The following is a 111,959-nucleotide window of genomic DNA, read 5'->3' as shown; positions in this document are numbered from 1 at the left end:
TCCTCCGCCGCCTCGACGGCGGCCAGGCGGTGCTCCCGGGCGGCCTCCAGGCCCCCGCCCCCGGTCAGCGCGAGATTGCGGAGCAGGCCCACCGTCGACTCGAGACGAGCGCGGGCCCCGGCGCCGACCGTGCGGTCGTACGCCTCGGCCGCCCGCGTCCACACCCGGGCGGCCGCGTCGGCCGGGTCGGCCGGCGGGGGCCCCTGCGGGTCAAGGCGCGGGTCCTGGGCGAGGACGTCCGCCTCGAGGCGGCGCAGCGCAGGTCCCGGGTCGAGGCCCAGGCCCTGGGCGAGCATCGCCCGGGCCCGGCGCAGCACGGCCAGCGCGTCCACCTGGCGACCGGAGCGGTACAGCGCGAGCGCCAGCAGCCCCCAGGCGTCCTCCCGCCACGGGTGCTCGGCCAGGTGCGCGTCCAGGTCGGGCACCGCCTCGGCCGCCAGGCCGAGTTCCAGCCGGGCCACGGCGCGCCGTTCGACCGTGCGCAGCCGCAGTTCCGCGAGACGGGAGCGCTCGCCGCGGGCCCACTCGCGGTGGGCGTACTCGCCGTACGAGGGGCCGCGCCACAGGTCCAGGGCCTCGTCGAGGCGGGCCAGCGCCCGCGCGGGCGGCAGTGCCGCGGCGGCGTCCACGGCGGCCTCGAACCGCCAGGCGTCCACGGTGTCCGGGTCCGCCCGCAGCGCGTAGCCCGTGCCCGCGGTGACCAGCAGCCGGGCGGGGGACCGGGGCCGCCGCTCCGGCTCCAGCTCGCGGCGCAGCGCCCCGACGAAGGTCTGCACGGCCCCGACGGCACCGGCGGGCGGCTCGTCCCACAGGTCCGCCACCAGGCGGGACACTGGGACGACGCGGCGCCGTGCCACCAGCAGCCGGGCCAGCACCTCCCGGTGCCGCGGGCCCTTGAGCGCGAGCGCACGACCGTCGCCGTCCCAGGCGACGACCGGCCCGAGCACTCCGAACACGACCCGCACCCTGCCCACCTCTCCGGCCGTCCTCCCCGCTGCCACGGTACGCGCTGACCGGTTGCTGATTCGCGGGCGGAAGGCTCGGGACGTCCGCCACCGGCGGGCACTCCCCTCCCCCGACCACGGAACGAGACGGCACACCATGACACCCCCCGTCATCCCCGGCTTCGCCCGGCACCGCGTCCCCGTCGCCGACGGCGTCGCCCTCAACGTCGCCGTCGGCGGCTCGGGCAGCCCCGTCGTACTGCTGCACGGGTTCCCGCAGACCCACCTCATGTGGCGGCACGTCGCCACCGACCTGGCCGCCGACCACACCGTGATCTGCCCCGACCTGCGTGGCTACGGTGCCAGTGACAAGCCGGCGCCCACGGACCCCCACACGTACGCCAAGCGCACCATGGCGGCGGACGTCGTCGCGCTGGCCCGCGCGCTCGGGCACGAGCGCTTCGCGCTCGCCGGCCACGACCGCGGCGCCCTGGTCGCCTTCCGTGCCGGGCTGGACCATCCCGACGCGGTCAGCCGGCTGGCCTGCCTCGACGTGCTGCCGACCCTGGACATGTGGGACGTCCTCAGCGGCGCGGACGCGGCCGTCGCCTTCCACCTGTACCTGATGGCCCAGCCGCCGGGCCTGCCCGAGGAGATGATCGCCGCCGCCCCGGACGCCTTCTTCGGCCACTTCCTCGACGCGTGGAACCGGTCCCCGGAGGCCGTGCCGCCCGCGGTGCGCGCCGCGTACCTCGACGCGTCCCGTGCGGCCGTCCCCTCGATCGTGGCCGACTACCGTGCCTCGGCGACCGTCGACCTCGACCACGACCGGGCCGACCGGGCCGCGGGCCGGCGGCTCGGGATGCCGGTCGCGGTCCTCCAGCAGGACTGGGGTGCCGCCCTCGGTTACGACGCCCGCGCCCTCTGGGAGGCCTGGGCGCCCGGCCTGACCCACACCACGGTCGGCTGCGGCCACTTCATGGCGGAGGAGGACCCGGAACTCGTGGCCTCGGCGCTGCGCGCACTCGTCGCCTCCTGAGCCCGCGCGGCCGCGGGAGTGGCCGGGAAGAAATGCCGGGAGCATTTGCGTTACAGTAAATGCATGTAATGCAATAGCCCCGCGAGGAGGACCGGATGTCCATGTCCCCCGCCCCCACCCCCGCGCCCGGGACCGGCTCGCCGGCGCCCCTCGCGACGGCCGAGCACTGGTTCGACTTCATCTGCCCCTACTGCTACGTCGCCCAGGACCGCTCCCGGATCCTGCGGGAACACGGGATCCACGTGGTCGGGCACGCGCTGCCGATCCATCCCGAGATCGGTCCGGGCGGCATACCGGCCGGCCCGCGCACCGGCCCCGGGTACGCGTTCCTCGCCCGGGAGGCCGAGGCGGCGAACCTGCCGCTGCGCTGGACGGACCGCATCGCGGACTCCCGCCCGGCCCTCGCGGCCCACGAGTGGCTCGCCGCGACCTCCCCCGAGGCCGCCGACCGCTTCGCCGCCGCGGTGTTCTCGGCGAACTTCGCCGACGGCCTCGACATCGAGTCCCGGGAGCTGCTGCTCTCCCTCGCGGCGGAGGCGGGCGGCGACGCGGCGGGGCTGCGTGCTGCCTGGGACACCCCGGCGCCGGCTGCGGCGCTGGCCGCGGCCAGGTCGCTCGCCGCGCGGTACGGCGTCCATGCCACGCCCACCTGGGTCTCCGGCCGCCGCGGGATCGCCGGACTGCGGCCCCGGGAGTGGTTCCGGGACTGGGCCGCGACGCTCACCTCCTGAGCCCCGGCGGGGCGGACGCGAGCACCTCGCGTCCGCCCGGGCGCCGCCCTACTCCGCCAGCGCCTCCATGTGGGCCGCGGCGTCGCGGGCAGCCTCGTCCGGCGTACGGCCCTGCTCACGGGCGTACAGGTAGGCGGCGTACCAGTCCCACCAGTGGTGTTCGGGCGCGCTCGCCTCGTAGGCGCCGTGGCGCTCCTCGGTCTCGTGCAGGAGCCCGGCCAGGGTCGGGACGTCCATGGGGAACCTCCTCCTCGCTCTGTCGTGGGGGCCCGGAGTCCCACCGTCCGCGAGGACGGTGGGACTCCGCAACCCGGAACGCGGACCAGCTCGTGACTAGCGCATCGGGCGGAAGCCGGTGCGGACCTCGTCGACGAACAGCTCGGGCTGCTCCCAGGCGGCGAAGTGCCCGCCCTTGGGGAGCCGGTTGTAGTGGACCAGGTTCGGGTACGCCTGCTCGGCCCAGCTCCTGGGGGCCTGGTACAGCTCGTCGGGGAAGACGCTGACGGCCACGGGCAGCTTGACGCCCTTCGCACCGAAGAACGGAGTCGTGTTCTCCCCGTACAGGCGCGCCGCGGAGACCGCGGTGTTGGTCAGCCAGAACAGGGTGATGTTGTCCAGGACGTCGTCGCGGGTCAGGCCCTCGCTCACGCCGTTGAAGGAGCGGGTGATCAGCTCCAGGCTGGCCTTGTCGTGGTCGAGCAGGAAGGCCGCCAGGCCCACCGGGGAGTCGGCCAGGGCCGTCAGCGACTGCGGGCGCGAACCCATCATGTACGCGTAGTAGACGTGCCGGTAGACGAAGTCGAGCTGCTCGACCGCGGCCTTCTGCTCGTCGTCGGCGAGGACGACGTCGGCGGGCAGCGGGTTGCCCGCCACGATCGCCTCCTCGATGGCGGGCGGGATGACCTTCGGCATGTTGGTGTGGATGCCGACCAGGCCCTCGGGCTCCTGCACGCCCATGAGGTCCGTGACGACGGCGCCCCAGTCGCCGCCCTGCGCGACGTACTTGGTGTAGCCCAGGCGCTTCATCAGCTCGCCCCAGGCGGCGGCTATGCGCTCCGGGCCCCAGCCCTTCGCGGTGGGCTTGCCGGAGAAGCCGTAGCCCGGCATCGAGGGGATCACCACGTGGAAGGCGTCGGAGGCGTCGCCGCCGTGGGCCGTCGGGTCGGTGAGCGGCTCGACGATCTTCAGCTGCTCGACGACCGAGCCCGGCCAGCCGTGCGTCACGATCACCGGCAGGGCGTCCGCGTGCTGGGAGCGCACGTGGATGAAGTGGATGTCCAGCCCGTCGATCTCGGTGATGAAGTGCGGCAGCGCCTTCAGCTTCGCCTCGACCTTGCGCCAGTCGTACTCCGTCGCCCAGTACCGCGCCAGCTCCTTGACCGTGGCGAGCTGGGTGCCCTGGGACTGGTCGCCGACGGTCTCCTTCTCGGGGAAGCGCGTCGCCTCGATGCGCGCACGCAGGTCCGCGAGGTCCGCATCGGAGAACTCGAACGTGAACGGACGGATCTCCGGGGTCTGCGGAGTGAAGGACATATGGGTCTCCTCGTCGTGTACGGCGACCCTGCGTCGCCGCTCACCCAAAGTGACCCGAAAGGGGCGGGCGTCGCCCCAGGGAAAACCCCGGGGATCGCCCCGGGACCGGGACCCCGGGTGGGGCGGCCGATCCCCGGGGGGCATCACGGACAACCAACCCGATATAGCTCGAATGCACTAAAATGAGCACGTCACGCAGGAGATCAGGAAGATCCGTCCATGGGCGTGCCCGCCATCGACGCACAGCTCGTACTGCGGGGCCGGGATCGGGAGCTGGCCGCGCTGGAAGGCGTGCTGGCCACGGCCCGGGCGGGCGGCAGCGCGGTGTTGGTCGTCCGTGGGGAGCCGGGGATCGGCAAGACCGCGCTCCTGGGCCACGCGGCGGCCCGGGCCACCGGCTTCTGCACCGCCGCCATCGCGGGCGTCGAGGCGGAGATGGAGCTGCCGTTCGCCAGCCTGCACCAGCTGTGCGCTCCCCTGCTGGACCGGCTGGACGGACTGCCCGCACCTCAGCGGGACGCCCTGTCCGTGGCGTTCGGACTCCGGGAGGGCACGGCCCCCAACCGTTTCCTGGTGGGCCTGGCCACGCTGAGCCTGCTGGCGGGCGCCGCCGGGGAACGGCCGCTGGCGTGCTTCGTCGACGACGCGCAGTGGCTGGACGACGGGTCCCGTCAGGTGCTGGCCTTCGTCGCCAGGCGGCTGGTGGCCGAGTCCGTGGCCCTGGTCCTGGCCGTACGGGAGCCCGACGGCGACCGGGGGCTGGCCGGGCTCCCCGAGCTGGCCGTGACTGGCCTCGGCGAACCCGACGCGCGCGCCCTGCTCGCCTCGGCCGTCCGCGTACCGCTCGACCCGCTGGTGCGGGACCGGATCGTCGCCGAGGCACACGGCAACCCGATGGTCCTGCTGCACCTGCCGAGCACCCTCACCCCGTCCGAGCTGGCGGGCGGCTTCTGGCTCCCCGGCAGGCGTCCGGCGGCGGGCCACGTGGAGTCCGCGTTCCACCAGCGGTACCTGTCCCTGCCGCGGGACAGCCGCAGGCTGCTGCTGACCGCCGCGGCCGAGCCGACCGGAGACGTGGAGCTGCTGTGGCGTGCGGCCGCCGCGCAGGGGATCCCGGCGGACGCCGCGGCGGCGGCCGAGGCCTCGGAGCTGGTCGAGTTCGGCGCCACGGTGCGCTTCCCCCACCCCCTGGCACGCTCGGCCGTCTACCAGCGGACGCCGGCACCGGAGCGCCGGGCGGCGCACGATGCGCTGGCCGGGGCCACCGATCCCGCCCGGGACCCCGACCGCCGGGCGTGGCACCGCGCCCACGCCGCCGCGCGGCCCGACGAGAGCGTCGCCTTCGACCTGGAGCGTTCGGCGTGCCGGGCACAGGGCCGCGGAGGAGCGGCCGCCGCCGCCGCGTTCCTGCGGCAGTCCGCGGAGCTCACCCCGGATCCCGCGCGCCGCGCCGGCCGTGCGCTGGCCGCCGCCCAGGCCGCCATCGACGCCGGAGGCGTGGACCGGGCCCGCACCCTGCTGGCGACGGCCGAGGACGGCCCGCTCGACGACCTGCAGCGCGCCCGGCTCGAACGGCTGCGGGCCCGGCTGGAGTTCTCCCAGGTGCGCGGGAGCGTCGCGCCCCGGCTGCTGCTCGACGCGGCACACCGCCTGGCGCCCCTGGACGCCGCCCTGGCCCGTGACACCTTGCTCGAGGCGGTCGGCGCGGCGATCTTCGCCGGCGGCCTCAGCGAGGGGCCGGGGCTGCGGGAGGTGGCGGCGGAGGCCCGCGCGGCGCCGCCGCCCCCGGTGCCGCGGACGCTCGACGTGCTCCTGGACAGCGTGGCGGCCCTGGTCCTCGACGGCTTCGCGGCGAGCGTGGGCGCCCTCAGGGACGCGCTGGGCCGCGTCCGGCAGGAGCTGCGCTCCGGCGCCGCCCGCGTGGACGGCGACCGGCGGTGGCTCTGGCTGGCCTGCCCGGTCACGCCCGAACCCCTCGCGCTGGAGCTGTGGGACGACGACGCCTGGTGCGAACTGGCCTCCGGCGCGGTGTGCGTCGCCCGCGCGGGAGGGGCGCTCGCCGTCCTCCCGATGGCGCTCAGCTACCAGGCGTGCTTCCACGTGCACGCCGGCGAGTTCGACGCGGCGGAGGCCCTGATCGACGAGGCGGACGCGATCTCGGAGGCGACGGGCAGCGTGCCGATGATGTACACCTCGCTGCTGCTGGCCGCCTGGCGGGCGCAGGAGTCCCGGGCGCTGGAGCTGATCGAGCACCACATCCGGGAGGTCGGCGACCGCGGCGAGGGCCGCGCCCTCAGCCTCGCCGAGTACGCGACCGCCGTGCTCTACAACGGACTCGGGCGCTACGACACCGCGTTGGAGGCGGCGACGCGCGCCTGCCGGTACGAGGACCTGGGCTTCCTCGGGTGGACGCTGTTCGAGCTGATCGAGGCGGCCGCCCGCAGCGGCCGGCCGGAGGCGGCCGCCACCGCGCTGGATCGGCTCGCCGAACGCACCCGCGCCAGCGGCACCGAGTGGGCGCTGGGCGTGGAGGCCTGCGCACGCGCGCTGCTGAGCGAGGACGAGCCCACCGCCGACGCGCTCTACCGGGAGGCGGTCGAACGCCTCGGCCGCTGCCGCATCGCCGTCCACCTCGCCCGGGCCCGCCTGCTGTACGGCGAGTGGCTGCGCCGCCGCAACCGCCGCCAGGAGGCGCGCACCCAACTGCGCAGCGCCCACGAGGTGTTCAGCAGGCTCAAGGCGGACGGCTTCGCGGAGCGCGCCCACCGCGAGCTGCTCGCGACCGGTGAGACCGTACGCAAGCGGACGGTCGGCGCCGCGGAGCGGCTCACCGGTCAGGAGGCGCAGATCGCGGCCCTGGCCGGTCAGGGGCACACCAACTGCGAGATCGCCGCCCAGCTGTTCATCAGCCCGCGCACGGTGGAGTGGCACCTCGGCAACGTCTTCACCAAGCTCGGCGTCTCCGGGCGGCGGCAGCTGCGCACGGCATTGCCGCCCAAGGGGACGGCGACCCGCCGGCAGCGCTGAGGACCGTCGGGCTCAGCCCCCGCCTCCGAGGTCGGGCACGAGGTGCGTCGGGGCCAGGACGGCGACCAGAGGGCGCGCCGGCAGCACCGGCAGCGGGTCTTGCGGTCGACCCGGTCCCGCAAGACCGTGGCGACGTCGACCTCGTCCGCCGGCAGCACCGGCGGTTCGTCGTGCTCGCCGTCGTCCAGGGTCGGCCGGATGCGGTACGAGCCGTCCAGTCGGCCGGCTCCCCGAGCCTGACGGCCGGACGCACGCGGGCCGGCCCCTCGCCGCGGCGTCAGCCCGGCGGGCGCAGGCCGTCGACCACGAGGTCGGTGACCCGGTGGCCCCGGTCCCGACCGAGGGTGTCCCCGCCGACGCGCCAGAGGAAGCCCATCAGCAGCAGCACGTCCTGCGGGGCGAGGCCGGGGCGCACGCTGCCGTCCGCCTCGCAGGCGCGCAACAGCCTGCCGACGGCGCCGACGACGCGGGCGCAGGTCTCGTGGACGGCCGTCTCCCGGGCCGCCGCCCCGTGCAGGGCCTCGCCGAGCCCGTGCCGGACGCGGACGCAGTCGGCGAGGTCGCCGAACCAGGTGCGGAACGCCTCCAGCGGGGTGTGGGCGGCGAGGACGTCGTCGACGGAGTCGGCCAGGCGCCGGACGTCGTGCCGGTACACGGCCAGGACGAGGTCCTCGCGGGTCGGGAAGTGCCGGTACAGGGTGCCCGCACCCACGCCGGCCCGCTTGGCGATGGTGTTGAGCGAGGTGGTCGCCGACTCGGCGAAGGCGTCGTGGGCCACCCGGAGGATGTGGTCCCGGTTCCGGATCGCGTCGGCGCGCCGGCGGGCGTCCGTTGTCGTCACGGGGCCTCCGCTTCGCGTCGTCGGGTGCGGCGGAGCCCGCTCCGCCGCGGGGGCCCTCCCCGGGGGAGCGTACTCCAGGTCGACGGCCCGTCACCTTCGGTGATCGGCCGGGCCGGTGGTACGGGCCGGGTCGTCCCGGCGTCCGTCGCAGTCCGTGAGGCGGCGGAGCACCTGCCCGGCATCGAGAACCTTGCGCACGTCCTCCGGGGGGAGGGCGGCGAGGCGCACGGCGAGGGCCTCGGCCTCCCCGCGCGCCATCCGGACGAGTTCCCGCCGGCCCGGCGCGGTCATGACCACCCGGGTGGCACGGCCGTCGACCGGGTCGGGTTCGCGGCGGACCAGACCGGCCGCCTCCAGCTGCCCCACGGCGGCGGTGACCGTGGGCTGCGTGCAGGCGGCCCGCTCGGCGAGGACGCCGACGCGCGAGGGCCCGTACTGGTTCAGCAGGGCGAGGACGATGAGCGGGGTCGGCTGCACCCTCGGCTCGGGGCGTGCCCGGCGCAGCAGCCGCACCAGGCGGTGCAGGGACACCACGAAGTCCAGCGCGTCGTCCTCGCTGACCGCCGCCATCGTCCGCCCCCTCGTTCCGTCCGCGTCGGGTCAGGGAATCCCGATCGTCGGCGAGTACAGGTCCATCCACAGCGCCAGGTCCAGGGCGCGTTCCAGGCCGTGCCGGGCGGCGTGGGTGCTGACCGGCGTGTCGGTCCTGACCGCGTCCTCCAGCCAGGTCCGGCTGACCAGGTCGAACACCGGGTGCGTGGACTTCGCCAGCAGGTCCTTGCCGTTCTCCTGGAGGGCCACGAAGTACTTCGGGTCCTGGGTGGAGGGGTAGGGGCTCTTGACCCGGTCGTAGACCGAGCGCGGCAGCAGGTCCGCGGTGGCCTCGCGCAGCAGGCTCTTCTCCCTGCCGTCGAAGGACTTCAGGGACCAGGGCGCGTTGTAGACGTACTGGACCAGACGGTGGTCGCAGAACGGCACCCGGACCTCCAGCCCGTTGGCCATGCTGGCCCGGTCCTTGCGGTCGAGGAGGATGCGCACGAAGCGCGTGAGGTGGAGGTAGCTGATGACGCGCATCCGGTACTCGAAGTCGCTCTCGCCGTCGAGGCGGTCGACGCCGGCGACCGCGCGGCGGTAGCCGTCGTGGACGTAGCCCTCCAGGTCCAGGGCCTTGGCCACCTGGTCGGTGAGGATGTTGCCGTCGTCGCCGAACTCGGTCGTGAACCGCACCAGCCACGGGAAGGTGTCGGCCCGGCGGGCCTCCTCGTCGAAGAACTGGCGGTAGCCGCCGAAGACCTCGTCGGCGGACTCGCCCGACAGGGCGACGGTCGAGTGCTGCCTGATGGCCTTGAACAGCAGGTAGAGCGAGGAGTCCATGTCGCCGAGTCCGGCCGGGATGTCACGGGCGCGGATCACCCTGGCCCGCACCTCGGGGTCGGCGAGCTGGTCGGAGTCGAGGACGATGTCCTGGTGCTCGGTCCCGCAGAGGGCGGCGACGTCGTGGACGAACGGGGTGTCGGGCGTGCCCCGCAGGCTGTCGGGGACGAAGTGCTCGGTCTGGCCGACGAAGTCGACCGCGAAGCTGCGCACCTTCTCGCCCTGCTCGGCGAGTTGCCGTGCCGCGAGCGCCGTCATCGCCGAGGAGTCCAGTCCGCCGGAGAGCAGGGTGCAGCGCGGCACGTCGGAGACGAGCTGGCGGCGCACGATGTCCTCGAGCAGCTCGCGCACGCGGGCGATCGAGGCCTCCTTGTCGTCGGTGTGCGGCTCGGTCCGCAGCGACCAGTAGACGTGGGTGCGGATGCCGCCGCGTCCGACGGTGACGACGGTGCCGGGCTCGACCTCCCGCATGCCGTCCCAGATCGCGTGACCGGGCGTCTTGACGAAGGCGAAGAGCTCCCGCAGCCCGTCGAGGGTGACGCGGCGGGGGACGAGCGGGTTGGCGAGGATCGCCTTGGGTTCCGAACCGAACAGCACGCCGTCGTCGGTCGGGTAGTAGTAGAACGGCTTGATCCCCATCCGGTCGCGGATCATCACGAGCTTCTGTTCGCGGCTGTCCCAGATGGCGAAGGCGTACATGCCGTTGAGCCGTTCGGCGACGGCCTCGCCCCACTCCAGGTAGCCGCGCAGCACCACTTCGGTGTCGGAGGTGGTGGTGAAGCGGTGGCCGCGCGCGGCGAGTTCCTCGCGCAGTTCGGTGAAGTTGTAGGCCTCACCCGAGTACACCATCGCCACCGCGCCGCCCTCGGGTGCCTCGGCGCTCATCGGCTGCCGGCCGCCCGGCAGGTCGATGATCGCGAGCCTGCGGTGTCCGAGCGCGGCGGGCCCGTCCACCCAGGTGCCGCGGTCGTCAGGCCCGCGGCAGGCCATCGTCTCGGTCATCGCGTCGACCGTTTCCTGCTCGTCGCGCAGGTCCCTGCGGAACGAGATCCATCCGGCGATTCCGCACATGCGTATGCCTCCGGGCTCTGGCTGTGCCCGACCGTCGTCCGCTGCGTCACGGATCGGGTCGGCCCTGCCGGCTCCGCGGCGCGGTTGTCACTCCCGGTGAAATGTATCGGGCATCTATCAATCGAGTCTCCGTCGCCTCCGGTCGGTCGTCAAACGCCCGCGCCGACCGCGTGCTCCGCGAGGGGACCGACCGTCAGACCGGCGTCCCGGCAGGCCGTGACCAGGGCCGGGAGCGCCGCGAGGGCCGCCCGCCAGGACCCGGGGGCGGAGGCGTGGTCGCTGTCGTGCAGGAGCACGGTGGCGCCCGCGCGCAGATCGGGGCGGAGGGTCGCCAGCACGGACCCGGCGGTGGCGCCGGGCGTCCAGTCGCGGCCCCAGGCGCTCCACAGGACGGGGGTCAGGCCCGCCTGCGCGGCCGCCGCCCAGCGGCCGCCGGTGAGGATCCCGTACGGGGGGCGGTACCACAGCGGTACGGTGCCGCAGGTCTCGCGGACCGTCCGGACGGCACGGGCCAGCCCGGCCCGTTCGCGCGCCGGGTCCGGCAGCCAGGGGCGGTCGTGGGTCCAGCCGTGGACGGCCACCTCGTGGCCGCGCCGGACGGCTTCGCGCACGATCCGGGGGTGTCCGTCCACCCGCGCGCCCAGGACGAAGAACGTGGCCCGGACCGAGAGCTCGTCGAGGGCGTCCAGGAAGCGCGGGGTGGAGACCGGATCGGGCCCGTCGTCGAAGGTGAGGGCCACGTGGTCGGGGCGTCCGAGGCCGGCCAGGGCGGGGAAGGCCCGGCGGCGGAGCCCGGGGAGCCAGGTGGCGGCCGGCACGATGTGCCCGGCGGCCAGGACGCCGCCCGCGAGCACGGCCCGTCGTACGTCGCCGCCGCGCCTCATCGCGGCCCGCCGTGGGAGGTGCGGTGCCGATCCTCCGCCGCGCCCGGACGGTCCCCGCCCGGCACGTCCCAGCCGCCGGCCACCGCGGGCGAGCGCGACAGCCCGACGGCTCCGGCGGCCATCAGGGCGACGCCGGCCGCCTCGGGCACGACGTGCGCCCCGAGCGCGATCCGTTCCTCGAAGAGCACCCAGCCCAGGGCCACGCTGACCACCGCGTCCCCGATGGTCAGCGCCGGCTGGGACGCGGCGAGGCTGCCGGCCCGCAGGGTGACCTGGAGGAGCAGCAGGCTGAGCAGCCCGACCGCGCCCGTCGCGTACAGCTGCCAGGAGGTGAACACCCGGGGCAGGCCTTCCGGGACGCGTCCCGTGACGTCCTTGATCAGCGCCGCCGTGCAGGCGAAGCAGGCGGCGGTGGCGCACCCCAGGACGCAGGCCCGGGCACCGCCCTTCAGCGCCCGCCCGACGAGCCACAGGACGAGCACCAGCAGCGCCAGCGTCACACCGGCGCGGAGCCAGGTGCCGGGCACGGCCTGCGCCTCGCCGCCGGACGGCCTCGCGGTGCCGAGGAACAGGGCCAGTCCCCCGGCCAGCGCCAGGAACCACAACCAGGTCGCGGCGTCGGGCCGCCGGGAGAACGCGAGGCTTCCCGCCATCAGGGTGAACAGCAGCTCGGTCGCCATCAGCGGCTGCACGACCGACAGCTGTCCCACCGCCAGGGCACTGGCTTGCAGGGCCCCGGAGACCCCGAGGGCCGCCATCCCGGCCACCCAGAACGGGCGCCGTACGAGTTCCAGCAGGTGCCGCAGCCGCCCGCGCACGCCGTGCCCCGCGCCTTCCTCCTCCTGCTGCTGCAGGGCCGCGCGCCGCTGCAGCGCGGAGGCGGCGCCGTTGGCGAGGGCCGCCAGCAGCGCCAGCACGACGGTCAGGACGGGCACCGCGTCATCCGTACTTGCCCGCGAGCCGCCGGTAGACCCACGGCATGACACCGCGCACGGCGACGGGGATGCGCAGCCACCGGGGGACGAACACCTCGTCCCGTCCGCGGTGGATCGCGTCGGTCACCACCCTGGCGACCCGCTCGACGGGCATCGGGCGGGGCCGGGACCGGGTGTACGCCACGCCCCGCGTCGCGAAGAACGGGGTGTCCACGACGCCCGGGACGACGTGGGTGATCCGCACCCCGCTGCCGGCCAGTTCGTAGCGGAGCGAGTCGGCGAAGGCGCCCAGCGCCGCCTTGGCCGCGGAGTAGACGGCCTCCTCACGGACGCCGACGCTGCCCGCGAAGGAGCCGATCAGCACGACGTGGCCGCTGCGCCGGGCCAGCATGCCGGGCAGCACCCGGCGGACCAGCTCCATCGCGGAGACGACGTCCACCATGAAGATCCGTTCGATGAGGCCCTGCGGCATCGAGGCGAAGGGGCCCGCCCAGCCGATGCCCGCCCCGGCCACCAGCAGGTCGACCCGGCCGCCCGTCACGAGCGCGGCGTCGCGCACCAGCCGGCCGGTGCCCTGGGGGTGCTCGAGGTCCGCCGGCAGCGCGGTCCCGGAGGTACGCTCCGCGACCGCCCGTAGGCGCTCGTGGTCGCGGCCGCTGAGCAGCAACCGCCACCCCTCGGCGGCGAGGCGGTCGGCGATCGCCGCGCCGATGCCCGAGGACGCGCCGGTGACCAGCGCGACCGGGGCCGGGCCGCCGGCCGGGTCCGCCGGGCCGCGCACGGGCTCGCCGTGGACCGCCTTGCCGCCGGAAACCGCTTGGGGAGGGTGAGAGGTCATGGCATCGCTTTCTGTCCCTGCCGCTGCAGCTGCCGCCCGGAATGGCCGGTGCGGCTCCCCCGGGGCACATCCCCCTCCGGTCTCAGTAAACCGCCCGATCGCCGGACCGGCTCAGTGGGCGACCCGCCCGAGAGCCGCGGGACGGTCCGCCGGCCAGTGCCGCAGGCCCCGGGCCCACGTACGGCGCGTCGGTCGCCGAAGACCCGAAGCGCACGCGGAAAGCGGAGGGGAAGCCCCTGCGCCGACACGCGGCCGTACGAGCGCCCGGACGCGCCACATGAGGCACGCCGCGGAAGCCCCGGCCCCCGGCACGAGGCCGCACCACCCCCCGCGCTGATCAGCACCCGCCACGGGCGGCGCGACCCACGCCGGGCCCGTCGCGGAAGCCGCAGCTCGACGTCGCCGAAGACCCCGCACGACACGCCGGGGCCGACAGCGTTCCCCCGCGCCAACACGTCCGGCGCCGGCGGCGCGACCCACACCTCGACCCCGCATGACCAGCGGGTCCGTGCTGACCCACGGCATCGCCGAAAGCCCCGCACGACACGCCGAAGCCGACGACGTTCCCCCGCGCCAACGCGTCCGGCGCCGGTCAGCCGGGGCCGGGTTCGCGCACCGCGACGGCCCGGCGGGCGGGTGGGGGCGGTTCGTTTCAAGACGGGGCAAATCGGTTAGACCCGAGTAGTCCGCAACTGGTGTACGAGGTGATCACGTGCCGGATGTGCTCGCAGCAGCCCTGCCCGTTCGCCCGCCGCGGGACGTGGTGTCGCGGTGACGCACACCGGGCGGGCGGGTCGTGCGCCCCGGCGGTTCCTCGTGCTCAGCGCTTCCATGGGCGCCGGTCACGACGCGGTCGCCGACGAGCTCGTCGCACGGCTCACCGCACGCGGCGGGCAGGCCCGCCGGGCCGACGTCCTCGACCTCCTCCCCGCGCACGCGGGCGCGGCGTTGCGCGGCTTCTACCGCGCCACCGTGCTGCACCTCCCGCTGCTCTACGCGGGGATCTACGCGGCGTTCCTGCGCCCTGGCGGGTCGCGCCGCACCCCCGGCCCCGGCGGGCTCGCGGGGCTCGCCGAGCGCGGGCTGGCCGAACTCGTCCGCCGCGAACGGCCGGGGCTGGTCGTCCCGGTGTTCCACCTGGCGGCGCAGCTCACCGGCGGGATGCGGGCCCGCGGGTCGCTGCCGGTGCCGAGCGCGGTGGTGGTCACGGACTTCGACGTCCACAGCCAGTGGCTGCACCCGGGCAACGACCTGTACTGCTGCCTCACGGAGAGCGCCGCCCGCCGGGTGCGCGAGGCGACCGGCCGCCCGGCCGCGGCGACCGGCCCCCTGGTCGCCTCCCGCTTCCTGGCGCCCGCCCCGGACGCCGGGCCCTGGCAGCGGGTGTTCCGTTCCCGCGCGCCGGACCGGCCGGCCGTCCTGCTCTCCGCGGGTGCCTGGGGGGCCGGCACGCACCTGACGGACACCGCGGCCCTGCTGGCCCGGGCCGGTTTCCTGCCGGTGGCGCTGTGCGGCGAGAACCGGCGGCTGCGGGCCCGGCTCTCCCGCGTCCCGGGGACGCTCGCGCTGGGCTGGGAACGCGACATGCCCGGGCTGATGAGCGCGGCGGACGCGCTGGTGGACAACGCCGCCGGGCAGACCGCGCTGGAAGCGCTGGCCATGGGACTGCCCGTCGTCGGCTACCGTCCCATCCCCGGGCACGGCAAGGCCGGGGCGCACCGGATGGCCGCGCTGGGACTGACCCGCTTCGCCCCCGACCCGTGGACGCTGATCGACGCCCTGGACGGCCTCACCCGGCCGCGGCGCCCGCACCGCGTCCTCTCCCCGGCCGCGGCCGCGCTCCTCGCCCCGGACACCGCCGCCCACCTGATGGAGGCGTGCGCGGCGGACCCGGTCGCGGTCTGACCCCGGTGGACGCCCTGCTGCACGCCCTGTCCGTCACGGGCGCCATGACCTGGGACATCACCTGGGCGCTGATCCTGGGCTTCGCGCTGTCCGCGGTCGTCCAGGCCGTGGCCCGCACGCAGGGCGTCGCCGGCCTGCTCGGCGACGACCGGCCGCGGACCCTGGTGATCGCGGCGGGCCTGGGCGCGACGTCCTCGTCCTGCTCGTACGCCGCCGTCGCCCTCGCTCGCTCGCTCTTCCGCAAGGGGGCGAGCTTCACGGCGGCGAATCCCGGCTGAGGGCGGCCGTCCCCGCCCGCCGTCCCCCGTGCCGGGGCTCCGGCGACCTGTGGTCTCATGGGCGGTGTGAGCAGCGCCGCCGAAGAGACCAACCGCCGGATGCTCCGGGCACGGGACGCGATGGACCGCTCCTACGCGCAGCCGCTGGACGTGCCGGCGCTGGCGCGGATCGCGCATGTGTCGGCGGCGCACTTCACGCGCACCTTCCGGGCCACCTTCGGAGAGACCCCGCACCGCTACCTGCAGCGCCGCCGCGTGGAGCGGGCGATGTTCCTGCTGCGGGAGAGCGACCGCGGCGTGACGGACATCTGCTTCGAGGTCGGCTTCGGCAGCCCGGGGACGTTCAGCCGCACCTTCCGGGACATCGTGGGCACGTCACCGCGGGCGTACCGCAAGCAGGCGACGGCGGTGGACGTGCCGACGTGCTTCGCGAAGGCGTGGCTGCGGCCGCGTGCCTGACCGGCGGCCGGGTCGGCCGGGCACGCCGGGCGACTGAGCAGTTTTGGATAAGTTTCCCGGCCGCCCGGCGACTAGCGTGATGCACATGTTCAACGCCATCACGCACTCGCAGATCTACGTCCTCGACCAGGACGAGGCCCTCGACTTCTACGTCGGCAAGCTCGGCCTGGAGGTGAACGCGGACGTCGACCTGGGCTTCATGCGCTGGCTCACGGTGAACGTCCCCGGTCACCCCGAGCGCCAGATCCTGCTGGAGAAGCCGGGCCCGCCGGCGCTGTCCGAGGAGACCGCCCAGCAGGTCCGCGAGCTGCTCACCAAGGGCGCCACCGGCGGCCACCTGATCTTCACCACCGACGACTGCCGCAAGACGTACGAAACGCTCCGGGACCTCGGCGTGGAGTTCACCGAGGAGCCGACCGAGCGCCCGTACGGCATCGACTGCGGCCTGCGCGACCCCTTCGGCAACAGCATCCGCTTCACCCAGCCGAAGGCCTGACCCGCCGCGGGCGCGCGGGGCGGCGGCGATCCGTCCCAACCGACCGCCCCTCCCGGACGTCTGTATCGCACGTCCCCATGCCCGGAGGACCCGTGCCGCCGGCACGCGGCCTCCGGGCGTGCGATCGACGTCCCGAGGAGCAGCAGGCATGCCGTCGCATCACGTACCCCGTTCCGCCCGTCTCCACCGGCCGCTCATGGCGGCCGCCCTCGTCGCCGCGGCCGTGCTCGTCACGGCCCCGCAGGCGTCGGCCGCCGGGCCCGTCCCGGCCGTCCCGTCCCTCCCGCCGGCCACGTCCGCCGTGGCCGCCCACGACCAGGCGGTCACCGGGGCCGAGCAGAAGGCGGTCCTCGACCACTGGACGCCGGAGCGGATCGCGGCGCTGACCCAGCCGTCGTCCGGCCACCCGCCCAAGGCGGGCCCCGACGGCGCCCCGTGGACGGGGCGGAACGCGCTCGCCCGCACGGTGGGCCGGCTGTTCTTCACCGACCACGGCGAGGACGCCAGTTGCACCGCCACCGTCGTCGACAGCCCCAACGGCAGCACCCTGGTCACAGCGGCGCACTGCGTGAACAACACCGACCTCATCGGTGAGGACAACCAGTGGACGCGGAACGTGCTCTTCGTGCCCGGCTACCGCGACGGGCGGGCGCCCTACGGGAAGTTCACCGGCCGGCTGGGGGTCGTCGCCCCGACCTGGCCGGCCAACGACCAGCAGCACGGTGAGGTGTACGGCGCCTACGACCAGGCGTTCGTGGTCCTCAACACGGACGCGCGGGGCCGGACCGTGCAGGAGGCGGCCGGCGCGGCGCAGCGGATCGGCTTCGACCGGCCGGGCGACCGTACGGCCCACCAGTTCGGCTACCCCCGCTCGGCCTCGGACCCGGACCGCGAGGGCCTGCCCGAGTACACCGGCGAGCGGCTCGCCTACTGCACCGGGCGACCCGAACAGGTCGTCGGCACGCCCGAGTTCCCCGCGGCCGAGGGGCTGTGGGGCACCGACTGCGTCATGGGTGGCGGCTCCAGCGGAGGACCGCGGATAGCGGGCCTCGACCCGGAGTCGGGCGTGGGCACCGTCGTCGGCGACAACTCCGAGGGCAGCAGGCTCGACGCCGGGGGCAACGCCTGCGACCCCTGGGACCCGGCCCTGGGCTGCACCCGCCACCTCGTCGGTCCGCAGTTCACCTCCGCCGTCACCAAGCCGCTCTACGAGCGGGCCCGGCGCGCGTTGCGCTGACCGCGCGGCACGCACCCGCCCGGCACAACCCCGGCACCTCCCGGCCCAGGCCGGGAGGTGCCGTTCGCGCCCTTCGTCCAACGGCGCCCGGAACCGGCGTCGTTGCCGCCGGAACCGGTGCCGGCCGAGGCCTCTCCCCGGGGCCGGGAGGGCGTTAGTCTGTGCCATCTCATTGCACGGGCCATCGAGAACGGGGGCGTGGTGCCGGGGTTCGTGTTGCTGCGTCTGCGCGCGCACCGTCTGCTGCTGGGCGCCGCCGTGCTCTCGGTGCTGCTCACCACGTGCGCGGTCGCGGCGCTCGCCGCCTTCAGCTCGGCCGTGGGGGACGCGGGTCTGCGCCGCGCGCTGCAGGAGCAGTCGGCCGCGCGGACGCTGGTCGAGATCACGGCCGACGTCGACGGCAAGGACCCGGGCGCGGCGGACGAGGCCGTGCGCGCGAGCGTCACCGGCGCCTACGACGGCCTGCCGGTCTCCGTCACCGGGGTCACCCGCTCCGGCCCGTACGGGCTGCCGACGGCGCTGCGGCCCACCGGTGCCCCGCGCACCGTCGACCCGGACCTGGCGGTGCTGTCGACCCTGGACCGGGCCCGGGTGACCATGACCGAGGGCGCGTTCCCCGGTCCGCCGGCGGACGGCGGCCCGGTCCCGGTCGCGCTGCCCGAGGCGGCCGCCGCGGTGCTGAAGGTGCGCACCGGGCAGGTGGTCACCCTGGCCGACCGGCTGCACCGCGGAACGCTGCGGGTCCGCGTGACCGGGACATACCGGCCGGTCGACCGGTATGCCCTGTACTGGCGGCTCGACCCGCTGGACGGCCGCGGCGTGCGCACGCTCTCGTTCACCACCTACGGGCCCCTGCTCACCGACCCCGCGGCCTTCGGCGCCGGCGGTGTCCCGGCGGTCGAGATGGCGTGGCAGACGCACGGGGACTTCGGTGCGATGACCACGGCGCGCGCCGACGACGTCAGCGCGAGCGTCCAGCGGACGGTGCAGCGGCTGGACGCCCTGGAGGCCGCGAACTCCCTGGTGGCCAAGAGCGAACTCCCCGATCTGCTGACGGAGTTGCGGGGCACCCTGCTGGTGAGCCGGTCGACCCTGCTGATCAGTGTGCTGCAGCTGATGCTGCTGGCCGCGCTGTCGCTGCTGCTGGTCGCCGGGCTGCTCGCGGAGGAACGTTCCGGCGAGACCGCGCAGTTGCGGGCCCGCGGCGGTTCGCGCGCCCAGATGACGGGGCTCGCCGCGGCGGAGGCCGTGCTGCTGACCGTACCGGCCGCGGTGCTGGCCCCGCTGCTGTCCGGCCGGCTGGTCCGGCTGCTCGCCGGTCACGGGGCGCTCGCCCGGGCGGGGGTCCGGCTGGAACCCTCCGCGGCGACCGCCTGGTGGGTGGCGGCGCTCACCTCGCTGGCCTGCGCCCTCGCCGTCGTCGGACCCGTACTGCGGCACGCGGGGACGTACGCGCAGGAGCACTCGGAGCGGCGCCGCCGGCGGGCGCTGCCCGCCGCCGCGCAGGCCGGGGCGGACGCGGGTCTGGTGCTGGTGGCCGGCCTGGCCTTCTGGCAGTTGTCCCGTCGCGAGGCGGGCAGCGGGGCCCTGAGCACGGACACCTCGGGACGGCTCGGGCTGGACCCGGTCCTCGTGGGGGCGCCCGCGCTGTGCCTGCTGGCGGGCGCGGTGCTGGCGCTGCGGTTGCTGCCGCTGGCGGCGCGGCTCGGCGAGCGCCGCGCGGCGAGGGCCCGCGGGCTGCCGGCGTCCCTGGTGGGCTGGCAGCTCTCGCGCCGTCCGGGACGCGGGGCGGGACCCGCCCTGCTGCTGGTCTTCGCCGTGTCGATCAGCATGTTCGCGATCGGGGAGAACAGCACCTGGACCCGGTCGCAGGCCGACCAGGCGGACTTCGCCGTCGGCGCCGACCTGCGCGTGTCCGGTTCCGCGACGCCCGCGTTCGGGCAGGGCGGCGGCTACGACGGCGTACCCGGCGTCGCGGCCGTCACCCCGGCCGTCCGCTACACCGTGTCCCTCCCCCGCGACCGCGACGCGACCGTCGTGGCGGTCGACACCACTGCCGCCGCCCGGGTCCTGCGCCTGCGCGACGACCTGTCCGCCGAGCCGGTGGCCGACCTCATGCGGCCCCTGCGCGCGGACGGCGGTCCCGCCGCCCGCGGTGCCGGGTTCGTCCTGCCCGACGGCACGGACCGGCTCCGCCTGACGGTCCGTCTGCGTGCCGTGGGGACCGGGGACCGCACCCTGGCCGGCACCGTGACCGACCGGCTGTCCGTGACGCTGACCGACCGCTACGGCGTCCCCTACACCCTCCCCCTGGGCGAGGTCGCGGCCGACGGCCGGGAGCACGCGCTGGAGGCCGACTTCGCGTCCGCGACGGGCCGGGTACGCGGCGCAGGACCGGCCGGGCCGCTGCGCGTGACGGGCCTCGGCGCCGAGTACCAGGTGCCCCGGCGGAACGAGCGGCACGCCCTGACCGTCACCGGCGTACGCGCGGTGACCGCCGGCGGCGTGCACGAGGTACCCTCCCCCACCGCCACGGCCTGGTCCGCCCGTACCCGGATCGACAACCCGGACTTCCCCGAGGGCCCCGGCCTCGGCTACCGCCCCGCGGACGCCGGCACCCCGCGCTCCGCCCCGGGCACCCCGCTGACCGTCCGTTACGACACCGGCGAGGAGCCCTTCCAGAAGGACACCCCGGGCGGCGCCGACACGGCCTCCCTCACCGTGCGGGCCGGGCCCCGGCCGCCCGCGGTGCTGCCCGCCGTCGTCACCGACGCCTTCCTGACCGCGGTCGACGCGAAGCCCGGCAGCACCGTCCCGGTCGAACTGGGCGGCACACGCCTGACCCTGCGCATCACGGCGTCGGTCCACGCGCTGCCCACCACGGGACGGGACGGCTCCGCGGGAACCGGCGGGGGCGCCGTGCTGCTGGACCTGGCGAGCCTCGACCGCGCGCTCGTCTTCCAGGAGCAGCGGGCGCTGGAGCCCACCGAGTGGTGGCTGGCCGCGGGCCCCGGCGGCGCGTCCCGGGTCGCCTCGGCGCTGCGGGCCCGGGGGGACGCCGCCACGATCGTGGTCCGTGACGAGGCGCGGGCGGAGCTGCGGCGCGACCCGCTGGGCGCGGGTCCGCTGTCGGCCCTGCCGGCGGCGGTGGTGGCGGCCGCGGTACTGGCCGCGGTGGGGTTCGCGGTCGCCGCCGCGGGCGCGGTACGGGAACGCTCGGAGGAGTTCGCGGTGCTGCGGGCGCTGGGGGCGCCGCGGAGGTCGCTGGCCCGGGTCATCGCCGCGGAGCAGGGGCTGCTGGTGCTCACGGCGGTGGCGGTGGGGGCGCTGCTCGGCGGGGTGCTGACCCGCTCGATCGTGCCGTTGATCGTGCTGACGGCGCGTGCGGACAGCCCCGTGCCCGCGGTGCGGGTGGAGTTGCCGGCCGTGCCGCTGCTGGAACTGCTGGCGGCGGTGGCGGTGCTGCCGCTGCTGGCGGTGGCGGTGGCGGCGTTGCGCACGGCCGATCCGGTCCGCGCGCTGCGCCGGCAGGGAGGGGAGTGAGATGTCCGAGGTGCCCTCGGCCCGGCCGGGCTCGTGGACCGGTGCCCGCCTGCGCGCCGCGCCCGGTGGGGCGCTGGCGCTGGCCGCCCTGGTACTGGTGACCGCGTTCCTCGCGGCGGCGCTGCCGCGTACCGTCGAGGCGTACGAGGACGCCGCGCTCCGGGACACGCTGCGGCGGGCCTCCCTGAGCGACCGCAGCGTCACCGCCACCTTGGACGTGTCGTTCTCCGGCGAACGCGTCGGGAACGGCTCGCCGTTCCAGGCGAGCGCGCTCGCCAGGGCCGAGGACACCTTCCGTACCGTGGTGCGGCCGCCGCTGGTGCTGGACACCGCGCAGACCGTGTACGGGGTGCGCAACGCGGTGGCGGCGGCCGCGACCGACCCCCGCCTGCCGCGTCCGACCGGGAACCGCGATCCGCGGGCGACGCTCGTCTCGCAGCCGGGTCTCGCCGCCCGCTCCCGGCTCGTCGCGGGCCGCATGCCCGCGGCCGGCTCCGGTGAGCGCGAGGTCGAGGCGGTGCTCACGGCCCGGACCGCGAAGGTGATGGGGCTGCGCGCGGGTTCCGCCGTGCACCTGCTGGACACGACCCGGGCCGGGCTGACCGTGCGGATCACCGGGATCGTCGAACCCCGCTCCCCCGGCGAGGCCTTCTGGAACGCCGAGCCCGACCTGCTCTCCCCGACCCTGGTGAGCGTTCCCGGGCCGCCCGGCGAGGACCCCGAGCACTACTGGCACTTCACCGCACTGATCGGCCAGGACGCGGCCGGCGTGGTCCTCGACCTGCCCGAGGGCGCCCGGCTGTACTGGCACCACCCCGCCGACGTCGGCGCCCTCTCCGCCCGCGACGTGCCCGCGCTGCGCGACCGGCTGGCGTCGTTGTCGGGAGGGCCCGACTCCACCCGGCTGCGTCTGCTGACGGGCAATCGCTCCATCACCGTGGACGAGGAGGGACTCGCCGAACTGCTGGGCCCGTTCGAGCGGCAGCGGACGGCGGCCAGGCCCCTGGTGCTGATCGCGGCGGTGGGCGTGGGCGCGGTGGCGGGAATCGTGCTGCTGATGGCGGGCGGACTGTCGGCGACCCGTCGCCGTACCGAACTGCGGCTGCTGCGCGCCCGCGGCAGCAGCCTGAAGGGGCTGTGCGCACGGCTGCTGGCCGAGAGCGCGGTCGTGGCGGTCCCGTGCGCGGCGGCCGGGGTGCTGCTCGCGCTGCTGCTGGTGCCGGCCGGACGCCCGGCGGCCTCGGTGCTCGCGGGGGCGCTGGTCGTGGCCGTCACGGTGCCCGCGCTGCCGCTGCGGGCGGTGGCGCTCGTCCGCCGGCTGGGCCCGGAGCGGCGCGACGACCTCGTGCGGGCCCGGCCCTCGCGCCGCCGTACGGTGGCGGAGCTGACGGTGGCGGTCGTGGTGACCGGCGCGGTCGTGGCGCTGCGGCGCCGGGGCACGGCCGACGGCGGCGCCGACCTGCTGACGGCCGCCGCACCGGTGCTGGTCGCGGTCGTCGGGGCGCTCGTCCTGCTGCGGCTGTACCCGCTGCCGCTGCGGCTGCTGTCGCGCCCCGCGGCCCGGCTGCGGGGCACCGTGCTGTACCTGGGACTGGCCCGGGCCGGCCGTACGCCCTCGGCCACGGCGCTGCCCCTGGTGGCGGTGCTGGTGGCGCTGGCCGTCACGTCGTTCGGCGGCTCGGTCCTCACCGGCGTCGAGAGCGGCCGCGACCGCGCCGCCACGCGCGCGGTCGGCGGCGACGCGCGGCTCGAATCCCTCACCACCCTCCCGGACGGGCTCGACGCACGGGTCCGGCGGGTGCCGGGCGTGCTCGGCACCTCGCCCGTGCGGATCGAGACGGGACTGTCGACGACGCCCGCCGGGACCCCGTACGACCTGGTGATCGTGGATCCGGCGCGTTACGCCGCGCTGGTGTCGGCCACGGGGATCGGCGCCCCGTTCCCCGCCGCACGCCTGGAGGGCGGCGGCAGGGGGCCGCTCCCCGCGATCGTCTCCCCGGGCCTCGCAGGGGAGTTCGGCACGACGACCGCGACCGTGCAGGCCTCCGCCGGGGCGACGCCGGTGCGCACGGTCGCCGTGCGCGACGTGACGCCGGCCGTCCTCGGGGGCGACTTCGTGATCGTCTCCGCCGCCGGAGTGGCCCGCACGCACCCCGAGACCGCCCACTCCCCCGTCCAGGCCCCGACCGCGCTCTACGTCACCGGCCCGCGGGCGGACGGCCGGGCGCTGGAGGCCGTCGCACGCACCGCCGCGACGGACCTGACGGCGGTCCTGCGTTCCGAGGAGCGCGCCTCGTTCACCTCCTCCTCGCTCCAGAGCGGCGCCCGGCGCGTGTACCTGGCCGCCGTGGCCGCGGGTGCCGGTTACAGCGCGCTGGCCCTGCTGCTGTCCCTGATGGTGCACACCCCGCAGCGCAAGGCGCTGCTCGCCCGGCTGCGGACGATGGGCATGACGAGCGGTCAGCGGCAGTGGCTGGCCGTCCTGGAGACGCTGCCGCAGGTCCTGCTCGGCGCCCTCGGCGGCATCCTGGTCAGCCTGGCCACGGTCCCGCTGCTGCGGCAGGGGGTGGATCTGACCGCCCTGGCCTTCTCCGCCGCCAAGCCGGTCAGCGGTGTCTCCGGGACGGTGCTGCGCACGGACCCGCTCTCGCTGCTGCTGCCGTCGGCCGCGCTGGTCGTCCTGGCCTGCGCGGTGCTCGCGGGCCAGGCGTGGCTGACCGGACGGCGGGGCGAGGGAACCGAACTGCGGATGGGGGAAAGGGAATGAGCCAGGACACACCGGGGCCGGCGGAGCCCGGCACCACGACGCTCGCGGAGCTGGAACGGCGCGTCGCCGAGAGCCGGGAGGAGCCCGCCTACGGGCACGACGCCCTGATCGTCTGCGACCGGCTGGTGCGGATCTTCACCGCCCAGGGCGTGGAGGTCCAGGCCCTGCAGGGGCTCGACCTGCTCGTGAAGCAGGGCGAACTGATGGCCCTGGTCGGCGCCTCGGGCAGCGGCAAGTCCACCCTGCTCAACATCCTGGCCGGGCTCGACACCCCCACCGCCGGAGCCGCCCGGGTCGCCGGACACGACCTGCTCACCATGAACGCCGCCTCCCGCCTGCGCTACCAGCGGAGCACGGTCGGTTTCGTCTGGCAGCAGACCGCGCGCAACCTGCTGCCCTACCTCACCGCCCTGCAGAACGTCGTCCTGCCCATGCGGCTGAGCGGCCTCGCGGGCCGCCGCCGCGACCGCCACGCCCGCGCCGCCGAACTCCTCGACATGATGGGCGTGGGCCACTGCGGCGACCGGCGCCCCCAGCAGATGTCCGGCGGTGAGCAGCAGCGCACGGCCATCGCCGTCGCCCTGGCCAATCACCCCTCGCTCGTGCTGGCCGACGAGCCCACCGGACAGCTCGACTCGGCCACCGCGGAGCAGGTCTTCAGCGCCTTCCGCACCGCCAACGAGCAACTCGGCACGACCATCGTCGTCGTCACCCACGACCAGGCCGTCGCCACCGCCGTCGACCGCACCGTCGCCATCCGCGACGGCCGCACCGCCTCCGAGGTCGTCCGCCGCACCAGCACCGACGACCAGGGCCGCACCACCGTCCACGCCAGCGAGTACGCCACCGTCGACCGCTCCGGCCGCCTCCAACTGCCCCGCGACTTCACCCACGCCCTCGACATCCGCAACCGCGTCATGCTCGAACTCGAACCCGACCACATCGCCGTCCGCCCCGACCTCCCCGACCTCCCCGCCGACAACGCCGGGGGCGCGCCGGACCACCAGGGTCCGCGACCTGCCGGGTAGCGGGGCCGGTGAGGGTCGTTGTCGGGAAGACGCGCGAGCTCGCCCGGTTCAAGGACGAGCGGTGGGCCCCGGAAGAGCGCGGCGAGCCTCGTCCCCGATCCGGCCGTCCCACCGTGTCCGGCGGCGCCCGCGCCTCACGACCGGTCGGATCCGGCTGCGTGGTACCGGCCGGAACGCCGCGTCCGTCACACGCCCGTCGGGGGCCAGCACTCCAGTGCCATGTCGGCGACGTCCGCGAGTTCGTCGGGCCCGAGGCCGCCGGTGGCCTGGACGGCGATGCCGAACGCCACCGTCATGACGTACCGGGCGAGTCGCCGGGGGTCGGCGTCGCGCGGCAGGTCGTCCTCGTCGACAGCCCGCTGGAAACGCTCCTCGACGCGTAGGGCCGAAGCGTTCCGCCACTCGACCAGCATGTCGTGCGCGGGCTGCCCCGCTTCGCTCGACGGCAGCGCGCCCTGCACGCCCAGGCATCCCGCGGGGCCGCCGGGACTCGTCGTGGTCCGGACCGCACCGCGGAGAATCGCCTCGGCGACGCCTCGTGCGGTCGGCTCCTCGAGGGCACGCGTCCCGTAGTCGCCCGGGCCCTCGGTGTAGCGCGCCAGAGCCTTGCGGAACAGCTCCTTCTTGTCGCCGAAGGCCGCGTACAGGCTCGGCTTCGTGATGCCCATGGCCCTGGTCAGATCGGTGAGGCTGACCCCCTCGTACCCCTGCTCCCAGAACAGCCGCATGGCGCGCTCAAGCGCCTCGTCGACATCGAATTCCCGAGGCCGACCCATGACCACGCTCCGCGAACCAGCCATGCGTGCAGGGTACTCCCCACCCGGGCAGCGGCCGGACAGGATTCCGTACCGATCGGAATAGAAGTCCTGCGCGCGCGGTTCGCGCGCGCGACGGCCGTCACCGTCTCCGCGCACCGGCACCTGCCGTCGGCGCTCCCCCGCCGCGTGCGGCGCGGCTCGCGTCGCCGGCTCCGCGACTTCTATTCCGGTCGGAATAGAAGTCGCGAAGCCGAGGTTCTCCCTCCCCGACGGCTGCCGCGACCGGAGTGCGGGGGCCTCGCACGTCATCAGCACCCAGTACCGCCCGATCCAGGGCGACGGAAGGACACAGGACACCATGCCTGACACCGACCTGCGCGACATCGAAGCGCTCGACGCCCGTGAGTCCGGCGGCATCGCCGTCGTCACCGGCGCCAGCCGCGGCATCGGGGCGGCCGTCGCCCGCCGCCTCGGCGCCGAGGGCTACACCGTCGCAGTCCACTACCGCCAGGACTCGGCTGCCGCGGCCGACGTCGTCGAGAAGATCACCGCGGCCGGCGGCACGGCGTTCTCCTTCGCCGCCGACCTGGCCGAACCCGACACCGGCACCGCCTTCTGGGCCTCCTACGACGCGGCGGCGGGCGCGCTGCGCGACGCGCCCGTGCGGGTGCTGGTGAACAACGCCGGGATCGTCGTGAACGGCGTCATCGAGGAGACCTCCGCCGAGGACCTCGTCCGCCTGCAGCAGATCAACACCACCGCGCCGTTCCTGATCATCAAGGCGGCCCTGCCGCGCCTGGCCGACGGCGGGCGCGTGGTGAACATCTCCACGGGCGCCACCCGCGTCCCCTTCCCCGGCATCATCGGATACACCATGAGCAAGGGAGCCCTCGAAGCCCTCACGCTCCCGCTCGCCCAGCACCTCGGCCCCCGCGGCATCACCGTCAACGCCGTCCGCCCCGGCACGACCGACACCGACATGAACGCCGGCTGGCTGCGCGGGAACTCCGAGGCCATGGCCGCCGTCGTCGCGCAGCGCGCCCTCCGGCGCATGGGCGAGCCCGCCGACGTCGGCGACGTCGTCGTCCTCCTCGCCTCCCACGACGCCCGGTGGATCACGGGCCAGATCATCGACGCCACCGGCGGCGAGCGCCTGTAGGCGGCACCCCTCCGGGGGACGGGCGGGATCCGAGTCGCCGCACAGTCGGCACCTGACGAGAGCCCGGCAGGCGGGCCGGGCTCTCGTCGGGCGCGGTGACTTCGGGTGGGGCGGGGCCGGTTCCGGGCGCCGCGTTCCGGGTTGCCGCCGTACGACGTGAAGCCCCCGCGGAAGCCGCGCAGCGGCGCGCCCGCGTCGTGCGCCTCGCGGAGGAACGCGTCGACGTACGCCTCCGCGTCACCACCGGCGGTGCCGGTGCGCGGCACGTAGGTGTCGAGCGGCGACCCGGAGGAACCCGCCCGCCCAGGAGCACGAGCCTCCTTCTCCCGGTCGTACGGGCGTCCCTGACGACCACTCGGCGGGCGACACCCCCGATCCCGGACGGCTTCCGGCGCGGACGGACCAACGACTCTGACGCGAAGCCCGACTCATGTCAATATGTATTCCTAATTTAGGAGAATCCCGGAACGCGGGTGCCCAAAACCTTGACAGGCTCTTCCCGGCGGGTGCATGTTCGGCAACGTTGTCATCGCGATGGCAACGTTGTCATCGCCATGATGCCAGGCCGTCTCGTCATTGAACATCCCTGAACGGAGCCGCTGTTCATGCCGGATATGTCCGCCCTGCCCTCCCGTCGCACCGTCCTCTCCACCGGCTCCACCCTCCTCGCGGGGTTCGGGCTCGGCATGGCCTTCCCCGCCGCCGCCGGCGCGCACGCGCGGCCCTCGGACCCGGCCGGGTCCCGGGGCGAACTCGCCGCGTACCGCCCGGTCACCGTGTCCTCCACCGACTACGCCCCCACACCGGCCGAGTTCGCCGTCGACGGCCTCGACCGGGTCGGCGTCCGCGGCTCCGGATGGCGGGCCGCCGACGGCGACCCCCAGTGGATAGCCGTCGACCTCGAGGCCCTGTGCGAGGTCGAGTCGGTCCGCCTCACCTTCGAGGCGACGGCCGACGACCCGCCGTTCACCCCCGGGACCGGGGGCAACCCCCGCGACAACACCACCGGGCAGGAGATCCTGTCGAGTTGCGCGGTCGCCTTCGTCATCGAGACCTCCCGCGACGGGAAGTCGTGGACGGTCGTGCACCGCACCGACGACGGCAAGGGCGGGGTGGTGGAGATCGCGCTCGCGAAGCCCGTGACCGCCCGCTGGGTGCGGATGACCGTCACCAAGCGCTCCAACGCCAACCCGCTGGGCCTCAACGGCCTCCAGGTGTACGGCACCCCGCGCGGCAGGCGCCCCGAGGCCACCGGCTGGACGGACTGGGGCACCCACCACCGCACGCCCCCGGCCCTGGAGGTCGCCGACGACGGCACCGTCCCGCTGGAGTCCGGCTGGGACCTGACGATGGACGACTGGGCGGGCGGCACCGCCGCCGAGCTGTCGGCGCCCTCCGTGGACACCAGCGCCTGGCTGCCGGCCGTCGTGCCCGGGACCGTGCTGTCCTCGCTCGTCGCCGAGGGCCACCTGCCCGACCCGGTCGCCGGCTTCGCCAACCTGCACGTCCCCGAGGCGCTCTCCCGTCACTCCTGGTGGTACCGCCGCGAGTTCCGCCTGCCCAAGGGCCTGCGCACCGGGGCCGGACGCCGCGTCTGGCTGGAGTTCGACGGGGTCAACCACGAGGCCGAGGTCTGGCTCAACGGCAAGCAGGCCGGCACCCTCACCTTCCCCTTCGCCCGCGCCGCCTACGACGTGACCGCGCTGCTCGCCGCCGAGGGCCCGCAGGCCCTCGCGGTGCGGATCAGCCCCATGCCGCTGCCCGGCAGTCCCGGCGACAAGGGCCCGGCCGGGCTCGCCTTCGTCGACGCCGGCGCGAACATGATGAACCGCAACTCGCCGACCTATCTGGCCTCCTCCGGCTGGGACTGGATGCCCGCCGTGCGCGACCGGGCCGCCGGCATCTGGAACCACGTACGCCTGCGCTCCACCGGCGACGCCGTCCTCGGCGACGCCCGCGTCGACACCGTCCTGCCGGACCTGCCCGGCACCGGCACGGCCGAGGTGACCGTCGTCGTCCCGGTCCGCAACGCCGCCGCGGACGCCAGGTCCGTGACCGTCACCGCCGCGTTCGGCGACGTACGCGTGCAGCGCACGGTCACCGTGCCCGGGGGCGGCAGCGCCGACGTCGTCTTCGACCCGGCCTCCGACCCGAAGCTGCGCGTGCGGAACCCGAAGCTGTGGTGGCCCAACGGCTACGGCGAACCGGAGCTGCACCGGCTCACCCTCACCGCCTCCGTGGCCGGACAGGAGAGCGACCGGCGCACCACGCGCTTCGGCATGCGCCAGTTCGGCTACGAGTACGACGTGCCGCTGACGTTCCAGTCCGGCTCCAACGCCTACGCCCAGACGGTGACGTTCACCCGCAGGACCGCCCGCTACGTGCGCGTCCTGTGCCGCACCCGGGCCACCGACTGGGGCTCGTCGATGTGGTCCCTGTCGGTCGCCGACAGCATGGTGCCCGACCTCGACCTGGCCCTGCACAAGGACGCCACCGCCTCCTCCACCGACGACCCGAACAACCGTCCCGGCAACGTCACGGACGGGGACCCGGGCACCCGCTGGTCCTCGAAGTTCGAGGACGACCAGTGGATCCGGGTCGACCTCGGCTCCGCGGTCTCCTTCGACCGCGTCGTCGTGACCTGGGAACAGGCCTACGCCGAGACGTACACCGTGCAGGTCTCCGACAACGGCGACGACTGGACGGACGCCGCGTCCGTGGACAACGCCGCCGTCCCGCTGCCCTTCCAGACCTCGGGCTCGGCGAGCCTGCAGGACGTGGAGTTCGCCGCGACCACCGCCCGCTACCTGCGGATCCTGTGCCACACGCGCGCCACCAGCTGGGGTGCGTCGATGTGGGGCCTGTCGGTCGTCGACAGCGCCACGCCCGGCACCGACCTGGCGCTGCGCAAGGACGCCACCGCCTCGTCCTCCGAGGGCGACGGCAGCGGGCCGGGCAACGCGGTCGACGGCAAGCCGGGCACCCGCTGGTCCTCGAAGTACGAGGACGAGCAGTGGATCCGGGTCGACCTGGGCTCCCCGGTCCGGTTCGACCGGGTCGTCATCACCTGGGAGCAGGCCTACGCGAAGACCTACACCGTCCAGGTCTCCGACAACGGCGACGACTGGACCGACGTGAAGTCCGTCGACAACTCCACCGTCCCGCTCAAGATCAGCGTCAACGGCGTGCGCGTCTTCGCCCGCGGCGGCAACTGGGGCTGGGACGAGCTGCTGCGCCGCATGCCGGCGGAGCGCATGGACGCGGCCGTGCGCATGCACCGCGACATGAACTTCACGATGATCCGCAACTGGGTCGGCAGCAGCAACCGTGAGGAGTTCTACGCCAGTTGCGACGAGCACGGCATCCTGGTGTGGAACGACTTCCCCAACGCCTGGGGGATGGACCCGCCGAACCGCCAGGCCTTCCTCGACCTGGCGCGGGACACCGTGCGGCGCTACCGCATCCACCCCAGCGTCGTGGTGTGGTGCGGCGCCAACGAGGGCAACCCCCCGGGACCGGTGGACGACGGGATGCGCTCCGCGGTGCGCGCCGAGGCGCCCGGCCTGCTCTACCAGAACAACTCGGCGGGCGGCATCGTCTCGGGCGGCGGCCCCTACGGCTGGGTGGAGCCCGAGCGGTACTACTCCGCGTCCACGTACGGCAGCGGCAGCTTCGGGTTCCACACCGAGATCGGCATGCCCGTCGTGTCGACCGCCGAGACCATGCGGCGCATGGCGGGCGACGAGCCCGAGTGGCCGGTCGGCGGTGTCTGGTACCACCACGACTGGAGCACCCGCGGCAACCAGGCCCCGCAGAACTACCGCGCGGCCATCGAGGGCCGGCTCGGTGCGGCGGAGGACCTCGACGACTTCGCCCGCAAGGCGCAGTTCGTCAACTACGAGAACTTCCGCGCCATGTTCGAGGCCTGGAACGGCCGGCTGTGGGAGGACGCCTCCGGCCTGATGCTGTGGATGTCGCACCCCGCCTGGTACAGCACGGTGTGGCAGACGTACGACTACGACTTCGACGTCAACGGCGCCTACTACGGCGTCCGCAAGGCCGCCGAGCCCGTCCACGTGCAGGCCGACCCGGTCAGTGGGAAGGTCGTGGCGGTCAACCACACGCCGCGGGCCCTGAAGGGCGCGACGGTCACCGCCCGTCTGCTCGACCTGTCCGGCCGTCCGCTGTCCGCGGAGCGGCGCGGCACGCTGGACGTGGCGGCGTCCGAGAAGGCCGAGGCGTTCACCGTGGCCTGGACGGACGACCTGCCGGACTTCCACCTGCTGCGGCTGCGGCTGGCGGACCGGCACGGCGAGGTGCTGTCGGAGAACGTCTACTGGCGGTACCGCAAGCCCGAGCACATGCAGGCGCTCAACAAGGCCGCGCGGACCCGGGTCTCCGCCGACGTCACGGACACCGACCTGTCGGGCGACCGCCACGGGCTGACCGCGCGGGTGAGCAACCGGGGCTCCTCGGTCGCCGCCCTGGTCCGGCTCTCCCTGCTGGACTCCCGCAGCGGCGACCGGGTACTGCCGACGCTGTACAGCGACAACTACCTGTGGCTGCTGCCCGGTGAGAGCCGTACGGTCACGCTGTCCTGGCCGGCCGGGGCGCTGTCGTCGAAGCGGCCGAAGCTGCGGGTCGACGGCTACAACGTGCCCGCGGTCACCGCGCAGCCGTAGCCGCTCGCGCCGCCGTGGCGGCCACCTTCCGGGTGGCCGCCACGGCGGTCCGACGCGCCGGGAACCCGTCCCACATCGCGCACGTCTGACAGGAGGTGACGACTTCTCCAGCCCTGATGCGCCCGGCGCGGTTCGGCGACCTGGCGGCCATCGTGGACGTGCACACGCAGGCACGTGCCGCGTACTACCAGGCGGGCGGCCTGCCCGGATCAGAGATCGACAGCCCCGACGGGTGGGCACGCCGCCGCGCGACCTGGGCGCACGCCATCCAGTCGAGCGCGACGACGGTGCTGTGCGCCGTCGAGGACGCCGAGGTGGTCGGCGTGGTGGCCATGGGGCCGCCCAAGGAGGGCGCGGAGGCCGCGCCCTCGTGCGGTGAGCTGCACCGGATCCATGTGCGTCCGGACCGTTGGGGCCGCGGCGTCGGGGGGCAGCTGCACGCCGAGTTCGTGCGCTTCCTGCGCGATTCCTCCCTGGAGACGGGGCTGCTGGACGCCTGGGAGCGCAACAGCCGCGCCCTCGCGTTCTACACCCGTCAGGGCTGGGTCCCGGAGGGCGGCCGCCGCCCGGGCCCGGGTGGCGTCGACTTCCTGCGGCTCCGCCTCGACCTGCGCGGCCGCGTCGCCGCCGCGGCGTCCTCGGAGGGCACCGTGCCGCTGGTCTGACCTGCGGCGCGTATCAGGGGACCTTGACGCGGACCGCCCCCGGCGCACCGTGGTGCGCCGGGGGCGGTCGGGCCCGGGCGAGCGACCGCCGGAGGCCGCCCGCGTCAGGGCTCAGATGACGGGGGACTCCTCCAGGGACTTCCAGACGGGCTCGACCACCGGCCATCCCGCCGGAACCCTCTTCCGGGTCAGCAAGCCGGTGAGGAAGGCGGTGAAACCGCCCTCCTCGATCAGCACGTTCCTCCACTGCCGGAACGCCACCATCACGGCCCACTCCCCCGTTTCCCTCGGCAGGAAGAAGCACAGGTCGCCGTGGTAGTCGTGGTATCCCCACCCGACCGCTGTCCCCGGGCCGAAGGGCAGTCCGCCGGCGCGTCCCGGTACTGGTCGGCCACCTCCGCCAAGTGCTCGCGATCCTGCTTCATGCACTCGAGCAGCGGCGTCCACCCGGCAGGGTGCGCCACGCCGAGGAACTCCAGGATCATGCAGTCGCCGTATTCGTCCACGAACTCCTTGAAGTCCGCGGGAAGGGCGCCTCCGACCCACTCCTCGATCTCCGCCCAGGCGGCGGCACCGGCAGGCCTCCACCGCTGCGGCGGTCCGAGGAGTTCCCGGAGTTCCGGATCCACTGGCCCAGCCCCCATGCGCTAGGACGATCGACACGTGCGGGGTCCATCGTCACATGCGCGTTCCGACAGGCGTCCCGTCCCATCGAGGCGGACCTCCTCCATACGGGTCAGGGCGTGAGGGACTTGGTCCATTCCGCCACGGTGACGACGTCGGCCTGCCGCGGGAACACCTTCTCCGTGAGCACGCGGTGCACCTCGGGGTCGGAGTCCAGGCAGCCGTCGGACAGGACGGTGAGGGCGTAGTCCAGGTCGGCGGCCTGACGCAGGGTGGAGAGGACGACGCCGCTGGTGGCGATCCCGGTCAGCACCAGGCTGTCGACGCCGCCCGCCCGCAGGACCATGTCGAGGTCGCTGCCCGCGAACGCGCTGACGCGCTTCTTGGTGACGACGACGTCGCCGGGCGCCGGCGCGACGTCGGGGTGGATCTCCGCACCCGGGTCGCCCGCGGCGAAGCCGCCGCCGCGGGCGAGCGCGCCGAACGTCCTGTTGCGGGGGCTGACCTCCGGGTGCCCGGCCCGGAAGCCGATGACGACGTAGAGGACGGGGAGGTCCGCGGCGCGTGCGGCGTCGATCGCCTCACGCACCCGGGGCAGGTAGCCGTCGTCGCCGGTGAAGCGGTCCGTGATGGCCCGCTGGACGTCCATCACGAGGAGCGCGCTGTGCGCCATTCTTGCTGTCCTTTGCTGGTGCCGTTCGTGTCGTCACCGCGACCGCTGCCCGCGGGGGTGTCGCGGCGGCCGCGCAGCGCCGAGGCGAGCGCGGCGATCAGGGCCATGACGGTGGCCGCGCCGAAGACGGTGACGAGTCCGTGGTGGAAGGGGCCGGAGACGAGGGTGGGGAAGAAGCCCGTGCCGGTGAGGATCCGCACCTGGTGCTCGGGCAGGGTGGCCAGCACCCCGCTGGGCCCGAGCAGGTGGCCGATGGGGTTGTCGCCGAGGAACGTGGCGAACAGGGTGCTGACCGGCGGCAGTCCGGAGACCTGTTCCGCGGTCCCGGCGGGTACGCCGTTCGCCCGCAGCCCGTTCTCCAGCGTCTGCGGCAGCGAACCGGCCAGTCCCGCGATCATCAGCGAGAAGCACAGGCCGATGGAGAGCGCGGTCCCGGAGTTCTGGAAGGTGGAGCGCATGCCGGAGGCGACTCCGCGCTGTTCGGGTGCGACGCTGCCCATGATCGCGGAGGTGTTGGGCGCCGAGAACATGCCCTGGCCCATGCCGCTGACCAGCAGCAGCGCCGCGAAGGCGGGGTACGGGAAGTCCACCGGCAGGGCGAGCAGGCCGACGAACGAGGCCGCCACGAGGACGAGTCCGGTGGTGGAGAACAGCCGGGCGCCGAAGCGGTCCGACAGGTACCCGGACAGCGGTCCCGCCACCAGGAAGCCGACGGTCAGCGGCAGCATGAAAATGCCCGCCCACAGCGGCGTCTGCTCGAAGTCGTAGCCGCGCAGCGGGAGCCAGATGCCCTGCAGCCAGATGATGAGGGTGAACTGCAGTCCGCCGCGGGCGATCGCGGTGAGCAGTGCCGCCAGGTTGCCGGCGGCGAACGCCCTGATGCGGAACAGGCCGAGCTGGAACATCGGTTCCGCGACCCGGGTCTCCGCGAGGCAGAACACGACGAGCAGCAGCACACCCGCCGCCAGGCCGCCCAGCACCCAGGGGTTGGTCCAGCCCGTGGGGTGGCCGCCGTAGGGCTGGATGCCGTACGTGATGGCGGCGAGCAGCCCGCCGGCCCCGGCGGTGAAGGTGAGGTTGCCGACCCAGTCGATGCGCCCGGGTCTGCGCGCGCCGGTCTCCCGGAGGCTGCGGTACGACCAGAAGGTGCCGACGACGCCGATGGGCACGCTGATCCAGAACACGGCGCGCCAGTCGATGGTGGCCAGCAGCCCGCCCGCGATCAGCCCGAGGAACTGTCCGGCGAGCGCGGTGATCTGGTTGATGCCGAGCGCCATGCCGCGCTGCCGGGCGGGGAAGGCGTCGGTGAGGATGGCTGCCGAGTTCGCGGTCAGCATCGACCCGCCGACGGCCTGCACGATCCGGAAGCCGATCAGCCACAGGGCGCCGCCTCCGCCCCGCAGCGGGTCGAGGGAGAGCGCGAGCGAGGCGGCGGCGAAGATCGCGAACCCCATGTTGTACATCCGGACCCGGCCGAACATGTCGCCGAGGCGGCCGAGCACGACCACGAGCACGGCGGAGACCAGCAGGTAGCCGAGGATCATCCAGAGCAGGTAGCCGATGTTGCCGGGGGCGAGCGGGTCGAGGCCGATGCCGCGGAAGATGGCGGGCAGCGAGATGATCACGATCGAGGCGTCGATGGTCGCGATGAGCACACCGAGCGTCGTGTTCGACAGGGCCACCCACTTGTAGCGGCCCGCGTCGTCGGCCGGGGTGGCGGTCACAGTTCCTCCGCCAGCCGGTCGAGCAGCGGCAGCGCGTCGACGAGTTGCCGCCGTTCCTCGGCGGTGAACCGCCCGTCCAGCACGGCGGCCAGCCGCCGCACCGACTCCGAGCGCCGGTCCGCGAGCACCTTCCGCCCCGCCCCGGTCACCGTCATCACGACGCGCCTCCTGTCGTGGGCGTCGGGGCTGCGGCTCACCAGCCCGCGCTCCTCCAGCCCGGCCAGCGTCGTCGCCATCGCCTGCGGTCGTACCCGCTCCAACTCGGCCAGCGACCCGGGCGAGTCCGGGCCGTCCCGGTCCAGCCGCGCGATCACCGACACCTCCGACAGGGTGACGTCCCCCACGGCGTGCGCCTGCCGCAGCCGCCGCGCGATCCGCCCCACGCTCAGCCGCAACGCGGCCCCGACCTCGGTCGGGTCACCGGTTTCGAGTGCCTTCGCATCCATATGTAGTAACAGTAGGTTGATCAATCTGATGTAACTGTCCAGAGCCGGTCAAGACCAGGCCAAGAGCGGGCTCCGGCGCCGGCAGACGACGTGGGGCGGACCCCCGGTTGCGGGATGCACACAGGCAGCGCATAAGGTTAGGCTCGCCTAATACTTCAAAGGTGAACCACGTACAGGAGTCTCCACATGTCTCTTCGGCGCCGCGGTACAGCCGCCGTCGCTGTCGCCATCGCCGCCGCGCTGTCCCTCGCGGCCTGCGGCGGGTCCAGCAGCAACGGGAAGGAGGGCAGCGCAGCCGCCTCCGCCACCGCCGGGTCCAAGGACTCCAAGTCCGTCGCGCAGGGCGGCGAGGACTTCGGGGACGCCGCGGAGAAGACCGCCGCCCTGGGCACCACCGCCAAGCCGGGCGAGTGGCCGCGCACCGTCACGCACGCCATGGGCAGCACCGTCCTCAAGGCCCAGCCGAAGCGCGTGGTCGTCCTCGACGTGGGCGAGCTCGATAACGTTGTCTCCCTCGGCGTCAAGCCGGTCGGCCTCGCGCCCACCGAGGGCTCGCCCGAACTGCCGTCCTACCTCAAGGGCGAGGCCGGCAAGCCGGCGAACATCGGCACCATCAACAGCCTCAACCTCGAGGCGATCGCCGCGCTCAAGCCGGACCTGATCCTCGGCAGCCAGCTGCGCGCCGCGGACTCCTACGACGAGCTGTCGCAGATCGCGCCGACCGTCTTCTCCATCCGCCCCGGCTTCACGTGGAAGGAGAACTACCTCCTCAACGCGGCCGCGCTGGACAAGACCGCGCAGGCCAAGGCGAACCTGGCCGCGTACGCGAAGAAGGCGCAGGCCCTCGGCACCAAGCTGGGCTCCGACAAGCCGAGCGTGTCGATGGTGCGCTACATGCCGGAGGGCAAGATCCGCCTCTACGCGAACGACTCCTTCATCGGCACGATCCTCAAGGACGTCGGCATCCCGCGGCCGAAGAACCAGGACATCGAGGACCTGGCCGCCGAGATCAGCGCCGAGAACATCGACCAGGCCGACGCCGACTACATCTTCACCGGCGTGTACGGCGACCCCAAGGCCACCGACAAGTCCAAGGCCCAGGGCAACCCGCTGTGGAAGAACCTGAAGGCGGTCAAGGACGGCCACGCCTTCGACGTCCCGGACGAGACCTGGTACCTCGGGCTCGGGGTCACCGCGGCCAACGCGGTCCTGGACGACCTGGAGAAGCACCTCACGGCGTGAGCCGGTGAGGCCGAGCAAGCCGAACGCCGGGCGCCGGCGGGCCGACGAGCCCGCCGGCGCCCGGCGCCCGTACGACACGACCCGGAAAGAGAGAGTGAGCGCGGCGCATGGCGCGACCGACCCGTCGCCGTACCGCCTGGCTGGCGGGGTGCGTGGCGATGCTGCTGATCGCCGTCCTGCTGAGCCTGGCCGTCGGCAGCCGTCAGATCGCCCCCGGCGAGGTGGTCCAGGCCCTGCTGCACGGCGGCACCAGTGACGACGCCCAGGTGGTGCGGGCGCTGCGCGTGCCGCGCACCGTCATCGGCGTACTGGCCGGCGCCGCCCTCGCCGTCGCCGGGACCGTGATGCAGGGCATCACCCGCAACCCCATCGCCGAACCCGGCATCCTGGGCGTCAGCCAGGGCGCGTCCGTCGGGGTGGTGTGCGCGATCGCGTTCCTCGGCGTGCACACGCTCACCGGGTACGTCTGGTTCGCCTTCGTGGGCGCGGCGGTCGCCGCCGTCGCCGTCTACGCCGTCGCCGCGGGCGGCTACCGCGGCGCCTCTCCCGTGAAGCTCGCGCTGGCCGGCGCCGCGATGAACGCCTTCCTCGCCTCCGTGGTCTCCGGCGTCGTCACCACCGACGCCCACGCCCTGGACGAGTTCCGCTTCTGGCAGGTCGGCTCGATCAGCGGCCGCGGCAGCGATGTCATCGGCCAGATCTGGCCGTTCGTGGCGGCCGGACTGCTGCTGGTCGCGCTGATGGCGCGGGGCCTGGACGCGCTCGCGCTCGGCGACGACGCGGCCAAGGGCCTCGGCCACAACGTGGCGCTGCTCCGCGTCCTGGGCGCCGTGGGGGCGACCGTGCTGACCGGCGCCGCCGTCGCGGCCGTGGGTCCGATCGCCTTCACCGGCCTGGCCGTTCCGCACATCGCCCGGGCCCTGGTCGGTGCGGCGCACCGCTGGGTGCTGCCGGTGGCCGCCCTCCTCGGACCGGTGATGATCCTCGCCTCCGACGTGCTCGGCCGTATCGTCTTCCCGCCCTCGGAGGTGCCGGTGGCCGTCATGACCGCCCTGCTCGGCGTGCCGTTCCTCATCGCGCTGGTACGGCGCCGGACGGTGGTCGCCGCATGAGCCGCACGAGCCGCACGAACGGTGTGGACGGTCCGGGCCCCACGGACGCCACGAGCGCCACGAAGACCGCGCGGGCCGTCGGACCGGCCGTCCCCTCGCCCGCCCCCTCCGCGGTCGCCGCCGCGGTCGCCGCCCGGTCCGTGCGCCCCGCGGGGCACACCGTGCTGCGCCGCGGGCGCGGCAGCTTCCTCGTCCACCGCAGGGCCGTCCTCGTCTCCGCCGTGCTCGCCGTGCTGCTGGCGGCGGCCGTCGTGGTCTACCTCTGCGTCGGCGAGTCCTTCGTCTCCCCGGTGGAGGTCGTCAACGTCCTCCTCGGCCGGCCCAGCCCCGACCAGCTCGTGGTCGGCACGTTGCGGCTGCCGCGGCTGGTCGTGGGGCTGCTCGCCGGACTCGCCTTCGGCGTCGCGGGGGCGCTCGTCCAGACGGTCGCGCGCAACCCGCTGGCCAGCCCCGACGTCATCGGCGTGACGCACGGCGCGGGCGCGGCGACGGTCGCCGCGATGAGCTTCGGCCTCGCCTCGCACACCGCGCTCCCGTACGTGTCGATCGCGGGCGGCCTGGCGGCCTCGCTGCTGGTCTACGTGTTCGCCTGGCGCCGCGGGCTGCACGCGTCGCGCTTCGTCCTCGTCGGGATCGGCGTCTCGGTGGCCCTTGGCTCCCTGACGCAACTCTTCCTCACCAAGGGCGACTTCCTCGTCGCGCAGCAGGCCAAGGTCTGGCTGACCGGCTCGCTCAACAGCCGCGGCTACGACCAGGCCGCTCCCCTGGCGACGGTGCTGCTCCTGGCGGTCCCCGCGGTGCTGTGGGCGGCCAGGGCCCAGCGCGGGGCGTCCTTCGACGACGACACCGCCGTGGCCCTCGGCATCCGCCTGGACCGGGTACGGCTCGGCCTGACCGCGCTCGGCATCGTCCTGGCCTCCGTGGCGACGGGCGCCACCGGACCGGTCGACTTCGTGGCCCTGCTGGCCCCGCAGATCGCCCGGCGGCTGACCCGTACCGCGCAGATCCCGCTGCTGTCCTCGGCGCTGACCGGGGCGCTCGTGGTCGTCGTCGCCGACCTGCTGGCCCGGCGCCTGTTCTCCCCCGTCGAACTCCCCGTCGGGGTCCTCACCGCAGCCGTGGGCGCCCCGTACCTGATGTGGCTGATCGCCCGCACCCGCAGCCGTTCCGGAGGCACCACCCCATGAGCCGTACCAGCCGACTCACCGCCCGCGGGCTGACCCTGGCGTACGAGGACCGCACCGTCGTCGACGGCCTGGACCTGGAGATCCCGGACGGCCGGGTCACCGTCATCGTCGGCCCCAACGCCTGCGGCAAGTCCACGCTGCTGCGCGCGCTGGGCCGGCTGCTCAAGCCGCGCTCCGGCACGGTCCTGCTGGACGGCACCGAACTCGCCCGCATCCCCGGCCGGCAGATCGCCCGCACGGTCGGCGTGCTGCCGCAGAGCCCCACGCCGCCGGACGGCATCACCGTCGCCGACCTCGTGGCGCGCGGGCGCCAGCCGCACCAGAAGTGGTGGCAGCAGTGGTCCGAGGCCGACGAACGCGCCGTCGCGGAGGCGCTGGAGCACACCGGCACCGCCGACCTCGCGGACCGGCCGGTGGACGAGCTGTCCGGCGGACAGCGCCAGCGCGTGTGGATCGCCATGGCCCTCGCGCAGGAGACCGACCTGCTCCTGCTGGACGAGCCGACCACGTACCTCGACATCGCCCACCAGGTGGAGGTGCTGGACCTGGTCCGCCGCCTCAACCACGGGCGCGGCCGCACGGTCGTCGCCGTGCTCCACGACCTCAACCAGGCCGCCCGCTACGCCGACCACCTGATCGCCATGAAGGCCGGCCGCGTCGTCGCCGAGGGCCCGCCCCGCGACATCGTCACGGCCGAACTCGTCCACGAGGTCTTCGGCCTCACGTCCGTCATCGTCCCCGACCCGGTCACCGGCAGCCCCCTCGTCGTCCCCGGGGTCCCCTGGCAGCCCGCGGCCGCCGACTGACACCCTCCCCCGTCATACTGCTTGGCGGAGGCCGGCGGCCTCCGCCAAGCTGACCGGATGACCGCACCGACCGGCCCCGTGATCCTCTTCGACGACGACTTCCACATGTATGTCCTGGCGGACGTCGCCCGTGCCGAGGCCTACTGGGAGCTGCCGGAGGAGTACACCTGCGGATTCGACGCGCGGGCGCGCCCCCTGGGCATGACGGGCGAGCCCTACCGTGCCGCCCTCGAACTCACCGGCGCCGCGCCGGACGAGCCGGAACTGCGCCGCCTCGTCGCCGACCACTACCGGCGCTTCCTCCCCCGCGCCGAAGCCCCGCGGGCCGCCGGCCTCGCGGAGTTCGTGGCGTCGCTCCCCCTCGACGGCAGCTGACGCGGCACCGAGGAGCCGATGCCGCGTCGGTGCGGACGCGATGCTCAGCGGCCGCCGATCTCGGCGCATCGGAGGTAGCGCACCACGAGCTCGACGTCGTCCTCGTAATGAAGGATCCGCAGTTCATCGCCGTCGTGCGTCCGGTAGTCCAGTACCTGCATGCCGGGCCGCCAACTGCTGCTCGTCACGGCGCGTCCACCGACCGGCAGCGGCACGGGGCGCCTCACCGGGCGTGCGAACAGCGCACCGTCCTCGCCACCGCTGAGCTTTCCGTACATGAAGGCCCGTCGGCCCAGACCGCGCCGCCACGACACCCGGCAGGGCACCGCGACCGCCACCCCCGCCTGGGACCGGGCCGCCCGCCCGTGCGACCGCCGTGCATGAACCGCCCTGAACACGCCACCCGTCAGTACCGCGATCACAGCCATGGCGATGAATTCCAGCATGACAACCATTCCCCCCACAGAGCGCCATTCCCACCGAGTCCCGGAAACGGGTCTGCGAGCATTGGATCATGAGCGGAAGTCATCTGAGCGTCAAGGACCTTGTGGTCGACTGCGTGGATCCGGAGCGGCTGGCGGCGTTCTGGGGTGAGCTCCTGGGGCGCCCGGTCGTCGCGCGGATCGGGCCCTACGTGTGGCTCGCGCGGGGCGAGGGGCCGGGCCTGGGCTTCCAGCGGACGGAGCGGCCCACCGCCGGGAAGAACCGCGTCCACTTCGACGTGGCCTCAGCGGATCCGGGGGCGGAACGGGCGCGGATCGAGGCACTGGGCGGGCGGGTGCTCGAGGAGTACGCGGAGGGCGGGTTCCTGGTCATGGCCGACCCCGAGGGGAACGAGTTCTGCGTCGTCCCCGAGGGGCCGTTCGAGCTCGACGACGACGGACGGGCGAGCTACCTGCGCGGCGGCGGCTGATCGGGGACGACGCCGCGCACCCTGCGGCACGTGACCTCCGGCGGGCGCGCCGAAGGGCGGCGGGGGCGGGCCGCGTTCTCAGGCCGTGCCGGGCGGCGCGGCGGCGAGGAGCGCACGCAGCGGTTCCCGCTCGGTGGGGAGCCCCGCGGACCGCAGCCAGGAGACGCGGTTGGCTATGGTGCCCCAGCAGTCGTCCTGGGCGACCAGGGCCCGCAGGAAGGCGCTCTGGGCCTCCGTCAGCGGCCGTCCGGGGGTGCGGGGGCCCGGGAAGGCGCAGGCGAGCAGCGGGCCCCACTCGCGGTCGACGGTGTACTGGCTGCACATCGGGGCCAGCGCGAGCGCCGCCGGGAGGACCTCGTCGAAGTCCCGGGCGCGGTCGAGCAGTCCGCGGAGCAGGGTGAAGCGGAACCAGCCGTCGAACTGGGGCAGTGGCTCGGCGAACCACGCGTCGGCGGCAGCGGGGTCGGACAGCGCGTCGAGCAGGGCCGGCACGGCGCCGGGGCCGGTGGTGCCCAGGGCGGCGCAGGCACGCACCGCCGGGTCGGGGTCCGCCAGGAAGCCACCGGTGTCATGGCCCCAGGCGCTCAGCGTCATGACCGCGCCCGCCCGTTCGCGGCGTTCGCCGCCGCCCCGGACGACCCGCTCCAGGCGCTCGGCCGCCACCGGTACGCGGTCGGCGAGTTCGGGCGCCCTGAGCAGATGCGTCACCGCGCCGAGGGCGGCCTCCACGACGGTGGCGTCCGTGTCGTCCAGCCAGGGCGCGACCGCGTCGAACAGCCGCGGCCGGACGGCACGGCAGGCTTCGACCGCCGCGATCTCCTCGGCCCACTCCTCGTCGTACGCGGCCTCGTCGTCGACGGCCTCCTCGTCCTCGTACGCCGCGGACTCGGCGAGTTCGCCGAGCCATTCCAGGAGCGCCGCACGCAGCGGCCGCACGCGGTCGTCCCAGGGGAACCAGCTCTCGTGGACGGCGAGCGTGCGGGGGTCGCCGAGGATGCCCGCGACGAAGAGCGCGGCCGGCGGCGTGGCGGAGTACAACGACCCCTGGTGCAGGACGGACATCTCCAGCCGGCCGAGCGACTCCGCCTGCACCTCCGGGTCGTCGTGCAGGAGGCCGAGCAGGTCGTCCGGGGTGCCGTCGGCGGGCCCGTAGGCGTGGGCGAGGGCGGCCCAGTCGGTCTCCGCCAACAGGGCGGCGGGGTCGGGCAGGGCGGCGGTGCCGTCGTTCGAGGACATGGCGGCAGTCTTCAGCAGGGGTCCGACAACGGCCGTGCACATCAGGCGAATCGGGCGTTTTCCCGCAGGTTTCCGCGTTAGCTGTGGGGTGGCAGTGAGCGGTGTGAAGAGGGGGAGTAGATTGCGGCTGCCATTGGCATCGGATTTACAGCCTGGAGAACTCGTGACCGCATCCCCCCGCCGTGCCTGGTACCGCCCCGGCACCCTGATAGCAGCAGCCGCGACCGGCGTCATCGGTCTCGGCCTGTGCGCCACCCCGGCGTCCGCCCACACCCCCAACTGGAGCGCGGACTGCTCCAAGGTGGAGGTGCACCTGAAGGCGTACAACGGCGGCGTCAAGAACACCGTCACGATCACCGCGGACGGCAAGGACCTGCTGACGGAGACCTTCGGGTCCTCCTTCGACCAGTCGGTCGACCTTCCGGCGCACAGCGCCGAGGTGAAGCTCCACCTCAGCGTGAAGGCCGGCGACGGCGACCGCTACTCGTTCGAGGACGACAAGACCGCCCCGGTCTGCGAGGGTCAGAACACGCCCACGCCGACCCCGACCCCCACCCCGACGGAGACGAAGACCACCGAGTCTCCCAAGCCCAGCGAGGCGCCCAGCGAGTCGGCCGGCACGGCCCCCTCCGCTGCGCCCTCCACCCCCTCCACCGACGAGTCCCCGGCCGGCGACCTCGCCGAGACCGGTGCCTCCAGCTCCACCCCGCTCCTCGCGGGTGGTGCGGCCGTCGCGCTGCTCGCCGGCGGCGGTCTGCTCTTCGCGAACCGCAAGCGTCGCGCAGCGGCCCGTCACTGACCCAGGTCAGTGACGGCGGCGCGGTGACGCGCCGTGTGTGACACAAGGGTGCCGGACCGTGCTCCGTACGGTCCGGCACCCGGCTTTTCCGGCCTCCTCGCGTGGGCCCCGCGTCAAACGCGGGCTCCGCGTCAGGCCGCCGGCCCCGGTGCGTCGGAGGCCTCGAACTCCCCCTTGCGCAGCCGGTACACCTGCAGCCGCAGGTCGTAGTACTTCTCGGTCTCCCCCACCCATTCCATGCCGACGCTGCGGGCGGTGGCGGCGCCGCGGTCGTTGCGCGGGCGGACGACGGCGAAGAGTTCGTCGACGCCGGAGGCGAAGGCGTAACGCGCCAGGGCGCGTCCGGCCTCGGTGGCCAGGCCCCGGCCCCAGAACGGGTGGGCGAGCTGCCAGCCGATCTCGAGGTCGACGCCGTACGGCGGAAGCGGCAGGACGGCGGCTCCGCCGACGAGTTCGCCGGTCTCGCGCAGTTCGACCGCCCAGCGTCCGGCCGGCCGTTCCAGAGCGGCGCCCTCCTCGTCCCAGGAGCGCATCAGCTCGCGCATGGACTCCTCGTCGGCCTGCCGGGTCATCGCCGGGGCCAGCCAGCGCGTCACGTCGTCCGTCCCGTAGACGGCCAGTGCCGCTTCCGCGTCGTCGGCGCGCCACGGCCTCAGGACGAGCCGGGGGGTGACGATCCGGGTTTCCTCGTTGCCCTTCGCGCGCTGCGCCGTGGCCGTACCAGTCATCTGCGTCTTCCGTCCCTGTCGCGGGCTCCGCCGGCCGTACGTCCGGCGGGCGCCCGAAGTCCCCTGTGACCATGCACAACACCAGGGGGCCGCGATCGCTTCCCACCCGCGCCGGCCCGGCTCCGGGCTAACCCTCATCACTCGCTTGACAGGTTACCCCGATCCTGTTTGCATGTAACCGTTGAAGCGAATCGAAGGGGTTAGACATGGTCACCGTGCACCACCGCTGGACCGAGGTACAGGGGCACCGGCTCTTCTACCGGGAGGCGGGCCCGGCGGACGCGCCCGTCATCGTGCTCCTCCACGGCTTCCCGACCAGCTCGTTCATGTTCCGCGAGCTGATCCCGAGGCTCGCCGGCCGCTACCGCGTCATCGCTCCGGACCACCTCGGCTTCGGGTTCTCCGACGCCCCCGGCACCGACGAGTTCGCGTACTCCTTCGACGCCCTCACCGGCCTCACCAAGGGCCTGCTCGACGGGCTCGGCGTCACGCGCTACGCGCTCTACGTGCAGGACTACGGAGCGCCGATCGGCTGGCGCCTCGCGCTGGGCGACCCCGGCGCCGTCACCGCGATCGTCACCCAGAACGGCAACGGCTACGAGGCGGGGCTCGTCAAGGAGTTCTGGGACGACGTCCGCGCCTACCAGCGCGCGCAGACCCCCGAGACCGAGGCGGGCGTCCGCACGGCGCTGAGCCTGGAGGGCATCAAGTGGCAGTACGTCACCGGAGTGCCGGACGAGACCGCCGTCAGCCCCGACACCTGGCACCACGACTTCCAGCTGGTCTCCCGGCCCGGCAACGACCTCGTGCAGCTCGCGCTCTTCCGCGACTACGCCACGAACTTCCCGCTCTACCCGCGCCTGCACGAGTACCTGCGCAGCCACCCCGTGCCGGTGCTCGCGGTCTGGGGTGAGAACGACCCCGTCTTCGGCCCCGAGGGCGCCCGGGCGTTCGCCGACGACGCGCAGCGGGCGGAGGTGCACCTGCTCGACGGGGGCCACTTCCTCCTCGAGACCCACGTCGAGCCCGTCGCGAAACTGGTCCTGGGCTTCCTCGACGGGGCCGGCCTCCCGCGCTGAGCCCCGCGCCCCACAGGCCCCCACCCCCGCACCCCACACACCGCACGTACGACGATTGCGAGGGCCATGACCCGCCACACCGGCTTCCACGAGGGAGAACTGGCCGTCCAGCGACGGGCCGGCGTCGCAGAGGAGGCCGCGCGCCTGCGGGGCATGCTCGACCCGCCGCGCCTCGGCGGCGGAGTGGCGCTCTTCCTCGCCGACCGCGACCTGGCCGTGCTCGGCGCACACGACGAGGAGGGTCGCCTGTGGGCCTCCCCGCTCACGGGCGCCCCCGGCTTCCTCACCACCCGGGGCGACACCGTACGGGTCGCGGCCCGTCCCGGCGCGGGCGACCCGCTCGCCGGACTTCCCGCCGGCGGGGCGGCGGCCCTGATCGTGATCGACTTCGCGAACCGCCGCCGGCTGCGTCTCAACGGCACCCTCGCCTCGGCCGGCGACGCCGGCCTCGACCTCGCCGTCGACCAGGCGTACGGGAACTGCCCCCAGTACATCCAGCAGCGCGTGCTCGGGCCCGCACCGGCAGGCGGCCCCGGCGGCGGGGACGCGCCCGCCGGGGCGCGGGCCGCGGACCGGCTCGACGCGGCGCAGGCCGCCCTGGTCGCCCGGGTCGACACCTTCTTCCTCGGCACCGCCCACCCCGTGCGCGGCGCGGACGTCTCCCACCGGGGCGGCCCGCCGGGCTTCGTCCGGGTGACGGAGGACGGCGGCCTGTGGTGGCCGGACTACCCGGGCAACAACATGTTCAACAGCCTCGGTAACCTGGCCGCCGATCCGGCCGCGGCCCTGCTCTTCGTGGACTTCCCCACGGGGACGACGCTGCAGCTGTCCGGCACCGCGGAGGTCGACTGGACGGCGCCCGGGACCCCCGGCGACGACGGCGGCACGGGCCGCCGGGTCAGGTTCACCCCGCGGTACGTCGCCGACGGGCGGGTCCCGGTCCGGGCGGAGGACGTCCTCCCGTACCGGCGGAACCCGCCCCTCACCGCTTGACCGCGCTCAGCCGCCGGTCACCGCGGCCAGCAGACCGCGGAAGTCCTCCGCGCAGGACGGGCAGCCGCGCAGGTGCGCCGCGACACCGGGGTGGCTCCGCTCCGGTGCCGCGTCGGCCAGGAACAGCTCCAGGTAGACGTCCATCAGGTCGAGCGCGGCGTCGCAGCCAGGGTCCAGCGGATCGTTGCGCAGGAGGTCGTCCAGGCCCTGCCATGCGTTCATGAGCGCCTCGCTGTCGTCAGGGGCAGATGTCCGTTGGCTGCGAGCCGGGCGCGGAGCTTACGCCTGGCGTCGAACATCGTCTTGTAGAGCGCGTTGCGGTTCGTGCCGAGCTCCGCGGCGAGGGTGTCCGCGTCGACGTCGTTCACCGCGAGCGCGGTGAAGACCCGGCGCTGCCGCTCGGTGAGCTCCTTGTCGACGGCCTCGTGCAGGGCCTCGACGAGCTCGCGGGCCTCGCTCTGGTGCACGGGGTCGACGCCGAGCCGGTCGGGGAGCCGCTCCCACGCCTCGGGGTCGAGCTGCACGCCGGCCGTCCGCCAGAAGTGGCGGCCGAGCTTGCTCGACACCTCGTGCATGACGAACTTGTACGCCCAGGTCGTGAAGCGGCTGTCGCCGCGGAACTCGCCGATCTTCCGGGTGATCGACAGCAGGGCGTCGCCCGCCGCCTGGTGGGCGATGTCGTCCAGTTCCGGACCGGTGATGCCGTGCCGCGACCCTCGCCGGTTCAGTTCCGCGTAGGCGATCCGCAGCAGCAGCGCGTGCAGCCGGCCGGTCGCCTCCTCGCGGACCTCGCCGTCCGCGGACAGCGCCCGCACCCACTGCGCGGACTCCGCGTCCAGGGTGCGGCCGCCGCGGCCGCCGTCGCCGGCCCGGCCGTCGTTCTCTGCGGAACCCATGCAGCGATCCTAGACGCGGCCGCCCGCCCCCACCTCCACGGCGGCGCCCCGCCGCGCCCGCCGGGAACGGCCGCCGGAAACCGCCCACTCCCGGGAGGTAAGACCCGGCCGTTGCGCGCCACCAATGGGCGTACGGAAAAGAGAGAGCCGCGAGCAAGGAGGGACCGTGACCGGCTACCGCAGGAACCCGGAGGCCGTCTCGCGACTGTCACCGGAGCAGTACCGCGTGACACAGGAGAACGGCACCGAGCGCCCCTTCACGGGCGCCTACCTGGACAACAAGGAGCCCGGAATCTACGTCGACGTGGTTTCCGGAGAGCCGCTGTTCGCCTCGGTCGACAAGTACGACAGCCGCAGCGGCTGGCCGAGCTTCACCCGGCCGCTGGACCGGACCACCGTCGTGGAGCGTCCCGACCCGGGCTACGGGCTGCTGGCCACCGAGGTCCGCTCGGCGGTGGGCGACAGCCACCTGGGGCACGTCTTCCCCGACGGCCCCCGGCAGACCGGCGGCCTGCGGTACTGCATCAATTCCGCCTCGCTGCGCTTCGTCCACGCCGACGACCTGGAGCGGGAAGGTTACGGGGCCTACCTCGGGTTGTTCGACAATGGTGACAGGACCGATTCGGAGGATTGACATGGCAGGACAGACACAGAGGGCCGTACTCGCGGGCGGCTGCTTCTGGGGCATGCAGGACCTGATCCGCAAGCAGCCCGGCGTCGTCGCGACCCGCGTCGGCTACACGGGCGGCGACGTGCCCAACGCCACCTACCGCAACCACGGCACCCACGCCGAGGCGATCGAGATCCTCTTCGACCCCGAGGCGACGGACTACCGGGCGCTGCTGGAGTTCTTCTTCCAGATCCACGACCCGTCGACGCTGAACCGCCAGGGCAACGACATCGGCCTGAGCTACCGCTCGGCGATCTACTACGTGGACGACGAGCAGAAGCAGGTCGCGGAGGACACCATCGCCGACGTCGACGCCGCGGGCCTGTGGCCCGGCAAGGTCGTCACCGAGGTCGAGCCCGTGGGGCCGTTCTGGGAGGCCGAGCCGGAGCACCAGGACTACCTGGAGCGCTACCCCGAGGGGTACACCTGCCACTTCCCGCGGCCGAACTGGCGGCTGCCGGTGCGCGCGAAGGACTGACCGGCCCCGCCTCGCCGCCCTGGTGACGGGCTGGGGCGGCGTGGCGGCCCTCGGCGGCCCGGGACCCCTGTGGTCCCGGGCCGCCGTCGTACGTTCCGCCGGTCGTACGCCCCGCCGGTCGTACGTTCAGTCGGCGGCCGTGGCGCGGGCGCGGCGGTGGTGCCGCCGGGCCTTCATGCGGTTGCCGCAGGCGGCCATGGAGCACCAGCGGGCGGTGTTGGCCTTGCTGCGGTCGAGCAGGAACAGCCGGCACTCGTCGTTGGCGCAGGGCCGCAGACGTCCGGGCCTGCCCTCCTGGAGCGCGCCCCAGGCCGTGACGGCGCGGACGGCCGGCATGCGGTAGGCGGGCGCCTCCAGCACCCAGTCGATGCCGTGCGCGGCCACCCGCGGTACCCGGGCCACGCCGGTGAGCAGCTCCTGGAGGTCCGCGGCATCCCCCTCGCCGCGCGTGACGCCCTGCAGCGCGTCGCGCGCCGCCAGGAGGTGGCGCAGTTCCGGGGCGGTCCCCGTGCCGCCGTGGGCGCGCAGCCAGCGGCGGCCGGCGTCCGGGCCGGCCAGTTCGTCCACCGGGGTCCCGTCGACGACCGGGGTCGTGTTGAGCAGCTCCAGCAGGAAGTCGTCGTCCGTCGTAGCGGCCGTCATGCTCGGCGCCCCCGTTCCCTGGTAACCCTCCATTGCGTTTTTGAAGGTTACACCCGCGGGGCGTGGGGCGCGGCGGGCCCGGTACGGGTCACGAGGCGTCCAGCCGCAGCTCGCGGCCGCTCCAGCGGGAACGCAGCCGGCGGTCGTGGCTGGCGACGACGATCGCGCCCGGTCCCGGGCCGAGCGCGTCCTCCAGCTCGTCCGCGAGCCGCGGCGAGAGGTGGTTGGTGGGCTCGTCGAGCAGCAGCAGCTCGGGCGGGTCGGCCACCAGCAGCGCCAGGGCCAGCCGGCGCCGCTGCCCGACGGACAGCTGCCCGACAGGCCGGTCCAGCTCCGGGGCGCCCAGCAGCCCGAGGTCGGCCAACGGCACCGCCTCCGCGCGCCCGGCGCCGAGCGACGCCAGGTAGGTCTCCCGTGCCGTGCGGTGCGGCCGCTCGAAGACCGTGTCCTGGGTGAGCAACCCGACGGTCAGGCCCTCCCTGCGGCGTACGCTGCCCGCCGCCGCCAGCCGCCCGGCGAGCACCGCCAGAAGGGTCGACTTCCCCGCGCCGTTCACACCGGTGACCAGCAGCCGGTCGGCCGCCGGCACGTCGAGGCGGTCCAGGGTGAGCCTGCCGGGCACATGGACGTCGCGCAGCGCCAGGAGGACGCCCTCGGCGGACCGGGCGGCGAGCGCGGCAGCGCGGAACCTCAGCGGCTCCGGCGGCCTGGCGACCTGGTCGCGCTCCAGTTGGCCCAGTCTGCGGGCGGCGTTGCGCACGCGGCGGGAGATCTGCTGCTGCACACGGCCGCCGGAGTGGCCGTAGCCCATCTTCTCGTTGTCGCGCTTCGGCCGGTCGTGCGCGACCCGGTGCGCGGTGACCTCCACCGACCCCCGCAGCTGGTCGAGTTCCTCCTGCTCGGCCTCGAAGCGCCGCTGCCAGCGGGCCCGTTCCGCGTGCTTCTCCTTCAGGTAGGCGCTGTAGTTGCCGCCGTGGCGGACCGGGCCGTCCGCCGCCGGGTCGAGGTCGATCACATCGGTGCAGACGGCGTCGAGGAAGGCCCGGTCGTGGCTCGCGACCACCACGGCGCCCGGCAGGCCGCGCAGTTGTTCCTCCAGGAAGGCCGCGGCGGTGTCGTCGAGGTGGTTCGTCGGCTCGTCGAGCAGGAGCGCGGTGGGCCGTCGCACCAGGAGCGCGGCGAGCGCCAGCCGGCCGCGCCGACCGCCGGACAGCCGCGCCAGTTCGCGGTCGCGGGTGACGTCCCCGAGGCCGAGACCGGCGAGCACGACGTCGGCGCGGCGGTCGGCGTCCCAGGCCTCCTGGGTCTGTGCGGTGTCGAGCGCCGCCGCGTACGCGTCGAGCAGTTCGCCGTGGCCGGGCGCGTCCTGCGGGGTCGCGGCGAGGGCGTCGGCGAGACGGTCGAGCTCGGCCAGCGACCGGCGCGCCTCGCGCAGGGCGTCGTCGAGGACGTCGCCGACGGTCGCGCTGCCGGGGAAGGGCAGTTCCTGGCGCAGGAAGCCCAGGTCGGGAGGGCGGACCACGGTGCCGGCCTCGGGTTCGGCCACTCCGGCGAGCAATTCGAGGAGGGTCGACTTGCCGGCGCCGTTCTCGCCGACGAGACCGATCCGGTGCCCGGGGGCGGCGGTGAGGGAGAAGCCGTCGAGCACACGTCGGCCGCCGAAGGTGCGGACGAGGTCGTGGGCGGACAGGGCGGACAGGACTGGCTGGTTCACGGCATCACCAGGGGAAGGGGTCGCAGGCCCCGGCCGCCGTGACGGCGGCCGGGGCGGGGAGGACGGGGGGCGGGGAGGACGGCGGGGCGGGGAGGACGGCGGGGGCGGGCCCGGACCGGGGCCGGGCGCGGAGCCGGGCTACGCGGGAGCGGCGCCGGTCTCCCGCAGCCGCCCCTCCGGAAGGTGCGGTCGGCGCCCGGCGCCGATCCGCTCGATGCAGCGCTCGTCGTGGCTGACCAGGTCGAGGTTGTCGGTCGGCTCGTCCAGGAGCAGGTGCGGGGCGGGCTCGGCGCACAGGAAGCGGGCCGGGACGGCGCGCAGGCGTTCGCCCCCGGACAGCACCCGGACCGGCAGGTGCGCACGCGAACCCCGGAACGGGAAGCGGGCGAGCGGGTTCATCCGCTCGCCCGCCGGTGCGGCCGGGGCGAACCGCGCGAGGTTCTCGGTCACCGTGCGGTCGGCGTCCGGCCCGTCGAGACGTTGCGAGAGGTGGGCGACGCCGCCGTCGGCGCGCCTGACCAGACCGCCCTCCCCGGGTTCGGGGTCGCCGTGGAGCAGGCGCAGCAGCGTGGACTGGCCGGCGCCGTCGCGGCCGGTCAGGGCGATCCGCCCGCCGCCGTCGGTGAAGGACAGGTCCTGAAGGACGGGGGTGCCGTCAGGCCAGGAGAAGGGCAGATGGGCGCAGATGACGTACGCGTCGGACATGGGTGGGCCCTCGGGAGGTCGCCGCGCACGGCGAAGGCGCCGCCGCGCGGGAAGGGAGGTGTGGGAAGGCATGACGAAACGGCCACGGCGCCGGCGCATCGTGCGCACCCGCCGGTGGCCGAGGAGACCCGGTATCACCCGGAGATGTCGTCGTCACCCGCCACGTTCTGACTCCCTTGGTTCCCGATTCGGAGATCCGCGCCACCCTAGCAGCCGCCCCGGGAGGCCGGAGAGCGGTCGTGCCCGGGAGGAGCGGAACGACCACGCCGGGGTACCCCGAGGTCACCGCCCGGGACCGGGGCGCGTCCGCGACGGGTTCGGCTCTGCGTCCGGGGCGGGGCGTGCTCCCGGAACCCGGGGTCCGTCGCGGCGTCCCGATCGCGCACCGCGGAAGACGGTCCGCGACGTCCGCCTAGTTGCCCTCCCCTGCCACCCCGCCACCGGTTGGGTCCGGGCGAGAGGGCGGCGTGCGGACGAAGAGGGCCCCTGCCCGCGTCAGGCGTCCGTCAGCTCCTGCTCGGCCCAGATCGTCTTGCCGGTCTCCTCGTAGCGGGTGCCCCAGTGCCGGGTGAGGGAGGCGACGAGGAAGAGACCGCGGCCGCCCTCGTCCTGCAGCCGCGCGTGGCGCAGGTGCGGCGCGGTGTCGGCGTCGTCGTGCACCTCCACGGTCAGTGCCCGGTCGAGGATCAGCCGCAGCCGGATGGGGCCCTTCGCGTGCCGGACGACGTTGGTGGCGAGTTCGCTGACCACCAGGTCGGTGACGGGTGCGTGGTCCTCCAGCCCCCACTCCGCAAGCCGACCGTGCGCGGCACGGCGGGCCTCGCGGACGGAGGACGCCTCCGCGGGGAAGGTCCAGCTGGAGATGTGGCCGGGTTCGATGACCCGGGTCCTGGCCACCAGGATGGCGGAGCCGTCCTGCGGGGTCGCACCGCGCAGCACCTTGTAGACGATCTGGTCGCACACCTCCTTGGGGGACGTCCGGGGATCGGCGACCACCTCGTGCAGCCGGCTGAGCCTCTCCTCCGCCTCGGCGGGGTGCCGCCGCTTGCTGCCGTCCGAGTACAGCGTCAGCAGGCGCCCGGCCCGCAGCCGTTTCGTCACCGTCTCGTAGGGCGAGCCCTGGCCGAGCTCCGCCCCGGGCGGCACCTCCAGCGTGCTCACCACCCCGTCGTTCGTCACCGTCTCGTAGGGCGAGCCCTGGCCGAGCCCCGCCCCGGGCGGCACCTCCAGCGTGCTCACCACCCCGTCGGGGGCGGTCACCAGCGGGGCGGCGTGCCCGGCGGTGGCCGCCGCGCACTCCCGGGTGACCGGGTCGTACGTCACGTACAGGCAGGAGGCGGTGAACGGCGGCCGCGCGCGGTGCAGCGTGACGGGGTCCGCGTCCTGCTCCAGCGCCAGCCGGCGGCCCACGTCGTCGAGGTGGGCCAGCAGTTCGTCGGGCGGGAGGTCCATCGCGGCCAGCGTGGAGGCGGCGGTCCGCAGCCGCCCCATCGCGGTGGACGCCTGCAGGTCCTCGCCGGGGACGTACCCGATGACCAGCCCCACCCGGCAGCTCGACAGGGGCAGGACGTCGAACCAGTGGGCGCCGTAGCGGCCCGGCATGTAGCAGTGCGAGGACCGGACCGCCGCCGCCTCGGGCGGCATGCGGGGCAGCAGGCTGCGCTGCAGCGTGGTCGCGACCGTGTGCTCGCGGGTGAAGCGGCGGGCGTTGTCGACGCAGATCGCGGTGCAGGTGGCGAGCTGGGTCGCGAGCGACAGGTCCTCCTCGTCGAAGGAGGACGTCCGCGGGTCGCCCCGGTAGAAGCTGGCCAGGCCCATGACGAGCCCGTGGACGGTCAGCGGCGTCACGATGAGCGAGTGCGCCCCGGAGCGGGCGATGAAGTCCGCGCGCGCGCCCGGTCGTGCACCAGCCAGCCGCCGGAGGACGGCACCGCCTCCACCAGCCGCGGCCGCAGGTCGCCCAGGGCCTGCGTGTACGGCGTGGGGAACGCGAAGTGGCTGGCGCTGCCCACGGCGTAGGCGCCGTACTGCCCGTCGCGGGACGAGAAGGCGGCGCGGCGCATCGGCAGCCGGACCGTGACCGGGCCGACGGGCGCGTCCCCGGTCAGCACGGACTCCATGAGGTCGACCGCGACGGCGTCCGCGAAGCACGGCACCGCCATGTCGGCCAGTTCCTGCGCGGTGCGCAGCGGGTCCAGCGAGTTGCCGATGGTGGCGCGCGCGATGTTCAGCAGGTCCAGTTCCCTGCGCTTGCGCAGTTCCTCCGTCACGTCGTGGACCATCGCGGCGACGCCGATGGCCCGCCCGTCGTCCCGCAGGGTGTAGCCGGTGACGGCGTAGTCGTGGAGGGTGCCCGGATCGGTGGCCGGTCGGAGACCGCGGAGCCGCTGTCCAGGACCTCCTGCATGACGGGTGAGAGCGGGATGCCGTCGTCCAGGTCCGCGAGCGCGGCGCCGACGACGGCGTCCTCGGGCAGGCCGCGCACGGCGAGCGCCGCGGGGTTGGCCCGCAGGACGCGCAGTCGCAGGTCGTACACCTCGAGGGCCGTCCTGGCCTGCTCGAACAGGGCCTTTTCGTAGATGCCCGCCCCGTCGGGGGCGCCGGTGCCGCTCACGCTGACGGTCCGCGCCCGGGTCGCTGGTCACGAGGCACGGTCCACCTCCCATCGACCCACCCAGTTAACCCGCCGATGGTCCGGCCGCGCCACCGGGGGCGGAGCGGCGGCGGACGGGGCGTCCGGCCCGGTCGACGAGCCGCAGCGCCTTCGCCGGCCACTCGCGGGCCTCCTCGGTGCGTCCCTGCTCCAGGCCATGCCTGCCCGGGTGCCGGCAGCAGAAGGAGAGCAGGTCCGGTGCGTGTTCCTCGGCCAGGCGCAGGGCCTGCCGGTAGTGGGGCCCGGCCGCGTCCGGGGCACCGGCGCAGCGGTGGGCGTCGCCCAGGTTGATGTGCACGGCGACGGCGAACCGCTCGTCGGCGAGCGCAAGTGAGCGCTCCAGGAATGCGACGGCCTCCTCGTGGCGGCCCAGCACCAGGAGTCCCGGGCCCGCCCGGCGCAGCGGGCCCGGACCGTCGGGGGGTCCGTCGACAGGGCGGCCACCGCGCGTGCCAGGGCCGTGCGGTCCGTGGGCACCATGCGCCCGGAGTCGTCCAGGGTGATCAGGTGCTCCACGCCGTCGCGCACCCGCCTCCCGCGGAGGAGGCCCACCGGTCCTCCGTGCCACCGGCGCGGTCGGGGGCGGTGAGGTAGGCCCAGCCCAGGGGGTTCCAGCACAGCCGGCGCACCTCGACGCCGTCGATCACGGCGTCCTCCCGTGCCGCGCGCTCGTAGGCGTCCGCGGCACGGTCCATCGCGGTCCGCACCGCGTCGTCGGCGTCGGCGGCCTCTCCGACCACGTAGTAGTGGCTGCGCACGGCACCGCGGGGGGTGCTGAACTGCAAGCCCACGAACCATCGGTCCCCGGGGGCGGCGGTGGCAAGCATCGGCACTGCTCTCCTCGTTCGGGTCTCCGTGGCGGCCGTGTCCCGGACCACCACCCGTCGATCCGTTGGAACAGCGGGCGCGGCGCCCTCCATCGCAGGACGGGCAGGCCCCGGTGAACCTGGGAACGCCGGTACCACCCCGGCGCGGGGGTCAGGCCCCTTCGGCGGGCCGGTGACGGACGGCGCAGGTGAAGACGCCGGAGCCGGACCGCTCGCACTCGACGTACGCGGCGGTCCCGGCCTCCGCGGCGGGCGGGCGCCAGGGCATGACGGCCTCGCCCGCGAGCAGTGCCTCCAGGGTCTGCAGCCGGGGGTCGCGCAGGGCCGGGTGGTGCTCGTAGCCGGCCGCACCGAGCGCGAGGGCGACGGCCATGCCGAGCAGGTTGACCTCCGTCGGCCTCTCGGGCGGTGCCGTGCCCTGCTCCGGGTGGAGGCGGACGCCCTCGTCGGGCACCTCGATCAGGCGGGCCGCGTAGCGCTCGGTCATGGCCGGTGGTCTCCTCAGGTGCGGTGACGCGGGGTCAGCCCCCGCTGGGGCCGAAGCGTTCGGTGCGGATGCGGTCCGGATGGTGCCCCAGGGCCACCAGCAGTCCCGCGGCCGTCTCGACGAAGCCGGTGGGTCCGCACACGTAGCAGGTGGGTTCGAAGTCCGCGGGCCAGCCCCATTCCGCCAGGTCGCGCGCCTGGATCCGGCCCGCGGGGCGGGGGCCGCCGTCCGGTGCCGAACGGGTGTAGAGGTAGGTTGTGTCGACGCCGGGCGCGCCCCGGTCGAGTTCGGCGGCGTAGAACCGGTCTTCGGGCGTGCGCACGGAGTACAGCAGCCGGAACGGGGCGCGGCTGCCCGCGGCGGCGCGGCCGCGGAGCATCGCCATGAGGGGGACGAGCCCGGAGCCGCCGCCGACCAGCAGGACCGGCTCGGTCTGCCCGGGGTGCCAGACGAACCAGCCGCCGACGGGGCCGCGGATCTCGACGGCGTCCCCCACGGCGAGGTCGTCGGTCAGGTAGGGCGAGACCTCACCGTCCTCGACGCGCTGGACGGTCAGTTCGACCCGGTCGCCGTCGGCGGCGGACGCCAGGGAGTAGCTGCGCTGGGTGCTGTAGCCGTCCTCCGCGGTGAGCCGGACGTCGACGTGCTGGCCCGGCAGGTGGCCCGGCCAGCCGGGCACGTCGAACACGAGGGTCCACGCCGCCACCGACTCGGTTCGCCGTTCGGCCAGTTCGGCCGCCTGCCAGCGCAGGCGGTCGCCTAGTCGCCTTGGTACCGCTGTTCGCGCCATGGGTCTCCGTAGTCGTGGTAGCCGACGCTCTCCCAGAAGCCGGGCTCGTCCTCCAGGAGCAGCCGGATGCCGCGGACCCACTTCGCCGACTTCCACAGGTACAGGTGCGGGACCAGCAGCCGGGCGGGACCGCCGTGCTCGGCCGCGAGTTCGTCGCCGTCGTACTCGTGGGCGATCCACGCCTGCCCGTCGAGGAGGTCCTCCAGGGGCAGGTTGGTGGTGTAGCCGCCGTAGGAGTGAACGAGGGCGTACTCGGCGGCGGTCTCGACGTCGGCGAGCAGCGTGTCGAGGGAGACGCCCCGCCAGTGGGTGCCGAACCTGGACCACTTCGTCACGCAGTGCAGGTCGACCGTCGGCGTCTCGGCGGGCAGCGCGACGAGTTCCGCCCAGTTCCAGCGGTGGCGGGTGCCGTCCTCGGTGACGACGGTGAACTCCCAGTCGTCGTGGGAGATCCGCGGGGTGGGACCGGCGGACATGACCGGGAAGTCGAAGGTCTCGTACTGTCCCGGCGGAAGCTTGTTGCCCGACGTGGGGCGCCGGCCGTGGAATCCGCGCGAGATGATGGGCATGCCGCGCCGTCCTTCCTCTGCTCGCCGCCCCGGCTCGCCCGTGGTGCGGATCCCCAGCATCGCGGACCGGAGGGATCCGGTCCACCGGAGCCCGCGGGGCGGCGGCCCCCGTCGCGGTGACCGGTGCCGCCTCCGCCGCACGGGATCAGGCGACCGGCCGCACCGGCCCGGCCACCAGGGAGGCGTCGCCGCCGCGGAGGCGGCCCATCATGCCGGCGGTGGCCTCGTGGGGGACGCCGAGCGGTACGGCGCTGACCTCGCTCAGGCGCGTGTACTGCTCGGGGCGAGCCTTACGTCGAGCGCGCCGAGGTAGTCCTCGAGCTGGGTGGTGTTGCGCGGGCCGATGATCGGCACGAAGGAGGTGGCGGCGCGGGCGGCGCGCTCGCGGAGCCAGGCCACGGACACCTGCGCCGGCGTCGCCCCGGTCTCCTCGGCGACGGCCAGGACGGTGTCGACGACCGCGGTCTTCCGGGCGGAGGACTCGGTGTGGATCAGCGTCTTCAAGTCGCTGAGCCGGCCCTCGGAACCGCCTCGGTACTTGCCGGTGAGCAGGCCGCCGCCGAGCGGGGACCACAGGGCGGCACCGAGCCCGAGGCCCTCGGCCCATGGGCAGCAGCTCGCGGTCGGCGGTCCGCTCCACGAGGCTGTACTCGACCTGGATGCCGGCGACGGGGGCCAGGTTCCGCAGCTCGGTGAGCGTGACGGCTCCGGCGACGCGCCAGGCGGGGAAGTTCGGCAGCGCGAGGTGCAGGGCCGTTTCCGGTGAAGTAAAACGATCGGTATCCTCGACGCATGAGCGACACACCCTCCCCCGTACGCCGGCGCAGTGGCCGAGGCGCCCGGGAGCGGATCCTCAAGGCGGCGACGGAGCTGTTCATCGCCCAGGGGGTCAACGCGACCGGGATGGACCAGCTGGCCACCGTCGCCAACGTGTCGAAGCGCACCCTGTACACGCACTTCGCGAGCAAGGACGACCTCGTCCAGGCCTACCTGAGCGCACTCGAGGACGGCCTGCTCCCCCCCGAGGTGGTCCCCGGGGAGCCCTGCCCGGACCCGCGGGGGCAGCTCCTGGCGATCTTCGACTGGCGCCCGCGGACGATGGACGGCCCGCTGCGCGGCTGCCCCTTCCTGAACGCCGCCGTCGAGGTCCCGGACCCCGGCCACCCGGTCCACGTGCTGGTGGCCGCCTACAAGACCGAGTTCGCCCGCAGGCTGTCCGCCCTCGCGCGGCAGGCCGGTGCCCGCGACCCCGAGGAACTCGGCGAGCGGCTCGCCCTGCTGTACGACGGCGCCGTCTCGCGCAGCACCGCGCTGAACGCGAGCGGCCCGGGCGCCCACGCCCGCGCCATCGCCACCGTGCTGGTGGACGCCGCGATCGACTGAGCGCCCGGGCGCACCGCCGCCCCCGGCACCCGGGGGCTCCGGGAACTCAGGCGCTCAGCGCAGCCGCGTCGCCGCCCTGCGGCGGTCCGACAGCACCTCGCGGGCCGCCCGCGTGCCCGAGGCCAGCGCGCCCTGGAGCGACCCGGTCGCCCGGTGGTCGCCGCACACATGGCGCCCCGGGGCGAAGCGGGTCGTGCGGGTCATCGGATGGGGCGCCGGCATCGCGGGCAGGGCCTCGCGCACGGTGCAGCGGTGCAACGGCTCCCAGGCGGCGGCGTCCGCGCCGTACGCGTCCGACAGCGCGGCGGTCAGGGCCGGTTCGTCGGCGGGGCCCGGCGCGCCGAGCACCGAGGTCGCCACCAGGGCGCGGCCGTCCGGGGAGAGTCCGGGCTGCACCTCGGTGAGGACCACCGTGTTGAGGAAGCGTCGGCGTTCGTCCACCATCAGCGTCGGCTCGGCGAGCGGCGACCCGTCGGCGGCGTGGTAGTAGGTCGTCACGGTCCGGGTGGGCGGGGTCGTGAGGCCGGGCAGCAGGCGTGCGGCCGCTCTCGGTCCGGTGGCCACCACCACGACGGGCGCGGCGAGGTCCGTGCCGTCCTCCAGCAGCACCCCGTCGCCGGTCAGTTCGCGCACCGGGGCCTCGGTGCGGACCGTGCCGGCGGGCAGTCGCCCGGCGAGCTGCGCGGGCACGGCGCCGATCCCCTCGGCGGGCAGGGCGAGGGTGCCGCGCAGCATGCTGCGCCAGACGAAGTGGAAGAAGCGGCTGGAGGTCTCCAGTTCGTCCTCCAGGAAGACCCCGGACAGGAACGGCCGGAACAGGGTCTCCACCAGTTCGGGCGAGATGCCCGCGGCGGCCAGCGCGGTGAGCGTCGTGGTGTCGGCGCCCGCGCGCAGCCTGCCCGCGGGCAGCACCATGTCACGGGCGCTCAGGACGCCCAGCGCCGCCAGGTCGCGCCCCGACGCGAGCCGGCCGGGCAGCAGGTCGGCGGTCGCGTACGGCGGGCGGGTCGGGTCGGCGAAGCGCAGCCGACCGCTGGAGGTGTGCACCAGGACGCCGGGGGTGAACGGCCGCAGCCGCAGCGCCTCCAGCTCCAGACGGCGCCTCACCTGGGGGTAGGAGGTGTTGAAGACCTGGAAGCCGCGGTCGAGGAGGAAGCCGCGGTGCCGGTCGGTGCGCATCCGTCCGCCGACGGCGTCCGAGGCCTCCAGCACCCGTACCGTCAGGCCCGCCACGACGAGGTCCGCCGCGCAGGCCAGCCCGGCGGCGCCCGCCCCGACCACGATCACGTCACAGCGGCCACCGCGTTCCTGCTGCATGGATCCGGTGCCCTTTCCTCCGTGTACACCCCGATACGGGCCGGCCTTCGGTACGCTACGCGGATGCCCGGGGCCGCCCCCTGCAACACACCGCCGAACGGGGCGCCGCCCGCGCACCGATGAGTCCTCGTCGCTCCGGGGGTCCTTCCCGGTGACGGCACACGAGGGAAGGTGGAGGCGATGGAGCCGCGGCTGCGCGAGGTCCTGCAGGCGTTCGTGGACGACGGGTCGGTGCCCGGGGCGGTGGGCCTGGTCGCGCGCGGCGACCGGGTGGAGGTGGCGGCCGTGGGGACGCTGGGCGTCGCGGACCCGGCCCCCATGGCCAGGGACTCGCTCTTCCGCATCGCGTCGATCACCAAACCGGTCGTCGCCGCGGCGGTCATGATGCTCGTCGACGACGGGCTCGTCGCCCTCTCGGACCCCGTCGCCGCCTGGCTGCCCGAGCTGGCCGGGCCCGTGGTCGTCCGCACCCCGGCGAGCGCGCTCGACGACGTGGTGCCGGCGGCGGCGCCGATCACCGTCCTCGACCTGCTGACCTCGCGCGCCGGTTACGGATTCCCCGCGGACTTCTCCCTGCCCGCGCTCGCCCCGCTGTGCGGCGAGCTGCTGCAGGGACCGCCCCGGCCGCAGCAGGTCATGGCGCCGGACGCCTGGATGGCGACGCTGGGCGGGATCCCCCTGCTGCGCCAGCCCGGTGAGGCCTGGCTCTACAACACGTGCTCCGACATCCAGGGCGTCCTGGTCGCGCGGGTGTCCGGCCGTCCGCTGCCCGAGTTCCTGGCGGAGCGGATCTTCGGACCGCTGGGCATGACCGACACCGGCTTCTCCGTACCGCCCGACGGCATCGGCCGCCTCGCCGGCTACTACCGTCCGGATCCGCCGGGAGGTCTCGAGCTGGTGGACGCCCCCGGCGGGCAGTGGAGCAGCCCTCCGGCGTTCCCGTCCGGCGCGAGCGGCCTGGTGTCCACCGTCGACGACTGGTACGCCTTCGGCAGGATGCTGCTCGCGGGCGGCACCGCGGGCGGCCGGCGGCTGCTGTCGGAGGAGTCCGTGCGCCTGATGACGACCGACCACCTGCCGCCGGAGGAGCGCGGCGCGAACGAGCTCTTCCTGGAGGGCCAGGGCTGGGGGTTCGGCGGGTCCGTGGACGTCGTGCCTCTCGCCCCCTGGAACGTGCCGGGACGCTACGGCTGGATCGGCGGGACCGGCACGGCGGCGCACATCGTCCCGGCCACGGACACGGTGACGGTGCTGCTCACCCAGGTCGAACTGACCGGCCCGGCGGCCCCGGCGACGATGCGCGCGTTCTGGGCCCACGCGGCCGGGGCCTGAGCCCCGCGCGGTCACCCGCCCCCGGGTTCCGCCGAGAGGAAGACCGGGGTGACCGAGCGGGGTAACGCCGACGGTGTCCCCGGCCCGGCGCAGCGGCACGGGGGCGCCGAAGGCGTCGGTCGGGTGCCGTTCGAGCTCGGCCCCGGGGGCTGACCCGGCGTCGCACGACTCCGCCGCGAAGAGCCCCTGATGAAAGGGCGTCAGCAGGGCACACGTACTCCAGACCGCACTCTCGCAAAGGAGCACGACATGCCCCTGCACTTCCGCAAGTCGTTCCGGATCCTGCCCGGCGTCCGCCTGAACATCAACAAGCGCTCGCTGTCCATCACCACCGGGAGCAAGGGCGTCCACCACACGGTCAACACCCGCGGTGAGCGCACCGAGTCCGTCGACCTGCCGGGGCCGTTCTCCTGGCGGCGCACGCGCAAGGGGCACTGACGCCCTCGGCGGCCCCCCGGCCTCATTCGAGGATCCAGCCCGCCATCCAGCGTTCCCGCACGGCCGGCCACTCCGCGGCGACCAGGGAGTAGTAGACGGTGTCGCGCCACGACCCGTCGACGCGGCGGCAGTGCCGACGCAGCACGCCCTCGCGGATGCCGCCGATGCGGGAGACCGCGTCCTGGGTCGGCAGGTCCAGGTCGTCCAGGCGCCACTGGACGCGCCCGAAGCCCAGGTCCTCGAAGGCGTAGTAGACCAGCATGAAGTGGGTCTCCAGGTGCACCGGGCTGCCCCACAGGGCGGGGTCCAGCCAGCTCCAGCCGATGTCCACGCGCTCGTCGACGACCGAGACGTCGATGTACGCGGCCCATCCCGACGGGCGCTCCGTGGCGTGCGGGACGACCGCGAACACCACGGACTCCCCCGCCGCCGCCTGCGCCAGCCGCTGTTCCACCAGCGACGCCATCTCGCCCGGTGAACCCGGTGGTGTCGTCGACAGCCAGCGCCACATGCCGTCGTCGGCGCGCGCGGCGGCGAACAGCGCGGGTACGTGCAGCGGCGACAGCGGGACCAGCCGCGCGTACCGGCCGTCGATGGTGACCGGAGCAGGGAAGCGGAGTGCCATGCCCGCACGCTAATCCGGCGGGCACGCCACCGCACCGACTCACGGGATTCCCGCCCACGCGCCCCACGCGCACCGTTTCTCGGGGCTCGGTTCGCCTCCGGGGCGCCCTCTGCACCTGTCGACAGTCGACCATGCTCGGCTCCTCGTCCCTCGGAGCCTCCGCGTGCTCTCCTTTTCGACAGGCGCGCGCCCCTTCGGCTCACTCGCGGGGGACCCCCGGGTGGCAGGATGACGCCGGTGGGTGTCCGCCGCGCGGGCGGCACGGGAGGGGCCGGCATGCGGGACGACGAGGCACGGATCCGGGCGCTGGTGGAACGCTGGGCGGAGGCGGTGCACCGCGGCGACCTGGACGCGGTGGTCGCGGACCACGCCGAGGACATCGTGATGTTCGACGTCCCGCCTCCCCACGACGGCGTCCGTGGCCTGGCCGCGTACCGGGAGGTGTGGCCGCCGTTCTTCGCGTGGCAGGCCGGCGGCGCCGCGTTCGAGCTCGTGTCCCTGGAGGTCACCGCCGGCGACGACGTGGCGTTCGCCCACGCCCTGCTCCGCTGCGGAACCGCGGAGGACTTCGCCGCGGACCCCGGACTCCGGCTGCGGCTCACGCTCGGGCTGCGCAAGCACGAGGGACGCTGGCTGGTGGCCCACGAGCACCACTCCTTCGCCGTCGCCGGCTGACCGGGCCGCGAGCGGCGGGGCAGAGTGGCCCGGATCGCGGCGACCGGGCCGCCTCCGCGTGGTGGCGGCCGGTCCCGTGACGGTGCCGCGCGCACCGCCGGGAGCCGTGCGGCGGGCCCTTCCTCCTCGCGGCGGGCCGCGCCCTCCACGTGCCCTCGCGGTCGTCGCGCTGCGCGCGGTCCGCGGTGGCGGACGCGGAGCGGCGGCGCGATAACGTGCGCGCATGACAGACGACTTCGACGTGCGGCGGGAGCTGGCCGCGGGCATGACGGACCCGGCCCGGGCCCTGCGGTTCGTGCGCGGCTTCGCCGGCCACTGGCTCGTGCCGCTGCGGGACGGCGACGGGTGCGGTGAGCCGGAACTGGCCGCCGCCGAGGAGCGCCTGGGCTTCGCCCTCCCCGCCGTGCTCCGCGACGCCTACCGGCTCTTCGGCCGGCGTCCGGACCTGACCAGCAACCACGACAGGCTGCTCACGCCGGCGGAACTGCACGTGGACCCCCGCGAGGAGGCGCTGGTCTTCCGGTACGAGAACCAGGGCGCCGCGTCGTGGGGCGTCCTCCTCACCGATTTGCACAGGGCCGATCCGCCGGTCGTCATGAAGCCGGACCTCGCGGACACGTCGGCCGAGCGGTGGTCGGGGTGGCTGGACCGCTTCTCGTGGGCCTGCGTCGAGATCGTGCTGTCGGAGTCGCTGCACGGGCCGTCCGGGCTCGGCGACTTCCGCGACGACCTCGACGAGGCCGAATTCGAGTCCCTGGGGGGCCGGTTCACCCCGCTGCCGTTCCCCGCCTACCCGGCCGGTGAGGACCCGGGCACGCGCTGGTTCGCCGGGACCGACGTCATACTCCGCGAGGACGACCGCGCCTTCCTGTGGGCACGGGCCCGCACCGGGGAGGCGCTCGACCGGGTGCGCGACGACCTGCCCGGCAGCTGGTTCCACGACCCCCGCTGACCCCGGCCCCCGGCGCGCGGCTCAGCCCAGGGGGACGTCCTCCTGACGGAGGGCGGCCAGCGCGGGACCGTACATACGGGTCTTGATCGTGCCGAGGGTGGGACCCGCCTTCCCCGCCAGGGGACGGGCGAGGGCGACGGCCGCCGCGCGGACCTCGTCCTCGCCCGCCGTACGGTCGACGATGCGCTCGGCCAGCGCGTCGGAACCGCCGTAGCGGCGCGCGGTGGTCATGGCCTCGTGGGCCGTCTGCGGGTGCAGGCGGGCCTGGATGAGGGCCGACATGCCCGGCGTGAACGGGATGTGGATGTCCGCCTCCGGCAGGCACCAGAAGCCCCGGTCGGCACGCATCACGCGCAGGTCGTGGGCCAGGGAGAGCATCGCGCCCGCGGCGAAGGTGTGGCCCTGCAGCGCGGCGACGGTGGCCACCGGCAGGGTCAGGAAGCGGGCGAGCAGCGCCTGCACGCCGGTGACGTACGCGCCGGCCCGGTCGCCGTGGGCGGACAGCCACTCCAGGTCGAGTCCGTTGGACCAGAACTTGCCGGTGGCCGCGGTGACCAGGGCGCGCGGCCCCTCCGCCTTCTCCACCTCGTCGAGGAGCGCGTCGAGGGACGCGATCCAGTCGGGGTGGAAGCGGTTCTCGGTGTCCCCGAGGTCGAGGATGAAGACGTCGTCCTGGCGGTCGAGCGTGGGCATGGCTGCTCCGTGGGTTGGTGGGCGGCCCGGGGACGTACCTACCGGTCGGTAACTGACCGCCATGCTACAAGCAACGCCGCCCCGTGTCCCCCCGCCGCGCACGCCGGGGCGTTGTTCGCCGCCGCGCCACGTCCAGGTCACCTCCAGGTCGCGTCCGCCTGTGACGGTCGGCGAAGTTGGCTATACAACTTTGCCCCGAGGAGTGACCGTGTCCGCCCTGCCCAGCTTCCCCGTCGGTGACCTGCCGGCGATGTGGCTCCGTGACAACTGCCCCTGCGCCGAGTGCCGCGACCCGCGGTCCGGCCAGAAGCTGTTCCAGATCAGTTCCCTGCCCGACGGGCTGCGGGTGGGCTCGGCGGCCGACGCCGCCGGGGACGGGGAGCCCGCCGTGGCGGTGGTCTGGGAACCCGACGGGCACCGCTCGTCGTACTCGCTGGCGTGGCTGCAGGCCGTCCGGCCCGGCCGGACCGGGCACGGTGACCTGCGCAGCGAGGCCGGGAAGGAGCTGTGGACCGCGCGCGAGGTCGCCGGACGCCTGCCCGAGGCCGGCTGGGAGGAGTACGCGGGCGACCCGGGCGTGCGGGCCCGGATGCTGGAGTCCGTGCTGCGGCTCGGGTTCATGCTGCTGCGCGGTGTGCCCGGGCGCGAGGGCCAGGTGCTCGAAGTGGCGGAGACCTTCGGGTACGTCCGCGAGACCAACTACGGCAAGCTCTTCGACGTACGCGTCGAGCCGGACCCCAACAACCTGGCCTTCACCTCGGCCGCCATCACGCCGCACACCGACAACCCGTACCGGGACCCGGTTCCGACGCTCCAGTTGCTGCACTGCCTGGTCAACGACGCGGCCGGCGGCGACTCCGGTCTCGTCGACGGCTTCGCCGCGGCCGCGCTGCTGCGCCGCGAGGACCCGGAGGCGTTCGACGTGCTCACCCGTACGCCCGTCCCGTTCGTCTTCCGCGACGCGGGCACCGTGCTGCGCGCCGACCGCCCGCTGATCGGCACCGACCCGCTGGGCCGCGTGCGGGAGGTGCGGTTCAACAACCGCTCGATCGGCACGCTGCGGATGGCCGCGGACGAGCTGGAGGCGTTCTACACGGCCTACCGCACCTTCGCCGACCTGCTGCTCCGCCCCGAACTGCAGCTGGACCTGCGCCTGACGCCCGGCGACTGCCTGGTCTTCGACAACACCCGGCTGCTGCACGCCCGCACCGCCTTCGCCCAGGACGGGGCGCGCCACCTGCAGGGCTGCTACGCCGACCTGGACGGGCTGGCGAGCACCCTGGCCGTCCTGCGCCGTGCGGACACCCTGGACCCGCTCGCCGAGCTGTTCGCGGGCGCGGTGTCCGCGGAGTACCTGGGCGAACCCGTCACCATGGCCCAGCACATGCTGCAGGCGGGCGCCCTGGCCGAGGCCGCCGGCGCCCCGCCGCACCTGGTGGCCGCCGCGCTGCTGCACGACCTCGGGCACGTGCAGGGCGACGTCGTCACCGGCCACCACCTGATGAGCGGCAGCGACAACCGGCACAGCCACACCGGCGCCGACCTGCTGGGCCGCTGGTTCGGCCCCGAGGTCACCGAGCCGGTGCGGCTGCACGTGGCCGCCAAGCGCTACCTCTGTGCGGTCGAACCGGGCTACCACGACCGGTTGTCCGAGGCGTCGAAGTACACCCTGGAGGTCCAGGGCGGTGTGATGACGCCCCGTCAGGCAGCGGAGTTCGCCGGGCTGCCGGGGGCGGCCGACGCGGTCGCCGTCCGCCGCTGGGACGAGGAGGCGAAGGACCCGGACGCCGTCACGCCCCCGTTCGAGCACTTCCTCCCGCTGCTCGCCTCGCTGCTGCGCGGCTAGGGCGCGTCGTCACATGAGCTCCCCCAGCCACCGCTGGGAGGTGCCCAAGGTGCGGTGCGGCGGAGAGTCGTCCTCGTAGTGGGCTACTCGGACGATGCGACAACGCAGCGTGGGGGCACCGCCCAGCGGAGCTGGGGGAGCGTCGCTGGGTGGGGGCACCCCCGGCCGAAGGTGGGGGGAGGGCATGTGACGACACGGCCTGGGCCGCCAGGTGCCGGCGCCCCCTCTCGTTCCCCCTCGTGTCCGCGCGACGAGGGCGCCGGCGCACCGGGCGAACGCCGCCCGCCGCCGCGGCCCGCGCCCCCGAACCGCCCCCGGCGGCGGGCGGCTTGGCGGGGGCATGACCGTGACACGCACCGGCGGATCCGGCACCCCGCCCGCGGCCGGGCCGGCGGGCCCGTGCGGCTTTCCCGCAGTTCCGCGGCGCCCGGCTGCGGGTTCCCCGCACAGTCGGGACGCCCCGTACACCGGCCGTCCGGGACGGTTATCGTGGCAGCAGCGGTCGCTCGGGCGTGCCCCCTGCGAAGCGACTCCACTCGGGGACCGGAATTCCTGTGACCGGCTCCCCTCGAGGGAGGGGCATCGTGATCGAGTCCTTTCACACCGACGTCGTCCCGCCCGACGAAAGGGGGGAATTCTGGACGGAGACGGTCCGGAGCTCCTTCACCCAGCTCGAGGTCAGCTGTCACCGAAGTGTCGCCCTGCACGGTTCCCTCCGGCGCACCTCCGTCGGCGCGATACGCGTGGGGCACGTCGAGGCGAGCGCCCAACGCATGGCCCGGACACCGGAGATGGCCACCGCCGACGGCGTCGGCGCACTCATCGTGAGCCTTCAGGCGGCGGGCAACAGCGTCGCGGTCCAGGACGGACGGGAAATGCTCCTCACCGCGGGACAGCTGCTCCTGCTCGACACCCGGCGGCCCTTCGTCCGCGACTTCCCGGGGGGTGTGTTCCAGAACGCCGCGGTCGTCCCCCTCGAACTCCTCGACCTTCCCGACGCGATCCTGCTGGACGTCACGGGCCGGACCTACCCTCCCGAGCACTACGTCGCGGCGATCCTCGCCGCGTACGTGAACCGGCTCGCGACCGCGGCCGCGGCCGGCAGTTGCGTGACCGGGCCGAAACGGTTCCTGCAGCGCGGCCTGGTCGACGTGCTGACCGCGCTGGCCACCGGGGAGACCCGGCGCGACCCGCAGGCGCCCGGCTCCGGGGCGACGCTGAGACTCCGCGTCCGCGAGTACATCCGGGCGCACGCGGACGAGCCCGGGCTGACCCCCGCCACCATCGCGGCCGCGCACCACATCTCCGTGCGGTACCTGCACAAGCTGTTCCACGACGAGAACCGGACCGTCGGCCGCTTGATCCAGCACCTGCGGCTGGAGGCCTGCCGGAACGACCTCGAGCGTCCCGACCTGGCCGGCCTGACGGTCGAGGCGATCGCGCACCGGCGGGGGTTCGGCAGCCACGCCCACTTCAGCCGTGCCTTCCGCGCCGCGTACGGCATGTCCCCGGTCGAGTGGCGCGGCAGGGCGGCCGGCCCGGGCCGACCCGGGGGACCCTGACGAGCGGCGGCTTCACCCGGGGCCCGGGGGCGACCGGTCCGGGCGTACGGGGCGTGCCGGGCTCGTGTCGCCCGACTGGTCCTGACCGGCCGGCTGGCGGGGGATCGCGCCGCTGCCCTCCTCCTGCCTGCGGGCCAGCGCGATCATCGCGAGGTCGTCCGCCGGGAGGACACCGCAGTGGGCCACGACGTCGTCGAGGATGTCCCCCAGGATCCCGTAGAGCCGGCCCTCCCCGCCGGCGAAGCGCCCCTTCGACATCCAGGTGAGGGCGTGCTCCAGCAGCGGGAAGCAGACCCCTGCGCAGTCGCGGGCCTCGATGAGGCCGTCGGTGTACAGCAGGAGCGTGTCGTGCGGGCCGAACAAGAAGGTGCATTCGTGCGCCTCGGCGTCGCACAGCGGGCCGAGCCCGAGCGGCGGGCAGGGAACGCCCGGCAGGAGCCGCACGTCGTCGGGCCGGACCCGGACGGGCGGCGGATGGCCGTAGTTGACCATCCGGGCGACGGTGTCCCCGTCCGGCACCTCCACCATCAGCACCGTCACGAAGCGTTCGTCGGTCTCGGAGGCCGCGCCGTCGCCGGTGTCGGCCAGGTGGCGCAGGTAGCTCTCCTCCAGCCGCAGGGACAGCTCGGTCAGCGAGGCGGTCCGCGGGGCCCATTCACGGAAGGCCCCGAGGACGGCGGCGACGTCCAGGAACGAGGACAGTCCCCTACCGCGCACGTCCCCGATGATGAGCCGGGTCGCCCCTGCGGTGCGCGCGACGGCGTACAGGTCGCCGCCGACCAGCTCCCTGCCCCCGCACGGACGGTAGACGGAGGCGAGCAGCAGGCCGCCCACGCGCGCGGGCAGCGGCCGCAGCAGGACACCGCGCACCACCTCGGACGCCTCACGGGCGGCCTTCGCACGCCGGTGGTCCCGCCACCGGAGCCAGCCGTGCGCCAGCACGACGACCGACGCCGTGACCGGGAACGCCACCCGCACCCGGGGGCACGACAGGACGACGGCACAGACCGTCGCCACCCCCATCAGGGCCCCCGCACCGACCGCGTGCCACACCAGTGCCGCGTCCTGCGACCTGTCCTCGAACTGCTTCGTGCCGCTCATTCGCTGCCTCCCATCCTGCGCTGCGCAGCGCGGGGCCGGCCGGACGGCACGTGCGCGCGGTCCGGACGTGGTGGTCAGCACGACCGTAGGGGCGGGGGGACGGCGGATCTTGACACCCAGCGCATGGCACCTTGACCGATCACGCACTGGCCGCGCCGGTGCCGCGTCGTACGTCAGCCGAAGTGGATGTCGCCGAGGTCGATCGCGACCATGACCTCGTCGCGGAGGGGGTGGCCGGCGGCGTCGCGGCGGTAGGCCCGGCGCCTGGTGGGCACGACGATGCCGTCCGCTTCCACGGTGTCGTACACGTACTGCGCGGTGGCGAAACCGCCCGCCACGTCGACGTGGTAGTCGTGCCTGCGGAGCAGGTGGTCGGGGCCGAAGTAGAAGTCCTGGTGGGTGCTGTGGCCGGCGATCCAGGGAGGGAAGGCGGCGCGCAGGCCGCGCCAGAGCTCGTCCCCCTCACGCCACGGCTCGATCCCGGTCACGGTGAAGCCGGGCATGGTCAGCAGGAACGGCGTGGTCAGGTAGGTCCACATCGCGTAGCCGTTGAAGTAGGCACGGTCCAGCGGGTCCCAGGGGGTGTCGAGGGTGTGGCCGGCGAAGGACGACCGCGGGTCGTCGCGCACGGCCACCGTCCGCCCGTCGAGCGTCTCGATGCTCACCCGCCGCGGCGTGAAGTCGGTCTTCAGGTCGGGGGCGCCGAAGGGTGTGACGGAGGCACGCTGCTCGTGGAGCAGCGCTGTCATCTCGCGTGGCTCGGAATCCTGCGGCAGGCCCTTGGCCGCGAACAGGAGTCCTCCGCTGACCAGGGTGGCCCGCACCCGGGTCAGCGCACTCCAGCGCGCGCTTCCGCCGTGTGCCTCGACGGCCGCGCCGAGCAGTTCGTCCACGTGGATCCCTGTCCTTCCCGGCCGGTGGGCCGGCCGTGCCGGCCCCGCTCAGGCACTGTTGTGGCCGATGCTCGCCCCGCCGTCGACGCGGGGCCCTACCGTACGGAGGTGTCCCCGGCCCTCCAGGGGCCCAGGTCCGGGAGGGCGATCTCGGCCCAGATGGTCTTCCCGTCGGGGCGTTGCCTGGTGCCCCAGCGCTCGGCGAGCCGCGCCACGATGAACAGCCCCCGCCCGCCCTCGTCGAGCATGCGGGCGCGGCGCAGGTGCGGTGCGGTGTTGCTGGCGTCCGACACCTCGCAGATCAGCGTGTCCTCGCGGATGAGCCGCAGTTGGACCGGGCCCGAGCCGTAGCGGATGGCGTTGGTGACCAGCTCGCTGATGACCAGCTCCGTGGTGAACGCCAGCTCGCCCAGGTCCCAGCCCTCCAGCCGGGACGCGGCGAGGTCGCGGGCGCGGGCGACCTCGGCGAGGTCCTCGGTGAGGTTCCACGAGGCGGCGTGCGTGCCGTCGAGCTCCATGGTGCGGGCGATGACGAGGGCCACATCGTCCCGCGACCCTTCTGCCGCCACCGTGTGCAGGACGTGGTCGCACATGTCCTCGAGCGAGGAGAGCGGCTCGGACAGGGCCTTGCGGAGGGCTCCGAGGCCTTCGTCGATGCTGTGTCCGGGGGATTCGACGAGGCCGTCGGTGTAGAGGGCGAGCCGTGTGCCGGCCGGCAGTTCCAGTTCGGCCGTCTCGAAGGGGAGCCCGCCCACGCCCAGCGGCGGACCGGCGGGGATGTCGAGGTACTCGACGTCCGATCCGGGGCGTATGACGGCGGGCGGCGGGTGGCCGGCCCTGGCCGCCGTGCACCGGCGCGACAGCGGGTCGTAGATCATGTACAGGCAGGTCGCCACGATCTCGCCGGCGGCCGGTCCCGTCGCGCGATTCGCGTCCCTGGCGTCGCCGGCGACGTGGTGCCGGGTGACGACGTCGTCGAGGTGGGTGAGGAGCTCGTCGGGCGGCAGGTCGATGTCGGCCAGTGTGCGTACGGCGGCGCGCAGCCGCCCCATCGTCGCCGAGGCGTGGACGCCGTGGCCGACCACGTCGCCGACCACCAGGGCGACCCGGGCGCCGGAGAGCGGGATGACGTCGTACCAGTCGCCGCCCACGCCCGCGAACAGGCCCGCGGGCAGGTAGCGCGTGGCCGCCTCCACCGCCGGTTGCCTCGGTGCGGACGGCGGGAGGAGGCTCCGCTGCAGCGCGAGGGAGGTGTTGCGTTCACGGGTGTAGCGGCGGGCGTTGTCGACGCACACCGCGGCCCGGGCCCCGATCTCCTGGGCCAGGAGCAGGTCGTCGGCGTCGAAGAAGTCCCGGTCCGGGGAACGCGAGAACAGCGCGGCGCCGAGGGTCACCCCGCGTGCGCGCAGGGGTATCGCCAGCGCCGAGTACGCTCCGCCCGTGCCCGTGCCCGTGCCCGTGCCCGTGCCCGTGCCCGCGGCGCCGGGCACGGGGGCGCCGTCGGTGACCTCCAGCAGCTTCGGCGTGCCGGTGAAGAGCCCAGGGGTGGCTTCCGCCGCCTCCCGGTAGACGACGCTCCCGCCCGGCCGGACACCGCCGGGAGCCGGCGCCGCTCCCGCCTCGGCGGTACGGCGCAGGGTGAGGTCGCCCGTACCGGGCCGCAGCACGGGTTCGTCGCCGTTCAGGACGCTCTCGAAGAGGTCCACGGTGGCGTGGTCGGCGAAGCGGCGCGCGGCGACCTCGGCCAGTTCCTCGGTGGTTCGCGCCGCGTCGAGAGTGCTGCCGACCCGGCTGCTGGCCTCGCTCAGGAGCGCGAGCCGCTCGCGGGCGATCACCAGGCGCCGGAAGCGGTTCTCGCCCGCGACACGGATGCTGCAGACGGCCCAGCTCACGCCCAGGGCCAGGGCCAGGGCCGTGATGATCGTGATCTGGTTGGCCCGCCCCATGTCCCGGAGCAGGACCCCGTAGAGCCCGACGGCGGCGGCCAGGTTGAACACTCCGACGATCACGGTCTCCCGCACCGGCAGCAGGGCACTGGCCACGACCGGGATGAGGACGGCGTACTCCGCTATGCCCATGACGTGCACGTCGGCGGCCGCCAGCGCCAGCCGCACGACCGAGATCAGCACGACGCTGAGGAGCAGGAGGACGAAGCTCTTGCTGAGTCGGACCGGACGCACGCGGTGCACCTCCCAGAACCGGGAGCGGGGCTCACGACGGCCTCCGCCCGCGGTTCCCTGACAGGCGGGGACTCGCCCCTGGGTGAATTGTCCCATCACTGGGGTGCCGCGTACCACGACGGCTCCGCCTCATCCGCACGGCCGCCCCCCACCGGCGCGCCTGTCACGCGCCGGTGGGGGGCGGTTGCCCGTGGGGGGCGTCCGCGGGGCACCGTGGACCGCCACCGTGCGGAGGGTCAGACCCGGTCGGCCGCGATGAGCAGGTACTGGAAGCTGCCGTTGCGGTAGGCGTCGAGGAACGTGTCCTCGATGCCGGTGACCAGGTGGTCCGCCTGCTTGCGCAGCTCCCAGTACGGGATCGCGGCCTCGGTCAGGTCCTCGACGTGGACCGGCACCAGACGGTGCCGCGCCATCGCCCGGAAGTACGCGGAGCGCGGGTGGATGTCGCAGATGTAGTGCGCGTTGATCAGCGACACCTCGCGCGAGGCTCGGCCGTAGGTGTCGTTGTAGCAGCCGGTGACGGTCACGTACCGGCCCCCGCGGCGCAGCAGGCGGGCGTGCTCGGCGAACAGCAGGTCCAGCTCGACGTACATGGTGGACTCGTTGTTCCAGGACGCCGCGTAGGCGCCGGTCCCGAAGCCCGTGTCGAGCATGTTGCGGTGGTGGTAGCGGACCTTGTCCTCGATGCCCCGGGCCCGGGCCTGGTCGTTGGCGAAGGCGGCCTGCTTGGCCGAGAGGGTGACCCCGTCGGCGTGGCAGCCGTAGCGCAGGTGCGCGACGACGCTGCCGCCGCCCCGTCCGCAGCCGGCGTCGAAGACCCGGTCGTCCGGCGAGAGGTCCCCCAGGTTCGAGGCGAGCAGTTCGGCCTGGGCGTGCTCCAGGCGGTGCAGTTCGGCGGTCAGGCGCTTGCGCCGCCGGTCGGGATCGGGTTCGTCGAGCACCGAGGTGTCGGCCTCACCGATGCCGTAGTGGTGGTGGTAGAGGTCGTCGATCCTTCCCAGTTCGAGGTTGACCGGGTTCTCCTCGGCGTTCCAGTAGTCCGCGATCCGGCTCTGGTAGGTGGACTGGGCCGGGACCGGAAGGACCGCGGGCCGGGCGGCAGGGGCGTTGGTCAACTGTTGCTCCTCGTGGTGCATGGGTGGTGTGCCGGTGTGTTCACGGGCGTCGGTCACCAGTAGTCGGGCAGGTGGTAGCGGTGGCTGTTGGTGGCGTGCCACTCGTGGTTGCCGGACACCCAGGCGGCGAGCCCCCGGGCGTAGCGCTCCACGAGGGGCGAGGTGGCCGAGAGCAGGGCCGACTCCTCCTCGAAGGCCGCCATGATCGTGTTGTGGATCCCGACCGACCGGAGGTAGGCCTCCTTCAGGCCGCACCCCTCGTTGGCGGCGACGACCTGCGGGAGGTTGAGGTGCGCCGGGTCGCCGGCCAGTTCCTTGGTGAAGGAGTACAGGTCGTTGACGATGGTCGTGGCGTTGCAGGCGAGGGCCGTGATCCGCTGGATCTCGGGGCGGGCGTACGCCTGCTCGGGCAGCTCGTAGCCGTCCACGGCGTCCACGATGGACAGGCAGGGCCGGAAGTTGTTGAACTGCCGCATCACGAGGTACTCCCAGACCTGCGGCACGTGGCGGGTCTCCGCCCACGCGGCCTCGGCCAGGTAGCCCAGGTGCAGGCGGGCGACGTCGTGCACGAACCGGTCGGTCTGGCTCGGTGAGGCCAGGACGGCGAAGTCCCGCAGCGCGAGGTGGTACGAGCGCAGCGGCCCGTCCGCCTGGACGCCGCGCCGCCACTCCTCCTCCAGCGCGGGGGTGCCGTGGTACGGGTCGAGGGCCGACTGGGCGATGACCAGGCGTCCGCCCAGGCCCTTGCGCGCTGCCCCGCGGCCCTCGTCCTCCTCGCAGTAGCAGGAGTCGACGATGTTCTCGGCGAGCAGCAGCTTGCCGGCGACGGTGAGGCGTTCCAGGTCGGCGGCCCCCGGGTGCTGGAGCACGACGGCACGGCCGAACTGGAAGCCGGAGAAGTCGCCCCGCCAGGCCGCCGGGAAGAGGTCGTTGGCGCGGGCCCAGGCCTCCACGCGCAGGTCGACCTCCTGGACCTTCTCCGGGTCGGCGGGCACCGCGGGCCGGTACAGCAGTCCGGGGATCGGGCCGTGCCGCCGCGCTCCCGCGCCGCGGGCGACGCTCGGGGGTCCGGGCAGGGTGAAGGTGGTGGGTCGTGTGGTCACAGGCTGCTCCAGGCCGTCATTCGGGGAGCCGGCCGACCTGGACGTTCTCCAGGATCCCTGCCGCATCGGGCACGAGGATGGCCAGCGAGTAGTAGGCGGTGACGAGGTAGCTGATGATCGCGGCGGAGTCGACGCCCATGAACCTGACGTTCAGGCCGGGCTGGTGCTCCTCCGGGATGCCGGTCTGGTAGAGGCCCACGACGCCCTGGTCGGCCTCGCCGGTGCGCAGGGCGATGATGCTGGTGGTCTGGTCGTCGCGGATCGGGATCTTGCCGCAGGGCAGGATCGGGACGCCGCGCCACGCCGGCACCTCGTGGCCGTCGAGGGTCGCGGTGCCGGGCATCAGACCGCGCCGGTTGCACTGCCGGAAGAAGGCCGCGATCGCCTTCGGGTGGGCGAGGAAGACCTTCGTCTTGCGCCGCATCGACAGCAGCTCGTCCATGTCGTCCGGGACGGGCGGGCCGGCGAAGGTGCTGACCCGCTGGCCGTAGTCGACGTTGTGCAGCAGGCCGAACTCCCGGTTGTTGACCAGCTCCCACTCCTGCCGTTCGCGGATCTCCTCGACGGTCAGGCGCAGCTGCTGCTCGGTCTGGTCCATCGGGTCGTTGTAGAGGTCGGCGACCCGGCTGTGCAGCCGCAGCACGCTCTGGGTGAGGGACAGCTGGTACTCGCGCGGCGCGAGGTCGTAGTCCACGAAGCCGCCCGCCAGCGTCGGCTCGCCGACGTGGCCGGCCTGGACCGGGACGTCGGCCTCGCCCTTGCGGTTCATCGGCCGGTGCTGCCGGTCGACGTAGGACCGCAGGTGCGCGCCGAGGGAGGGCGCCCGTTCGGTGAGGTCCTCGACGGCGGCCCAGGGCATCGCCAGGACCACCCCGGCCGTCTCGGCCCGCACCGAGGCCGACCACAGCGGGTCGGACTGCCCCACGGCCTCGTCGCCCAGCTGGTCGCCGTCCGTGACGACCCCGATGATCCCCTCGTCGCCGTACTTGCCGCTGGTGTAGCGGGTGAACCTGCCGTGGACGACCAGGTACACCTCCGTCACGGGCTGGCCGGCCTCGAAGAGCACCTGCCCGGCACGTACCTCCTGGGGCCGGAAGTGGCCGGCGATCTCCCGCAGAACGTCCGTGTCGCCGTAGCCGCGCAGGACCGGCAGCTCGGTGAGCGACTGCGGGATGACGCGGATGTCGTCGCTCCCGTTGTGCTCGAAGTGCACGCGGCCGCGGTTCGTGCGCAGTTGCAGACGCCGGTTGACCCGGTACGTGCCGCCCTTGACGTCCACCCACGGCAGGGCCTTCAGCAGCCACCGCGAAGTGATGGCCTGCATCTGCGGTTCGGACTTGGTGGTCGTGGCGAGCTGGCGTGCCGCGCGGGTGCTCAGGCTGGTGAGCTGCTCGGCCGTGGGGTCGGGGTCGGGGGCGGGTTCTTCGACGGCGGGACCGGTGGCGCTGTCCAGTGTGGACACATTCCCTCCAGCAGGGCTGGTCGACGGACGGAGGCGACCGCGGCGGTCGGTGACGACGTGACGGCGGTGACCCTGTGATCCACTCAAGCAGCCCGGAGAGGGCGCGAGGTACGGCGCGAACGGGGCGGATCAGCGCCCCCGGGGTGGTAAACCTGCCGACGGGGGCAGGAGTGATCGGCAGTGTGCTCCTGCGCCGCCGGACAGCTTCCGTGAGCCGTGTGACGTGCCGGCCTCCGAGGTGTGGCACCGGAAAACCGCCACCCGGCGCACCCGGCGCGGGGGCGCGCGGCCTCCCGGACGGCGCACCCGGCGCGGGGGCGCGGGCCCGGCCGGCTCCCCTCGGCGGCGGGCTGTCACAGAACCGTCCCTCATCCGGTCAACACCGGACAAAGGGAAGTGCGGCCTCGTCCACGTGCCGCCCCCGCACATCCACACCAACCGGGACATCGACTTGGCGACCACATTCAGCTCCGACGCGGTGACGCTCGGCCGACAACTGAACACGTCCGAGGTCTCCGACACGGCGTTCGCCCTGCTCGACGAGGGGGCGACGGTGCTCGGATGGACCCAGGCCGCCCGGCAGCTCTCCGGGTTCTCCGCCGCGGAGGCGGTCGGCCGGTCCGCCGCCCTCGTACTGCCGCACTTCGGCGCGCCGTCCACCATGTCGGCCTTCGTGGAGCGGTGCCGGGCCCGCGACGGCTGGTCGGGCACGACGGCCGTACGGCACCGGGACGGCCACACGGTCGGCGCGACCGTGCGGATCTCGGCGGTGCGGGGGCGGGACGGAGCGCCCCACTGGCTGCTGTCCCTGGTCAACGCGGGCGCGCCGGCCTCGGACCCGACCGGCGGATCGGTGCGGGGACCGCTGCTGACCCGCGCGCCGATCGGCATCGTCATCCGCGACCCGCAGTTGCGGTGCGTCTACGCGAACGACGTGATGGAACGCCACGACGGCCTCCCCCACGACCGGCGCCTGGGAACGCGCTTCGCCGACGAGCGGTCCGACGCCGAGTCCGAGGCCATCGGGGGGCTGATGCGGCAGGTGCTGCAGAGCGGCACCGTCAAGGTCCACGAGTACCGCGTGCGCCTCCCGGCGGATCCCGGCCCGGAGCACCCGTTCGCGGTGTCGTTCCAGTGCCTCCAGGTCGCCGACGGCCGGGCACTGGGTGTGTGCGTGATCAGCACCGACGTCTGCGAGAGCCGGCGGGCGCACGAGCGCCTCGCCGCCCTCGGCGAGGCCGGTGCGCGCCTCGGCAGCACGCTGGACGTGATGCAGGCCGGCCAGGAGCTGGCCGACCTCGCCCTGCCCCTGCTGGCCGACTACGTCGCCGTGGACCTGGAGCAGTCGGTCTCGTTCGGCGAGGGGCCCCCGGTCCGCATCGGCACGATGGGCGCGCGTCCTCCCGGCTTCCGTCGTGCGGGCGTGGCCTCGATCCGCCCCGGGGTCCCGGAGTCGCCGTGGCTGCGCGGTGAACCGATCGGGGTACCTCCGGGCTCGCCCTTGCACGAGGTCCTGCGCACCGGCACGTCCCGTCTGGAGCCGGCGTTCGACGTCACGCTCAGCGCGTGGGCCGGCACGACCCCCGAGCTGGCGCGCCGGCTCGGCCGCAGTGGCGCGCACTCCGTCATGGTCGTGCCGATCCGCGCGCGGCGCATGCTGCTGGGGACCGCGCTGTTCGTCCGCACCGCCGACCCCGCGCCCTTCCAGAAGGTCGACCTGCTGCTCGCCGAGGAACTCGTCGCCCGCGCCGCCCGGTCGCTGGACCACGCCCGTCGCTACACCCGCGAGCACACCGCGGCCCTCACGCTGCAACGCACCCTGCTCCCAAGCCAGTTGCAGGGCGGCGCGGCCGTCGAGACGGCTTCGCTCTACCTGCCGGCCGACGTCGACCACTGCGTCGGCGGCGACTGGTTCGACGTGATCCCGCTGTCCGGCGGCCGGGTCGCCCTCGTCGTGGGGGACGTCGTCGGGCACGGCCTCCACGCCGCCGTGACGATGGGCAGGCTCCGTACCTCCGTCCACACCCTCGCCGACATGGAGCTTCCCCCCGACGAGTTGCTGACCCGCCTCGACGACACGCTCCAGCGCCTGGCCGACGGCGACGAGCACGACACCCCGGCGGGCATGGGCGCGACCTGCCTCTACGCCGTCTACGATCCGGCCACCCGCCGCTGCACCATGGCGGGGGCCGGGCACCCCCCGCCCGCCGTCGTCGACCCGCAGGGCCGGGTGAGCTTCCCCGACCTGCCCACCGGGGCCCCGCTGGGCATCGGGCTGGGTGACCCCTTCGAGTCGGTGGAGATCGAACTGCCCGAGGGCAGCCTCCTCGCGCTGTACACCGACGGCCTGATCGAGCACCGGGACCACGACATCGAGGAGGGGATGCGCCGCCTGGGCACCGTGCTCACCCAGCCCGGCCGTTCCCTGGACGACCTCTGCGCCCTCGTCGCGGAGAGCCGCCGCGGCCAGTCCGGGGACGACGACGTCTCCCTGCTCCTGGTCCGTACCCGTTCGCTCGGCGCGGACCGGGTCGCCTCCTGGACGCTGCCCGTCGACGGGACCGTGGTCCGCCGGGCCAGGAACCTGGCGGCCCACCAGCTGGCCTCCTGGGGACTGCAGGGCGTCCAGGACCGGACGACGCTCATCGTCAGCGAGCTGGTCACCAACGCCCTCCGCCACGGCACCGGTCCCATCGAACTGCGCCTGATCCGGCACCAGTCCCTGACCTGCGAGGTGTTCGACACCGACAACGCCGCTCCGCGCGTGCGCCGCGCGCACCCCATGGACGAGACCGGCCGCGGCCTCTACCTGGTCACCCAGCTCTCCCGCCGCTGGGGCTCCCGCCCGCTCCCGGGCGGCGGCAAGGCGGTCTGGGCCGAAGTGGACCTGCCGGCCATCCCCGCCCCACGGTCCCCGGAGCCGTCCGAGCGGGGACGCCCCCGGAACAGCTGACGCACATGACGGTTCCCGGGGTTCAGAGCCCCGACAGCTCCGTCCTGCCGGTGAACCGGCCGCCCACCTGTTCGGCCGGCCACTGGACACGGACGGTCTGGTCGGCGTTCCGGACGTGCACGTGCACCGTGTGATCCCGCGAGCGTTCATTCTGGTAGAGGTCGCGTGAGTTCACCGTCAGCGTGAGGTAGGCGAACTTCTGTGAGACCGGCTCCAGTCCCGCCCCGGGGGCCTCGGGCCACCCGTCCAGGTCCCAGCGAACGGCGGCCGGTTCCGTTCCCAGAGCGGCGATGAAGGGTTCGGCCCGGTCCAGCGGACGGCCCCAGTCGAACACCCTGATCGGAAGACAGTCGGCCGGGTCGTCGCCGGCCTTCGACGAGCCGTGCTCCAGGCCCGCGGCCGCCCACCATTCGAGGCCGGGCAGTACGTCACGTATGCGCGCCAGAACCTCGGGCGACCGGATCTCCGCCTCGAAGTCGACCTCCGGACAGCCGTCGGCGACGCCCAGCAGGGTACGCACCGCACCGATCGCCTCTGCCAGGTCAGCCGTGGTGAGGACGGCAGCCGCCGTCGAGTTGCTCATCCCGGAACACTAGACGAGCACTTCCGCCGTCGCTGCCGGTGCGCGCACGGTCGGCCCTGCGTCGTGCGCTTCAGCGGTGGGAGGACGGGCCGTCCGTCCCGCCGAGCCGGCGGAGCGCCTCCAGGGGGTAGGGGGTCTGCCGGCTCCGGCGCTGGAACGTGCGGTTGAAGTCGGACACCACGGCGGTGACCGGCGCGTGCCGGGAGATGATCGCCGCGGCCTCCTCCGGGATGCCCGTGGGGCGCTTGCCGTCCGCGTAGGCGCGCACCAGCTCGTAGCGACCGTCCCGGTCCTCCCTGCTGAATCCCTGCAGGGCGGTGACCAGCCAGTTCACGAGGTAGGTGACGGTGTAGCAGCGGTCGTAGGCCCGGTTCCGGTCGAAGAAGCCGGCCTCGGCCGGTGACAGTTCGAAGGCGGAGGAGATCGCGAGGCCGTAGTCCGCGAAGTAGAGGCGGCGGCCGTCGGTCAGGATGTTCTCGAAGTGGGCGTCGAAGTGCAGGAGTCCGCGGCTGTTCATGAACGAGACGCCCGCCTCCAGTTCCCGCTCCACCATCGCGCAGGCCCGGTCCATGGCCTCGTCGCCCGCTTCGAGCCGGGTGCCCAGCCACTGGTGCAGGTTCTGCGGGATGTACTCCAGGAACAGCGCGACGCTCGCCGAGGACCGCTGGAGAGCCTCGATGCGGCGCCGCACCTGCGGGTTGCCGTCCCAGTAGGCGACGGCTCGGTCCACGTCGGCCAGTTCCTCCGGCAGCGGCGCCGAGTCGGGCAGCACCCTCCAGTGGTACATCAGGGGGAAGCCCTCGTACTCCGCCGCGAGCACCCAGTTCGTCGTCATGGTGTGCACGGCGAGCTCTCTCCAGGCACCGAAGCCCGGCCCGCCGACCTCGCCGACGCCGTAGTGGCAGCAGTCGGGCATCCCGAACAGGTTCGCCGTGGAGCGCACGTTCTCGGGGAGGGTCTCCAGGTCGGTGAGGGGCACCCGCTTCACGAAGACCGGGGTTCCGGCGACCTCCATCCGGGCCGACGTGCCGCCGATGCCGGACCCGATCGGCACGGCCGCATCCACCAGGGCGTGCAGGGTGCGATCGCTGCACATCGCCAGGGCCGTGGAGACGGCACTGTGGACGGTGATGCGCGCCCCGTGCGTCATGTCGGGGTGCTGCGCTGCGGCGTCCATCTGCTGCCGACCTCGATTCTGCACTGGCTGCGCGGTCCCGCCGAGCGGCCTCGTGCGACTCCGCGGTGCGGGACGCCGGATCCGCGCGTCCTCCCCACCGCACTGTAGGTGAGGATCGGCCACGGGACCGGAGGAACCCGGTCTCCCGCCGATCCGGCGTAGCGGCCCTACAACTTCAGCCGTGCCGCGACCGGGAGGTGATCGCTGCCGGTCCCCGGCAGGGTCCACGAGGAGGTCGCCCGGACGCCCCGCACCATGATCTGGTCGATGCGCACCACCGGGAACGAGGACGGCCAGGTGAAGCCGAAGCCGCGGCCGGCCGTGGTCTGGGCGGAGCGCATGCGTGAGGCGATGGGGGCGAGGGACCGGTCGTCCGTGCTGCCGTTGAAGTCGCCGAGCAGGACGACCCGGTGCACGGGATCCGCGGCGACGGCCCGGCCGACCGCGTCGGCGCCCATGTCGCGCTGGTAGGTGGTGAAGCCCGACCGCGGGGTGACGCGGACCGACCAGAGGTGCACCACGTACACCGCGAGCGCGCCGTGCGGGGTGTCGACCACGGTGCGCAGCGTCCGGTCGGTGCCGTAGACGTCGAGCGGCTTCGCCTCCCTGATCGGGTACGTGCTCCACAGCCCCACGCTCCCCTGGACCGCGTGGTACCGGTACGTGCCGGCGAGCTTCGCCGTGTACACGCGCGCCGCGTCGTCGGTCATCTCCTCCAGCGCGAGGACGTCGGCGCCCGACGCGGCCAACTTGCGGGCGGTGCCCGCAGGGTCCGGGTTGACGTCGCCGACGTTGTGGGCCGCGACCATCAGGTTCCCGCCGTCCGTCCCCTTGTCGAGGAGGAGGCCGCCGAACATGCCCACCCACACGACGGCGGGCAGCACGGCGGCGACCAGTGCCGTCGCGGACCGCCGGACCAGGGCGAGGACCAGGACGAGCGGGACGGCCAGGCCCAGCCACGGGAGGAGCGTCTCGAGGAGGCTGCCGAGGTGCCGGCCGAACGCCCGGTGCCCGTTCGGGACGGCTGAGTGCAGCAGCATCAGCAGCGCGACGGCCACGGCCAGGGCCGCGGTCAGTGCGCCTCGGCGCCACCGGTTCGGCCTCCCGCCGCGCGGGCGCGGGTGCGTGGTGCCGGTGCCGGTGCCGGTGCCGCGCGACCGTGACGAGAACGGCCGTGTCGCAGTTGCTTCGCCCGTCACCGGGTCCAAGGTGCCGTGGTGAGTCATCGAGTCGCCCTGCCGTCCGCTCGTTCCCGCGCCGACTCACGGCCCGGGGTGGCGCGTTCGCCGATCCGACGCCGCCCCCGGGGCACGCCGTGCGCCTGTCGGTCGAGCCTGGGCGGGCCGTGTGATGCCTGCGAGCCCGCTCTGTCACGGGACGGCAACAGCGGGGCTTCGCAGGGGACGGGACGACCCGCGCTCACGCAGGCCCGGTCGGTCAGGCGGCCGGGGCCGCGGCGTCGACGGCGGGTTCGGCGGCGGATTCGGCGGCACCGGCGCTCTCACCGGGCTTCCGCGCCTTCCCCGCCCCCGGCTTGAGGAAGAGGGCGAGGACGACGCCGACGGCCAGGGTGGGCGCGATCCAGAGGTATCCGGTGGCCGTGGCGTGGGCGAAGGCGTCCAGTGCGGTGTCGCGCAGGGCGGCGGGCAGGTGGCCGATGGTGTCGGGACGGGCGGCGGTGAAGCCGCCGTCGGCCGGCAGGTCACGGGTGCGGTCGGCGAAGCCGGTGTTGAGGAGGGTGCCGAAGACGGCGACGCCGAAGGCCGCGCCGATGGAGCGGGCGAAGGTGACCACGGCGCTGGCGGCACCGAGATCGGCGGCGGGCACGCTGTTCTGGACGGTGGTCAGCACCACCATCGGCACCATGCCGATGCCGACACCGGTGATCAGGAAGTAGCCGCTCAGTACGAGGGTGCCGGTGGCCGCCCCGATCGTGCCCAGCAGGAGCAGCCCGGCAAGGTTGGCGAGCAGGCCCGCCAGGAGGATCACCCGCAACCGCCCGGCGTGCGCGGCCCAGCGGCCGGCCAGGGACTGGCTGACGACCAGGCCGGCGACCAGGGGCAGCATGTGGACGCCGGAGAGGGTGGCCGAGACCCCGTGGACGATCTGGAGGTAGGTCGGCAGGTAGACGAGTACGGCGAACATCGCGGCGTTGGCGAGGAACCCGATCAGCGAGGAGAACACCACGGTCCGTGAGGCGAACACGGCCGGCGGCAGGACCGGGGCGGCGGCGCGGCGCTCGACCGGCACCAGCAGCACGGCCAGGACGACGGTGGCGACGATCAGGCCGACGATGGCCGGCGAGCCCCAGCCCCAGCGCTCGCCGAAGGACGTGACCAGGACCAGGCCGGTGGCGATGGCGGCGAGGAGGGTGGCGCCGGGGTAGTCGACGCGGACCCGGGCGCCCCTGGTGGCCGCGGGCAGCGCCCGTGCGGCAATGACCAGGGCGACGACACCCACGGGCAGGTTGACGAGGAAGGCCCACCGCCAGGACAGGTGGTCGGTGAAGACGCCGCCCAGCAGGGGGCCGACGATGCTGGCGACGCCGTAGACCGAACCGAACATGCCCTGGTAGCGGCCGCGTTCGCTCGGCGCCACGATGTCACCGACCAGGGCGAAGGTCAGCACGATCATGCCGCCGCCGCCCACGCCCTGCAGCACACGGGCACCGATCAGCTCGGCCAGGTTCTGCGCCAGGCCGCAGAGCGCCGAGGCGACCAGGAAGATCGAGGCCGAGGCGAGGTAGAGCCGCCGGCGGCCGAACATGTCGCCGAGCTTGCCCCACAGCGGTGTCGCCGCCGTCGACGCGAGCAGGTACGCGGCGCTGACCCAGGCGATGTCGTCGAACCCGTTCAGGTCCCGCGCCATCCGGGGCAGCGCGGTCGAGACGATCGTCTGGTCGAGGGCCGCGAGGAGGACCGCCAGGATCAGCGCGCTCATCGCGGCCGCGACGCCACCTGGCGCGGGTGACGGGGACGTGGGTGCCTTCGGCATCGGGACCTGCCTCTCGGGAAGTGGTGCACGGGGGCAGCGGGCCGTCCGCCGTCCGCGCCGGCCGGCCGGACCGCACGGCCCTGGCATCACCGGAAACTCTATCTGCCACAGGACTGTAGCACTTACCGAGATGACCACCGCGTTGCAGATGCAATAGTTGTCACAGGTTCCACATCCCGGCGCTGGGCTCCCTGCGATGAGAGCCGACGCAGCACGCAACCTGGAAACCGTCCTGACCGCCGGAGCACGCATGCTCGCCGCCGATCCCGGCGCGAGCATCGCGGCCGTCGCCGCCGAGGCGGGGGTGGACCGGCGCACCGTCTACCGGCGTTTCTCGTCCCGGGACGAGCTCCTCGCGGCCGTCCACGAGGCCCGCCTCACGGCCGTCGAGCACGCCATCGAGGACGCCCGACTGCGTGAGGCGCCCGTGGCCGTCGCCCTGCACCGCTACGTCGAGAACGTCATCGCCGTCAACCGCACCTGGCCCGTCGACCTCGCCCGCATGCTCGCCGACGACGACGTCCACGCGCGGCGCGAGGCGTCCGTCCGGGAGGTGGACGCCTTCCTCGAACGCGCCACCGTCGAAGGACTGCTGCGTCCCGGTCTCGCGGAAGGATGGGTGAGTGCGCTGCTCCCCCAGCTCATGCACCTGGTGGCGCGGCAACTGCCCGAGCTGAGTCCCGCGCGGGCCGCGGACGTCGTCGTCGACACCCTGCCGCACGGCCTCGGAGCGTCCTGAGGCCCCCCAGGCCCGGACGGCCCCCGGCAGACCCCGGCTCAGCCGGGTACCCCCATGTGCTGCGTGCCGACCACCGACAGCAGCCGCAGCGCCTCCTCGGCGGGAGAGCCGGGGTCGGCCCGTCAACAGCCTCACCGAGTCGGCCGCGATCACGTACGGCCCGGAGGGCATCCGCGTCAACGCCCTCGCGCCCGGCACCACGCTGACCGAACGCGCGGCAACAGCCGCAGCGGCGAGCAGGGGGCGGGTCCGTGCCACGCGGGCCCGCGGCCACCCCCTGCTCACGCGGTTCAGTCCTCGGAAACCCAGCAGTCCTCGGCACCGATGCCGGTGAGGTCGCACAGGGCCACATCCGCCTCGCCCCCGGAGGGACGCTGCAGCAGGACTTCGGCCGCCGCACGTGTCCCCACGTCGAAACACGTGGGGCTCCGCTCCACCAGCACGCCCAGGTCGCGGACCGCCCGGAGGACACGCCGCCCTGCCGGACGGCTCCGACCGCGAAACCGCCCACGGCAAGGGTGACGGCCCCTGCGGCACCCAGCGCGATCAACGAACGCCTCATGGCGCGGAATGCCATCCACCCAGGTCGTAGGTCGCTAGGAGATGACCACGCCCTCGGGACACGGCCCCCGACCGGCCGTGTCAGGCTTCCGGGACCGTGGCCGGCATCGTCACGACGGCCTCCCCGCGCGGCGGCGCCGGCGGATGGGCGTGGACGAAGCCGCGGGCCGCCGCGAGTTCCTCGCGCGTGGCGGCCTCGATCGCGTCCAGGTAGGCGTAGGCGTCCTCGCCGATCGGCACGCGCACGAGTGCCGGCCGGGCCGCGACCAACCGCAGGACATGGGTGGCGAACGCCTCGGGACGGCCGAGCTCAGGACTGCCCGCCATGGCCCGCAAGCCCTCCCGCACCTCTCCCGTGCTCTCCAGGTACGCGGGGATCCGGTCGGCGGACTCGGTCACGGCGGTGCCGTAGTGGGTGGCGAACTGGCCGGGCTCGACCGCGTGCACCCTGATCCCGAAGGGCGCCACCTCCGCCGCGAGTGCCTGGGTCATCCCCTCCAGCGCGTACTTGCCCGCCACGTACGCGGACAGCCCCGGGAGCCCCATCCGCCCTGCCAGGGAGGAGACGTTGACGATGTGGCCGGAGCCCTGGGCGCGCATCGACGGGAGGACGAGGCGGCTCAGCCGCCACGGCGCGACCGTCAGCAGATCGAGCTGGGCGCGCAGTTCCCCGTCGGACACCTCCTCGACCGCGCCGAACAGCCCCGCCCCGGCGTTGTTCACCAGCACGTCCACCCCGCCGAAGCGGTCGACCGCGTGCGTCACCGCCGCCTCGCACTGCCCGGGGTCGCACACGTCGAGCGCCACCGCCGACACCCGGTCCGGGTACGCGGCCACCAGCTCCCGGAGGGAGGCCGGCTTGCGCGCGGTGGCGATCACCAGATCACCGGCCTCCGCCACCGCTCCCGCCAGCGCCCGCCCCAACCCCGACGAACACCCCGTCACAAGCCAACGCCGCGTCATGCGTCCCCCCGATGCCGGTCACCCGCGACGGTCCGTACCGCCGAGAGCGACCATGACAGCCGCGACCGCCCACCAGAAGGAGCGTGCGGAGGCACAGCGGGAGCACGCGCAGGCGCACCGGACGTTCCCCCGGGCCCACGGAACGGACGTTCCCGGGAAGCCGTGCCCTAGCCGGGCCGTCCCCGGCGAATGGTCTCGACTGCGAACACCGGATCCAGGGGTTCGACGAGCGTTCTGGCCGCGATGTGCCCGAGGCCCACGGGTACGCCGCCCTGCTGCAGTCCGCTCACGTATGCGAGGGCCTGGGCAGGTGACAGCACGGGCAGCCTCTGCCGCAGGGTGCGCACGGCATGGATGCGTCCTCGCGCGGCAGCGACTTCGCCTATCTCGTCGTGCAGGTCGTCCACCGCGGTACGGGTCGGCAGCCCGCGGATGCGGGCGCGGTAGTCGGCCTCCCAACGACCTTCCCTTGCGGAGACGACTCCGATCCGGTGCAATCCTCCGTCGACGCGGTCGACCAGGTAGGGCCCGCTCCCGACCAGCGCGTAACGCATGTTCCCGGTGCGTAGGTATTCCTCGGACTGCCAGCCGACGATCCAGACCAGTTCGTGTTCCCTGACACCCGAAACAGCCGTGCGCACCGCGCGCGGATCGATCGCCGCACACTCCTGGTCCTGCCGTGCCAGCTCTGCCTCGACGATCCGGACCGCGGACTCCCGTTCGATCACGCGCACATCCTCCCGCGCCCGCTCGAACCGGGCCAGCGGATTACGTCACCGTCAGCGGGCGGACCGCCCGGCGCCCAGGCCCCCCGGGCCCTTGTCCGGACGGGGGTCCTGGGGGCGGATCGAGTGCTCGCGTTCGGACGCGAGGCGGCGGATGCGCTTCGTACGGCCCGCGGACGCGAGGCGGGTGAGGACCGCGGGGTCGGGCGACGACGTGGCGAGGCCCAGCTGGAGCCAGTCCGACCACGAGTCCTGGACCGCTTCGTCGACGAGCAGGGCGGTCACCGACGCGCCCTGCAGGAGGCCGAGTTCGCGGGCGCGCCGGTCCGCGTAGGCCCGTTCACGGTCGGTGCCGAGCCGGGCGGTCCAGGCCGCGCATTCGTCGGGTGGGAGGCCGCCGAGGACCTGCAGGACGATGCCGAGGGCGACGCTCGGGTCGGGTTCGACGGCCACGGCGTCGTACAGGTCGGGCAGACACGCCGGGTCGTCGAAGGCCCGCCGGTACAGCGCCCATCGTTCGTGCTCGTCGTGAAGGACGCCTGAGAGGTCGCCGGGGGCGGCGCCGAGGCGGTCGGCGAGGGCGGCGACGACCCGGGGCAGGTCCCGGGGCACTCAGTCCTTCCCACCGCGCGGGCTGTGGCGGCGGCCGAGGGATGAGGCGGCCACCGAGTTGTGCACGGTGAAGGCGATGGTGCCGGGCAGGTAGCGGTCCTCGGACCACTCCACCGGGGCCCCCTCGGGGTCGGTGGTGCGGCGCCGCTCGCGGAGCAGGACCTGGCCGGGCGGGCAGTCCAGGAGGCGGACGTCGTCGGCGTCGGCCCAGGCGAGGTCGATGGTGTGGTCGGCGTCGGTGAACAGGACGCCGTGGGCGACCAGGGCCTCGGTGTGGGAGACGGTGTCGGGCGGCAGTTCGGCCACCAGGGCGCCGATCCGGGCCGGGTAGAGGGAGCGTTCGACCATCACCGGCTCCCCGGACAGCGTCCGCAGCCGCAGGACGAGGTAGACCTCGGCGCCCTCCTCCAGGCCGAGCCGGCCCGCCTCGGAGGGTTCGGCGGGGCGCCGCACCACGCTGTCCACGCGGCCGCCCGGGGTCTCCCCGATGGAGCGGGCCCAGTTGGTGAAGCTCAGCAGTTCCGAGAAGCTCTGCGCCCGCGGGCCGCCGAGCACCGTGCGCCGGGTGCCGCGGCGCGAGGTGACCAGGCCGTCCGAGCGCAGTACGGCCAGCGCGTGCCGGACCGTGCCGCGCGAGACGTCGTAGCGCTCGGCGAGGGTTCCCTCGGGGGGCAGTTTGGTGCCGGCGGCGTACTCGCCCGCGATGATCGCCTCGCGGAGTCCGGCCGCGACCTTGCGGTAGCGCAGCTCGCTGTCCGGGGTGCCCTGCTCCTGCCGCACCGTGGTCTCCTGCGCTGCTCGTGCCGTGCGGGCCGCGCGCGCGGCCGGATCCCCCCGACCCTACCCGGAGGGGGCGGGGTGCGGGCGGCGGCCCGTACCCCGTCCCCTCCGGCGCGCCTCACGCGGAGTGGACGGTTCCCGCGTAGCGCTGGACGAAGCGGGTGCCGGTGCCCGCGGTGACGGTCACGTCGTAGCGGCCGCCGTCGGTGCGCCAGGTCACCCGGGTGCGGTCGCCGGGGCGGACCCACACGGTCTGCTCCTTGCCGGCGAAGTCGTTCGGCGTGAGCGTGAACGCCGCCTCGGTGCCGCCGTCGTTGCGCAGGTAGAACTCGACGGCGGCGTTCTCCGGCCGCCCGTCGTGCCGCAGGGTCGCCGTGACCGCCGGGACGGCCACGTCGTCCTGCCCGTCGGGGACGACCGTCCCGGAGAAGCGGCGGACGAAGCCGTCGGCGCCGTGCACGGAGAAGTCGTAGCGGCCGTCGGTGGCCGCCGCGTCCCACTCGTAGGTGCGCGTCGAGCGCGGCGGCACGGTGAACGGCGTGCCGGTGAAGGGCAGCGCCGTGTTGGGCAGCACGGTGAAGTGGTAGCCGACGGTGCCGTCGTTGGTGAGCCGGCAGGTGACCTTGCCCTTCGCGCGGTCGACGGTCACGTCGGCCCACGGCCGGTACGGCAGCGGGCGGTGCGGCCGCCGGCCCTCCTCCTGCCCGGGCATCTCGGAGTGGTCGGGCACCTTCACCGCGGGCAGCGCGTTGCCCGCGTCCGCCTTGGCCATCAGCGCGACGGTGTCCGGCAGCCGGGGGATGCTGTAGTCGGGCTTGGTGAAGTCGAAGCAGCTGGTGAGGTCGCCGCAGACGGTGCGCCGCCAGTCGGAGATGTTGGGCTCCTTCACCCCGGTGACGCGCTCGAGGAAGCGCACCACCGACGTGTGGTCGAACACCTGGGAGTTGACCCAGCCGCCGCGCGACCACGGCGACACGACCCACAGCGGCACCCGGCTGCCCAGGCCGATGGCCTTGCCGTTCGCGAACTCGTCCTTGGTGCCGGGCTCGGGGAACGGCGGGATGACGTGGTCGAAGTAGCCGTCGTTCTCGTCGTACATGAGCAGGAAGACGGTGTGCTTCCACACGTCGGGGTTGGAGAACAGCGACTGCAACGCCGTGTTGACCCAGTGGGCGCCGTAGTCGGGGCTGGCGGCGGGGTGTTCGCAGAACAGGTACGGCGCCACCAGCCAGGAGACGGTGGGCAGGGTGCCGTCCTTGCAGTGCTGGTCGAACGCCGTGAGGTCGAACCTCGTCATGGCGTTGATGTAGCGCGGGTCGTCCTTGGGGAACTCGTGGAACTGCTTGAAGTACGACAGCGCGTTGTCGTCGTAGTCGCCGTCGCGGTCGTCCGACCCGTCGGGGTTGTGGTAGACGCGCCAGGTGACGCCGGCATCCTGGAGGCGCTCGGCGTACGTCGTCCAGTCCGCCACCGGGTTGTCCGTGACCGGGGTGTTGTCGGTCCAGGGGCCGGTGGTGCCGTCGACGCCGGGGCCGGCGGTGCCGGTCCACAGGTAGAGGCGGTTGGGGTCGGTGGGCCCGTTCAGCGAGCAGAAGTAGCCGTCGCAGAGGGTGAAGGCGTCGGCGAGGGCGTACTGGTAGGGGATGTCCTCACGGGTGAAGTAGCCCATGGTGCGCTCGCCCTTGGCGGACACCCACTTGTCCATGGCGCCGTTGTTGACGGCCGAGTGGCCGCTGTCCCAGTCGTGCGGGAGGCCGCCGGCGTTCTGGGCGTTGTACTTGGTGGTGTCCATGCGGAACGGCAGGAGGTGGCCCTCCTCGCGTCCGCGGGCGGGCTGGCGGAACACCGGGTCGCCGTTGGACAGGACGGCCGCCTGGCGGTCGCCGAAGCCCCGTACGCCGCTGAGGGTGCCGAAGTAGTGGTCGAAGCTGCGGTTCTCCTGCATGAGGATCACCACGTGCTTGACGTCCTCGATGCTGCCGTGCCCGGGGCCGTGCCCGGTGGCCTCCGCGGTGGCGGGGAGGCCGACCGCTGCGGCGGCTCCGGCGGCGGTGCCGATGAAGGCCCGGCGGCTGAACTCGGTCATGGGTGAATGTGTCCTTCGGGTCGTTCGGGGTCAGCCGCGGGCGGACAGGGAGAAGGTGACGACGGCGGCCGCGTGGTCGGAGGGCCAGCCGTTGCCGGCGGTGTCCGGGACGGGCCGGGGCCAACCGGTGACCAGGGTGTGCGCCTCGACGACCTTGAGCGGGCCCGCGTACTGGACCTGGTCGACGCGGTCCTGGGGTTCGGCGCCGCCGCCCTCGTGCTGCGGCCGGACGGGCGACCAGGTGGTGCCGGGGTCCTTGACGGGGTTGGAGTGCTCGGCGCGGAAGGCGTCGGTGAGGCCGGCGTCCTCCAGGGCCTCGGTGACGGGCCAGCGCAGCCGGCCGGTGCCGCCGTGCGCGGACGACGTGCGGCTCGTCCAGTCGCGGTGCGACGGCGAGGCGAGGCCGGCGGCGAGGACGACCGGACCGCGGGAGGCGATGTCCCGGCGCATGGCGGCGACCAGGGCCTGCGTCTGCCGGTAGCGCGCGGTGCCCTTCTCGGCGGCCTCGACCTGCGCGGCGGTGCGTCCGGCGAGCACGGCGTAGGGCCCGTAGTCGGCCTCGTCCAGCTGCGCGTTCCACAGCCGTACGGTGCGGTCGCCGGGCAGCCGCAGGGTCGCGGCGGCGGCGGGAAGGGAGGCGGTGGGGGCGAGGGTGTCGGTGAGCGGGTGGCGGCTCACGATGCCGAGGCCGCCGGCCTGGTGGGCGTGCCAGCCGAGTGCGGCGGCGAGCCGCTGGGCGCCGTCGTCACCGCACTCCTGGAGCGCGACGGCGTCGAGGCCCTGGGTCAGCACCAGCCGCAACTGCTTCTCCAGCGCGCCGTCTACGTGGCCGCCCGCGTCCCACAGGTTCAGTGCGGCGACCTTGAGGGTCAGCCGGTCCTTGCTCGTGCGGACCGGCACCTGCACGGTGACGGTGTCGCTGCCGGCGGCGCTGTCGGTGACGGAGACGACCAGCCGGCCGGGCGTACGGGGCGCCGTGGACGGGGCCTTGCCGCTGACGGTGCCGTCCGCGGCGACGGTCAGCCAGGGGTCGCCGCCGGCGCGCCGGAAGCTGGCGCTGCCCTCGGCGTTGCCCTCGGGCCGGATCCACAGGCCGCCGAGTGCGACGGAGAAGGCGGTGCCCGCGGTCTGCGCGGCGGTGGTGACGGCGTCGACGGCGGCGTGCGGGCGCGGGATGACGGGGCGCGGCACGAAGCTGAAGGGGGCGGTGCGGGCGAGGATGCCGTAGCCGTCCTTGGCCAGCAGGTAGGCGGTGTACGGGCCGCCGCTGAGGCCGGAGGTGTCGATGGTGATGTCGCCGGACGCGGCGGGGGTGTACTCCCAGGCGAGGGAGGCGCCGTTGCCGGGGACCCGGTCGCCGTCGTAGACCCCGATCCAGTTCTTGGGGTGGGGCGCGTCGGTCGTCCAGTGGAAGGAGAGCTTGTCGCCCTCGAACGGCTTCGGGGTCCGCAGCTCGACGGAGTCGCCGGTGGGCGGGCCGGCGAAGCTGAACGGCTCGGTCTTGGCGAGGACGCCGTAGCCGTCCTTGGCCAGCAGGTAGACGGTGTACGGGCCGCCGCTCAGGCCGGAGGTGTCGAGGGTCGCCTTCCCCGACGTTCCGGTGACGTACGTCCACACCAGCGAGCCGCTGCCGCTGGCGGGCTGCCGGTCGCCGTCGTAGACGCCGATCCAGTTCTTGGGGTCGGGGGCGTCCGTCGACCAGGTGAAGGTGAGTTTGTCGCCGCGTTGCGGAGGCGTCGTGGAGTCGAGCGCGACGCTGCTCCCGGATGCGGCGACCTGTGAGAGGGATGGCACGGTGTTGGGTCCTCTCCGCCCCGGCGCCGCCGCGGCGGCGTACGGGTGGGCAAAGTTGTCTAGATAACTTCGCTCCCAGCTAGCCGTCCCATGGCGACGAACCCGTGAACGACGGGTGGCCGCCGACCGGGAATCTGGCGGAAATCTGAGGATCATGCACAGGGTGGCGGGGGCCCTCCGCCGCCCCCGTAACCCTTCTGAGCAGTGGTGTCACGGACAACGGGGCGCCTGCGAGGACTTCCGCGCACGGAGCGGCGGCCTCCCCCCGGACCGCGGCCCGAGGGGAGGCGGCGTCATGCACCGTTCAACGGTGCACACTCCGTTGCGCGCAGGGCGACTCGTTCAGCAGCTGAGGTTGCCGCCCGGGGCGACACCCAGGATCTGGGTGAAGCGCTGGTAGTTGTTGACGCGGCTCTGCACCTGCGCGGGGTTGCGGCCGTCGCACTCCAGCGAGCCGTTGATGGAGCGGATGGTCTGGCCGAAGCCGGCCTGGTTGACCATGGCGTTGTGCGGGGTCATGGTGCCGGGGCCGCTCTGGGTGTTCCAGTACCACAGGCCGGTCTTCCAGGCCACGGCCGCGTCCTGCTCGACGAGCCAGGGGTTGTGGAGCAGGTCGATGCCGAGGGCGTCGCCGGCGGCCTTGTAGTTGAAGTTCCAGCTGAGCTGGATCGGGCCGCGGCCGTAGTAGGCGGCCTGGCCGGCGGGGCAGCCGTAGGGCTGGCTGGTGTCGCAGTAGTGCGGGTAGTTGGCGGTGTTCTGCTCGACGATGTAGACCAGTCCGCCGGTCTCGTGGGCGATGTTGGCGAGGAAGGCGGCGGCCTCCTGCTTCTTCACCGTGTCGCTGCCGGTCTTGGCGAAGCCGGGGTAGGCGGAGAGGGCGGCGACCAGGCCGCTGTAGCTGTAGAAGGAGTTGCGGCCAGGGAACATCTGGTTGAACTGAGCCTCGCTGACCACGAATCCGGAGGGGTTGCCGGGGTTGCCCGGGTCGGTCGTGCCGCCGCAGGTGCCCTGGTCGGCCCAGACGCCCCACTGGCCGGTCGTGCCGGGGGTCTCGCCCTGCGTCCACCACTTGGCCTGCCAGTTGTGTCCGCCGTAGGAGGCGGTCATGCCGCCGGTGTAGACGGCGCCGGCGCTCCACGCCGCGGCGCAGGAGGCGGCGGAGGCCGTGCCGGCGGGGAGGGCCACGGCCAGGCCGGCGGCGGCCGTGAGGGTGGTCAGGGCGGCGAGGGTACGTCGCATCACCGTAACTGCTCCTTGTGTGGGGGGAGTTGTCGCGCTTCGCACTGAGCAATGAACCGGATTGGCCTATACCTGTCAAGGTCTAGACCAACATCGCCCGCCTGCGGCCCGACCGGCCTCCGGCCGCGCTCCCGCCGCGCTCCCGGCCCGGCCCGCACGGCGGGCAGCCGACGTGCAGGGGGCGGCGGGCAGGCGAACAATGGAAACGGCGGAGGCGGCGTCACACGCACGAGCTGGGGTGTTCGGCCATGGGCGGCATTGACGAGCAGGCCCTCCGGAGCCTGCGGGAGACACTGAGGGGCCCGGTCACCGCGGTGGGGGACCCGGGCTACGAGGAGGCCCGCGGCGTCTACCACGCCATGATCGACAGGCGTCCGGCCGCGATCGCCGGATGCGTCGACGTGGCGGACGTACGGACCGTCCTCTCCTTCGCCCAGGACACCGGGCTGCAACTGGCCGTACGCGGCGGGGGTCACAGCGGTGCGGGACTGTGCGTGGTCGACGACGCGCTGACGCTCGACCTGACGCCGATGCGCTGGGCGTACGTCGACCCGCGGACGCGGACCGCCCGCGTGGGCGGCGGGAGCCTGCAGGGCGACCTCGACCACGGGGCGCACGCCTTCGGCCTGGCCACCCCCACCGGGACGGTGTCGACCACCGGGATCGGCGGTCTCACCCTCGGCGGCGGCCACGGTCACCTGACCCGCGGGTACGGGCTGACCGTCGACAACCTGCGGTCCGCCGACGTGGTCCTCGCCGACGGGACGTTCGTCACCGCGTCGGAGGACGAGCACCCCGACCTGTTCTGGGCCCTGCGGGGCGGCGGCGGCAACTTCGGCGTGGTCACCGAGTTCACCTTCGGGCTGCACCCCGTGGACACGGTCGGCGTCGGCCTGACCGTCTGGCCCGTCGACCGCACCGGCGAAGTACTGCGCTGGTACCGGGAGTTCCTCCCCGCCGCGCCGGAAGACCTCAGCGGCTTCCTCGCCCTGCTCACGGTGCCGCCCGGGCCGCCCTTCCCCGAGCCGCTCCACGGGCGGAAGGCGTGCGGCGTGGTGTGGTGCCTCACGGGCGAGCCCGAGGAGGACCGGCTGGCGCGGGCCCTGGCCGTCGTCGAGGAGCCCGGCCCGCCGATGTTCCACTTCACCGCGCCCATGCCCTACCCCGCCCTGCAGAGCATGTTCGACGGGCTGTTCCCGAAGGGGTTGCAGTGGTACTGGCGCGGCGACTTCTTCGACGCGATCACGGACGAGGCCGTCGCCGTCCACGAGGAGTACGGCCGGAAGCTGCCCACCGGCCTGTCCACGATGCACCTCTACCCGGTCGACGGGGCGGCCCACCGGACCGGCGGCGACGGCACCGCCTGGGCCTACCGGGACGCCGTGTGGTCCGGCGTCATCGCCGGGATCGACCCCCTGCCCGCCAACGCCGGGGCGGTACGCCGGTGGTGCGTCGACTACTGGACCGACCTGCACCCGCACTCCATGGGCGGCGCCTACATCAACTTCCTCGGCGAACAGGAGGGCACCGACCGGGTCCAGCACACCTACCGCGGCCACTACGACCGGCTGGCCGCGGTCAAACGCGCCTACGACCCCCACAACTTCTTCCGCGCCAACCAGAACATCCCGCCCGCCACCACCTGAGCGGGCAGTGCGGCCGGAGGGCCCGCGCGGGACGCACGGCACGACGTGCCAGGGTTCCCCCGTGACGTTCCACGAGGATCTGAGCCCCTATACCGAGTCGCCCGAGGACACCTTCTGGGAAAGCGAGGGCACCCGCGTCGTCTCCTTCACCCCCCGCTACCGGCGGATCAACATCGGATGGCTGACGGCGGAACACCCCCACACCGTCGGCCCGCCCCCGCCCGGATTCGTGCGGCGGCTGGACCGCGTCCTGGACGGCCAGTACGTCAACGCCACCCTGGGACGGCACGCCTGCGAACTGTGCGAAGCCGCCGGCGACGTGCGGGGGGCGCCCTGCGGCAGCAGCGAGATCCGCGTCCCGGGCTCACCGACGGAGGTCTACGCGGCGCCCTTCCTCATCGGCCACTACGTACAGGCACACCGCTACCTCCCCCCGCGGCCCTTCGTCGAGGCGGTGTCCGCCTGGCACGACACCTGGCGCGACGGCCCCCCGGCCCCGTGGCTCCCCGACGACGCACGGCGACTCGACTTCGAGGCCGGCGACTGAGCGGGCCGTGTCACGGGCGCCCCGTCACGGGCTCCCCGTCACGGCCGGGCGGCCGTCGCCGTTCCCGCGTCCCGGGTGGGCTCGGCCATGAACTCCCGTGCCCGCGCGACCACGCGGCGCGCCTCGGTCCGGGAGAGACCGATGATCTCGGCGATCTGCGCGTCGGGGAAGCCGAAGGCCTCCCGCAGCACGTAGGCCGCGCGCTCGTCCGGCGTGAGTCCGTCCATCAGCGTCAGCGTGGCGACGTCCAGCGCCTCCCCGTTCCCGGCGCCCACGGCGGGGTCGTCCGCGGTCGGCACCGGATCCGGCAGCCAGGGGCCGACGTAGCTCCGCCGGCGCGCCCGGGCGGAGTGCAGCTCGCCGATCGCCAGTCGGGTCACCATCATGACGAGGTGCGCGTCCGGCACCTCGGCCGGGCCCGTGCTCCGCCGGCGCGTCCAGGCGTCCCGCAGGACGTCCTCGGCCTCTCGCACGCTGCCGAGCATGCGGTAGGCGATCCCGAACATCAGCCTGCGGGCGTCCTCGAACGCGGCGTCCGCTTCCCGGAGCTCCTCCGGGACGACGTGCGGGTCCTCCTCGGGCGGCCGGACGGGCCGGGATGCGGTCGGCGAGGTCGTCTTCAGGCCGGACGCGGACATCGGGGACTCCTCTGGGTGGACGGCGCCCGTGGAGGGCGATGGCTCCACCCTCCCTCCGGGGCACCGCCCGCCGCGCCCCGGAAGTGCGTGGTCCGGTGCGTGGTCTCCCCCCGGGGTCTCGCCCGGGGGTCCGCACGGGGACGGTACTCAGCCGGCCCGCACCGGCCGCGCGTCCCCGATGTCCCCGTCGTCCGTGCCGTCCGTCCCGGCAGCCGAGAGGGCGCCCTGCAGGGCCCGGCGCGAGCCGATCCCGAGCTTCATGTACACCTTTCGCAGGTGCCACTCCACGGTGTGCGGGCTGATGAACAGCTCCGCGCCGATCTCCGGGTTCGTCATGCCGCCGGCCGCGAGCGTCGCGATCTGCGACTCCTGCGGTGTCAGCGCGCTCGCCGGCCCCGCCTCCCGCACCCGGACGCGCTCGCCGCAGGCGAGCAGCTCACGCCGGGCCCGCTCGGCGAACGCCTTCGCCCCCATGCCGTCGAACATCCCGTGGGCCGTACGCAGGTGCTCCCTGGCCGGCGAACGCCGGCGGCTGCGGCGCAGCCACTCGCCGTACAGCAGGTGGGCGCGTGCCAGCTCCACGGCCACCACCACGCGGTCGCGGCCGAACTCCTCGATCGCCGTCCGGTACAGGGCGTCGGCCTCGTCGCCGTCGGTGAGGAGCGCCCGGCTGCGGGCGGTGACGCCACGGGCCCACCCGGAATCGGCGGCGCGGGTGAGCTCGACCAGCCGCGCGAGCGAGGCCCGGGCCTGATCGGGCTCGCCGCACCGCGTCGCGGCCTCGACGTGCTCGACCAGCGACAGGCCCGTGAAGTTGAACCCGTCGTGCTCGATGCCCGTACGGGCGGCCGCCAGGGCCCGGTCGTAGCGTGCCAGGCCGTTGAACAGCACGCCCTGGATGTAGCCCGTGGCGCCCAGGAGGGAGACCTCGCCGCGTTGTACGGCCCTGGCCTCGGCCTCCTCGATGAATCCGGCGGCCGCCTCCTCGTCGCCCCGCCACGCGGCCAGGACGAGCGTCGCGTACGTGTGCGGGGCGTGGCCGGTCGCGGCGGCGATCGCGTCGGCCTCGTCGATCATGCGGGCCGCCTCGGCGAAGTCGCCGGTGTGGATGTGCACCCCGCTCGCGTAGATCAGTGCGGGCGGCAGTGCGCCGAGTGCCCCGATGTCGCGGGCCAGGCGCACCGCACGCGTGGCCAGCGTGTCCCACGCCGTCAGGTCCCAGGCGTAGTGGATGAACGCCTCCAGGGCGACCGGGGCCAGGAGGAGCCAGCGCATCGTCGCCTCCCGGGTAGCGACGTCCTCGTGCGCGAGGGGCTCCAGCGCACGGCGCAGCGCCGGGCCACCGGTCTCGAGGTCACCGACGAGCAGGGTGGCCACACCGTCCAGGAGCAGGTCGGCGGCGATCGAGCACGAGGGGGGCGCCCCGGACCCGCGGGCCGCGACCGCCGCGGCGCGGGCGCCCGCCGGGCCCTGGAGCCGGCCCGCGAAGACGGTCGCGCCGATCGCCTCGAGGTAGGTCTCCCGCGCCAGGGGCGACCCGGCTGCGGCGAACTGCGCGGCGGCGTCCAGGAACAGGGGTGCCGCCTCGTCGCTGCGGCTGCGGGCGAAGAGGATCCTGGCCCGCAGGCGCGTCACGCGGGCGCGGTCCAGGGGGCCGAGGGGGCACAGTTCGGCGAGCGTCGCCAGCGCCGTGGCCCGGTCGGGCGAGGCGGCCGAGAAGTGGGCCTCGGCGGCCGCGAGGGCCCGGCGCCCCCGCGGCCGGGGGTCGGGCGTCACCTCGGCGGCGCGCTCCAGCAGTACGGCCTCGGCGGCCATGCCGCCGCGCAGGCGCGCGCGGCCGGCGGCCTGCTCCAGCCCCGCCGCGACGTCCTCGTCCGGCCCGTCGACGGCCTGCGCGGCGTGCCAGGCACGCCGGTCCGGGTCCAGGACCGGGTCCGTGGCGGTGGCCAACGCCCGGTGCACCGCGCGGCGTTCCTCGGGACCGGCCTGACGGTAGACCGCCGAACGGGCCAGCGGGTGCCGGAACCGGACGGACTCGCCGAACTCGATCAGGCCGGCCGCCCTGGCCGGTGCGGCGTCGGGGGCGATCTTCAGGGAGGTGGCCGCACGGACCAGCAGACGCGGGTCGCCGACCGGTTCCGCCGCGGCGATCAGCAGCAGCGTGCGGGTCGGCGCGGGCAGCGAACCGAGCCGGCCGGCGAAGTCCCGTTCCACGCGGCCCGCCACCGTCCCCTGGACGCCGGGGGAACTGGAGTCCAGGCCGTACGCCAGCTCGGCGGCGGTCCGGCCGCGGGAGAACTCCAGCAGCGCGAGCGGGTTGCCGTGCATCTCGGCCACGAACCGGTCCCGCACCCGCTTCTCCAGCCGGCCGCCGACGGCTGCCTCGAGGAGTTCTCCGGCCGCGGTGGTGTCGAGACCGCCGATGCGCATCTCCGGCAGACCGGCGAGTGCGGCCCGCCCCTCGGGGTCGCGTACCGCGAACGTCATCGCGACCGCCTCGGCGAGCAATCGCCGCGCGACGAACTCCAGCGTCTGCAGCGACACCTGGTCCAGCCACTGGGCGTCGTCGACCACGACGAGCACCGGCCGGGTCTCCGAGGCCCGGGTGAGCAGGGTCAGCACGGCGAGGCCGACCAGGAAGCGGTCGGGCGGGTCTCCGGCCGCCGTCCCGAACGCCACGCGCAGGGCGTCGCGCTGGGGTTCGGGCAACGCGTCGACCTCGGCAAGGAACGGCGCACAGAGCTGGTGCAGGCTCGCGTAGGGCAGCTCCATGTCGGCCTCGATGCCGCTCGCCCGGGTCACCGTCACGTGTGACGCCCGGGTGGCCACGTACTCCAGGAGCACGGACTTCCCGATGCCCGCCTCGCCGCGGATCACCCGCACCCGGGACCCGCCGTCGCGCAGACCGGCCAGCAGTTCGTCGAGCGCCGCGCACTCGCGCCGCCGGCCGACCAGGGTGGGAAGGGGGTCGGCGGTCATGCGACGCGGCTCCTGGAGGCCGAGGGGACGGGGTCCTGACCGCCTCCCCCAGGGGCCGGTCCACCGCGGGGGACGGAGCGGACGACGCTTTCTGTGCGAGGCATGCCGGGAAGGACGTTCACCACCACGTGTCACCACAAACTGTACGGATGGCCCGGGACCGCCGGGGAGGGCAGTGCTCCGGGCATTGCTGGGCGTGCCGGACAAGGAGACGTCTCCCCGGCGCGACGGCGGGGCCGACGACGTCACTTGGACGGCGGCGTCACCGCCGGGGCACCCTGAGGTGCCGTCGTTCGGCCAGTTCCTCCTCGCCGACCACGGTCAGCACCGGGGTCCCGGGCGGTGCGAACATGACCACCACCAACTGGGACTGCGCGTCGGCGAGGTTGTTGGCGCCCTGGTAGTGGATCACGTCGCCGCCCGGCTCGAAGAGGGCGTCACCGGCCTTGAGCACCCGGGGCGCCTGACCCTCCAGCTCGAAGAGGATCTCGCCCTGCGTCACGTAGCCGAAGACCGGCCCCGGGTGCCGGTGCGGCGGAGCACCCGCGTCACCGGGCGGCAGGGTGACCCGGATGGTCCTCGCCTCCGCGCCCACCGGGATCCGCCCCGCCGCCTCCGGCAGGCTCCCGACCAGTTCGACACCGGGGGGCAGGTGTGCGTGCTCAGCGCCCATGTGTTCCTCCAAACAGGGAATGTCCCCCACGAGGACAGGACACCCTCCCTGTTTGTGACACCGGGACTCGAACTCGGCCGGAACATGCCACGGCCACGGCCCCGGCGGCCCGTGCGTCACACCGCGGCAGGGGCCGGGACGCAGCTCCCGGCCCCCGCCACGGGGCCGCTCAGAAGCCCACGACGGCGTGCGGCCGGTACGGGCTCTCCAGTTCCTTGAGCTCCTCCTCGGTCAGACGCACGTCCAGCGCGCCGACGGCGTCGCGCAGGTGCGCCTCCTTGCCGACGCCGACGATGGGCGCCGTGACCCCGGGCCTGCCCAGCAGCCACGCCAGGGCGACCTGCGCCCGCGAGAGACCGCGCCGGGCCGCGATCGTCGCCACGGCCTCGACGATCACCCGGTCCTCCTCGAGGTAGAGGGTGCCGCCGAACTCGTCGGTATCCTGCCGGGCGCTGCCGGCGTCCCAGTCGCGGGTCAGCCGCCCCCGGGCGAGCGGGCTCCACGGGGTGACCGCGACGCCCTGGTCGGCGCAGAGCGGCAGCATCTCGCGCTCCTCCTCGCGGTGCAGGAGGTTGTAGTGGTTCTGCATGCTGACGAACTTCGTCCAGCCGTTGCGCTCCGCCGTGTACTGGGCCTTGGAGAACTGCCAGGCGTACATGGAGGACGCGCCGATGTACCGCGCCTTGCCCGACCTCACCACGTCGTGCAGGGCCTCCATCGTCTCCTCGACCGGGGTGTGCGGGTCCCAGCGGTGGACGATGTAGAGGTCGACGTAGTCCGTCCCGAGCCGGCGCAGGCTCGCGTCGATCTCGGTGAGGACGGCCTTGCGGGACAGTCCCGCGCCGTTGGGGCCCGGGCGCATGCGGCCGTGCACCTTGGTGGCGAGCACGATCTCCTCGCGGGAGGCGTACTCGGCGAGGGCCCGGCCGACGATCTCCTCGCTGGTCCCGTCGGAGTAGACGTTGGCGGTGTCGAAGAACGTGATGCCGGCCTCGACGGCGCCGCGGATGAGGGGGCGGGCGGCGTCCTCGTCGAGCGTCCACGGGTGGTTGCCGCGGTCGGGTGCGCCGTAGCTCATGCATCCCAGGCAGATCCGTGAGACGTCCAGCCCGGTCCTGCCCAGTTTCGTGTACTCCACGTCCATGCCTCCGCGTGTGGTGCCCAGGGTCGCCGAACGGCGCTCCCGAGTATGCAAGCCGGTGGATCTTCGCGTCGACGGCGCCTGCGCCGCGACGACGACGTTCGTCCGCATCGCCCGTGAAGATGCGGAAGGACCCTTGTGCACCACTTCGGGACGTCCGTCACGCGAACGACGTGGGCGATGTCACATGCCCCGATTTGCGCGCTTCATCATGGCTTTGACCTGCGCATTTTCGGAATTCTCCCTTCCGCTTCCGATGACCGCGCAGGTCAGGCCCTTGCGTCGACGGGAATGCTCGCGCAGAGTCCTTGCGTATCCGGCCCCGGCCGCGCAGCGCGGCAGCCGGCTTTCCGGGCGGGGGCCAGCCGAAAGGGTCCTCGTCTCACATGCGCAACCAGGCCAAGCACCGCCGCGGGCGTTCCCTGCGGCTCAAGCTGTCCGCCGCGGCTGTCGCCTCCGCCGCGGCCTTCGGCGGCACCGCGTGGGCACTCCAGCAGTCCGGCTCGGACGGTTCCGGGGCGGACCGCTCGTCCGGCTCCTCCAAGATCCACATCACCTCGATCGTGCCGAGCGCCTCCGGGCAGCCGGAGCACGGCCTCGTCGAGGCCGACAGCGGGCGCCGCGAGGCGGCGCCGGAGGCGGAGGAGGGCACCGGTGCGGCGCCCTCGAAGCGTCCGGCCGAGGCGAAGGCGAAGAGCAAGGCCAAGGCGAAGGCCACGAAGCCGCAGGCCACGAAGCCGAAGCCCGTGAAGAGCACGGCGAAGCCCGCCACCACCAAGCCGGCCCACCCGAAGCCGCCCGCGAGCACGCCGAAGCCCCCGAAGCCCACCGACAGCGCCACCCCGCCGTCGACGCCCACGCCGACGCCGACTCCCACGCCGACGGACACGCCGGACCCGACCCCGCCGGCAACCACCCCCGCCCCGACCCCGGCACCGACGACCAGCGCCCCGTACACCCCGGAAACCCCGGCCGCCGAGGCCAAGCCCACGGCGGAGACCGCCCCGGGGACCGCACCGGACCGCGCGGACACCGAGCTGCCGCCGCCCTTCGCGGCCCTCCCGCACGCACACGGCCACGGGCACCCGCGCGGCCCCTGGCTGCCGTTCCCGGCGACCGCCCCCGGTCACGCCGTCGGCGCCCCGGGCGGCACCGGCCCGGTCGGCTGAGCCCCCGGGCCGCCCCCGCCCCGCATGGGCCGGCCGGCGGACCCGCGGCCCCGTTCCACCGTGCCGGCAGGCCCCGGGACCGTACCGTGGGCGTCCTACGGAAGCGAGGGCACCACGGCATGGGTGACAAGCACCAGGGCATGGGTGACAAGAAGAGGCTGGACCGCCTGCCGCGCGGCGTGTACGAGCGGGAACTGCTGCGGCTGCAGGTCGAGTTGGTGAAGCTCCAGGAGTGGGTCAGGGCCGGTGGGCACAGGCTCGTCGTCGTCTTCGAGGGGCGCGACGCGGCCGGCAAGGGCAGCACGATCAAGCGCGTGACGGAGCACCTCAACCCGCGCACCCCCTGCAGGACCCGACCCGCCGCTGGAAGCTGTCGGGGATGGACCTGGAGTCCATCCCGCGCTGGGAGGCGTACTCACGCGCCAAGGACGAGATGTTCGTGCACACCGACATCCCCGAGGCCCCCTGGTACGTCGTCGGGAGCGACGACAAGCGCGCCGCCCGCGTCAACATGATCGCCCACCTCCTCGCGAGCGTCCCCTACGAGGAGGTCCCGCTCCCCGCCCTCGAACTCCCGCCCCGCCCCGAGTCGACCGGCTACCAGCGCCCGCCCCGCGACCTGCAGACCTACGTCCCGGACCACGCGGCGACCCTGCTCTAGCCGCACACGGAATCCGTGGGCAAACCGGGCCCGGCGTGTCCCGGAAAGGGGTCGCGGAGGGCTTCGGGGGCGGTGCGGGCGGGCGCGCGGCCGGGGCGCGGGGGCCGTGGGCCGGGGTGCCGCCGGGGAGGGGGAGGCGGGCGTACGCGGAGTTCGGGCACGGCCGCTGAGCTGGGCTTTCGGGGCCACGGCGCCTAGCGTTGCCGCATCGGGAAAGGGGATCTGATGGACCGTGGTATCCGCGACGTCGACGACGTGCTGAGGCTCCTGGACGACCTGTTCGAGGCGGGGGCCGACCGCTGGAGCGAAGGGGCGGCGGACTGGTGGGACGCGTTCTACGAGGACCGGTCCCGGCCGGTGCCGTTCTTCGTGGACAAGCCGGACGAGAACCTCGTGGAGTGGCTCGACCGGGGCCTGGTCAGGCCGGGCGGCCGGGTCCTCGACCTCGGGTGCGGTCCCGGGCGCAACGCCCGGTACCTGGCCGCGCGGGGGTTCACCGTGGACGCCGTCGACCTCTCCCCCGCCGCGATCGCCTGGGCCGGGGAGCGGGCCCGCGAGGCCGGGGTGGCCGTGCGCTTCCACCGCGGTGACGCCTTCGCCCTGGCCGGGACCACGCTGCGCGGCCCGTACGACCTGGTCCACGACTCGGGCTGCTTCCACCATCTGCCGCCGCACCGGCGCATCAGCTACCTCGCGCTGCTGGACGAACTCCTGGCTCCCGGCGGGCATCTGGCGCTGACGTGCTTCGCGGCGGGCGCCATGGGGTCCGAACTCGACGACGCGGACTTCTACCGCGAGTCCCGTCTGCACGGGGGCCTGGCCTACACCCCGGACGCGCTGCGCCGGATCTTCTCCGGGCTGGCGGAGGTCGAGTTGCGCCGCATGCGCGACGAGCCGGCGCAATCCGCGTGCTTCGGCGAGGACTTCCTCTGGGCGGCGCTCTTCCGCCGGTCCTGACCCTCCCGGGTGATGGCGTCCGGGGGCGGGAGCGGGCACGCTGGGCGCAGGCCGGAGGGGAGGACTCACATGGACAGTGCCCGGCTCGCTTCCTCACGCCCCGCGCGGGCGCTCGCCGCCGCGCTGGTGGCCCTCGCTCTGCTGTCCGCCTGCGGTGGCTCCGGCCAGGAGGCTTCCGTGTCTCCCTCCATGACCGCCGGCTCCGGCCCGCCGGGCTCCGCATCCGCCGCGCCGGGCGGCACGTCGCCGGACCCGACCGCGTCCGCGTCCGCCTCGGTGTCCCCGCTCCCGTCCACCACGGCGGCGCCCCGCGCGGTCCGCACGGCCGTCTACTTCCTCCACGGCGGCAAGCTGTCGGCCGCGCCGCGCACCGTCGACGGCCCGGCGACCGCGGCCGAGGCCCTGCGGGCCCTGCTCGCCGGGCCGAGCGGCGCCGAGCGCGGCCAGGACCGCGCGACGGCGGTCCCCTCGGGGACGGTGCTGCGTTCGCTGGCCGTACGCGACCGCGTCGCCACCGTCGACCTCTCGGGCCGCTTCGACGACGGCCCCCGAGGCGCGTCCGTCGCGGCGCGGCTCGCCCAAGTGGTGTTCACCGCCACGCGGTTCGCCGGCGTGGAGAAGGTGCGCTTCCGCGTGGACGGGGGCCCGGCGGCCGCCCTCGGCCCGGCGGCCGGCGGGCGGCCCCTCGGCCGCGCCGACTTCGAGGACCTCTCCCCCGCCGTCCTCGTGGAGTCGCCGCTCCTCGGCGACACCGTCACAGCGCCGCTGCGGGTGCACGGCACCGCCGACACCTTCGAGGCGGAGTTCCGGCTGCGGCTCTCCGACCGTTCCGGCCGCACGGTCGCCGACGTACGGGTGGCGGCCACCTCCGGCAGCGGCACCCGGGGCACCTTCGACGTGACCGTGCCCTACCGCGCGGCCGGTGGGCCTGGCACCCTCACCGCGTACGTCCTGTCCGCCGAGGACGGCCGCCGGGTCGTCCTGGAGACGGTGCCGCTCACGTTCGGGGGCTGAGCGGGAGCGGGCGGACCGTGCGCGCGCCGCCGCACCGGCCGAGACTGGAAGCAGGGGGGATCGTCCCGGGTCGTGGAGGCCGCCATGAACGCCGTCCGGCAGCCGACGACGGTGGGCGACGTGATGACGTGCAGGGTCGTCGCCGTCACCCGCCTCGCCTCGTTCAAGGAGATCGTGCGGGCCCTGGAGCAGTGGCACGTCAGCGCGGTGCCGGTGGTGGAGGAGGGCACGCGCGTCGTGGGCGTCGTCTCCGAGGCCGACCTGCTGCGCAAGGAGGAGCGCCGGGAGGACGAGCCGCCCCCGGTGACGTCCACCGCGTCCGCCGCGTCCGGCCCGTCCACCGCGTCCACCGCGTCCGCCGCGTCCCGCAAGGCGGCCGCGCTCACCGCCGAGCAGTTGATGACCGCGCCCGCGGTCACCGTGCGCGGCGACGCCTCCCTGGCCCAGGCGGCCCGCGCCATGGCGCGGCACCAGGTCAAGCGGCTGCCCGTCGTGGACGCCCGCGGCATGCTCAAGGGCGTGGTCAGCCGCGGGGACCTGCTGAAGGTCTTCCTGCGGTCCGACGAGGAGATCGCGCGCGACGTCCGGGAGAACGTGGTCGCCCGGCTCTTCCCCGACGCGTGGCGCTCGGTGGAGGTCGACGTCGACGAAGGGGTCGTCACCCTGAGCGGACTGCTCGGCGACCGCTCCCTGGTGCCGGTCGCGGACCGCCTGGTGCGGTCGGTGGACGGCGTCGTCGACGTGCGCTTCGACCTGACGCAGAACCGGGTGTGACGGCCGCCCCCGGCGCCGGATGCGAGGGCCGCCGGCCGCGCCCACGCTGGGAGGGGGGAGACAGCACAGCCCGAAGGAGCGGAACGCCATGAAGGCATGGGTCTTCCAGGGTCCGGGACGCGCCGCCTGGCAGGAGGTGGCCGATCCGGTCCTCCAGGACACGAGCGACGCCATCGTCCGCGTCGACACCGCCGCGATCTGCGGCACCGACCTGCACATCCTGGGGGGCGACGTGCCCGGCGTCGCTCCCGGTACGGTGCTCGGCCACGAGGCCGTGGGCGAGGTCGTCGAGACCGGCGCGGACGTGGACACCGTCCGGCCCGGCGACCGGGTGCTCGTCGCTTGCGTGTCCGGGTGCGGGCGCTGCCGGTTCTGCCGCGAGCAGGCCTACGGGCAGTGCCTGGACGGCGGCGGCTGGGTGCTCGGGCACCGCATCGACGGCACGCAGGCGGAGTACGTGCGCGTGCCGTACGCCGACACCTCGCTGCACGTGCTGCCGCACAACGTGACCGGGCTCGACGCGGTCCTGCTCTCGGACGTCTTCCCCACCGCCTACGAGGTGGGCGTCCTCAACGGCCGGGTACGGCCCGGGGACACCGTCGCCGTGGTCGGCTGCGGCCCGATCGGCCTGGCCGCCGTCGCGACGGCCCAGTTGTGTTCCCCGCACACCGTGATCGCCGTCGACGTGTCGGCGGCCCGCCTGCAGGCGGCGAAGAACCTGGGCGCCGACGCCGTCGTCACTGCGGGCGAGCAACCGGAGCAACTGGTCGACGACCTCACCGCGGGGCTCGGCGCCGACGTGGTGATCGAGGCGGTGGGGCTCCCGGAGACCTTCGGGACGTGCACGCGGATGGTCCGTCCCGGCGGCCGGGTCGCGAACGCGGGTGTGCACGGCCGGCCGGTCACGCTCCACCTGGAGGAGTTGTGGGACCGCAACGTCACCATCACCACCGGCCTGGTCGACACGTACTCCACACCCACCCTGCTGCGCCTGCTGGAGGCCCGGAAACTGCCCACCGGGGCGTTCGTCACGCACACCTTCGAACTGCACGAGATGGCGGAGGCCTACGACGTCTTCGCGTCGGCGGCCGACACCGGAGCGCTCAAGGTCGTCGTGGGCGGGCCGCACCACGACGTCCTCGTGCCCACGTCCTGACCGGAGCGGGGTGTAAAGGACACGTCAGCGACACGGCAGGGACTCTTGACGGAATCTTAACGGCGTGACGCGGCCGTACGGGGGATCGGGCGCCGGCCGGTGCGTACGCTGACCAGGCCATCTCGTGGTGGCGGGAACCAGTCGCAGTACGTCAGGAGCATGGATGTCCTCCCCCGTCCCTACGGGTCGCCTGCGCGCGTGGATGCTCGAGGGCCTGTCCGACATGGCCCGGCACCAGCAGGGCGGACAGGCGGTCCCCGAACGGCACGACCACGGCCAGCGCTGGTGGCGGGTCATGTGCCTGACGGGTGTCGACTACTTCTCCACCCTCGGCTACCAGCCCGGCATCGCGGCCCTGGCGGCCGGCCTGCTGTCGCCGGTGGCCACCATCGTGCTGGTGGTCGTGACGCTGGCCGGCGCACTGCCGGTCTACCGCCGGGTGGCCGAGGAGAGCCCGCGCGGCGAGGGCTCGATCGCCATGCTGGAGCGGCTGCTGTCGTTCTGGAAGGGCAAGCTCTTCGTCCTGACGCTGCTGGGCTTCGCGGCGACGGACTTCCTCATCACCATCACGCTGTCGGCGGCCGACGCCTCGACGCACCTGGTGGAGAACCCGCACCTGGCGAGCTCGCTGCACGACAAGCAGATGCTCATCACCCTGCTGCTGGTCGCGCTGCTCGGCGCGGTCTTCATGAAGGGCTTCCTGGAGGCGATCGGCGTCGCGGTCGCCCTCGTCGGCATCTACCTGGCGCTGAACGTGGTCGTCGTGGTCGTCGGCCTGTGGCACGTGGCGACCGCCGGGCACGTGGTCACCGACTGGTCGCACGCGTTGACCACCGAGCACGGCAACGTCCTGGTGATGGTCGGGGTGGCGCTGCTGGTGTTCCCGAAGCTCGCGCTGGGCCTGTCCGGCTTCGAGACCGGTGTGGCGGTGATGCCGCACGTCAAGGGCGACCCGTCCGACACCGAGGAGCGTCCCGCCGGACGCATCCGCGACACGAAGAAGCTGCTGACCACGGCCGCCGTGATCATGAGCTGCTTCCTCATCGCGACCAGCTTCATCACGACGCTGCTGATCCCCGCCGCCGAGTTCGAGGCGGACGGCCGGGCCAACGGCCGCGCGCTGGCCTACCTCGCGCACGAGTACCTGGGCAACGCCTTCGGCACCGTCTACGACGTGTCGACGATCTGCATCCTGTGGTTCGCCGGGGCCTCGGCGATGGCCGGGCTCCTCAACCTCATGCCGCGCTACCTGCCGCGCTACGGCATGGCGCCGCACTGGGCGCGCGCGGTACGGCCGATGGTGCTGGTCTTCACCCTCGTCGCGTTCCTGGTGACCTGGATCTTCGACGCCGACGTCGACGCCCAGGGCGGCGCCTACGCGACCGGTGTGCTGGTGCTCATCTCCTCCGCGGCGATCGCGGTGACCATAGCCGCCCGCAAGGCGGGGCAGCGCAACTGGACGATCGGCTTCGGGGTGATCTCGGCCGTCTTCCTCTACACCACGGTCGTCAACGTCTTCGAGCGCCCGGACGGCGTGAAGATCGGTGCCTGCTTCATCGTCGGCATCATGCTGATCTCGTTCCTGTCCCGGCTCGCCCGCGCCTTCGAACTGCGCATCACCGGCATCGGCATGGACGACATGGCCGAGCGCTTCGTACGGGACATCTCCCACCGCACGATCCGCTTCATCGCCAACGAGCCCGACCGGCGGGACGCCGCCGAGTACCGGGACAAGATCAAGCAGATCCGGTCCGACAACGACCTGCCGGCGGAGGAGGACTTCGTCTTCGTCGAGGTGACCGTCGCCGACCCCTCGGAGTTCGAGGCGGGCCTGGTGGTCCGCGGCGAGGTCCTCCACGACCGCTACCGCGTCCTGACCCTGGAGAGCTCGTCCATCCCGAACGCGCTGGCGGCGTTCCTGCTGCACGTCCGCGACACCACCGGGCAGCGTCCGCACATCTACTTCGAGTGGACCGAGGGCACCCCGTTCGCCAACTTCCTGCGGTTCTTCCTCTTCGGGCAGGGCGAGGTCGCCCCGGTCACCCGCGAGGTGCTGCGCGAGGCGGAGCCCGACCGCAACCGCAGGCCGCGCGTCCACGTCGGCTGAGCGACGGGGCGGGGGGGGGCGGCCGGCAGCCGGGCCCCCGCACGTCAGGGGCGCGCAAAGACCGCGCCGGCCCTCGTCAAGGGCCCGTCAGGGCCGCGCCCGGCGGGCTCCGTCCTGCCTACGGTCGGCCCCATGGAACGGCGAACGGCTCCGCGGCCCGCGCGGCAGGACACGACCGGTGACCGCCACTGGCGTACCGACCTGCGGCGCGCGCTGGGCTGCGCGCTCGCCTTCCTGTGCCTGGCGGTGCCGCTCGACGCGGCAGCGGGCACGCGGGCACGCTGACCGGGCGGCGTGCGGCGCTGTGGCTGGTCCTCGCCGTGATCGTGCTCGTCCTGCTGCACCCGGACCGGGTGACCGCGGGCGACGGGTGGCTTGCGGTGCGCGGCCCGCTGCGGGAGCGGAGGGTGCGCACCGACGCGCTGACCGTCGTCCGCCAGTCCCCCGGCGTGTCACGGCGCCTGCTCCTGTGGGACGCGCACGGCCGGTGGCTGGAGCTCGATCCCCGCGTCCTGGAGGCCAATCCGCTGCTGTGGCACCGGCTGGAGGGGGACGCGCGGCGCTCCCTCACGGCCGGCACGCTCCGCGAGGGGGCCGAGGTGCTGGGGCGGCTCGGCGCGCGGATCGACGGCACCGCGGCGCGCGCGGTGCTCGACGCGTCCGGGATGCGCTGACCGGCCGCGCCGGGGCGCGCCGCCGTTGGTCGTAGGCCGAGAGATGAGGTTGTCCGTGATCGAGTCGCCGTTTCGGGGCGCACCGGGCGCGGGCCGGCGGGTCGTCGTCGGCCTGAGCGGTTCCCCCGGCAGTCTGGCCGCGCTGCACCGGGCGGTCGCGGAAGCCCGGTCCCGCTCCGCGGGCCTGCTGGCGGTCCTGGCGTGGGAGCCGCCCCCCGAGGAGTTCGGCTACCGCCGGGTGCCGCTCCCGCCGCGGCCCTTCGACTGGGAGCAGGAGGCGCGGCAGCGGCTGCGCGCCGCTCTCGAGGAGGCCTTCGGCGCCGGCGCCGCGCCCGGCCTGCCGGACTTCCGTGCCGGGACCGGGCGCGGGCCCGCCGGGCACGTGCTGGTCGAGGCGGCCGCCCGCGGCGATGACCTGCTGGTTGTCGGCACGGGGTCGCGCGGCCTGCTGCCGCGTGCGCTGCGCACTTCGGTCGCCCGCTACTGCGTGGCGCACGCGGCCTGCCCGGTGCTGGCCGTACCCCCGTACCGGCTGCCCGCGGCGGTCTGAGGCTCAGCCCCGCAGGTGCCGGAGGACGGCGCGCATCGCCCGTTCCACGGCGCTGCGCGCCTGCCCGCCGTGGTCGGTCGTCTCGAAGCCGTGGGTGCCATCGGGGAGGTCGAGGACCTCCACGTCCGTCCCGGCGTCCTTGGCGGCGGACAGGAACTCCTCGACGGTCGCCGCGATCTCCGTACGCTCCCGTCCCACCCGGGTCAGGACGAACGGCGGCGCGCCGCCGTGCACGGCGGCCGCGGGCCGGAAACGGGAAGCGGCCAGGCCCCAGTTGGGCAGCGGCGCGAGGACGGGATAGGTGGCCGCCACGCAGCGCAGCCACGGCGGCGGCGCCGCCAGCCAGTCCGTGGACAGCAGCCCGCCCGCGGAGAAGAACCACAGCGCGACGCGGCCGGCGTCGACCCGGGGATCGGCGCGGACGAGCTCGACCGCTCCGGCGAGGTCCTCGGCGGCCCGCGGGAAGTCGCCCAGGTCGTGCAGCCGGTGGTCGACGGTCACGCCGACCGCCCCGTGGGCCGCCGCGAGGCGGCCGTAGCCGACGAAGGCCGGCCAGTCGCGCGGAGTCGGACGGGCACCGGGCGGCACCGGGCCGCCGTGCACGAACACCACGGCCGGGCGGGGCCCTTCGTCGTCGGCGCGGTCCGGGAGGTACAGGTCGGTGCGCTCGCGGCGCTCGCGGGGCCGTTCGGGCACGTCGAGGAGGAACGGCCGCAGATGCGCGGGCGGTTCACCCGTCGCGCGGATCCGGTGGCCCTCCCCGGCGGCCGACCTCAGCAGGACGTCGGTGAGTTCGCCGGGGAGGGAGAGCATCGGCCAGTGGCCGGTGGCGAGTTCGAAGAGGGTGACGCGGGGGTCGGTGAGCGCCTGCAGCTCCGGGTGCCCGAGACCCACCAGCGCCTCCACCGTCGCGATGCTGGAGCCGTTGCCGGTGCACAGGACGCCGGTCGTCGGCAGGGTGGCGGCGGCCCCCGACAGACGCAGCGGCCGGGTCAGGGTCCCGGCGGGCTGGGGCGCGGCGTCGGCGGCGAGCCGGGCGAGCGCGGCGGCCGGCACGCCCGCCGTACTGCCCCAGCGCTCCCATCCCCCGGGCGCCGGCGGGGCCACGCGCCACGCGTCGTCACCCTCGGCCTGGGCCGAGAGGCGGGCGCCCAGTTCCCGGTCGGGCAGCAGCCGCAGCGGCGGGTCTCCGTCCCGGGGCAGGCCCGCGTCCAGGTGGACGACGCGGGCGACCCGCCCGGGCCTGCGGTCGGCGGCGGCGACCACCGGGTGGATGCCGTAGCCGTGGCCGACGAGCACGACGTCCGCCGCGTCCGGGGACCCGGCGGCGTCGACGGCCCGCAGGACGTCCTCGACGTGGGTCTCCAGGTCGGTGCCGGGCCCGGCCGGGCGGCCGGAGCCCGCCATGCCGGTGAGGGCCACCGGTAGGGCGGCCGCGCCCGACTCCCGCAGCCGGCCGGCGACGTCCTCCCACACCCAGCCGCCCGTGTGGGCCTCGGGAACGAGTACGAACACGGTCATGTGTGCCTCCCGCACGCGGTGGTCCGCGAAGCGGCCGTCCGGCCGCCCGCGCTCGCCGGTACGGTAGGAACTCCCCCTGAGGGAGGTTCAAGCGGTGGAGTCCGACAGCACGTTGAGCATCGGGGAGCTCGCCGCGCGGGCCGGTGTCTCCGTCAAGACCGTCCGTTTCTACTCGGACCGCGGGCTGCTGCCCGAGGCCGCCCGCAGCGCCGGCGGCCACCGCCGGTACGCGCCAGAGGCACTCGCCCGCCTCCGGCAGATCCGCTCCCTGCGCGCCCTGGACCTGCCGCTGCCGGAGGTGGCGCGGGCCCTGGAGCGGGAGGACGCCCTGGAGGACGCCGTCGCGGGTCACCTGAGGGCGCTGGGCTCCCAACTGGCCGCCCTGCGCTGGCGGGAGGCCGCCCTGCGGCTGCTGCGGGACTGCACCGCCGAGGAGCGCGCCGAGCGCCTGGAGCTCGTCGGCGCCGTCCCCGTACCGCCGAGCACGGACCCGATGGCCCGCTTCTGGCGCCGCTGGCTGCAGCCCGCCCGGCTGCCGGCCCCCGTGCTGGCCCGGGTCGTCGACCTCGCCGTGCCGCAGCCGCCGGACGATCCCGCCCCGGCCCAGGTCCTGGCCTTCGCCCGGCTGCACGCCTTCACCTCGGCCTCCTGCCCGCCCGGCGCCGTCCACCGGCTCGCGCCGCACCGGCCCGACACGGGCCCCCGTCCCGCCGCCCTGTACGAGGGACTTCACGAGTCCTACGAGCTGGCCGCGCCGCACCTGCTGGCCGGCCGCGACCCCGGCGCGGGCGAGGCGCTCGACTGCTTCGTCACCGCCCACGCGCGGTCGTTCGGGCAGCGCGACACCCCGGGCTTCCGCCGCCGGCTGAGCGGCATGCTAGCCGCGGAACCCCGCATCGACCGCTACTGGCAACTCGTGGGCGAACTCAGGGGCCCGGCGCACCCGACCCCGGGTGCCGCCCACACCTGGCTGCGCTCCGCGCTCGAGGGCCAGGTCACGGCGCGGTGAGGATGCGCGGGCCCTCGTCCGTGATGGCGACGGTGTGCTCGAAGTGGGCGGCGCGGCTGCCGTCCTCGGTGTGCAGCGTCCAGCCGTCGGGGGCGGTGCGGTAGCCGCCGCGTCCCCCGGCCATCAGCATCGGCTCGATGGCGAGGGCCAGCCCGTGCCGCAGCGGGTAACCACGCCCGGGGCGGCCCTGGTTGGGAACGTGGGGGTCCTCGTGCATCCGGCGGCCGATACCGTGGCCGCCGAAGTCCCCGGGCATGCCGCAGCGGGCCTCGCGGGCGACGGTGCCGATGGCGTGCGA

Annotated in this window: 102 protein-coding genes and 4 pseudogenes (2 of these 106 running past the window's edge); 48 read left to right on the top strand and 58 right to left on the bottom strand. The window is 74.3% G+C overall.

Going from position 1 to position 111,959, the window contains the following annotated elements; genetic code table 11:
• Positions 1-965: the beginning of an AfsR/SARP family transcriptional regulator gene (locus ACFZAU_RS02315; protein WP_500550686.1), read on the bottom strand. Its footprint begins 1,033 nt before the window's first position; 965 of the gene's 1,998 nt are visible here — the first part of the coding sequence; it begins with the start codon at positions 963-965; its stop codon lies off the left edge, out of view.
• 136 nt (positions 966-1,101) lie between these two features.
• Between ACFZAU_RS02315 and ACFZAU_RS02310 the strand changes: the two genes are divergently transcribed.
• On the top strand, positions 1,102-1,983 hold the full coding sequence (locus tag ACFZAU_RS02310; RefSeq protein WP_500550685.1) for an alpha/beta fold hydrolase: 882 nt from the start codon (positions 1,102-1,104) through the stop codon (positions 1,981-1,983).
• A gap of 95 nt (positions 1,984-2,078) precedes the next feature.
• The gene (locus ACFZAU_RS02305; protein ID WP_500550684.1) at positions 2,079-2,714 is read left to right on the top strand and encodes a DsbA family oxidoreductase; all 636 of its coding nucleotides are present in this window, start codon (positions 2,079-2,081) and stop codon (positions 2,712-2,714) included.
• Positions 2,715-2,762: 48 nt separating this feature from the next.
• On the opposite strand, the gene ACFZAU_RS02300 is transcribed toward ACFZAU_RS02305, so the two are convergent.
• Positions 2,763-2,951, bottom strand: a complete 189-nt coding sequence (locus tag ACFZAU_RS02300) for a bleomycin resistance protein (protein WP_500461822.1) — start codon at positions 2,949-2,951, stop codon at positions 2,763-2,765.
• A 96-nt stretch (positions 2,952-3,047) separates the two neighbouring features.
• Positions 3,048-4,247: an epoxide hydrolase family protein gene (locus ACFZAU_RS02295; protein ID WP_500461821.1), complete on the bottom strand. Its 1,200-nt coding sequence runs from the start codon at positions 4,245-4,247 to the stop codon at positions 3,048-3,050.
• Between the two features lie 219 nt (positions 4,248-4,466).
• Between ACFZAU_RS02295 and ACFZAU_RS02290 the strand changes: the two genes are divergently transcribed.
• Positions 4,467-7,274: an AAA family ATPase gene (locus ACFZAU_RS02290; protein WP_500550683.1), complete on the top strand. Its 2,808-nt coding sequence runs from the start codon at positions 4,467-4,469 to the stop codon at positions 7,272-7,274.
• Positions 7,275-7,551: 277 nt separating this feature from the next.
• Here ACFZAU_RS02290 and ACFZAU_RS02285 read toward each other — a convergent pair whose 3' ends face one another.
• The 6 genes from ACFZAU_RS02285 to ACFZAU_RS02260 all read right to left on the bottom strand — a co-directional run bounded on the left by ACFZAU_RS02285 (position 7,552) and on the right by ACFZAU_RS02260 (position 13,217).
• Positions 7,552-8,115 carry a TetR/AcrR family transcriptional regulator gene (locus ACFZAU_RS02285; RefSeq protein WP_500550682.1) on the bottom strand — a complete coding sequence of 188 codons (564 nt, stop codon included), beginning with the start codon at positions 8,113-8,115 and terminating at the stop codon, positions 7,552-7,554.
• Between the two features lie 90 nt (positions 8,116-8,205).
• Positions 8,206-8,685, bottom strand: coding sequence for a MarR family winged helix-turn-helix transcriptional regulator (locus ACFZAU_RS02280; protein ID WP_500550681.1), 480 nt, complete (start codon positions 8,683-8,685; stop codon positions 8,206-8,208).
• A 30-nt stretch (positions 8,686-8,715) separates the two neighbouring features.
• Entirely contained in the window at positions 8,716-10,560 is a 1,845-nt protein-coding gene (gene asnB, locus ACFZAU_RS02275) for an asparagine synthase (glutamine-hydrolyzing) (RefSeq protein WP_499605466.1), read from the bottom strand.
• 149 nt (positions 10,561-10,709) lie between these two features.
• Entirely contained in the window at positions 10,710-11,444 is a 735-nt protein-coding gene (locus tag ACFZAU_RS02270; RefSeq protein ID WP_500550680.1) for a polysaccharide deacetylase family protein, read from the bottom strand.
• The gene (locus tag ACFZAU_RS02265) at positions 11,441-12,379 is read right to left on the bottom strand and encodes a DMT family transporter (RefSeq protein ID WP_500550679.1); all 939 of its coding nucleotides are present in this window, start codon (positions 12,377-12,379) and stop codon (positions 11,441-11,443) included. The genes ACFZAU_RS02270 and ACFZAU_RS02265 overlap by 4 nt, the downstream gene beginning before the upstream one ends.
• A 4-nt stretch (positions 12,380-12,383) precedes the next feature.
• Entirely contained in the window at positions 12,384-13,217 is an 834-nt protein-coding gene (locus tag ACFZAU_RS02260; protein WP_499605470.1) for an SDR family NAD(P)-dependent oxidoreductase, read from the bottom strand.
• Between the two features lie 771 nt (positions 13,218-13,988).
• Between ACFZAU_RS02260 and ACFZAU_RS02255 the strand changes: the two genes are divergently transcribed.
• The 8 genes and pseudogenes from ACFZAU_RS02255 to ACFZAU_RS02220 all read left to right on the top strand — a co-directional run bounded on the left by ACFZAU_RS02255 (position 13,989) and on the right by ACFZAU_RS02220 (position 24,930).
• A complete protein-coding gene (locus ACFZAU_RS02255; RefSeq protein ID WP_500550678.1) occupies positions 13,989-15,122 on the top strand; it encodes an MGDG synthase family glycosyltransferase in 1,134 nt (377 codons plus the stop codon).
• Positions 15,123-15,127: 5 nt separating this feature from the next.
• A pseudogene (locus tag ACFZAU_RS02250) lies at positions 15,128-15,388 on the top strand (permease); the annotation flags it as partial.
• A gap of 69 nt (positions 15,389-15,457) precedes the next feature.
• Entirely contained in the window at positions 15,458-15,859 is a 402-nt protein-coding gene (locus tag ACFZAU_RS02245; RefSeq protein WP_500550677.1) for a helix-turn-helix domain-containing protein, read from the top strand.
• A gap of 85 nt (positions 15,860-15,944) precedes the next feature.
• A complete protein-coding gene (locus ACFZAU_RS02240) occupies positions 15,945-16,355 on the top strand; it encodes a VOC family protein (RefSeq protein WP_499605478.1) in 411 nt (136 codons plus the stop codon).
• A gap of 148 nt (positions 16,356-16,503) precedes the next feature.
• On the top strand, positions 16,504-17,592 hold the full coding sequence (locus tag ACFZAU_RS02235; protein ID WP_500550676.1) for a trypsin-like serine peptidase: 1,089 nt from the start codon (positions 16,504-16,506) through the stop codon (positions 17,590-17,592).
• Positions 17,593-17,805: 213 nt separating this feature from the next.
• The gene (locus ACFZAU_RS02230; protein WP_500550675.1) at positions 17,806-21,135 is read left to right on the top strand and encodes an ABC transporter permease; all 3,330 of its coding nucleotides are present in this window, start codon (positions 17,806-17,808) and stop codon (positions 21,133-21,135) included.
• A gap of 1 nt (position 21,136) precedes the next feature.
• On the top strand, positions 21,137-23,902 hold the full coding sequence (locus tag ACFZAU_RS02225) for an FtsX-like permease family protein (protein ID WP_500550674.1): 2,766 nt from the start codon (positions 21,137-21,139) through the stop codon (positions 23,900-23,902).
• On the top strand, positions 23,899-24,930 hold the full coding sequence (locus tag ACFZAU_RS02220) for an ATP-binding cassette domain-containing protein (RefSeq protein WP_500550673.1): 1,032 nt from the start codon (positions 23,899-23,901) through the stop codon (positions 24,928-24,930). Before ACFZAU_RS02225 ends, ACFZAU_RS02220 begins: the two co-directional genes overlap by 4 nt.
• Positions 24,931-25,115: 185 nt before the next feature.
• On the opposite strand, the gene ACFZAU_RS02215 is transcribed toward ACFZAU_RS02220, so the two are convergent.
• On the bottom strand, positions 25,116-25,730 hold the full coding sequence (locus ACFZAU_RS02215) for a TetR/AcrR family transcriptional regulator (protein WP_500550672.1): 615 nt from the start codon (positions 25,728-25,730) through the stop codon (positions 25,116-25,118).
• 316 nt (positions 25,731-26,046) lie between these two features.
• Between ACFZAU_RS02215 and ACFZAU_RS02210 the strand changes: the two genes are divergently transcribed.
• The 3 genes from ACFZAU_RS02210 to ACFZAU_RS02200 all read left to right on the top strand — a co-directional run bounded on the left by ACFZAU_RS02210 (position 26,047) and on the right by ACFZAU_RS02200 (position 32,194).
• Positions 26,047-26,847 carry an SDR family NAD(P)-dependent oxidoreductase gene (locus tag ACFZAU_RS02210; RefSeq protein WP_500550671.1) on the top strand — a complete coding sequence of 267 codons (801 nt, stop codon included), beginning with the start codon at positions 26,047-26,049 and terminating at the stop codon, positions 26,845-26,847.
• A 605-nt stretch (positions 26,848-27,452) separates the two neighbouring features.
• Positions 27,453-31,529 carry a discoidin domain-containing protein gene (locus ACFZAU_RS02205; RefSeq protein ID WP_500550670.1) on the top strand — a complete coding sequence of 1,359 codons (4,077 nt, stop codon included), beginning with the start codon at positions 27,453-27,455 and terminating at the stop codon, positions 31,527-31,529.
• Between the two features lie 95 nt (positions 31,530-31,624).
• Complete coding sequence (locus ACFZAU_RS02200; RefSeq protein WP_500550669.1) at positions 31,625-32,194, top strand: GNAT family N-acetyltransferase; 570 nt, start codon at positions 31,625-31,627, stop codon at positions 32,192-32,194.
• 111 nt (positions 32,195-32,305) lie between these two features.
• Here ACFZAU_RS02200 and ACFZAU_RS02195 read toward each other — a convergent pair whose 3' ends face one another.
• The 5 genes from ACFZAU_RS02195 to ACFZAU_RS02175 form a co-directional block, all read right to left on the bottom strand.
• Entirely contained in the window at positions 32,306-32,461 is a 156-nt protein-coding gene (locus ACFZAU_RS02195; protein WP_500550668.1) for a hypothetical protein, read from the bottom strand.
• The gene (locus tag ACFZAU_RS02190; RefSeq protein WP_500550667.1) at positions 32,458-32,823 is read right to left on the bottom strand and encodes an SMI1/KNR4 family protein; all 366 of its coding nucleotides are present in this window, start codon (positions 32,821-32,823) and stop codon (positions 32,458-32,460) included. Before ACFZAU_RS02190 ends, ACFZAU_RS02195 begins: the two co-directional genes overlap by 4 nt.
• Positions 32,824-32,930: 107 nt before the next feature.
• Entirely contained in the window at positions 32,931-33,491 is a 561-nt protein-coding gene (locus ACFZAU_RS02185) for a cysteine hydrolase family protein (protein ID WP_500550666.1), read from the bottom strand.
• Positions 33,467-35,215: an MFS transporter gene (locus ACFZAU_RS02180; protein WP_500550665.1), complete on the bottom strand. Its 1,749-nt coding sequence runs from the start codon at positions 35,213-35,215 to the stop codon at positions 33,467-33,469. The genes ACFZAU_RS02185 and ACFZAU_RS02180 overlap by 25 nt, the downstream gene beginning before the upstream one ends.
• Complete coding sequence (locus tag ACFZAU_RS02175; protein WP_500550664.1) at positions 35,212-35,661, bottom strand: MarR family winged helix-turn-helix transcriptional regulator; 450 nt, start codon at positions 35,659-35,661, stop codon at positions 35,212-35,214. The genes ACFZAU_RS02180 and ACFZAU_RS02175 overlap by 4 nt, the downstream gene beginning before the upstream one ends.
• 186 nt (positions 35,662-35,847) lie before the next feature.
• Between ACFZAU_RS02175 and ACFZAU_RS02170 the strand changes: the two genes are divergently transcribed.
• The 5 genes from ACFZAU_RS02170 (at position 35,848) to ACFZAU_RS02150 (ending at position 40,383) form a co-directional block, all read left to right on the top strand.
• Positions 35,848-36,903 carry an ABC transporter substrate-binding protein gene (locus ACFZAU_RS02170; protein ID WP_500550663.1) on the top strand — a complete coding sequence of 352 codons (1,056 nt, stop codon included), beginning with the start codon at positions 35,848-35,850 and terminating at the stop codon, positions 36,901-36,903.
• Between the two features lie 107 nt (positions 36,904-37,010).
• A complete protein-coding gene (locus tag ACFZAU_RS02165) occupies positions 37,011-38,015 on the top strand; it encodes a FecCD family ABC transporter permease (protein WP_500550662.1) in 1,005 nt (334 codons plus the stop codon).
• A complete protein-coding gene (locus tag ACFZAU_RS02160) occupies positions 38,012-39,202 on the top strand; it encodes a FecCD family ABC transporter permease (RefSeq protein WP_500550661.1) in 1,191 nt (396 codons plus the stop codon). The genes ACFZAU_RS02165 and ACFZAU_RS02160 overlap by 4 nt, the downstream gene beginning before the upstream one ends.
• Positions 39,199-40,008 (top strand): ABC transporter ATP-binding protein, encoded by an 810-nt coding sequence (locus ACFZAU_RS02155; RefSeq protein WP_500461793.1) that lies wholly within the window; start codon positions 39,199-39,201, stop codon positions 40,006-40,008. The genes ACFZAU_RS02160 and ACFZAU_RS02155 overlap by 4 nt, the downstream gene beginning before the upstream one ends.
• Before the next feature lie 57 nt (positions 40,009-40,065).
• A complete protein-coding gene (locus tag ACFZAU_RS02150) occupies positions 40,066-40,383 on the top strand; it encodes a hypothetical protein (protein WP_500550660.1) in 318 nt (105 codons plus the stop codon).
• 44 nt (positions 40,384-40,427) lie between these two features.
• Here ACFZAU_RS02150 and ACFZAU_RS02145 read toward each other — a convergent pair whose 3' ends face one another.
• Entirely contained in the window at positions 40,428-40,838 is a 411-nt protein-coding gene (locus ACFZAU_RS02145; protein WP_500550659.1) for a hypothetical protein, read from the bottom strand.
• A gap of 59 nt (positions 40,839-40,897) precedes the next feature.
• Here ACFZAU_RS02145 and ACFZAU_RS02140 point away from each other — a divergent pair, with 59 nt between their 5' ends.
• On the top strand, positions 40,898-41,296 hold the full coding sequence (locus ACFZAU_RS02140; protein WP_500550658.1) for a VOC family protein: 399 nt from the start codon (positions 40,898-40,900) through the stop codon (positions 41,294-41,296).
• 78 nt (positions 41,297-41,374) lie between these two features.
• Here ACFZAU_RS02140 and ACFZAU_RS02135 read toward each other — a convergent pair whose 3' ends face one another.
• Positions 41,375-42,532, bottom strand: a complete 1,158-nt coding sequence (locus tag ACFZAU_RS02135; RefSeq protein ID WP_500550657.1) for a HEAT repeat domain-containing protein — start codon at positions 42,530-42,532, stop codon at positions 41,375-41,377.
• Positions 42,533-42,695: 163 nt separating this feature from the next.
• Between ACFZAU_RS02135 and ACFZAU_RS02130 the strand changes: the two genes are divergently transcribed.
• Complete coding sequence (locus tag ACFZAU_RS02130) at positions 42,696-43,331, top strand: LAETG motif-containing sortase-dependent surface protein (RefSeq protein ID WP_499605510.1); 636 nt, start codon at positions 42,696-42,698, stop codon at positions 43,329-43,331.
• 131 nt (positions 43,332-43,462) lie between these two features.
• On the opposite strand, the gene ACFZAU_RS02125 is transcribed toward ACFZAU_RS02130, so the two are convergent.
• Positions 43,463-44,059 (bottom strand): GNAT family N-acetyltransferase, encoded by a 597-nt coding sequence (locus ACFZAU_RS02125; RefSeq protein WP_500550656.1) that lies wholly within the window; start codon positions 44,057-44,059, stop codon positions 43,463-43,465.
• A gap of 206 nt (positions 44,060-44,265) precedes the next feature.
• On the opposite strand from ACFZAU_RS02125, the gene ACFZAU_RS02120 reads away from it, so the two are divergent.
• Together ACFZAU_RS02120 and ACFZAU_RS02115 are read left to right on the top strand one after the other, a co-directional pair.
• Positions 44,266-45,138, top strand: a complete 873-nt coding sequence (locus ACFZAU_RS02120) for an alpha/beta fold hydrolase (RefSeq protein WP_500550655.1) — start codon at positions 44,266-44,268, stop codon at positions 45,136-45,138.
• A 66-nt stretch (positions 45,139-45,204) separates the two neighbouring features.
• Complete coding sequence (locus ACFZAU_RS02115) at positions 45,205-46,131, top strand: pyridoxamine 5'-phosphate oxidase family protein (protein ID WP_500550654.1); 927 nt, start codon at positions 45,205-45,207, stop codon at positions 46,129-46,131.
• 6 nt (positions 46,132-46,137) lie between these two features.
• Here ACFZAU_RS02115 and ACFZAU_RS02110 read toward each other — a convergent pair whose 3' ends face one another.
• A complete protein-coding gene (locus ACFZAU_RS02110) occupies positions 46,138-46,353 on the bottom strand; it encodes a hypothetical protein (protein ID WP_499605518.1) in 216 nt (71 codons plus the stop codon).
• Positions 46,350-47,027, bottom strand: coding sequence for an RNA polymerase sigma factor (locus ACFZAU_RS02105; protein ID WP_500550653.1), 678 nt, complete (start codon positions 47,025-47,027; stop codon positions 46,350-46,352). The genes ACFZAU_RS02110 and ACFZAU_RS02105 overlap by 4 nt, the downstream gene beginning before the upstream one ends.
• A 166-nt stretch (positions 47,028-47,193) precedes the next feature.
• Between ACFZAU_RS02105 and msrB the strand changes: the two genes are divergently transcribed.
• Positions 47,194-47,661, top strand: coding sequence for a peptide-methionine (R)-S-oxide reductase MsrB (gene msrB, locus ACFZAU_RS02100; protein ID WP_499605522.1), 468 nt, complete (start codon positions 47,194-47,196; stop codon positions 47,659-47,661).
• 1 nt (position 47,662) lies between these two features.
• Entirely contained in the window at positions 47,663-48,175 is a 513-nt protein-coding gene (msrA, locus tag ACFZAU_RS02095; RefSeq protein ID WP_500550652.1) for a peptide-methionine (S)-S-oxide reductase MsrA, read from the top strand.
• 126 nt (positions 48,176-48,301) lie between these two features.
• Here the strand turns inward: msrA and ACFZAU_RS02090 are convergent, their stop codons facing one another.
• From ACFZAU_RS02090 to ACFZAU_RS02035, 12 genes and pseudogenes are all read right to left on the bottom strand, one after another.
• Complete coding sequence (locus tag ACFZAU_RS02090) at positions 48,302-48,817, bottom strand: CGNR zinc finger domain-containing protein (RefSeq protein ID WP_500550651.1); 516 nt, start codon at positions 48,815-48,817, stop codon at positions 48,302-48,304.
• 88 nt (positions 48,818-48,905) lie between these two features.
• On the bottom strand, positions 48,906-50,531 hold the full coding sequence (locus ACFZAU_RS02085; protein ID WP_500550650.1) for an ABC-F family ATP-binding cassette domain-containing protein: 1,626 nt from the start codon (positions 50,529-50,531) through the stop codon (positions 48,906-48,908).
• Positions 50,532-50,669: 138 nt separating this feature from the next.
• Positions 50,670-51,149: pseudogene (locus ACFZAU_RS02080) on the bottom strand (ATP-binding cassette domain-containing protein); the annotation flags it as partial.
• A gap of 582 nt (positions 51,150-51,731) precedes the next feature.
• Positions 51,732-53,150, bottom strand: a complete 1,419-nt coding sequence (locus tag ACFZAU_RS02075; protein ID WP_500551107.1) for an ATP-binding SpoIIE family protein phosphatase — start codon at positions 53,148-53,150, stop codon at positions 51,732-51,734.
• Positions 53,081-53,506 (bottom strand): hypothetical protein, encoded by a 426-nt coding sequence (locus ACFZAU_RS02070; RefSeq protein WP_500550649.1) that lies wholly within the window; start codon positions 53,504-53,506, stop codon positions 53,081-53,083. The genes ACFZAU_RS02075 and ACFZAU_RS02070 overlap by 70 nt, the downstream gene beginning before the upstream one ends.
• Complete coding sequence (locus ACFZAU_RS02065) at positions 53,503-53,850, bottom strand: hypothetical protein (protein ID WP_500550648.1); 348 nt, start codon at positions 53,848-53,850, stop codon at positions 53,503-53,505. The genes ACFZAU_RS02070 and ACFZAU_RS02065 overlap by 4 nt, the downstream gene beginning before the upstream one ends.
• Before the next feature lie 64 nt (positions 53,851-53,914).
• Positions 53,915-54,265 (bottom strand): tetratricopeptide repeat protein, encoded by a 351-nt coding sequence (locus tag ACFZAU_RS02060; protein ID WP_500550647.1) that lies wholly within the window; start codon positions 54,263-54,265, stop codon positions 53,915-53,917.
• Positions 54,266-54,392: 127 nt separating this feature from the next.
• Complete coding sequence (locus ACFZAU_RS02055) at positions 54,393-54,716, bottom strand: hypothetical protein (RefSeq protein ID WP_500550646.1); 324 nt, start codon at positions 54,714-54,716, stop codon at positions 54,393-54,395.
• Between the two features lie 151 nt (positions 54,717-54,867).
• Positions 54,868-55,203, bottom strand: a complete 336-nt coding sequence (locus tag ACFZAU_RS02050; RefSeq protein ID WP_499605536.1) for a hypothetical protein — start codon at positions 55,201-55,203, stop codon at positions 54,868-54,870.
• 34 nt (positions 55,204-55,237) lie between these two features.
• The gene (locus ACFZAU_RS02045) at positions 55,238-55,993 is read right to left on the bottom strand and encodes a ferredoxin reductase (RefSeq protein WP_500550645.1); all 756 of its coding nucleotides are present in this window, start codon (positions 55,991-55,993) and stop codon (positions 55,238-55,240) included.
• On the bottom strand, positions 55,963-56,562 hold the full coding sequence (locus ACFZAU_RS02040) for a molybdopterin-dependent oxidoreductase (RefSeq protein WP_500461774.1): 600 nt from the start codon (positions 56,560-56,562) through the stop codon (positions 55,963-55,965). The genes ACFZAU_RS02045 and ACFZAU_RS02040 overlap by 31 nt, the downstream gene beginning before the upstream one ends.
• Positions 56,563-56,823: 261 nt before the next feature.
• A complete protein-coding gene (locus tag ACFZAU_RS02035) occupies positions 56,824-57,114 on the bottom strand; it encodes an aldo/keto reductase (protein ID WP_500551106.1) in 291 nt (96 codons plus the stop codon).
• Between the two features lie 240 nt (positions 57,115-57,354).
• On the opposite strand from ACFZAU_RS02035, the gene ACFZAU_RS02030 reads away from it, so the two are divergent.
• A complete protein-coding gene (locus tag ACFZAU_RS02030) occupies positions 57,355-57,945 on the top strand; it encodes a TetR/AcrR family transcriptional regulator (protein ID WP_500550644.1) in 591 nt (196 codons plus the stop codon).
• Between the two features lie 54 nt (positions 57,946-57,999).
• Here ACFZAU_RS02030 and ACFZAU_RS02025 read toward each other — a convergent pair whose 3' ends face one another.
• Positions 58,000-59,262 (bottom strand): NAD(P)/FAD-dependent oxidoreductase, encoded by a 1,263-nt coding sequence (locus tag ACFZAU_RS02025; RefSeq protein ID WP_500550643.1) that lies wholly within the window; start codon positions 59,260-59,262, stop codon positions 58,000-58,002.
• Positions 59,263-59,442: 180 nt separating this feature from the next.
• Between ACFZAU_RS02025 and ACFZAU_RS02020 the strand changes: the two genes are divergently transcribed.
• The gene (locus tag ACFZAU_RS02020; protein ID WP_500550642.1) at positions 59,443-60,594 is read left to right on the top strand and encodes a serine hydrolase domain-containing protein; all 1,152 of its coding nucleotides are present in this window, start codon (positions 59,443-59,445) and stop codon (positions 60,592-60,594) included.
• Between the two features lie 249 nt (positions 60,595-60,843).
• A complete protein-coding gene (locus ACFZAU_RS02015) occupies positions 60,844-61,032 on the top strand; it encodes a DUF4236 domain-containing protein (RefSeq protein ID WP_499605552.1) in 189 nt (62 codons plus the stop codon).
• Between the two features lie 22 nt (positions 61,033-61,054).
• Here the strand turns inward: ACFZAU_RS02015 and ACFZAU_RS02010 are convergent, their stop codons facing one another.
• Positions 61,055-61,657 (bottom strand): GNAT family N-acetyltransferase, encoded by a 603-nt coding sequence (locus ACFZAU_RS02010; protein ID WP_500550641.1) that lies wholly within the window; start codon positions 61,655-61,657, stop codon positions 61,055-61,057.
• A gap of 276 nt (positions 61,658-61,933) precedes the next feature.
• Between ACFZAU_RS02010 and ACFZAU_RS02005 the strand changes: the two genes are divergently transcribed.
• Positions 61,934-62,332 carry a YybH family protein gene (locus ACFZAU_RS02005; RefSeq protein WP_500550640.1) on the top strand — a complete coding sequence of 133 codons (399 nt, stop codon included), beginning with the start codon at positions 61,934-61,936 and terminating at the stop codon, positions 62,330-62,332.
• Positions 62,333-62,555: 223 nt separating this feature from the next.
• Positions 62,556-63,284 (top strand): SMI1/KNR4 family protein, encoded by a 729-nt coding sequence (locus ACFZAU_RS02000; protein ID WP_500550639.1) that lies wholly within the window; start codon positions 62,556-62,558, stop codon positions 63,282-63,284.
• Between the two features lie 21 nt (positions 63,285-63,305).
• Here ACFZAU_RS02000 and ACFZAU_RS01995 read toward each other — a convergent pair whose 3' ends face one another.
• Positions 63,306-63,977, bottom strand: coding sequence for an enoyl-CoA hydratase-related protein (locus ACFZAU_RS01995; protein ID WP_500550638.1), 672 nt, complete (start codon positions 63,975-63,977; stop codon positions 63,306-63,308).
• Positions 63,978-64,185: 208 nt separating this feature from the next.
• On the opposite strand from ACFZAU_RS01995, the gene tmpA reads away from it, so the two are divergent.
• Together tmpA and ACFZAU_RS01985 are read left to right on the top strand one after the other, a co-directional pair.
• Positions 64,186-65,823, top strand: a complete 1,638-nt coding sequence (gene tmpA, locus ACFZAU_RS01990) for a 2-trimethylaminoethylphosphonate dioxygenase (protein ID WP_500550637.1) — start codon at positions 64,186-64,188, stop codon at positions 65,821-65,823.
• A gap of 584 nt (positions 65,824-66,407) precedes the next feature.
• Entirely contained in the window at positions 66,408-67,385 is a 978-nt protein-coding gene (locus ACFZAU_RS01985; RefSeq protein ID WP_500550636.1) for a helix-turn-helix domain-containing protein, read from the top strand.
• A 12-nt stretch (positions 67,386-67,397) separates the two neighbouring features.
• On the opposite strand, the gene ACFZAU_RS01980 is transcribed toward ACFZAU_RS01985, so the two are convergent.
• The 6 genes from ACFZAU_RS01980 to ACFZAU_RS01955 all read right to left on the bottom strand — a co-directional run bounded on the left by ACFZAU_RS01980 (position 67,398) and on the right by ACFZAU_RS01955 (position 75,239).
• Positions 67,398-68,486 (bottom strand): PP2C family protein-serine/threonine phosphatase, encoded by a 1,089-nt coding sequence (locus ACFZAU_RS01980; RefSeq protein WP_500550635.1) that lies wholly within the window; start codon positions 68,484-68,486, stop codon positions 67,398-67,400.
• Positions 68,487-68,659: 173 nt separating this feature from the next.
• Entirely contained in the window at positions 68,660-69,379 is a 720-nt protein-coding gene (locus tag ACFZAU_RS01975) for a hypothetical protein (protein WP_500550634.1), read from the bottom strand.
• 95 nt (positions 69,380-69,474) lie between these two features.
• Positions 69,475-71,559, bottom strand: a complete 2,085-nt coding sequence (locus ACFZAU_RS01970) for an ATP-binding SpoIIE family protein phosphatase (protein ID WP_500550633.1) — start codon at positions 71,557-71,559, stop codon at positions 69,475-69,477.
• Between the two features lie 236 nt (positions 71,560-71,795).
• The gene (locus ACFZAU_RS01965; RefSeq protein WP_499605574.1) at positions 71,796-72,695 is read right to left on the bottom strand and encodes a geranyl diphosphate 2-C-methyltransferase; all 900 of its coding nucleotides are present in this window, start codon (positions 72,693-72,695) and stop codon (positions 71,796-71,798) included.
• Positions 72,696-72,727: 32 nt separating this feature from the next.
• Positions 72,728-73,777 (bottom strand): family 2 encapsulin nanocompartment cargo protein terpene cyclase, encoded by a 1,050-nt coding sequence (locus ACFZAU_RS01960; RefSeq protein ID WP_500550632.1) that lies wholly within the window; start codon positions 73,775-73,777, stop codon positions 72,728-72,730.
• Between the two features lie 16 nt (positions 73,778-73,793).
• Positions 73,794-75,239: a family 2B encapsulin nanocompartment shell protein gene (locus ACFZAU_RS01955; RefSeq protein WP_500550631.1), complete on the bottom strand. Its 1,446-nt coding sequence runs from the start codon at positions 75,237-75,239 to the stop codon at positions 73,794-73,796.
• Between the two features lie 451 nt (positions 75,240-75,690).
• Between ACFZAU_RS01955 and ACFZAU_RS01950 the strand changes: the two genes are divergently transcribed.
• Positions 75,691-78,192, top strand: a complete 2,502-nt coding sequence (locus ACFZAU_RS01950; protein WP_500550630.1) for a SpoIIE family protein phosphatase — start codon at positions 75,691-75,693, stop codon at positions 78,190-78,192.
• 22 nt (positions 78,193-78,214) lie between these two features.
• Here ACFZAU_RS01950 and ACFZAU_RS01945 read toward each other — a convergent pair whose 3' ends face one another.
• The 4 genes from ACFZAU_RS01945 to ACFZAU_RS01930 form a co-directional block, all read right to left on the bottom strand.
• Positions 78,215-78,775: a hypothetical protein gene (locus ACFZAU_RS01945; RefSeq protein WP_500550629.1), complete on the bottom strand. Its 561-nt coding sequence runs from the start codon at positions 78,773-78,775 to the stop codon at positions 78,215-78,217.
• 70 nt (positions 78,776-78,845) lie between these two features.
• A complete protein-coding gene (locus tag ACFZAU_RS01940) occupies positions 78,846-79,952 on the bottom strand; it encodes a protein kinase family protein (protein ID WP_500550628.1) in 1,107 nt (368 codons plus the stop codon).
• A 167-nt stretch (positions 79,953-80,119) separates the two neighbouring features.
• A complete protein-coding gene (locus tag ACFZAU_RS01935; protein WP_500550627.1) occupies positions 80,120-81,178 on the bottom strand; it encodes an endonuclease/exonuclease/phosphatase family protein in 1,059 nt (352 codons plus the stop codon).
• A gap of 211 nt (positions 81,179-81,389) precedes the next feature.
• Positions 81,390-82,892, bottom strand: coding sequence for an MDR family MFS transporter (locus tag ACFZAU_RS01930; protein ID WP_500550626.1), 1,503 nt, complete (start codon positions 82,890-82,892; stop codon positions 81,390-81,392).
• A gap of 304 nt (positions 82,893-83,196) precedes the next feature.
• Here ACFZAU_RS01930 and ACFZAU_RS01925 point away from each other — a divergent pair, with 304 nt between their 5' ends.
• Together ACFZAU_RS01925 and ACFZAU_RS01920 are read left to right on the top strand one after the other, a co-directional pair.
• A complete protein-coding gene (locus ACFZAU_RS01925; RefSeq protein ID WP_500551105.1) occupies positions 83,197-83,685 on the top strand; it encodes a TetR/AcrR family transcriptional regulator in 489 nt (162 codons plus the stop codon).
• A gap of 115 nt (positions 83,686-83,800) precedes the next feature.
• Positions 83,801-83,929 (top strand): annotated as a pseudogene (locus ACFZAU_RS01920) (SDR family oxidoreductase); the annotation flags it as partial.
• Between the two features lie 398 nt (positions 83,930-84,327).
• On the opposite strand, the gene ACFZAU_RS01915 reads toward ACFZAU_RS01920, so the two are convergent.
• From ACFZAU_RS01915 to ACFZAU_RS01885, 7 genes are all read right to left on the bottom strand, one after another.
• Positions 84,328-85,209 (bottom strand): SDR family oxidoreductase, encoded by an 882-nt coding sequence (locus ACFZAU_RS01915; RefSeq protein WP_500550625.1) that lies wholly within the window; start codon positions 85,207-85,209, stop codon positions 84,328-84,330.
• Between the two features lie 167 nt (positions 85,210-85,376).
• Entirely contained in the window at positions 85,377-85,937 is a 561-nt protein-coding gene (locus ACFZAU_RS01910) for a YrhB domain-containing protein (RefSeq protein WP_500550624.1), read from the bottom strand.
• A 51-nt stretch (positions 85,938-85,988) separates the two neighbouring features.
• Entirely contained in the window at positions 85,989-86,546 is a 558-nt protein-coding gene (locus ACFZAU_RS01905) for a hypothetical protein (RefSeq protein ID WP_500550623.1), read from the bottom strand.
• Positions 86,547-87,326 (bottom strand): GntR family transcriptional regulator, encoded by a 780-nt coding sequence (locus ACFZAU_RS01900; RefSeq protein ID WP_500550622.1) that lies wholly within the window; start codon positions 87,324-87,326, stop codon positions 86,547-86,549.
• Positions 87,327-87,444: 118 nt separating this feature from the next.
• Positions 87,445-89,412 (bottom strand): phosphocholine-specific phospholipase C, encoded by a 1,968-nt coding sequence (locus ACFZAU_RS01895; RefSeq protein WP_500550621.1) that lies wholly within the window; start codon positions 89,410-89,412, stop codon positions 87,445-87,447.
• A 30-nt stretch (positions 89,413-89,442) separates the two neighbouring features.
• Positions 89,443-91,206, bottom strand: coding sequence for an endonuclease/exonuclease/phosphatase family protein (locus tag ACFZAU_RS01890; RefSeq protein WP_500550620.1), 1,764 nt, complete (start codon positions 91,204-91,206; stop codon positions 89,443-89,445).
• A 342-nt stretch (positions 91,207-91,548) separates the two neighbouring features.
• Positions 91,549-92,445, bottom strand: coding sequence for a glycoside hydrolase family 19 protein (locus ACFZAU_RS01885; protein ID WP_499602788.1), 897 nt, complete (start codon positions 92,443-92,445; stop codon positions 91,549-91,551).
• Between the two features lie 248 nt (positions 92,446-92,693).
• On the opposite strand from ACFZAU_RS01885, the gene ACFZAU_RS01880 reads away from it, so the two are divergent.
• Together ACFZAU_RS01880 and ACFZAU_RS01875 are read left to right on the top strand one after the other, a co-directional pair.
• Complete coding sequence (locus tag ACFZAU_RS01880) at positions 92,694-94,091, top strand: FAD-binding oxidoreductase (protein WP_500550619.1); 1,398 nt, start codon at positions 92,694-92,696, stop codon at positions 94,089-94,091.
• 61 nt (positions 94,092-94,152) lie between these two features.
• Positions 94,153-94,638 carry a DUF7919 family protein gene (locus ACFZAU_RS01875; protein WP_500550618.1) on the top strand — a complete coding sequence of 162 codons (486 nt, stop codon included), beginning with the start codon at positions 94,153-94,155 and terminating at the stop codon, positions 94,636-94,638.
• Positions 94,639-94,676: 38 nt separating this feature from the next.
• Here ACFZAU_RS01875 and ACFZAU_RS01870 read toward each other — a convergent pair whose 3' ends face one another.
• The 4 genes from ACFZAU_RS01870 to ACFZAU_RS01855 form a co-directional block, all read right to left on the bottom strand.
• A complete protein-coding gene (locus tag ACFZAU_RS01870; protein WP_500550617.1) occupies positions 94,677-95,276 on the bottom strand; it encodes a sigma factor-like helix-turn-helix DNA-binding protein in 600 nt (199 codons plus the stop codon).
• Between the two features lie 147 nt (positions 95,277-95,423).
• The gene (locus ACFZAU_RS01865; protein WP_500550616.1) at positions 95,424-98,255 is read right to left on the bottom strand and encodes a helix-turn-helix transcriptional regulator; all 2,832 of its coding nucleotides are present in this window, start codon (positions 98,253-98,255) and stop codon (positions 95,424-95,426) included.
• A gap of 262 nt (positions 98,256-98,517) precedes the next feature.
• Positions 98,518-98,928, bottom strand: a complete 411-nt coding sequence (locus tag ACFZAU_RS01860; RefSeq protein ID WP_500550615.1) for a cupin domain-containing protein — start codon at positions 98,926-98,928, stop codon at positions 98,518-98,520.
• A 169-nt stretch (positions 98,929-99,097) separates the two neighbouring features.
• On the bottom strand, positions 99,098-100,066 hold the full coding sequence (locus ACFZAU_RS01855; RefSeq protein WP_500461735.1) for an aldo/keto reductase: 969 nt from the start codon (positions 100,064-100,066) through the stop codon (positions 99,098-99,100).
• 389 nt (positions 100,067-100,455) lie between these two features.
• Between ACFZAU_RS01855 and ACFZAU_RS01850 the strand changes: the two genes are divergently transcribed.
• The 10 genes and pseudogenes from ACFZAU_RS01850 (at position 100,456) to ACFZAU_RS01805 (ending at position 109,131) form a co-directional block, all read left to right on the top strand.
• Positions 100,456-101,238 carry a hypothetical protein gene (locus ACFZAU_RS01850; RefSeq protein WP_500550614.1) on the top strand — a complete coding sequence of 261 codons (783 nt, stop codon included), beginning with the start codon at positions 100,456-100,458 and terminating at the stop codon, positions 101,236-101,238.
• Between the two features lie 140 nt (positions 101,239-101,378).
• Positions 101,379-101,899: pseudogene (locus ACFZAU_RS01845) on the top strand (polyphosphate kinase 2 family protein).
• Positions 101,900-102,124: 225 nt separating this feature from the next.
• Entirely contained in the window at positions 102,125-102,856 is a 732-nt protein-coding gene (locus ACFZAU_RS01840) for a class I SAM-dependent methyltransferase (protein ID WP_500550613.1), read from the top strand.
• A gap of 69 nt (positions 102,857-102,925) precedes the next feature.
• Entirely contained in the window at positions 102,926-103,870 is a 945-nt protein-coding gene (locus ACFZAU_RS01835; RefSeq protein WP_500550612.1) for a GerMN domain-containing protein, read from the top strand.
• Positions 103,871-103,954: 84 nt separating this feature from the next.
• The gene (locus ACFZAU_RS01830; RefSeq protein WP_500550611.1) at positions 103,955-104,644 is read left to right on the top strand and encodes a CBS domain-containing protein; all 690 of its coding nucleotides are present in this window, start codon (positions 103,955-103,957) and stop codon (positions 104,642-104,644) included.
• Positions 104,645-104,732: 88 nt separating this feature from the next.
• On the top strand, positions 104,733-105,800 hold the full coding sequence (locus ACFZAU_RS01825; protein ID WP_500550610.1) for an alcohol dehydrogenase catalytic domain-containing protein: 1,068 nt from the start codon (positions 104,733-104,735) through the stop codon (positions 105,798-105,800).
• A 163-nt stretch (positions 105,801-105,963) separates the two neighbouring features.
• Positions 105,964-107,907, top strand: a complete 1,944-nt coding sequence (locus ACFZAU_RS01820; RefSeq protein ID WP_499602809.1) for an APC family permease — start codon at positions 105,964-105,966, stop codon at positions 107,905-107,907.
• A 132-nt stretch (positions 107,908-108,039) separates the two neighbouring features.
• Positions 108,040-108,192: a hypothetical protein gene (locus tag ACFZAU_RS01815; protein WP_500550609.1), complete on the top strand. Its 153-nt coding sequence runs from the start codon at positions 108,040-108,042 to the stop codon at positions 108,190-108,192.
• A 35-nt stretch (positions 108,193-108,227) separates the two neighbouring features.
• Positions 108,228-108,581: a hypothetical protein gene (locus ACFZAU_RS01810; RefSeq protein WP_500550608.1), complete on the top strand. Its 354-nt coding sequence runs from the start codon at positions 108,228-108,230 to the stop codon at positions 108,579-108,581.
• A gap of 55 nt (positions 108,582-108,636) precedes the next feature.
• Positions 108,637-109,131 (top strand): universal stress protein, encoded by a 495-nt coding sequence (locus tag ACFZAU_RS01805; protein ID WP_500550607.1) that lies wholly within the window; start codon positions 108,637-108,639, stop codon positions 109,129-109,131.
• A gap of 3 nt (positions 109,132-109,134) precedes the next feature.
• On the opposite strand, the gene ACFZAU_RS01800 is transcribed toward ACFZAU_RS01805, so the two are convergent.
• The gene (locus tag ACFZAU_RS01800; RefSeq protein ID WP_500550606.1) at positions 109,135-110,652 is read right to left on the bottom strand and encodes a dienelactone hydrolase family protein; all 1,518 of its coding nucleotides are present in this window, start codon (positions 110,650-110,652) and stop codon (positions 109,135-109,137) included.
• Between the two features lie 94 nt (positions 110,653-110,746).
• Between ACFZAU_RS01800 and ACFZAU_RS01795 the strand changes: the two genes are divergently transcribed.
• Positions 110,747-111,661 carry a helix-turn-helix domain-containing protein gene (locus ACFZAU_RS01795; protein WP_500550605.1) on the top strand — a complete coding sequence of 305 codons (915 nt, stop codon included), beginning with the start codon at positions 110,747-110,749 and terminating at the stop codon, positions 111,659-111,661.
• Here the strand turns inward: ACFZAU_RS01795 and map are convergent.
• Positions 111,648-111,959, bottom strand: partial view of a type I methionyl aminopeptidase gene (map, locus tag ACFZAU_RS01790; protein WP_499602817.1) — the 3' portion only. 456 nt of this gene lie beyond the right edge of the window; the window shows 312 of its 768 coding nt (coding positions 457-768); its start codon lies off the right edge, out of view; it ends in the stop codon at positions 111,648-111,650. The two genes, ACFZAU_RS01795 and map, sit on opposite strands and share 14 nt — an antisense overlap.

It is taken from the genome of Streptomyces sp. NPDC008238 (assembly GCF_042956445.1).
Lineage (GTDB): Bacteria > Actinomycetota > Actinomycetes > Streptomycetales > Streptomycetaceae > Actinacidiphila.
Note: the sequence above shows the minus strand (reverse complement) of the source record. Positions and strands in the feature narration are given on the sequence as shown.

Excerpts from the sequence above, each read along its gene's own strand:
- ACFZAU_RS02110 (WP_499605518.1), bottom strand. The coding sequence starts at position 46,353 with ATGAACGCATGGCAGGGCCTGGACGACCTCCTGCGCAACGATCCGCTG.
- ACFZAU_RS01880 (WP_500550619.1), top strand. The coding sequence starts at position 92,694 with ATGGGCGGCATTGACGAGCAGGCCCTCCGGAGCCTGCGGGAGACACTG.
- ACFZAU_RS01935 (WP_500550627.1), bottom strand. The coding sequence starts at position 81,178 with ATGACTCACCACGGCACCTTGGACCCGGTGACGGGCGAAGCAACTGCG.
- ACFZAU_RS01800 (WP_500550606.1), bottom strand. The coding sequence starts at position 110,652 with ATGACCGTGTTCGTACTCGTTCCCGAGGCCCACACGGGCGGCTGGGTG.
- ACFZAU_RS02235 (WP_500550676.1), top strand. The coding sequence starts at position 16,504 with ATGCCGTCGCATCACGTACCCCGTTCCGCCCGTCTCCACCGGCCGCTC.
- ACFZAU_RS02045 (WP_500550645.1), bottom strand. The coding sequence starts at position 55,993 with ATGGCGCGAACAGCGGTACCAAGGCGACTAGGCGACCGCCTGCGCTGG.
- ACFZAU_RS02030 (WP_500550644.1), top strand. The coding sequence starts at position 57,355 with ATGAGCGACACACCCTCCCCCGTACGCCGGCGCAGTGGCCGAGGCGCC.
- ACFZAU_RS02305 (WP_500550684.1), top strand. The coding sequence starts at position 2,079 with ATGTCCATGTCCCCCGCCCCCACCCCCGCGCCCGGGACCGGCTCGCCG.
- ACFZAU_RS01885 (WP_499602788.1), bottom strand. The coding sequence starts at position 92,445 with ATGCGACGTACCCTCGCCGCCCTGACCACCCTCACGGCCGCCGCCGGC.
- ACFZAU_RS01830 (WP_500550611.1), top strand. The coding sequence starts at position 103,955 with ATGAACGCCGTCCGGCAGCCGACGACGGTGGGCGACGTGATGACGTGC.
- ACFZAU_RS01870 (WP_500550617.1), bottom strand. The coding sequence starts at position 95,276 with ATGTCCGCGTCCGGCCTGAAGACGACCTCGCCGACCGCATCCCGGCCC.
- ACFZAU_RS02040 (WP_500461774.1), bottom strand. The coding sequence starts at position 56,562 with ATGCCCATCATCTCGCGCGGATTCCACGGCCGGCGCCCCACGTCGGGC.
- asnB (WP_499605466.1), bottom strand. The coding sequence starts at position 10,560 with ATGTGCGGAATCGCCGGATGGATCTCGTTCCGCAGGGACCTGCGCGAC.
- ACFZAU_RS01820 (WP_499602809.1), top strand. The coding sequence starts at position 105,964 with ATGTCCTCCCCCGTCCCTACGGGTCGCCTGCGCGCGTGGATGCTCGAG.
- ACFZAU_RS02240 (WP_499605478.1), top strand. The coding sequence starts at position 15,945 with ATGTTCAACGCCATCACGCACTCGCAGATCTACGTCCTCGACCAGGAC.
- ACFZAU_RS02145 (WP_500550659.1), bottom strand. The coding sequence starts at position 40,838 with ATGGTTGTCATGCTGGAATTCATCGCCATGGCTGTGATCGCGGTACTG.
- ACFZAU_RS01865 (WP_500550616.1), bottom strand. The coding sequence starts at position 98,255 with ATGACCGCCGACCCCCTTCCCACCCTGGTCGGCCGGCGGCGCGAGTGC.
- ACFZAU_RS01835 (WP_500550612.1), top strand. The coding sequence starts at position 102,926 with ATGGACAGTGCCCGGCTCGCTTCCTCACGCCCCGCGCGGGCGCTCGCC.
- ACFZAU_RS02300 (WP_500461822.1), bottom strand. The coding sequence starts at position 2,951 with ATGGACGTCCCGACCCTGGCCGGGCTCCTGCACGAGACCGAGGAGCGC.
- ACFZAU_RS01930 (WP_500550626.1), bottom strand. The coding sequence starts at position 82,892 with ATGAGCGCGCTGATCCTGGCGGTCCTCCTCGCGGCCCTCGACCAGACG.
- ACFZAU_RS02010 (WP_500550641.1), bottom strand. The coding sequence starts at position 61,657 with ATGGCACTCCGCTTCCCTGCTCCGGTCACCATCGACGGCCGGTACGCG.
- ACFZAU_RS02015 (WP_499605552.1), top strand. The coding sequence starts at position 60,844 with ATGCCCCTGCACTTCCGCAAGTCGTTCCGGATCCTGCCCGGCGTCCGC.
- ACFZAU_RS02150 (WP_500550660.1), top strand. The coding sequence starts at position 40,066 with ATGACCGCACCGACCGGCCCCGTGATCCTCTTCGACGACGACTTCCAC.
- ACFZAU_RS02185 (WP_500550666.1), bottom strand. The coding sequence starts at position 33,491 with ATGGCGCACAGCGCGCTCCTCGTGATGGACGTCCAGCGGGCCATCACG.
- ACFZAU_RS01925 (WP_500551105.1), top strand. The coding sequence starts at position 83,197 with ATGCTCGCCGCCGATCCCGGCGCGAGCATCGCGGCCGTCGCCGCCGAG.
- ACFZAU_RS02105 (WP_500550653.1), bottom strand. The coding sequence starts at position 47,027 with ATGGGTTCCGCAGAGAACGACGGCCGGGCCGGCGACGGCGGCCGCGGC.
- ACFZAU_RS02155 (WP_500461793.1), top strand. The coding sequence starts at position 39,199 with ATGAGCCGTACCAGCCGACTCACCGCCCGCGGGCTGACCCTGGCGTAC.
- ACFZAU_RS01815 (WP_500550609.1), top strand. The coding sequence starts at position 108,040 with ATGGAACGGCGAACGGCTCCGCGGCCCGCGCGGCAGGACACGACCGGT.
- ACFZAU_RS02165 (WP_500550662.1), top strand. The coding sequence starts at position 37,011 with ATGGCGCGACCGACCCGTCGCCGTACCGCCTGGCTGGCGGGGTGCGTG.
- ACFZAU_RS02270 (WP_500550680.1), bottom strand. The coding sequence starts at position 11,444 with ATGAGGCGCGGCGGCGACGTACGACGGGCCGTGCTCGCGGGCGGCGTC.
- ACFZAU_RS01980 (WP_500550635.1), bottom strand. The coding sequence starts at position 68,486 with ATGAGCGGCACGAAGCAGTTCGAGGACAGGTCGCAGGACGCGGCACTG.
- ACFZAU_RS01850 (WP_500550614.1), top strand. The coding sequence starts at position 100,456 with ATGCGCAACCAGGCCAAGCACCGCCGCGGGCGTTCCCTGCGGCTCAAG.
- msrA (WP_500550652.1), top strand. The coding sequence starts at position 47,663 with ATGGCAGGACAGACACAGAGGGCCGTACTCGCGGGCGGCTGCTTCTGG.
- ACFZAU_RS02205 (WP_500550670.1), top strand. The coding sequence starts at position 27,453 with ATGCCGGATATGTCCGCCCTGCCCTCCCGTCGCACCGTCCTCTCCACC.
- ACFZAU_RS02290 (WP_500550683.1), top strand. The coding sequence starts at position 4,467 with ATGGGCGTGCCCGCCATCGACGCACAGCTCGTACTGCGGGGCCGGGAT.
- ACFZAU_RS02115 (WP_500550654.1), top strand. The coding sequence starts at position 45,205 with ATGACCCGCCACACCGGCTTCCACGAGGGAGAACTGGCCGTCCAGCGA.
- ACFZAU_RS02135 (WP_500550657.1), bottom strand. The coding sequence starts at position 42,532 with ATGTCCTCGAACGACGGCACCGCCGCCCTGCCCGACCCCGCCGCCCTG.
- ACFZAU_RS02245 (WP_500550677.1), top strand. The coding sequence starts at position 15,458 with ATGGGCGGTGTGAGCAGCGCCGCCGAAGAGACCAACCGCCGGATGCTC.
- ACFZAU_RS01895 (WP_500550621.1), bottom strand. The coding sequence starts at position 89,412 with ATGACCGAGTTCAGCCGCCGGGCCTTCATCGGCACCGCCGCCGGAGCC.
- ACFZAU_RS02140 (WP_500550658.1), top strand. The coding sequence starts at position 40,898 with ATGAGCGGAAGTCATCTGAGCGTCAAGGACCTTGTGGTCGACTGCGTG.
- ACFZAU_RS01995 (WP_500550638.1), bottom strand. The coding sequence starts at position 63,977 with ATGCCCACGCTCGACCGCCAGGACGACGTCTTCATCCTCGACCTCGGG.
- ACFZAU_RS02215 (WP_500550672.1), bottom strand. The coding sequence starts at position 25,730 with ATGGCTGGTTCGCGGAGCGTGGTCATGGGTCGGCCTCGGGAATTCGAT.
- ACFZAU_RS02020 (WP_500550642.1), top strand. The coding sequence starts at position 59,443 with ATGGAGCCGCGGCTGCGCGAGGTCCTGCAGGCGTTCGTGGACGACGGG.
- ACFZAU_RS01940 (WP_500550628.1), bottom strand. The coding sequence starts at position 79,952 with ATGGACGCCGCAGCGCAGCACCCCGACATGACGCACGGGGCGCGCATC.
- ACFZAU_RS01965 (WP_499605574.1), bottom strand. The coding sequence starts at position 72,695 with ATGCACCACGAGGAGCAACAGTTGACCAACGCCCCTGCCGCCCGGCCC.
- ACFZAU_RS02160 (WP_500550661.1), top strand. The coding sequence starts at position 38,012 with ATGAGCCGCACGAGCCGCACGAACGGTGTGGACGGTCCGGGCCCCACG.
- ACFZAU_RS02055 (WP_500550646.1), bottom strand. The coding sequence starts at position 54,716 with ATGCTTGCCACCGCCGCCCCCGGGGACCGATGGTTCGTGGGCTTGCAG.
- ACFZAU_RS02175 (WP_500550664.1), bottom strand. The coding sequence starts at position 35,661 with ATGGATGCGAAGGCACTCGAAACCGGTGACCCGACCGAGGTCGGGGCC.
- ACFZAU_RS02050 (WP_499605536.1), bottom strand. The coding sequence starts at position 55,203 with ATGACCGAGCGCTACGCGGCCCGCCTGATCGAGGTGCCCGACGAGGGC.
- ACFZAU_RS02310 (WP_500550685.1), top strand. The coding sequence starts at position 1,102 with ATGACACCCCCCGTCATCCCCGGCTTCGCCCGGCACCGCGTCCCCGTC.
- ACFZAU_RS02220 (WP_500550673.1), top strand. The coding sequence starts at position 23,899 with ATGAGCCAGGACACACCGGGGCCGGCGGAGCCCGGCACCACGACGCTC.
- ACFZAU_RS02295 (WP_500461821.1), bottom strand. The coding sequence starts at position 4,247 with ATGTCCTTCACTCCGCAGACCCCGGAGATCCGTCCGTTCACGTTCGAG.
- ACFZAU_RS01825 (WP_500550610.1), top strand. The coding sequence starts at position 104,733 with ATGAAGGCATGGGTCTTCCAGGGTCCGGGACGCGCCGCCTGGCAGGAG.
- ACFZAU_RS02210 (WP_500550671.1), top strand. The coding sequence starts at position 26,047 with ATGCCTGACACCGACCTGCGCGACATCGAAGCGCTCGACGCCCGTGAG.
- ACFZAU_RS02280 (WP_500550681.1), bottom strand. The coding sequence starts at position 8,685 with ATGGCGGCGGTCAGCGAGGACGACGCGCTGGACTTCGTGGTGTCCCTG.
- ACFZAU_RS02120 (WP_500550655.1), top strand. The coding sequence starts at position 44,266 with ATGGTCACCGTGCACCACCGCTGGACCGAGGTACAGGGGCACCGGCTC.
- ACFZAU_RS01945 (WP_500550629.1), bottom strand. The coding sequence starts at position 78,775 with ATGAGCAACTCGACGGCGGCTGCCGTCCTCACCACGGCTGACCTGGCA.
- ACFZAU_RS02005 (WP_500550640.1), top strand. The coding sequence starts at position 61,934 with ATGCGGGACGACGAGGCACGGATCCGGGCGCTGGTGGAACGCTGGGCG.
- ACFZAU_RS02225 (WP_500550674.1), top strand. The coding sequence starts at position 21,137 with ATGTCCGAGGTGCCCTCGGCCCGGCCGGGCTCGTGGACCGGTGCCCGC.
- ACFZAU_RS02000 (WP_500550639.1), top strand. The coding sequence starts at position 62,556 with ATGACAGACGACTTCGACGTGCGGCGGGAGCTGGCCGCGGGCATGACG.
- ACFZAU_RS01915 (WP_500550625.1), bottom strand. The coding sequence starts at position 85,209 with ATGACGCGGCGTTGGCTTGTGACGGGGTGTTCGTCGGGGTTGGGGCGG.
- ACFZAU_RS02090 (WP_500550651.1), bottom strand. The coding sequence starts at position 48,817 with ATGACGGCCGCTACGACGGACGACGACTTCCTGCTGGAGCTGCTCAAC.
- ACFZAU_RS01840 (WP_500550613.1), top strand. The coding sequence starts at position 102,125 with ATGGACCGTGGTATCCGCGACGTCGACGACGTGCTGAGGCTCCTGGAC.
- ACFZAU_RS01860 (WP_500550615.1), bottom strand. The coding sequence starts at position 98,928 with ATGGGCGCTGAGCACGCACACCTGCCCCCCGGTGTCGAACTGGTCGGG.
- ACFZAU_RS02170 (WP_500550663.1), top strand. The coding sequence starts at position 35,848 with ATGTCTCTTCGGCGCCGCGGTACAGCCGCCGTCGCTGTCGCCATCGCC.
- ACFZAU_RS02260 (WP_499605470.1), bottom strand. The coding sequence starts at position 13,217 with ATGACCTCTCACCCTCCCCAAGCGGTTTCCGGCGGCAAGGCGGTCCAC.
- ACFZAU_RS02025 (WP_500550643.1), bottom strand. The coding sequence starts at position 59,262 with ATGCAGCAGGAACGCGGTGGCCGCTGTGACGTGATCGTGGTCGGGGCG.
- ACFZAU_RS02125 (WP_500550656.1), bottom strand. The coding sequence starts at position 44,059 with ATGACTGGTACGGCCACGGCGCAGCGCGCGAAGGGCAACGAGGAAACC.